The organism is Paucihalobacter sp. (assembly GCF_036825875.1).
In the GTDB taxonomy this organism is placed as follows: Bacteria; Bacteroidota; Bacteroidia; order Flavobacteriales; family Flavobacteriaceae; genus Paucihalobacter.
Genome location: NZ_DAISXK010000009.1, coordinates 1 through 83,728 on the forward strand (window position 1 = coordinate 1; position 83,728 = coordinate 83,728).

The window sequence follows — 83,728 nt, forward strand, 5'->3', positions numbered from 1 at the left end:
TAATAAGGTCAAACGAATTTATTCCTGAAGTTTCAGTTGTCGGTCTAATTTCGCCTGGATTAAAGCTATAATAAATACTGTTTAATCCATATTCCAGTTTTAGTTTTGGTGTTAAATAATGTTTTAAGTCGTATCTGAGGTTGAAATTTTGAATACCAGAATTCCAATCAAATTCCACAAAATTTAGTTTTAGTCCATAATAATAATCAGAATAAATTAATGAAAGGTTTGAAAACAACTTATCTGTAAATAAATGATTCCATCTAAAATTTAAAACTGAATTTCCATAGGTGTTTTCAAAACTATCAGAAATTTCAAAAACATCTCTCCCAAAATATCCCGATAAATAAACACTGTTATTGTCGTTTATCCGATAGCTAAGTTTGGTGTTTAAATCGTAAAAGTAAGCGCTATTATCAATATCGAATAATGGTAGAAATAAATGTGCATAACTGCTTCGTCCAGCTACTAAAAAGGATCCTTTGTTTTTTTTAAGCGGACCCTCTGCCATTAATCTACTAGATACCAGACCGATACCACCACTTAATTTAAAGTTGTTACTGTTGCCTTCTTTTTGATAAATATCTAACACAGAAGAAACTCGGCCTCCGTATTTGGCGGGAATACCACCTTTAAATAATTTTAAATCTTTTATGGCATCTGGATTAAATACTGAGAAAAATCCGAACAAATGCGATGAATTAAAAATAGTGGCTTCATCCAATAAAATTAGATTTTGATCAACCGAGCCACCACGAATATTAAAACCTGAAGAACCTTCACCAGCATTGGTGACGCCAGGTAAAAGTGTGATGGATTTAATAATGTCAACTTCACCAAGTACAACGGGCATTTGCTTTATAGTGTTTATTGAAAGTGAATTCACACTCATTTGCGGCCTTTTTAAATCAAGTTTTTCGACGTTTTCGGTGATGACAATTTCATTTAAACTTTCTGAGGATTCTTCCATGGAAAAATTTAAATTCAAATTTTGATTTAGGTTGATACTTCTATTGATAGTTTTATATCCCAAATATGAGATTTGTATGGTGTAATTAGCTTCGGGAAGTGTGATTGAAAAGAAACCATATTCATTGGTAGATGTACCTGTTTGAAGTTCGCTTATTAATACGGTTACACCAATTAGGGTTTCGTTAGTATTGCTGTCTGATATGGTACCTCTTAAGGTAAATTTATCTTGAGAAAATATTGATAACGGTAAAACAAAACATATGAAAAGTACTCTCAGACTTTTTGACTTCATATAGCGTTCAATTTTTTTGATAAAAATAGAAAAAGCTCCTCATTATGAAGAGCTTTTAACAGTAAGTTAATATTAAATAAGCAGTTTAAATTTTGTCAATTATTTCATTTAAAGCGCGACTTGATCGCATAGCGTTATTCGCTAAAACTTCATCTGGAAAATAGTAGCCGCCGATGTCCATAGCTTTACCTTGGGCTTTATTTAATTCATTGACAATTTCTGTCTCTTTTGATTTCAACGTCTGATAAACTTTCGAAAACTCATCTTTCAAACTAGCGTCTTCATTTTGCGTAGATAAAGCCTCCGACCAGTATAAAGCCAAATAAAAATGACTTCCTCTGTTGTCTAATTCACCAACTTTACGCGAAGGCGATTTCCCGTTACTTAACAAATTTTCGGTTGCTTTATCAAGTGTTTCAGATAGAATTTTTGCTTTTGGATTATTGGTGGTTTCACCCAAATGATCGAGTGATACTGCCAAGGCTAAAAATTCACCTAAAGAATCCCAACGCAAGTGATTCTCTTCAATAAATTGTTGAACGTGCTTTGGAGCAGAACCTCCAGCGCCAGTTTCGAATAAGCCACCGCCATTCATTAATGGCACTATAGAAAGCATTTTGGCACTCGTACCAACTTCTAAAATTGGGAACAAATCTGTAAGATAATCCCTTAATACGTTTCCTGTAACTGAAATTGTGTCTTTGCCTTCTTTTACGCGACCTAAAGTAAAGGTGGCCGCATCGGTTGGCGCCATAATTTCAATATTGATATTATTGGTTTCTAATTGCGATAGATACGTATTAACTTTTGAAATAAGCTGTGCATCGTGAGCTCGGTTTTTGTCTAGCCAAAATACAGCAGGCATACCTGAGGCTTTTGCTCGTGTAACTGCCAATTTCACCCAGTTTTGAATTGGAGCATCTTTAACCTGACACATGCGCCAAATATCTCCAGATGCAACTGTATGTTCAAAAATAATATTGCCATTGGAATCTTCTACAGTAACAGTTCCGTCATTTTCTATTTCGAATGTTTTGTCATGAGATCCGTATTCTTCTGCCTTTTGAGCCATTAAACCAACATTGGGAACCGTACCCATTGTTCTTGGGTCGAAGGCACCATGTGTTTTGCAGAATTTAACCGTGGCATCATAAACACCTGCATAACTACTGTCTGGTATTACAATTTTAGTGTCTTGTAATTCACCATCCTTGTTCCACATTTTTCCTGATGTTCTAATCATCGCTGGAATAGAAGCATCTATGATAATATCGCTAGGAACGTGCAAATTTGTTATGCCTTTTTCCGAATTTACCATCGCAATGTCTGGTCCGTTATTAAAAGCGTGGTCTATGGATTCAAGGATATCTTTTTTATCGCTTTCAGGCAGCGATTCAACTTTATTGATGAGATTAGCGAAGCCATTATTGACATCAACTCCAAGATCATGAAGTTTGTTGCCATATTTGTCAAATACATTTTTAAAGTATGTTTTGACAGCATGACCAAAAATAACAGGATCTGAAACTTTCATCATGGTGGCCTTCATATGTAATGAAAACAACACATCTTGAGTTTTGGCGTCTTTAATTTCCTTATCTAAAAAGCTTACTAAGGCTTTCTTGCTCATGACTGAAGCATCAATAATTTCACCTGAAAGTATTGGAAAGTAGTCTTTTAAAACGGATTTTGGACCGTTGTTATCAGTGTGAACGATTTTAATCTTTGTAGCCTCAGCAATGGTAGTTGACTTTTCGTTGTAATAAAAATCACCTGCTGTCATAGTAGCAACATGGGTTTTGGAATCCTTAATCCATGTACCCATACTATGCGGATTATTTTTTGCGAAATTTTTAACTGCTTTTGGTGCGCGTCTATCTGAATTTCCTTCTCTCAGTAATGGATTTACGGCACTACCTTTAATTTTGTCGTATCTATTTCTTATGTCCTTTTCGGTATCAGTACTTGGTGCATCGGGATAATTTGGCACTGCAAAACCTTTATTTTGAAGTTCAGTGATGGCTTCTTTTAGCTGCGGAATTGAGGCACTTATATTGGGAAGTTTTATAATGTTAGCCTCTGGTTTGGTGGCCAAATCACCTAGCTCTGTTAAGGCATCTTCAACTTTTTGATTCTGACTTAAAAAATCTTGGAATTGTGCTAATATTCTTCCGGCCAGTGAAATATCTTTAAGTTCAATATTAAGTTGTGATGACTTTGTAAATGCTTTGACTATAGGTAAAAAAGAGCGTGTTGCAAGTGCTGGTGCTTCATCGGTTTTTGTGTAGTAAATTGTACCTTGATGTGTCATATTTCTGATTGTAATTATGGATTGTTTTTTGTGAAATCGGATGCAAATATACGAATTTCAAAATGGTTTGAAACCAATGAAGAGTACTACTTGCTTTGTTTTGATAGGTTTTAAAACTTAAAGTAGGAGGAAGGTGTTTTTAACAATAAATATTGAAACCTATATAAATCACAAAAGCCATATCACTGTAGCAAAACTACTTTGACATGGCTTTCTATGAAATAGCTCCTTTAATACGTATTCAACTTGCATTGACTTCAGATAATTTAAACGAATTTAAACCACTTTTTTTGTATTGAATTGCACTATCTCAATAAAACAGAATTTAACTTTCAAAATACATCTACTCATTAATATTCCATTTTAGTAGAATTGTTTTTCTTGATGTTTTATTATTTGCTTTTCGCTTTCGCGTTAAGCCTCGCCTAAAACATTGTTTGTTAGTCGTAAAAAACTTGCGTTTCAAACTTCTTTCAAACTTTCTGCCTTATCCTCGCAACTTACTGTCGTAAGCATCGTGGATTCAACTTCATGATTCTTTCGATTGATTCATGACTACACATGACATCTCAGAACCTCAAAAAACAATTCAAATAAAGAACGTTGCTTTATTACAATTTAACATTAATTTAAAGTTTTCTTTAAAACCAAACTAGGTTTGTTGCTAATTGTTTAACAAATGTAGGTCAACTTTTGAAATATACAAATTATTTAGGTCAGAAGATATGCACAATTTATGAACTACACTTATGAACAATAGTTAATAAAAAAGCCCTGCATCATAGCAAGGCTTTCATATATATTTTTGTTTGAATTATCTTCTAACTTCTTTAATTCTGGCTTTCTTACCAGTTAAACCTCTAAAGTAGAATATTCTAGCGCGTCTAACTTTACCTTTCTTATTGATTTCAATTTTTTGAAGTGCTGGTAAGTTAATTGGGAAAATACGTTCAACACCTACAGTGCCTGACATTTTTCTTATGGTAAAAGTTTCAGTAGCTCCTGAGCCTCTGCGTTGTAAAACCACACCTTTGAAAAACTGGATTCTAACTTTTTCACCTTCTCTAATTTCGTAATATACTGTTATTGTATCTCCTGCTCCAAAGTCAGGAAAATCTTTCTTTGCAACAAACTCGTCTTGTACAAATTTTACTAAAGAATTCATCTTTTATTATTTAAAGTTAAATCTAAATCAACATTCACGGTTTTCGCCAGAGGTTAATCTAAAATTGGGTGCAAAAATAATCAATTATTCAGAATTGGCAATATAATGGTGTGAATTTATATATAAATTTAAAGTTATAGCCTTCTAATCGTCCAATAAGTCTGGTCTGCGCTCCTTGGTTCGTTGGTAAGATTGCTCGTCTCTCCATATTTCAATTTTAGGAAAGTTACCACTAAATAACACTTCAGGAACCTTCATTCCTTTGTATTCTCGTGGTCTGGTGTAAATGGGTGGGGCCAATAAATTATCTTGAAACGAATCGGTTAATGCTGAAGTTTCGTTACCTAACACACCGGGAATTAATCTAATAATCGCATCACATAATACAGCAGCTGCCAATTCGCCACCAGATAAAACATAATCGCCAATGGATATTTCTTTGGTTACAAATAAATCCCTAACGCGTTGGTCAACACCTTTGTAATGGCCGCATAGTATTATTATATTTCCTTTTAAAGACAAATGATTGGCTATTTGCTGGTTGAAAACCGTACCATCTGGAGTCATGTATATTACCTCGTCGTAAGCTCGTTGGGATTTTAACTCTGAAATACATTTATCAATTGGCTCAATCATCATTACCATACCGGCACCACCGCCAAATTGGTAGTCGTCTACAGATTTGTAATTATCCGTTGTGTAGTCTCTTAAATTATGAAAATGGACTTCTACTAATTGGTTTTCGATGGCACGTTTTAAAATTGAGGCTTCAAAAGGACTTTTTATTAGCTCAGGCAATACAGTAATAATATCGATACGCATTGCAGCTTATTTTCCAGATTTTTGTTTGTTTAATTCGTCTTGAAGTTGACGTCTTACTTTTTGCTCACGCTCCACAGCTGTTCTACGGTGCTCTTCAAATTCATCTTCAATTTCTAACAGCTTTTTGTTGGTGTTCTTAGTAATGGAGTTACTCGATTTAAACTTAAATATGAACACAATCAGCAAAACTAAAAGTCCAGCAATTAGGCTCCACATGACAACGTTATAACCTGTTTTACTGAGTTGAAGCCCAAAAAGCCGCATGCTATCTTTTTCTTGAACGGTACTGTCAAGCTGGTTTTTGGTGTTTTCGAGATTCTCTTTTAGATTTAATATCTCTTCTTCCTGATTTTTAATAGTGGATGCATTTTTCAGGATGTCTTTATTTACAGCTTCTAAAGAATCTAAAACATGAGCCTTTAGTTGAATTAACCAATCCTTTTTAACCACCTTGTAATCTTGATAGTTATTAGACCTTTGAATTACATATTCAAATTGGTTTTCAACAGTGCCTTCTGTAAGCGATAATTTATCTTGTTCTAAGTCTTCGGTTGTTTCCTGAGCAGTTATTTTGCCAACAAATAACACAGTGAAAATCAATAAAATAATTTTAATCCTTCTTATCATTTTTATTCTGGTTTTTGATTGGTTTGAGTTGGCAATATAAAAAATTTAACTAAGATATTATCCAATTAAATTTGGATAATATCAATGACTAACGCTAAAGCTTCTAAAATATTTAAAAATTAACCATACTTAAGTATGAAATGTCTTCAATATTATTTGGATTTAGCTCATATTGAAACAAACCATTTTCACCAATTAAAATCAGTAAATTATTCTGAATAATGGCGTCAAAGGCATTTCGACTGATTGCATTGACTAATATTGAGTTCTGAGCATCACTTATGTCAAAAATTTTAACTTCATCATCACAAACAAACAGATAGTTGCCGTAAAGCGCCATTCCTATTGGTCTGGTGAGATTGCGTGTGGATATCAGAACTGGATTTAAAACATCTGTTACATCATAAGTTTCCAAAATATTTATGGTATTTCCGCATCCAACATCGGCATAAAGCGTAACGAAGGCATGGGTATTATTTGCTACCACTGGATCACAAGCGGTAAAATGTTGTACATCGGACAAATAAGTTGGTAATTCAGGATTAGAAATGCTGTAAATAAACATTCCGTTTTGAGAGCCGATATAAAGGTATTCCTTGTAATTGAATAGGGTTTCTATATCAAAACCTACTGGAACACTATTAACTTTTACTGGTTGTTCGGGATCTGAAAGATTAAAAACATTGAGACCAAAGTTATCTACTGTGTACAAGTAATTGTTTGTCAAAACAAAACGTGCTAGAGATCCGCCTTGTCCATTTTCACTGAAGTTGGCATTGACATTTTCGGTACCGTCGGAATTACATCCCAACAATAGCGCTACTGAAATTATAAATAAAATACGTTTCATATGGTTAGTCATTTAAAATCCAATCAATGATAATTTGATCATCATTAAGATTATTATATTGAAATCCTTCGGGAGAAATCATTTGAGGAAACGTGTTGGCAATGCGTTTAGTAATCTCAATTGAGTTTGTAGTTAAATCAGCAGTGAGCGTGATTAAATCTGTCGCGTTGTTGATATAAAGAATATTATTTTTCACCGCTAAATCAGATGAGCCTAAAACTTTTATAAAAGCTATTTTAACAGGGTTTTCTGGATTAGAATTATTAAAAACATGGAAACCTTTATTTCTTTCATTTATAAATAAAAATTCATCCTTCACATAAATCTTTCCAGAGTTTTCAATGGTTTTTGGCGATTCAATTATGGTGGAAGTTTCAAGTTCGCTTCTACTGATAATTACTGGTTCGTAATTCGATACCCCAATATCAAAATTATTAGGTTCGTCATCAGGGCTTGGTATCCAGCAACTTTGAAAGCACAAACAAGTTACAAGTGCTAAATAGACTAAATGTTTTTTCATGATTTTGATTGATTAATTTAAGATTAAGTTTGTTATAATTTATAAGCTAAAGATGCAGATAGTATAAATTGGTTGCTTGGTAAATGAAAAAAACTTGTCCGTTTAGACAAGTTTTTTTAATCAAGGATATATTCTAAATTAATAATAATGATAACGTCTTACTTTTGAAATGTATTTCGCCAATCTAATTACTTGGTGGCTATAGCCGTATTCATTATCGTACCATATATAGAGTATGGCATTTTTCCCATCCGTTCTTACTATTGTCGCTTTGCTGTCGTAAATAGCCGGAGCCGATGATCCTATAATATCACTAGAAACAAGTTCGTCGCTCATTTCGTATTTTATTTGTTCAACTAAATTACCTTCTAAAGCGTGTTTTTTTATCAATTGATTGATGGCTTTTAAGGAGGTTTTTGTATTGAATTCTAAATTTAAAATAGCCAGCGATCCGTTAGGTACTGGAACGCGAATGGCATTGGAGGTGAGTTTACCATCTAATTTTGGCAAGGCCTTACTCACCGCTTTACCGGCACCAGTTTCGGTAATTACCATATTAAGACCTGCTGCTCTCCCTCGACGGTATTTATCATGAAAATTATCTACTAAATTTTGATCGTTGGTGTAAGCATGAATGGTTTCTATATGACCAGTATTAATTTGAAATTCATCGTCAATTACTTTAAGAATTGGCGTAATAGCGTTTGTAGTGCAAGATGCAGCCGAGAAGATATTGACCGCATCTGGTTTGTAGTCTAAATGATTTACCCCGTGAACAATGTTTGGTATTTCTTTGCCTGGTGCGGTAAGTAAAACTTTACTTGCGCCTTTAGATTTTAAATGTCTTGATAGTTCAGTTTTATCTCTGAAAGCGCCGGTATTATCTATAATTAAAGCATCTTTTATATTGTAGCTAGTATAATCAATTTCTTCTGGTGAGTTTGCTGAAATAATTTTTACAGTTGTCCCATTAATGATCAAAGCTTCATTTTTGATATCGGTAGTAACAGTTCCAGGAAAAACACCATGTACAGAATCGTTACGCAACAACGCTGCCCTTTTTTCTAATATCGTAAAGTCTAGTTTTCCCCTTGTAACAATAGCGCGTAACCTTAACTGGTTGCCTTTACCAGTTTTGGCAAGAAGTTCGCGGGCTACCAAACGACCAATTCTGCCAAATCCGTATAATACAACGTCTTTAGGTTTGATGATTTCGTGCGATTCAGAATCTTTTAATTTAGTGGCTACAAAAGCCATGGCGTTGTTGTATTTCGATTCTGCTAAATGGAATTCATAGGTTAATTTACCAATATCTAATTTGGCTGGTGGTAAATCCAATGTTTTGATAGCACGCAAAATTTCAACCGAATCAAAGATTGAAATCGGTTTTTCCACAAATCTGCCAGCGTATTCGTGAAGATTTAAAATTTCACTTACACTTTTATCGATTAATTGATTTCTGAAAATCACTAATTCAATGGCCTTATCATACCATAAATCGTTAACTATTTTAATGAATTCTACGGTGGCTTTTCGTCGGTCGGCCTGAAAAGCAAGTTCTTTGTCATAGGTAATAGGTGTGCTCATTTTGATGAATTTAGTTGTGTCGATTGTTGGTTTGAAACTTTAAAAGTTGCGCAAAAATAATATATTTCAAACGTTTTCGTGGCTAATTTTTGAATAAAAAATCACCTTCAATTTTAGAGATTATTGAAGGTGATTTTAAAGTGATTTATTAAAATTCGAAATTAATTCTGGAAATAATATTTTTCTTTTTCTCCATCTTTATTTATAATTTCTATTACGATAGGTTCATTGGGTGGCAATTCGGTTTTTAAACGTTCAAGATCATCAATGGTGTGAATTTTTTGATTGTTAATTTTTGTAACGATGGTTCCAGAATTCACTCCATTTTTTATCCAAGCATTCTTAATTCTTGGGTTATTGGTAAGCTCTTGTATTTCAAGACCAAAATCTAATTTGTGCTTTTTAAGTACCTCTTTACTTGGCTCCTTTAAGGTTCCGATAAGAGGGAAATTGGCAATTGAGCGTTTAACTAAGATAACTTCTGCACTTTTCAACTGATTGTTTCTTAAATATTTAATTCTAACAACATCGTTAGGTTGTTTTGTGTTTAAATAACCCTTCATGTCGGTAAACTTTGATATTTTTATGTTGTCAATTTCCTTAATAATATCACCTTTTTTAAGCCCAGCTTTATCGGCGCCAGATTCAACTTCAACGTCTTCAATGTAAAAACCTTCGGTTTCATTAACTTTTAATTGTTTGGCTATTTCACTGTTTAATGAACCGCCTGCTACGCCTAGAATGCCATGTTGAACGGCACCATATTCCATAATATCATTAATAACTTTACGCGTAATATTACTCGGTACCGCAAACGAATAGCCGATGTAAGAACCTGTTTTAGATGTGATAGCCGTATTAATGCCAATAAGTTCGCCGTTTATATTAACTAAGGCACCTCCTGAATTACCTGGATTAACAGCTGCATCAGTTTGGATAAACGATTGTTCGTAGTTGCCTGTTAAGTCACGGGATTTTGCACTAATAATTCCGGCAGTAACAGTAGAGGTGAGGTTAAATGGGTTGCCGATAGCTAGCACCCATTCGCCAATTTTAGCGTTGTCTGAATTTCCAAAAGTTACATACGGCATATCTTCATCTGCTTCTATTTTTAATAAAGCAATATCGGTTTTTGAATCGGCGCCTATTAAGGTAGCTTTATAAATTTTGTTACTATTTGTGGTGATTGAAATTTCGTTGGCTTCAGCAATTACGTGGTTGTTGGTAACAATGTAACCATCTGGTGAAATGATAACGCCACTACCAGTGCCAACTTGAGCACGAGACGATTGTCTCCCAAAAAATAAATCCTGCAGACTTGTCGGTGCGCTGTATATAGAAGTGTTTTTTACGTGCACAACTGCATCAATAGTTTGCTCCGCTGCTGTGACGAAATTTGGTGTTTCACTGTTTGAAGCTGTGGTGTTTACATTAAAATTTGTTGGGATAAAAGTTGGTTGCTCAACCTTGGTTACTAAGGTAGAAATACCATTGTTCGGTCGAATAAAATACAAGTAACTTGACAATGCGATGACGCCACCTAGTACCGAAACCGCAAACATTGATAACATCTTTTTCATTCTATTTTGTATTTAAAGTTGTTTGTATAACGATTAAAATTACAGTTTTATTAAATTTCGATTTTAACTTTAACGACTATTTAACAGCAAATTTTACGCTGTATAATTCTTATATTTGTCCCCTATGAAAATCAATTTTTACAAATACCAAGGTACCGGCAACGATTTCATAATGGTGGATAATCGTCTCTTCAAAATCGGCAAAAATGATACCAAAAAAATTACGCATTGGTGCGACCGACGTTTTGGCATAGGTGCAGATGGCTTTATTCTGTTAGAAAATCATCCTAATTATGATTTTAGAATGGTATATTTTAATGCAGATGGTAATGAGAGTAGTATGTGCGGTAACGGCGGTAGATGTATTACGGCATTTGCCAAATTTCTGAACATTATTGATAGTGAGGCCACTTTCGAAGCTATAGATGGCGTGCACCATGCTATTATAGAAGGTGAATCAATAAAGTTGCAAATGCAAAATGTTAACACTATTTCAACTTTCAATAACCATGTATTGCTTAATACGGGATCGCCGCATCATGTTGAAATGCATAGTGATTTGCAAGTTATGGATGTGAAACGCGAAGGATCTAAATTAAGGAATAGCAATTTATATAAAACCGATGGTTGTAATATTAATTTTGTTAAAAAACAATCTGAAGCACTTTTTAATGTTAGAACCTACGAACGCGGCGTAGAAGACGAAACTTTATCATGTGGTACTGGTGTTACTGCTGTTGCTATTGCTATGCACGCTACTAATCAAACAGATCAAAATTTGGTAACTTTACAAACCCGAGGTGGCGAACTAAAAGTCACCTTCGATAAAACATCAAATGGTTACGAGAATATTTGGTTAATTGGCCCTGCTGAGCAAGTTTTTAAAGGCGAAATACAATGGTAAACTTAAAGGGTGATTTGGTTTTTTTGCGTGCGCTAGAGCCGGAAGATATTATCCATGTTTACAATACCGAAAACGACACGTCTATTTGGGAAGTTAGTCATACCCAAACACCCTATTCACATTATGTTTTAAAACAATATTTAGAAGAATCGCACAAAGATATTTTTGAAGTAAAACAATTAAGGTTGGTTATTTGTAGTTTGAATAACGAGGTAGTTGGCTTTATAGATTTGTTTGATTTCGATCCGCAACATAGAAGAGCTGGCATTGGACTCGTTATAAACAGTTCGGAAAATAGAGGACATGGATATGGTAAAGATGCGCTTCAGGTGCTCATAAAATATTGTTTTTCAGTTTTAAATCTGCATCAAATCTACTGTAATATCACCGAAGGAAACGATGCCAGTATTCGATTGTTTAAAAGTTGCAATTTTGAATATATTGGATGTAAAAAAGACTGGAACTTTACCTCGGGTCAATTCAAAAACGAACAGATGTTTCAATTAATAAATTCTTAAATGTATATTAAAAAAATCCTACTATTCATTGTTCTTCTTGGATTACTTATCGCTGCTTTTTTCGCTTACTTCGTTTACAATACTATGTTTGTGCCCAACACAGCATTTAACAACGAAAAGTCTTATGTATATATTGCTAGTGATGATAATTTTTCAGATGTGAAAAATCAATTAGAGCCTTTGTTGAAAGATCTTGATAAGTTTGAAGCCTTAGCCAAACGAAAGAAGTATGTAACCAACATTCGACCAGGGAGGTATGCCATTCTGAAAGACATGAATAATAATGAAATTATAAATAGTCTTAGAACTAAAAATCTTCCAGTTAAAGTATCATTCAACAATCAAGAAACTTTAGAAAAATTAGCTGGAAGAATTGCGGTTCAAATTGAAGCGGATAGTTTAAGTTTGATTAAAGCCTTTAAGGAAGAAGCATTTTATAAAGCAGAAGGTATCGATGCTGAAAATATTTTGGGGATGTACATTCCGAATAGTTACGAGTTTTTTTGGAATACTTCAGCAGTCGAATTCAGAGCGAAGATGCTGACCGAATATCAAAAATTTTGGAAAGCACGAGAAGCCAAGCTCAACAGCATTAATTTAAATGCGCAACAAGTTAGCACCTTGGCATCAATAGTACATGAAGAGTCAAAGCAAATTGATGAGCAACCTATTATAGCTGGTGTTTATATGAATAGATTAAGAATAGGAATGCCACTTCAAGCCGATCCAACGTTAAAATTCGCTGCCTATCAATTACCCCAATATGACGGTGTAATTATTAAACGTGTTTTAAATATTCACAAATCAATTGATTCTCCTTATAATACTTATTTAAACAGAGGATTGCCACCAGGCCCAATTGCAATGCCCGATATTTCGGCTATAGATGCAGTGTTAAACTATCTAAAACACGATTATCTTTATTTTGCAGCCGACGCCAAGCGCATTGGTTATCACAGATTTGCTAAAACACTGCAGCAACACAATGCAAATGCACGAGCGTATCAAAGCTATCTTTCTCAACAAGGAATTATGCGGTAATTTTGAAAAGCGTAGTAATCTATATAATTTTATTGCTCTTTACAATTAGTTCAACTTCACAATCGAAGGTTAACGCTTTTTTAAAACCAAGCGATACATTACACAAACAAAGACGCAACGCGGTGATTGCTTCACAAGCTACAGTTACGGGATTATCATTGTTAGCCTTAGACCGATTGTGGTATTCTGATTTTGAAAGAAGTAGTTTTAAAACCATTAACGACAACAATCACTGGTTGCAAATGGATAAAATGGGACATGCTTTTTCCTCTTATCATTTAGGAAAGTTGGGTGCGAATACTTTAAACTGGGCAGGTATTGATAAAGATAAGCAGTTGATTTATGGCGCTACCTTGGGCTTAACTTTTTTAACGGCCATAGAGGTTATGGACGGTTTTTCTGAAGAATGGGGTTTCTCTTGGGGCGATATGGCATTTAATGCTCTTGGTTCTGGATTGTTCATTGGTCAGGAATTATTATGGAATGAACAGCGTATCCTTTTAAAATATTCGTTTCATCAAACACAGTATGCTGGATTAAGACCTGAAATACTGGGTAACGGACTTGCAGAAGAAATCTTTAAAGATTACAACGGACAAACTTATTGGTTAAGCGCCAACATAAGTTCGTTTTTTAAAACAAATAACATCCCAAAATGGTTAAACATAGCTTTTGGTTATAGTGCCGAAGGCATGTTAAGTGCCACAAAAAATAATGAAGTTGAAGGGTTGCCAACATTTAATCCATACCGTCAGTATTACTTTAGTTTGGATATAGATCTTACTAGAATTGAGACCAATTCTGCAATTTTAAGAACTTTATTTGATGTTTTCAATCTAATAAAGCTGCCATTTCCTACTCTGGAAATCAATAGTAAAGGAACACTAAAACTACACTACATATACTTTTAACTGCACTTTAACCCTTATTATTGCCAATTCAATAATTAGCGTTATCTTTGCACGCTTAATTTGTAAGGCCTATTTGGGGACTATTTTGCTTTACTTAAAAAAGCTATTATGATTAAAAAAGTATTTAATTATATTGCAATCCCTCTGGCAATACTTACTGCGCTTTTTGTTGGCTTATATTCAAGCGGAGACAAAGATTTCAGCAGTTACTCTACTGAAGGTTTAGACCTTCACTTTACAGTTTCGGATGATTTAGCAATGCTAGATTTAACTGTCAAAGACGACACAGATTCTATTTTGGAACATTACATGCCTTATCTTGGTAATTCATATTTGGCTTTTAAAGAAGCCATAGGATTTAAAGAATCGAGAGGTAATTATTTCACTGTTAATGATTTTGGTTATTTAGGAAAATACCAATTCGGCGCTGAAACATTGCAGTTAATTGGGATTCACAATCCAAATGCCTTTTTATATACACCAGAATTACAAGAGCGTGCTTTCCTAGCCAATGCCCAACGAAATAAATGGATTTTGAGAAGGGACATTAAGAAGTTTGACGGTAAAAAAATTGGTAATGTTGTAGTTACGGAATCAGGAATTTTAGCAGCGGCTCATTTGGCTGGTCCTGGAAGTGTACAACGTTTTTTAAGATCATACGGAAAACAAAACGTATCAGACGCATTTGGCTCTTCAGTAGCCTATTATATGGAGCGTTTTTCGGGATATGATACAACGCTTATTGAAGCAAACAAAACTGCAAAAGCTTTGTTATAAAATAATTTAATCTTTTTGAATAATAAAAATAGTGGGCCTTTTATGAAGGTCCACTTTTATTTTAGACCAATCTTGAGCTGTGGTAGTGAAAATATATTCGGTTTTTAAAGTGATATCGCAAGCCACACAAATTCTGGTATTTGGTTGCAATGTTTTAATAAGTTCCTCTAAAAGCTGATTGTTTCTGTAAGGAGTTTCGATAAAGGATTGTGATAAGTGTTGCTCAAACGATATACGTTCAAGCAATTTTATTTTGGTTTTGCGTTCTTGTTTATCGATGGGTAGATAGCCATTAAATGTAAATCCTTGTCCGTTCATTCCAGAGGACATCATGGCGAGTAATATTGAGGATGGCCCAACTAAAGGAACTACCTGAATGTTTTTTTGATGTGCCAGTTTAACAATTTCGGAACCTGGATCGGCAATAGCGGGACATCCTGCATCCGAAAGTAAGCCAATAGAAATGCCTTCATCGCAAATGTCTAAATATTTAATCGTGTCTGCTACTTCAGTAAATTTATTAAGAGGAAAAAGATTAAGCTTTGATTGTGACTTTCCAGGATAGATGTTTTTTATAAATTTTCTCCCTGCTTTTTCATTTTCTACTATAAAATAATTTAAATCTTCTATAGCTTTTTTTACAGATATGGGAAGCACTTCCAAGGGTGGATTATCACCGAGCGGCACGGGGATGAGATATAATATACCTTTCTGCATGTTTATTTATTCACAATAAATTTTACAATTTTAGATTGATTGTTATTCAACTTAATTTTTGCTAGATACATACCATTTGAGTAGTCGTTTAGATTTAGTGAAAAACTATTTGATTCAATATTGTCTGCATTTAAAACTATTTTGCCAAAAATATCATAGACGATAATTTCATTCAACATAGCAGCATTGTTATTTAAGTTAAAAGAAATTTGGTTAGAAGCGGGATTTGGTTCAGCTACAATTTTATTGATGTCAAATTCTTCGACACTTAAATTGCTATCTATAATTTTATACAAAGAACCTTCAATAATGCTAACGGCATATATTTCGCCATTAAAGGCCTCTCCAAAGGCTACCCAATTCTGATTTAAAGGCGCTGTAAAATTCATAACCCAATCGGTTCCGTTTTGTTGTAAATACCCAATTTCTTGGCTACAAAAATCTGCAAAAAAGTATATACCTTGTAAGGTTGGTTGTGCTGCACCACGGTACCTATATCCACCTGTAATAGAACATCTAAAAACAGCACCTCCAGAATGTGGGTAAGAAGCAACTGGAAAAGTTAGTAGATTTTCAGGTGGACAATTGTTATTGATAAATGGTTGGTTACCTTCAAAACAGCGCCAGCCAAAATTGTGTATGACGCTAGAATTTATATCCACTATATTTATTTCTTCTATTTCGTTCTGACCAACATCGGCAATCCAGATATCAGTGTTGTTTCTGTCAAATGAAAACTTCCAAGGGTTTCTTAGTCCATAAGCCCAAATTTCATCTTCACCCGAAGGACTTTCGAAAAAAGGGTTGGTATTTGGTATGCCGTAATTATTACCATTGGAAGGATTGTCAACGTCTATACGTAATATTTTACCCAATAAATTAGTGAGTGTTTGCGAGTTGTTATCGGGATCACCAGCCGAGCCACCATCGCCACTTGAAATATACAAATATCCATCTGGACCAAATGCCATGTCGCCGCCATTATGATTTTGAAAGGGCTGTGTGTAAGTGAGTAAAATTAATTCAGTATTTGAATCGGCCAAATTTTCCGATTGCCGAGTGAATCTCGATATTACGGTACTACCACTGTCGTTGATATAATTTACATAAATAAAACCATTTGCATCATAATTAGGATGAAAGGCCAAACCCAAAAAACCCCGTTCATCACCAATACCATTTACGGTAATAACTCTATCACTGATATCTAAAAATGGTTCTGAAAGTAAATCGCCATCTGGGGATACAATTTTGATGATACCGTCTTGTTCAACTACAAACAGTCTGTCATCTCCAGCATGTTTAACACTCACAGGCTTGTTTAAACCTGTTGCGAACAATTCAATATCTATTAATTGAGAAAAACTCTTGGATCCAAAGGATAATAACATTACTGTAACTAAAATTTTCATCATATTTTTTTTATTAAGGTAAATAAAAAATCAAAAAAAATGAGACTTATGTTTTGTTAATTTCAATTAGTTGCTTTGGAATAAGCGTACAAGTTTCATTTAAAAGATCATATACTTCCTGAAAATCAATTAATTCACCATAATAGGGATCTGGCACATTATTAGTAGTTGTATTAGGATTTTCTTTTAGAATTAGTTTTAGCTTTTTTCTGTGTTCTTTGGATGATGCCATTTTATATAAATGCTCATAATTGATTTGATCCATGGCATAAATAATCTCAAAAATTTCAAAGTCTGATTGTTTAAACTGTCTTGCTTTTTGATGACTTATATCTAGGTTGTGTGTTTTAGCTATTGTTATGGAGCGTTTATCAGGTGAAGCTCCAAGATGATAAGATGCTGTACCTGCGGAGTCAACAAAAAAATGCTGAAGTGGAAGCTTAGCTTCCAGAATTCCGTGTGCTAATGGTGATCTGCAGATATTTCCTAAACAAACCATCAATATACGGGTCATATCAAGGAAGTTTTAGATGGATAATTTTTTGGCTAAATCATCCACATATTTTCTAAATTGTTTATCAGTTGTTGTTAGGTTATCAACTGTTTTGCATGCATGGAGAACCGTTGCATGATCCCTCTGACCAATTTGCGAGCCGATGCTAGCTAACGAAGCTTTTGTGTATTTTTTAGCAAAAAACATGGCTAATTGTCTAGCTTGAACAATGTGTCGTTTTCGAGTTTTTGACTGTAATGTGCTGATATCCATCTGAAAATAATCAGAAACCACCTTTTGTATGTAATCGATAGATACTTCACGTTTGGTGTTTTTTACAAATTTTTCAACTATTTCTCTTGCCAGTCCAAGGGTGATTTCTTTTTTATTGAAAGATGACTGTGCAATTAATGAAATAATAGCACCTTCAAGTTCCCTTACATTCGATTTTATATGTTTAGCAACATATTCAACAATATCGTCAGGCATTTCTACACCATCGCGGTACAGTTTATTTTTTAAGATGGAAACACGTGTTTCAAAATCTGGTGTTTGTAATTCGGCAGATAATCCCCATTTAAATCGCGACAACAAACGCTGCTCGATATCAATCATGTCAACCGGAGCTTTGTCACTGGTTAAAACAACTTGTTTTCCGTTTTGATGCAAGTGGTTAAATATGTGAAAAAACACATCTTGTGTACCAGTCTTCCCAGATAAAAATTGTACATCATCAATAATTAAAACATCAATAATTTGATAAAAATGAATAAAATCGTTGCGGTTATTTTTCTTTACAGAATCTATGTATTGTTGGGTAAATTTCTCGGCTGAAATATAAAGAATGGTTTTTTCAGGGTATTTATCCTTAATATCAACACCAATAGCATGTGCTAAATGGGTTTTTCCTAAACCAACACCACCAAATATCAACAACGGATTAAAGGAGGTGCCTCCTGGTTTGTTAGCGACTGCAATACTGGCATTTCTGGCCAAACGGTTAGAATCACCTTCTAAGAAATTTTCAAAATTATAATTCGGATTTAACTGCGATTCAATTTTTATATTTCTAATTCCCGGGATAACAAACGGATTGCGAAGTTCTGGACTTTTATTGTTTAAAGGAACATCAACATCTTGTGCTTTAACGGCTGATCTTTGAGAGCTTGGAATTCGCTCTGTAAAGGGTTGTTTATTGCCGTAAGTGTTTTCCATTTTTATAATGTAAACCAGCTTCGCGGTATCTCCTAATTCTTTTGTTAAGGCTACTTTTAAAATTTTAACGTAATGTTCTTCAAGCCACTCGTAAAAAAACTTGCTTGGTACTTGTATGTTAAGAGCATTCTCAGAAAGTTTAACTGCTTGTATTGGCTCGAACCAGGTTTTGTATGCTTGGGGTTGTATGTTATCTTTTATAAAAGACAGGCAATTACTCCAAACTGATTGCGCAGTTACATCCATTCTAATTGATAATTTTGTTGTTAGTTAGATTAGCAAAAAAAAGAGAAAGCTGGGTTTCTCTTGAATCATTTTAATAAGACAAATATGTGAACAATTTTCTTAAAAAAAAAATCAAATACCCTTGTATTTTAATAAAATTTTCCTCAGGTTTAAATCTCGTTGAAATTACAAAAATATTTTAAAATAATGTCAGTAGAATTAAAAAAGAACGAATATAAATTGCGAGTTCGCTATGGGGAAACTGACCAAATGGGCGTCGTTTACTATGGCAATTACGCACAGTATTTTGAGGTTGGTAGAACAGAATGGTTGCGCGATTTCGGTATTACTTACAAACAAATGGAAGCTGATGGTTTTTTGCTTCCTGTTATTTCTCTTAAAGTAAAATACATAAAGTCAGCTCGTTATGACGATGTATTAACCGTTAAAACTTCGTTGGTGAAAATTCCATCGGTTACTATAGAATTTAATTATGAAATTTATAATGAAGCAGGAGAAATTTTAGTTGAAGGGAATACAGTTTTAGCCTTTATTGATGTTAACAGGAATAGGCCTACACGATGCCCTAGCTATCTTTTAGATGAACTGCAAGATTAATAGTTTATTTTGGTTATTTGAAGTTCGTGATAGGCTTTAAAAACGCTCATAATAGTCTCAGATTCGCTGAGTCTCACTTCAAATTGTAGCTTGCAATTTAGTTTGAAATCTTGTTTTAGTATATTTAGTTGGTGTTCTTTTATGATACGCATTACCGTATTCATATTTATGTATTCAAAATGAACCTCCATAATTACGTTCACGGTTTTTTCCTCAATCTTTGCATTTTCTAGAGCTAACTGAGCAGTTGTTTTATAAGCGTTAATCAATCCGCTAACACCCAATTTGGTGCCTCCAAAATATCTTACAACTACAATTAAAACATTGGTCAGTTCAAACGATTGTATTTGACCATAGATAGGTATTCCAGCCGAATTATTTGGTTCGCCATCATCGTTGGTGCGGTATTTAATTTCTGAAGTTCCTATTTGATAAGCATAACACCAATGTCTGGCTGAGTGGTGTTCTTTTTTTAAATGTTCTATTTGCAACTTTACAGCGTCTTCATCTTGAACGGGAAACGCATATCCAAAAAACTTACTATTCTTGTCCTTAAAAAGCACAGCTTCTATTGGTTTACTAATAGTTCGGTAAGTATCGTTCATCATGAAATGGTTACTAATATAATTGAAACGATAGCCAATATAATTCCTATGATATTTTTAAAACTTAAACGTTCTTTGAATAAGACGAAACCAATCACCGCACTTAGCATCACAATGGTAACATTATTGACAGTGAAAATGGTAGAACTTTCGGCACCATCGTATTGCAAGGCTTTCAATAAAAAATAAATAGAATAGTAATTAATAACACCTAAAACAAGTCCGGCAGGTATACTTTTTAAATCAGGAATAAGACTTTTGCCAATTATTTTTGCCGCTATAACTAGTAAACCAATAATGCCAGCCGATCCAAAAATAGTGGCTGAAAATATTGGGATGCCATCACTTTCAACATAATTAGTTTCAATATATTTTAAAGAAGTTTCAATTATTCCCGAACCAATAAAAAGAATAAAGGGCAACAATAAAGATTTTTTTACAGGAACGTTTTGCTTGGTTTTGACGGATGCCATATAAACTGCAACCAGAGCCAGAACAATTCCTGCGATTTTCACCAAACCCGCACTTTCATTGTAAACGTAAATCCCAAAAATTATCGGAATAATAACGCTCATTTTGCTGGCAACCGAAGCGATAGAAATTCCATTTCTTTGAGCTGTTAACGCCATGACATTAAATATTGCAATGAATAATACACCTAGTAAAATAGCTCCAATAAACCATCTTGAATTGGATATAACAGATAAATTAATAGTGTTTTCATAACTAATGAAACCAACAGTGGCAGCTACCACATAATTAACAATAATGGCTTGTAAGGTGTTGATGTTGTATTTGTGAAATAGTTTAAATAAAACAAAAATTGCAGTCGACGATAGAATGCTGAGCAGTAAGTAAATCAAAATAAATGTTTTAAATCGTTAAACATCGTTACTACATCTTGGGTTTCTGGATTTATATTCCAGGTTTTGATGTTTAACTGCTTAGCAGCTTTGGTATTTTCTTTGGTGTCGTCAATAAATAGAGCTTGTTCTGCTACGGTATTGGTGGTCTTTAAAACATATTCGTAAATATTTAGGTCGGGTTTTCTCAAATTAATTTCGTGCGAAAGAAAAAACCAATCAAAGCAATTTTTGAATTCTTCGTAAAATGAAACGGTTTCTTTTACATAATTAATATGCAGATTATTGGTGTTGCTTAGTAAAATGAGTTTGTAACGTTTGCTTTTTGCAATGTTTTTCAAAAATTCTAATCGGTATAAAGGGAAATCTTTAATGATGTAATTCCAAAGTGTAATAAGTTCATTTTTGTTCATCCAAGGAAACTGTGAATGATAAAATGACAAAAAATCTGAATCATTCATAAGACCTTTTTCGTATTGCTCATTTATTTTTATTAAGTTTTTTGGCAACGCATCAATTTTTAACAGGCGCCGTGTTTTTTGCAAAGAACCTTGTTTTTCTAAATTGATAAACACATCACCAAAGTCAAAAATTAATGTATTAATCATTTTTGTGAATACTTAAAGTATCGTTACTAATTTTTTCAGTTGTTTTTGATTTTGTTGCCCTTAAAATAGGTGCTTTCACACCAGAATTAAATTGCAATTCACTTATAAAAATGCGGGCTTCGTCCCAAAGATTTTCATTTAAAAAAGTCTGTAAGGTTTGTGCGCCACCTTCAATAATAACAGACGTAATTTGATGTTTCCACAATACATCGCAAATCTGTTTGGCAATGTCGTGTTGTGAATCCCAGTTAATACTTTCCAAAATTAAATTGTCAGAAGCTTGAAGTACTTCATTCTTTAGATTTCCAATAACAATGGTTTTGGTATCAGAATTAAATATTTGAAATGAAGGTAATAAGTCACCTTTTGGATTGAGTACAATTCTAATCGGGTTGTTCCCACTCCAATCTCGAACGGTTAAACTTGGATTGTCTTCTTGAACCGTTTTTGAACCGACCAAAATAGCCTGTTCTTCTGCACGCCATTTGTGTACTAATTGTCTTGAATAGGCATTGGTGATCCAAATTGGTTTAATTTCAGATTTTTGATTTGGAGCGATAAAACCATCATCTGTTTCGGCCCATTTTAAAATTATATAGGGTCGTTTTTTATCGTGAAAGGTAAAAAAGCGCTTGTGATGTTCTCTGCAGTCTTCCTCTAAAACTCCAGTGATCACTTCGCAACCAGCAGCTTTGAGTTTTGCAATGCCGCGCCCAGCCACTAACGGATTACTGTCTAAACACCCAATAACAACTTGTTTTATATGATACTTTATAATTAAATCGCTACACGGTGGTGTTTTACCAAAATGCGAACAAGGTTCTAAGGTAACGTATAAAGTTGCCTCGCCAAACAACGAAATATCCTTTACTGCGTTAATTGCATTTACCTCAGCGTGGGCACCACCGTATGGACTTGTAAAACCTTCGGCAATAATTTTGTTTTCACACACTAGAACACAGCCAACCATAGGGTTAGGCGCAGTGGTGCCGAGTCCATTTTTGGCAATTTCAATACAGCGTTTTATGTATTTTTCATGTATCTTCATCCCGCGAAATATCTCCACAAAAATAAGATTTTAAAGTGACTGAAAATAATTATGTAATCAGGCCAATTCAGCCAAGTGATAACCCAAAAATAGCCGCTGCTATAAGAAGTGTTTTAATTGAAGTTGGCGTGCCAAAAGTAGGTACTGCCTATGCCGATAAAGCTTTAGATGAAATGTTTGAAACGTTTAACAAACCAACATCTCGATATTTTGTAGTGGAAAGCAATGGCGAAATTTATGGTGGCGCCGGCGTTGCACAGTTAGATAATTACGATGGACCAATTTGCGAACTGCAAAAAATGTACTTTAAATCAGAAGCCAGAGGAAAAGGTTTAGGTTCAAAAATGATGGCTATGTGTTTGGAGCAAGCTAAAACTTTTGGATATGAACAATGTTATATAGAAACGATGCCTTACATGGAAAATGCTAGAAAGCTATACCGAAAAGTTGGATTTTATTATATTGATGCACCAATGGGAGACACTGGCCATTATTCTTGTAGCGTTTGGATGTTAAAGAACTTATGACCTTTAAAGAAATTCATACACAATTTCACCTAAAACTAGATGCTGAATATGGCAAGAATGAGGTAGATGCGATGTTTTTTTTACTATCGGAGCAATTTTTAAATAAGAAAAGAATCGATTTAAGCCTAACACCATACAATATGCTCGTTGATATAGAATTATCTCAATTAACCGAAGCCTTAAACCGATTGCAAAACAACGAACCAGTTCAATATATTATAGGAACCACCTATTTTTATGGATTAGAATTTAAGGTGAATCAACACACGCTAATTCCGAGACCTGAAACTGAAGAGTTAGTGTCTTTAGCAATTGAGAGTTTAAAACCTCACCATGTTGATTCAGATAAAATAAACATTTTAGACATAGGAACAGGAACTGGTTGTATTGCAATTTCATTGGCAAAACTCATCGGAAATGCTCATGTGTTTGCTTTGGATATTTCAAGCCAGGCACTTAAAATCGCTCAAGAAAATGCAGCCTTAAATGCGGTAGAAGTTTCCTTTATTGAGACTGATATTTTAAAGGAAACAAATTGGACAGAGAATTTTAAGAATATTCAATTTGATGTTATTATTTCAAACCCACCCTATGTACGTGAACTAGAAAAGGCCCAAATGAAAGACAATGTATTAAATTTCGAACCCACTTCTGCCTTATTTGTTTCAGATGAAGATCCGTTAATTTTTTATAGAGCCATCGCAAAGTTCGCTTCAGAATATATGAAGCCAAATGGCTTGTTGTTTTTTGAAATCAATCAATATTTAGCGCAAGAAACCAAAAAAATGCTAGAAATGCATAATTTTGAAACTATTGAAATCTACCAAGATCTTTCTGGCAACGATAGAATGATTAAAGCAACAAAGTAAACCACTAATTGAAAGTTTTCCTATTAAATGAATATACAAGAAACCATAGCGCAACTTAGAGACGAATTACACCAGCATAACTATAATTATTATGTTTTGGACGCGCCCACTATTTCCGATTTTGAATTTGACCAATTATTAGATAAACTTCAAAAGTTAGAAAAGGAGCATCCAGAATTTTCTGACGACAATTCACCCACACAACGCGTTGGTGGCGCAATTACTAAAAACTTCGAAACGGTAACGCACAAAAACCGAATGTATTCGCTTTCTAATTCCTATTCAAAAGAAGATTTATTGGATTGGGAAAGCCGCATTAAAAAAATGGTTGATGGTGAGGTTCACTATACATGTGAATTAAAATATGATGGTGCTTCTATTAATTTAACCTATAAAAATGGTTTTTTGCTAAGTGCCGTTACCCGTGGTGATGGTGAAAAAGGTGACGACGTTACAGCTAATGTTAAAACTATAAAGTCTGTTCCTTTAAAATTATCAGGCGATTTTCCTGAAGAATTTGAAATTAGAGGTGAAATCATTCTGCCGATTGATGGATTTAATAAAATGAATGAAGAGCGCCTAGAAATTGGCGAAGAACCGTACCGAAACCCCAGAAACACAGCCTCAGGAAGTTTAAAATTACAAGACAGTGCTGAGGTTTCCAAACGCCCTTTGGAATGTTTGCTTTACAGTATAAAGAGCGATAATCTTTTCGCCGATAATCAATATGAAAGTCTTCAAAAGGCGAGAAATTGGGGTTTTAAAGTTCCGAAGGAAGCCAAATTGGTTCATGATATCGATGAAGTATTAGCCTACATTTCAAATTGGGACAAGCAGCGACACCATTTGCCTTATGAAATTGACGGTGTTGTAGTAAAGGTCAATAGTTTTGCTCAGCAAGATGAACTTGGCTTTACTGCAAAATCGCCGCGTTGGGCGATGGCTTATAAATTTAAAGCTGAACGGGTGAGTACGCTTCTAAATGCGATTACCTATCAGGTTGGTCGCACGGGTGCGGTTACGCCAGTTGCCAATTTAGAACCGGTTGAATTGGCTGGAACCATTGTAAAACGTGCCTCATTACACAATGCAGATATTATAGAAAAATTAGATATTAGGGTAGGAGATACGGTATTTGTAGAAAAGGGTGGTGAAATCATTCCCAAAATAATTGCTGTTGATCTTACAAAGCGTTTGCCGAATTCTAGTCCTACCGAATACCTAACGCATTGCCCCGAATGTGATACCATGTTAGAGCGCATTGAAGGTGAAGCGCAACATTACTGCCCGAATTATAATTCCTGTAATCCTCAAATCATTGGACGAATTCAACATTTTATATCCAGAAAAGCTTTGGATATTGATGGACTTGGGGCAGAAACTGTGACTTTATTAGTGAATGCAGGTCTTATCAGCAACTATTCCGATTTATTTGAACTAACAAAAGATCAAGTTATTCCGTTGGAACGAATGGCCGATAAAAGCGCAGAAAATTTAATCAATGGAATAGAGGCATCTAAAGCGATTCCTTTTGAGCGTGTACTATTCGCATTAGGAATTAGATATGTTGGTGAAACCGTTGCTAAAAAATTAGCTAAGCATTTTAAAAATATCGATGCGATTGCACTTTCGAGTTTCGAGGAATTAAAGAATGTAGATGAAATTGGAGAAAAAATTGCAGAAAGTGTTAAAGCCTTCTTTGAAGCGGAAGAAAATAGAAACATAATTAGCAGACTTAAATCATTCGGTTTGAAATTTGAGCTAGATGAATCGGAACTAGCAAACCAAACCGATAAATTAAAAGGACAAACTATTGTTGTTTCCGGCGTATTCGAAAATATTTCAAGAAATGAAATTAAAAAGTTAATTGAAGACAATGGCGGTAGGGTAGCATCTTCAATTTCTACAAAAACTTCTTTCGTAGTGGCAGGGAACGATATGGGACCGAGCAAAAGAACAAAAGCCGAAAGCTTGAACATTCCTATTATTTCTGAAGTGGATTTTCTAAATAAACTGATGTAAATTCTTACAAAATTAAAAAAAACATCGTTAAAATGTCAAATAATTCGTTTATATGTAAATTATTTTTATATTTGTAAACCCAAATCTATTAAAATGAACGATAAGCTAGTTCTTAAAAGCCTACTTGTATTGTTGGCAATCGCCTTTATAGTTGTGCAAGTTATGGGCATGGAGTTTTATGGCGCTGGAATAAAAGCAGTTTTATTAATTGGACTCACAGCACTTTATTACATGTCTGTTGAACAAAAAAGTATTTATTTCAAATTATTTTTATTATTTTTCACTGCTGGCGCAATTCTTGACTTTGTAGCATGGTTAGAACTTACCACTTCATTATTTAACAATAAAGTTTATTACTACGTTATTAATTCACTTTTTATTTTCGCATATTTATTGCTGATCATAAAAGTGTTACGTGGGTTAGACCTGAAGATATTGGTCAGAAAATTACCGTTTCACATCATTATTCTTGTAGTATTGGATGTTTTTAGCGTAATTGTTATTTCTGAAACAACTGAAAAGGTTCTAAATCCAACAGAATATTTCCTTGAATTTGTTTACAACTCGGTTGTGATGGCTTTACTTTCTGTTGCCTTGTTAAATTATATTTACAGAGATGATATTAAATCTATGAATCTTTTAATAGGCTCAATATTAATTGTTTTCTCTGAGGTAATTCAACTAGCATATTTTTACATTGAGAGCAGCAATACACTCAATATTATGTGTTCGGTTTTACTGGTTGGAGCATTTTTATTCTTTTATATTCATTCAACCTTGAAAAACAGCGAACCTATCATGAGTCCTTATAGTGACGATCTAAAAATTTAAGTCTTAAATTTTAATAATTTATCAAACAATGATTGAAGTTCCTTTACTGTCAGCTTTCCCTGCAGCATCAAAATAGAAATCAATTTTTCCTAAATACAATCCGAAACAACCCACTTGATTTACCAATATATTTTTATTTTCTGCATTTTTAGTAACAGTCGGTTTATCTAAAAAGGTGTGTGTATGACCGCCTATAATTAAATCAATATTCTTGGTTAAACTAGCAAGTTTTAAATCGGAAATTTTCTCACTGTTCGAATAGTTATAGCCCAAATGCGACAGGCAAATTATTAAATCGCATCCTTCGTTTTCTTTTAGAGTTCTGGCAGTGTCTTGAGCAATTTCAACTGGATCGAGATATTCGGTTTCTTTATACAGACTTTTATCTACGAGACCTCTCAATTCAATACCAAGCCCGAAGATTCCAATTTTAATGCCATCTTTTACGATAATATGATAAGGTTTTACATGGGTATCCATTACCGTATTTCTAAAATTATAATTAGCGGATACAAATTGAAAATCGGCGTACGGCAGTTGTGTATAAAGCCCGTCAATACCGTTGTCAAAATCGTGATTGCCAATGGTAGCCACATCGTATTTAAGCTTGCTCATCAACTTAAATTCCAATTCGCCACCGTAATAATTAAAATAGGGTGTGCCTTGAAAAATATCGCCAGCATCCAATAAAAGTGTATTTGGATTTTCTTGTCTTATGGCTTCAATTAAACTAGCGCGTTTGGCAACACCACCTTTATTGGCATTTCGTCCATCTTCGGGGCCAAAAGCATCAACATGGCTGTGAACATCATTGGTGTGAAGAATGGTGATTTTCTTTTGTGGTTTTGCCAACGATTGTAAACTTAATCCACCCAAACCTAAAAAAGCAGTTGCCAAAGTTGTTTGTTGCACAAATTGTCTTCTTTTCATTTAATTAATTTTTTTGGGTGAATCGATCGTCAATAACTGGGTTTAGTGTATCAACTTTTTTAAAATAGTCGATGAGTGTAGTTCTTACTTTATAGTCTAATACATACTCACCTTCATTTGGTTGAAAAAAGACCATGCCATCTCCACCATTGTATAAATAATCGTTTGTGGCAATGTAATAAATTTTATGTTTTTCAATTGGCTTCCCATTGACTGATGAAGAAATAACTTTGAAATCCTTGTCTAGTTCCAATTGTAATCCTGAAATTGGATGTGCTCGCTTTGCGCGACTTAAATATGCGATTAGATCTTCAATTTGCTGACCTTTAAGCGCTACGACAATCACCGAGTTTTCAAACGGCATCACGCCAAATGCAGTGCGAGTTGTCACATTTCCTTTCGAAATTATAGAACGAATACCGCCGTGATTCAGCAGCACAAAATCAATATTGTTACCTGTACGGGAGTTAAAAATAGGATTAGATTGTTCTAAAACCACATCGGCAACCAAATTGCCAATGGCAGTATTTAAATGCCCATCAGTTTTAGAATAGGTATCTACCGCATAAGCCAAAACACTATCCAAATCTTTATTGATGCGCTCTCGATAAGGCGCAACAAAATTTTCGATGTCTTGATTGGTGGCTAAGTTATCGTTAATTTCAATGCGTTTGCCTTCAATTTTAACAAGCTGAAAATCGTTTTTACAACTCACAAAAAGCAAGGCTACTGCTATAATACTTAGGTTTTTTATAGTCATTAAAATCTATATTAATGTTAACAAAAAGTTGTGACACCTTTTGCTACCTTTGTCCAAAGGTTAAATATAAATGTTTTTAAAGGGTTTTCGGGACAAGTCAAACCAAAAATTTATTAAGAAATTATTAAATAACAAACCGCCTACTGTGGTGGCTAATGAGCTTCAAACAATTGGAGTTTTATTAAATTTTAATGAATTTAATGATTTTGAATTATTTAGAAAACTATTTAAAGAATTGGAATTAACATCGCCAAAGTGTCGGGTAGCGGCATTTATAGACGATGAAAAGCAAATCACTAGTACCTGGAACACTTATTTTATACCTAAAAATATTGGATGGAATGGCAAAATTGAAAGTGTTGATTTAGAAACATTCATTAATGCCGATTTTGATGTTTTGATAAGTTATTACAATCAAAGTAAGGTTGAGTTAAATCTTATAACGGCATTATCTAAAGCCAAATTTAAAATAGGATTGACCAATGTTGATGACCGTTATTACGATTTAATCATTAATATAAAAACAGACCAATTCAATATATTCAAAACAGAATTAAAAAAATATTTAAAGATTTTAAAATTAATTTAATGACACAATTTTTCGGCACTGGCGTGGCTCTAATAACGCCATTCAATCAAGATTTATCGGTAGATTATTCAGCACTTAAAAAATTGGTTGAGTACAACATTGAAAACGGTACCAATTATTTGGTAATTAGCGGTACAACAGGTGAAAGTGTAACTATTACAGCAGAAGAAAAAGTTGAAATAATTAACACGATTAAAAAAGTTAATGCTGGCAGAATACCTATAGTTTTAGGAATTGGTGGCAACAATACTTATAGTGTAATCGAAGAAATTAAATCGACTAATTTTGAAGGTATCGATGCCATTTTATCTGTGTCGCCATATTATAGTAAACCAACACAAGAAGGCATTTATCAGCATTTTAAAGCAGTTTCCGATGCGAGTCCGGTACCTATTATATTGTATAATGTACCAGGAAGAACATCATCCAACATGTTACCCGAAACGACGTTGCGATTAGCAAACGATTTTGAAAATATCATCGCAGTGAAGGAAGCTGGCAACAATGTGGCGCAATACCTCCAACTTTTAAAAAATAAACCAAATGACTTTTTAATCATTTCTGGTGATGACGATTTGGCTCTGGGTGTGGTATTGGCAGGTGGAGCTGGTGTAATTTCAGTGATTGGTCAAGCTCTACCTAAACAATTTACGTCTATGATTCAGTTAGGTTTAAAAGGAAAAGCTAAAGGAGCTTATGAACTACACTTTAAATTAATGGATATAACAGGACTAATTTTTAAAGAAAATAATCCTGCAGGAATTAAGGCAGTTTTAGAAGCTTTAGGTATTTCTAACGATTTTGTTAGATTGCCTTTAGTTCCTGCTTCGACAAGTTTGAAAGGCGAAATTAAAAGTGCTTTAGAGCAATTTTAAACATAAATAAGTGCAAATATAAAATTTTCTAAAACAGAATTCTGATAATTATTTGATGTACAAAACAATAATTGTTTTTATTATACGTATAAAAAATGTACATTTGCCAACTATTTTAGTTATGAAAAACACCGTATATATATTATCTTTTTTGCTTGTATTGACATCTTGTAGTGATTTTCAAAAGGCTTTAAAGTCTGAGGATACTGCTACAAAATTCCAGTTGGGCACTACCTTGTTTGAAGAGGGTAAGTGGAACAAAGCCAATAGGTTATTTGCTCAAATTGTGCCAGAATATCGTGGAAAACCGCAAGCTGAGAAACTTATGTATATGTATGCCATGACCTTTTACAATATGGAAGATTTTTATCTATCGGCATATCAATTAGAGCGTTTTGAAAGTAGCTACCCCAATAGTGAAAAGGTAGAAGAAGCCGGATTTTTGGCTGCCAAAAGTGCCTATAAAATTTCACCAATTTATAGCAAGGAGCAAAAAGAGACTATTGAAGCTATCGAAAAACTTCAACTTTTTATAAACAGATATCCCGATTCGCAATATCTCTCCGAAGCCAATAACATGGTTAAAGAATTAGATTTAAAATTAGAAAGAAAAGCATACGAAATTGCCAAGCAATATAACAAAATAACCGACTATTCGGCTTCTATCAAGTCTTGCGAAAATTTTATTTTAGAATTTCCAGGGAGCGTTTATAGAGAAGATATATTTTTTGTGAGATTAGATTCAGCTTATAAATTTGCAATAAACAGCGTGGAATCTAAAAAACAAGATAGAATTAAAGAAGCGCTTACATATTTCCAGGCATTTAAAAAATCCTATCCAAAATCAGGAAATATGGAATTGGCAGAATCGATGAATACCGAATTAGTAGACTTGCAACAACAATTTAATACCAAAAGTTAATACCTTATATAAAATGGATTTAAAAGGCACAAAAGCTCCCGTAAGTACTGTAACTTACAATCGTAATCAAGTAGATGCACCTACCGATAACATCTATGAAGCAATTGCTGTAATTTCAAAACGCGCTGAGCAAATCAACACGGATATTAGACGTGAGCTAGTTGATAAACTTGAAGAGTTTGCAACTTTCAACGATAGCTTAGAAGAAATTTTTGAAAACAAAGAACAAATCGAAGTATCTAAATTTTACGAAAAATTACCAAAACCACATGCTTTAGCAGTGCAAGAATGGTTGGACGATAAAATTTACTATCGCAATACGGAAGACAGCATCCCAGAATAACTATTTAATGTCTATTTTAAGCGGTAAAAATATTTTAGTCGGTATAAGTGCCGGAATTGCTGCTTACAAATCTGCACACTTAGTAAGAGGCTTTATTAAAGCAGGCGCCAACGTAAAAGTTGTAATGACGCCTGCTTCAAAAGACTTTATAACGTCGCTTACGCTTTCTACTCTTTCAAAAAATCCTGTTTTGTCATCTTTTGTCAATGAAAAAGATGGTGGTAAAAACGATAATCCCATGTGGAACAATCACGTAGAATTAGGCCTATGGGCCGATTATTTTGTGATTGCACCAGCCACTGCTAACACCTTGTCTAAAATGGCGACTGGCGAATGCGACAACCTTCTATTGGCCACGTATCTGTCAGCTAAATGCCAAGTTTTCGTCGCACCCGCAATGGATTTGGATATGTACAAACACCCAAGCGTAATAACCGCTCTCGAAAAATTAGCATCTTACAATAATATTATCATTCCTGCTACCTTGGGTGAATTGGCGAGCGGATTGGTTGGCGAAGGTAGAATGGCCGAGCCTGAAGATATAGTTACTTTCCTTGAAACGTATGTTTTAAAGCAATTGCCATTATATGGCAAAAAAGTTTTAATTACGGCTGGTCCCACGTATGAAGCGATAGATCCAGTGCGTTTTATTGGAAATCATTCTAGTGGAAAAATGGGCTTTGAAATCGCAAAAGCAGCGGCAAATTTGGGTGCTGAGGTTATGCTAATCACTGGTCCTTCAGCGGAAACTGTAAACCATTCATCAATTAAACGTATTGATGTAGTAAGTGCAGAACAAATGTACGATGCCGTTCACCAATATTTCAATACCACGGATATTGCGATTCTCTCCGCTGCTGTAGCCGACTACAAACCCAAAATTTATGCCAGTCAAAAAATAAAAAAACAAGTTGCAACGTTATCCTTAGAATTAGAAAAAACAAAGGATATTCTAAAAAGCTTAGGAGCGATCAAAACGCATCAGTTTTTAGTGGGATTTGCCTTAGAAACTGAAAATGAACTTGAAAATTCAAAACTCAAATTGAAATCTAAAAATCTCAATTTAATTGTCTTGAATTCTTTAAACGACGACGGAGCAGGATTTGGAGTATCCACAAATAAAGTTACCTTTATAACTGAAAATAACGAAACAATTCAATTCAACAAAAAGCCAAAAGCAGAGGTAGCAATAGATTTGCTTCAACAAGTATTAAAACAATTACATGCTTAGACTTATATTTTTTGTAATGATAATGTTCTCAATTAGTTCCTTTTCGCAGGAATTAAATTGTAATGTTGTAGTTGATGCACAACGAACGGCAAATCAAAATGTCCAAATTTTTCAAGCACTAGAAAAACAATTATCGGAGTTCATCAACAACACAAAGTGGACTAACAAGAGCTATAAAAATCAGGAGAAAATTAATTGCAATATGGTAATTAATGTTCAAAATTATAACAGTAATGTGTTTACAGCAACCTTGCAAATTCAGGCTTCAAGACCAGTTTACAACGCTACTTATACCACGCCAATCTATAATTTTAACGATAGAGATTTCACTTTTGAATATTTAGAATTTCAAAATTTAGTTTACAATCCAAATCAGTTTGAATCGAATCTTATTTCAGTTATCACCTTTCATATTTATATGATTTTAGGGATGGATGCCGATACTTTCACTAAAAATGGTGGCGACGAATATTTTAGACAAGCGCAAACCATAGCCAACTACTCACAACAAGGTGGTGGCAAAGGTTGGAGTTTACAAGACGGATTACAGTCTCGATTTGCCTTAATAGACAATTTATTGTCGCCAACTTTTGAAGAATTTAGATCGGTGATGTACACCTATCATATGATTGGATTAGACCAAATGAGCGATAACACAATGAAAGGCAAACAGGTGATTGCGTCTGTTTTTCCGCAATTGCAAAAAATGAATCAGCGACGACCTAATTCATTTTTAATGCGCGTGTTTTTTGATGCGAAAGCCGATGAAATTACTCAAATTTTTAGCGGTGGACCAAAAGTAGATGTAGCCGAAATTATTGATACTCTTAATAAAATTGGCCCAACGTATTCCACTAAATGGCGCAATATTAAATTTTAATTTGACATTCAAACTTCAAGTATTCTATATTTCAGATTTCTCGGTTAACTTTGTATAAATATTATTAAAGTTAGTCTGTGTTAGCAAGTCTTTATATACAAAATTACGCCCTTATTAGTCAGCTGAAAGCCAATTTCAATAACGGTTTAACCATTATTACAGGTGAAACTGGTGCTGGAAAATCTATTCTTTTAGGAAGTTTAGGAATGATCATGGGAAAAAGAGCAGATCTTTCGGCTATTGGTAATACCAACGATAAATGTATTATTGAAGCCACTTTTGATGTTAGTAAATACAAACTTCAAGCACTTTTTAAAGATTTAGATTTAGACTACGATACTCAAACTATTATCCGACGTGAAATTTTACCATCAGGGAAATCGCGTGCTTTTGTAAATGATACCCCAGTGAATCTCGAAGTGCTGCAAACACTTTCGGCAAATTTAATCGACATCCATTCGCAACATCAAACTTTAGAGTTAACTAACGACGATTTTCAGTTTGAAATAATTGATGCCTTAGCAGAGAACCAAAAGCTAATTGCTGATTATCAACTTGAATTACAAAATTATAAATCCTATATTTCAGAATTAGCTCAATTAAAATCCGAACAAGCCGAAGCTTTAAAAGCTTTAGATTACAATCAGTTTTTGTTTAATGAACTTGAGACAATTAATTTAGAATCAATAGATTTAACTGTACTTGAGCAAGAATACGAAGCTTTGAGTAATGTGGAGTTTATTGCAGAGCAACTCGCATCTAGTTCAGATTTGCTCAACAATGAAAGTATTGGTCTTATAGCTAATATTTCGGTGTTAAAACAAACACTTTCACGAATATCAAATTTTTCAAAAAACTATGAAGAATTAACACAACGCGTTGAAAGTGTTTTAATTGAATTAAAAGATGTCAACATTGAAGTTGAAGATGCTTCGGAAAATTTAGAAATAAATCCATCGGCATTAGAAGCTCTAGACGCACAGCTTAAATTGATAAACAACCTGCTTCAAAAGCACAATGTTGAAGCCATTGCCGATTTATTGGCTATTCGTGAAGATTTATCAGTAAAGATTCAAAATTCTTTTAATAATGATAAAAGAATACTTAAACTTGAGCAAGCCCTTACAACTTCTGAAAAAGATTTATCAAACCGAGCCGAAAGTTTGCATCAAAGAAGACAAAAGGCAGTGCCTCTTCTTATTAAACAATTAAAGCAAATCCTTCAAAATTTAGGAATGCCCAATGCCGATTTCAAATTGGAATTTGCCAAAAGCAAGATCTTTAAATCAAATGGCACCGATGATTTATCCTTTCTATTTTCGGCTAATAAGGGTAGTAATTTTCAACTTCTCAAAAAATCAGCTTCAGGCGGTGAGTTGTCTAGAATAATGATGGCTATCAAATCTATTTTAAGTAATTACATACAAATGCCAACCATCATGTTCGATGAAATTGATACAGGAGTTTCAGGAGAAATCGCCAATAAAATGGCTAAAGTAATGAAACAACTTAGTAATAATTTACAGGTATTCGCCATTACCCATTTACCGCAAATTGCCGCAAAAGGAGAATCACATTTCAAAGTTTTTAAAGAAGATATCGATGCACAAACACAAACCAAGCTCAAACTTTTGGATAAAGATGAACGCGTTGTTGAAATCGCACAAATGTTGAGTGGTAGCAGTTTGCCGAGCTCTGCCATTGCGCACGCTAAACAATTATTGAACTAAAATATTTTCAACTTCAGTTTGCATTGAAACTTTTTTAACTTTGAACATTGAACATTAAATCTTAAACCAACAAACATGTCATACAATTTATTAAAAGGAAAAAGAGGAATTATTTTTGGTGCATTAGATCCCAATTCAATTGCATGGATTACGGCAGAACGCGTTCATGAAGAAGGCGGAACCTTTGTGTTGACCAATGCACCCATTGCAATGCGTATGGGGCGAATAAATGATTTAGCCGAAAAGACTGGTGCTCAAATTATTCCTGCCGACGCCACTTCCATTGAAGATTTAGAGAATTTGGTAGCTAAATCTATGGAAATACTTGGTGGTAAATTAGATTTCGTTTTACATTCTATTGGCATGTCTATAAACGTTAGAAAAGGTCGCCATTACACCGACCAAAATTACGATTGGACGCAAAAAGGTACCGATGTTTCAGCCATGTCATTCCATAAAGTGATGCAAACCCTTTATAAAGCTGATGCCATGAACGAATGGGGTAGCATTGTAGCATTAACTTATATGGCCGCACAACGGGTATTTCCCGATTACAATGATATGGCAGATAATAAAGCCTATTTAGAAAGTATAGCCCGTAGTTTTGGTTATTTCTTCGGAAAGGATAAGAAAGTACGTGTCAATACCATTTCACAATCACCAACACCTACTACAGCTGGCCAAGGCGTAAAAGGATTTGATGGATTTATAGCTTATGCCGAAAAAATGTCCCCGCTTGGAAATGCCACGGCTTTAGACTGCGCGAACTATACTGTGTCGCTTTTTAGTGATCTAACCAAGCGCGTCACCCTACAAAACTTGTTTAATGATGGCGGATTTAGCAATATGGGAGTAAGTGATGCTGTCATGGATGGGTTTATGGGTGAAGAATAATTGTAATTCTTTTGTATATTCGTGAATGGCTTAAATGACTATTCTTTTGAAATATATCTCAGTTTTAATGCTTTTTTTGGGAATGCAATCTTTGTTGTATTCGCAAATTTATTTTCAAGATAGGTCTAGTGTTCTCGGTTTAAACTTAAGCACAGGAAATACTTATTTAGGAAATGGCGTCAGTTTTTTTGATTATAACCAAGATGGCTGGGACGATATTACACTCGCAACTGGAGCCGATAACAAAGTGCGCTTTTTTAAAAATGTCTTTGGTAGTTTTTTTGAAGAAGTATTGTTAGACGCGCCTGCTTATCAAACTAAACAAATTAATTGGGTCGATTTTGATAACGATGGCGATTATGACCTATTTGTAACGAGCGACACCAATGGGAATCGATTGTATCAAAATGACGGCAATTTCAATTTTATAGACATTACTGAAACAGTAGGGTTACCAACGCAAAATTTATTCACTTACGGCGCATCCTGGGGCGACTATAATAATGATGGATTTTTAGACGTATTCATATGTAACAGAGATGAATATAATTTAGAAACCCCAAATTTTTTATTTCGAAACAATGGCGATGGCTCATTTACTGATGTAAGCATTGAAGCTGGTATTAAAACTACGAGTGAGATGTCGTTTTGCGCAGCTTTTTTTGATTTCGATAATGATGGTTTTCAGGACATATATGTTTCAAACGATAAAACTTCATTTCGCAACACACTCTACAAAAACAATGGTAATGGTACTTATACTGATGTAAGTGAAATTTCAGGAACGGATATTGGGATAGACGCTATGTCGGTTACGATTGATGATTTTAACTATGACGGTTGGATGGACATTTATATTACCAATGGCACTGAAGGCAACGTATTTTTTCATAACAATGGCGATGGAACATTCACTGATATAGCTGAGTCTACGGGAACTTTGTTTAATAGTATTGGTTGGGGCGCTGTTTTTTTTGATGCTGAAAACGATACGGATTTAGATTTGTACGTAAGCGGAAACTATATTCCCAATCCCATTTATTTATCTTCTGCATTTTATGAAAATAATGGGCAAGGTATTTTCAACATTCCTTCAAATTCAGGACTGGGTAATGACACAGGTGAAAGCTTTTCAAATGCGATTGGCGATTTTAACAATGATGGCTTAAGCGATATAGTTGTAACCAACGGAAACAACGAAACTATTTTCCTGTGGCAGAACCAAACAACGACCGCTAATAAATGGCTAAAAGTGGCTTTGGAAGGCACACAAAGTAATCGAGATGGTATTGGGTCTTTAATTGAAATTTCTGTAAATGGTAATATTCAATATCGATATACACTTTGTGGCGAAGGCTATTTATCGCAAAACTCAGGCACAGAAATTTTTGGTGTAGGAACCGCTTCGACTATAGATTACGTGAAAGTAAATTGGTTAAGTGGTATTGAAGACATCGTTTATAATGTGTCACCCAACCAAAAGTTGAACATAGTTGAGGGTTCTACATTATCGGTAAATCAGCTTAATAATAACTTTTGGTTAAATTATAACAACCCAGTTGATAATACATTAACACTGGCATCAATTAATGAAATTAATAACATACAGTTTTACAACCTCTTAGGTCAAGAGGTATATAGAAATTCAAAAATTAACTCGCGATATTTTGAGGTAGATCTATACTTTTTAAATTCAGGTGTTTATATTGTAGTGCTTGATTTTGTTCTTTTAAAGGAAACCATTAAAATCGTTAAAAACTAAATATATTTCAGAGTTAGTTTTTCCAATCTTTTTACACTTTTAATCGCTGTTTTTGGCTTTTTATCTATTCAAATAGAATAATGCTTTGTTTTAATTTAGAATTGATATTTTAGTAATTGATTTAACACATTATTAACTTAAAACTAACTTTATGAAGAAAATTACTTTAAATTTTATTTCAATCTTAACTCTTAGTGTTTGTTTGCTATTCACTGTAAGTAGTAGCGCACAAGTTTTTTATTCAGAATCTTGGACAGATTCTGGTCCTGGTTTAGCTGGTTGGACTAATGCTGGAACAGGAGGTAACTTTTCCAGAGCCGCTGCTGCCACAGTTTGCGATGGTGCTGGCGCCAGAGCTAATATCTTTTCTGCTGGTAATGTTAAGCAATTTATATCCCCATTATTAGGTATTAGTGATGGTGGTTTAACAACGTTTGAATTTGAGTATAAAGTGGCCATTTGGAGTGCAAACACAACAGGTGCTCCAGGTACTGATTTTACTATTGATATTGAGTGGGCAATAGATTTGGCTGGGCCTTGGTTAAACTTAGGACAAATTAATGACGCTAATCATGCAGTTTCTGGTGATTGTGCACCTGGTCCGGGCACCTATCAGTTTACTCCAAATGTAGGTGATGAGGTTTACGTGCGATTTGTAATAACTCGTTTAGCTGGCGATAACTTTTATAATTTTGATAATGTTACAGTTCAAGAACCTATAACATCTGCTCCTAACTGTGATGCAACTTTAACTGCAACCACAGAGGTAGGTATTGCAGGTGATATTTCATGGTCAGCCGCGACAGGTGCACCCAATGCTTACGATTTAACTGTAGGTACTACAGCTGGAGGATCAGAGGTTTTAGCCACTACCGATGTTGGTAATGTTACTTCTTTTAATGTAGGAATGCTCGAATTTTCAACTACGTATTATGTGACTATAGTACCAAAAAATGATAATGGTTCCGCCACGGGATGTGTGGAACAAACTTTTGTAACAAAAGAAGCGCCAGCACCTCCAACTGTTGATATTGTTTTTGACTTAAATTCTTGCGGAGATTCAGATAGTTATGAGGTGTCCTACAGTGCTTCAGATCAACCTTTTGTTTGGGTACAATTAAATTATGCAGGAGGTTGTGACTCTATTACAGTAGATACTTTGGGTAGTACGGGTAGTAGTAGTGGTGGTCGTCTTGACACAGAAATTGGATTATATGATTCAAATGGGCTTTTAATAGGCGACAATGATGATTTAGAATCAGGTAATGTTTTAAGTAGTTTAACTGTCGCCTCATTACCGGCGGGAACCTATTACATTGTAGCAGGTCCATTTAATACGGTTTTTGGTGCTGAAGATTTTAATGTTACCACAACAAATACCACTAGAACTGGAAATCTCTTTATCAATGCCAGTACACCTTCTAATGAAACAGCAGAATTCGTTAACCTTCAATTTCCATTTGAAGCAACTATTGAACAAGGAAGTACAGCCACTATTTTTGCACAAATTTTCAAATCTGGAATTACCGAACCTGCAGGTCAAGGTGCAGGTATAGAGGCTTGGATTGGGGTAAGTGACACTGATGCAACGACTGCCGCAGATTTTGAAAACGCAGGTTGGAATTGGGTGCCAGCTACTTATAATGTTGATAATGGTAACAATGATGAGTATCAAGCCGAAATAGGTGTTGGTTTAGTTCCTGGAACTTATTATTATGTGAGTAGATTTTCAGTTTTAGGGGGACCTTTTTCTTACGGCGGAATTAATCCCGGAGCATCTGATGGTAATTTTTGGGATGGAACTAATTTCGTTTCAGGTGTTTTGACTGTAACTGCACCACCACCGCCAGTTAATGATAACTGCATTGATGCAACAGAAGTCACAGCACCTTCTACTACACCTTTTAGTACTTTAGCAGCCACTACTGATGGTCCTGGGGCAATTTGTGGCACAGCACCTGGCGGTCCAAACGTTTGGTTCAAATTTACGGCAACGGGAGAAGGTTCATTAGTTGTTAGTACTTGCAACGATGCCGATTTTGACACTAAAATAAATGTTTATAGCGGCGAATGTGGCGCCTTAGTTTGTGAAGGAGGTAATGACGATGCAGCGGGTTGTAGTTTAACTAGTGAGCTTACGTTAAATAATTTACCTTCAGGTGACTATTATATTGCTGTAAGTGGATTTTTAGGTGCTACAGGAACTGGCAACTTGACCTTAAACTTTACTTTGTCAAATAGCGACTTTGACAGTCCAAGCTCATTTAGTTTCTTCCCAAACCCTGTTCTAAACACTCTTACTCTAACCGCTCAAAACAACATCGAGCAAGTAACCGTTTTTAACATGCTAGGTCAAGCAGTTTTAAAATTAGCTCCTAATAATACAACGAGTGAAGTTGACATGAATAACCTAGTTTCTGGAACCTATTTTGCTCAAGTAACCGTTAACGGTATTGTGAAAACCGTAAAAGTGGTGAAACAATAATAAATTACCCTATATAACTGAATATAAAACCCGTTTGTAACTGAACGGGTTTTTTTGTATTATATCTATTATTATAAATATGTTAGCATTTCAGAAAAAATATTAATATTTTCGTTTAAGTTTATACTATAATTAACATTTAAAAAATTTAACTTATGAAGAAAATTACTTTTTTCCTTTTATCATTAACCACGGTTTTTAGTTTCGCCCAAAATGGTGGTGACACATGTGCTAGCGCTGTTGCCGTAACTCCAGGTTCATTTACTGGAACTACTATTACCCAAGGAGTTAGTGGTGCTACAGCCGCTGGATTCGATGCTGCTTGGTTTGCTTTTACTCCTGATGAAGACGGTACTATCGACGTATCTTCATGTTTAGGAGGTGCAGATACACGTTTGTGGATACGTACAGGGACGTGCGGGTCATTGAATTTGGTGGCGCAATCAGACGATGTCTGTGCATTTAATCCAGATGGAACAGGTAGCTTATGGGCAGCTGAAATCACCGAATTTGCGGTGTCAGCTGGGGTTACTTATTTTATTGAATGGGATGATAGATGGAGCACTGCATCTTTTGATTGGTCATTATCCTTTAATGCACCACCTGCTTGTAGTGAGGTAAATGCGATTTTTGCAGATATACTACTAGGTGACCAATTAGACTTTAGTTGGACTCCTGCAGATTTTGGACCACCAGTAGGATATAACTGGGAAATTGTTGCAGATGGTGCTGGTCAAGGAAACAGCATAGTTGTTTCAGGCAACACCGCGGGTACTAATGCGTCTTCAGGGAGCGTCTTAACCTTGAATACGCCTTATGATTTGTTTATTCAAACCGATTGCGGTGGTGGCGTAACATCTGCCTGGGTTGGTCCAATTAATTTTACGACCTTAAGTTTTACCCCAGTTGTAAATGATTTATGCGCTGGTGCATTACCTGTAAGTGTACAAGGTGATGTTGCTACAGCTGCTGCAGCAGTTTATGAACCAGGTTCAGTTGCAGATACTGCTAATACTGATATCTTTGGTTTAGCCTGTAATGGCTTTACAGGAAATGCTTTAGACGATGTTTGGTTTTCTTTCGTTGCCGGTTCTGAAAATGTTAATATTACAGCGGATACAAATTTTGATGCTGTTTTAACCTTGTTTTCTGGCGATTGTGATAATTTAATTCAACTAGATTGTGCTGATGATGATGGCGCTGGAGCAGGAGGAATAGAAGAAATTAATGCCACTGGTTTAACAATAGGAGATACATATTATTTTAGAGTTTATTTCTTTGGTACTAATCCTATGAATTCTACATTTGAGTTTGCTGTTTGGACACCTCAAACATTAAGCAACGAGGATGTTTTGGCAAATACCAATTTTTCATATTTTCCAAACCCAGTTAAAAACACTTTGATATTAAAGGCTCAAAATAGCATTGAAAATGTAACCGTTTTTAATATGTTAGGTCAGGCAGTTATAAAAACCACTCCAAACGCTATGGAAAGCGAAATAGATATGCAATCACTAAACACAGGTACTTATTTTGCCCAAGTAACCATCAATAATGTTACTAAAACTATTAAACTTTTAAAGCAATAAGGCTGTAAAAACAACAAGTAAATTCTATAACCCGCCAGTCAATGTTGATTGGTGGGTTTTTTATTTAGTTTAACTACTTTTGTTAGGTATGAATCCAATGTATTTTTCATTTATAATCCCAGTTTATAACAGGCCTACAGAAGTTGAAGAGCTTCTAAGTAGTATGACTGAACTTTCTGGCAATTATAACTTTGAGGTGGTAATTATCGAAGATGGCTCAAATGAATCTTCAAAGCCAGTGGTAGATCAATTTTCACATCTATTAAATATCAGTTACTTCTTTAAGGAAAATTCGGGGCCTGGTGATTCTCGGAATTATGGAATGAAACGTGCCAAAGGCACTTACTTTATCATTTTGGATTCGGACTGTTTGTTGCCAGCGAACTATTTATTAGAAGTACACAAAGGACTTCAAGATAATTATGTTGATTGTTTTGGTGGGCCAGACGCGGCGCATGCCTCATTTTCTGCATTGCAGAAAGCCATTAATTTTGCAATGACCTCATTTATTGCCACTGGTGGTATAAGAGGTGGTAAGAAACAGTTAAATTCTTTTCAACCTCGAAGCTTTAATATGGGCTTGTCTAAAATTGCCTTTGAAGCCTCTAGCGGATTTGGTAATATTCATCCTGGCGAAGATCCCGAATTAACAATAAGACTTTGGAAACTGGGTTTTAAAACAGCTTTATTTCAAGATGCCTATGTATATCATAAACGCCGGATATCATGGCCTAAATTTTATAAGCAAGTTTATAAATTTGGTTTGGTACGTCCAATTCTAAATAAGCGCTATCCCGAGCATCAAAGCCTGGTTTTTTGGTTTCCAAGCTTGTTTTGTCTGGGTTTTATAATGTCGGTGTTATTGACGATTTTTGGCTTTTATATCTTTTTTGCCGTCTATTTATTGTATTTTTTCACCGCATTTGTGTTGGCTTTTATTAAAGAACAAAATCTTAAAATAGCCGTTTATGGAATACTGGCTATAGGAATTCAATTTTTTGGTTACGGCTATGGTTTTTTGAAATCGACATTAATAATGCGCATTTTAAACAAGGCACCGGAACAGCAATTTCCAGAATTATTTTTTAAGGTAAATGAATAAACAAAAAAACTATTTTAATATTATCCTAAACAAAAATAAATTTAAAAGTTTCAGCTTTTTTCTGCTATTAGCATTTGTTTTTTTGATTTTCACAAAGTTGTCAAAAAAATATACTGAAACATTAAACCTTAAACTTGAATTGGTAAATGTACCAGATGATATTTACATCAATCAAGATAGTATTTTACCTATTTCGGCAACGGTAAGTACTTTCGGATTTAATTATTTAATACAGCTATTGAAACCTCAAAATATAAGTTTAGATTTTCAAACCATTTTTTCTGTAGATGGAAATTATGCGTACAGTGCATCGTCAAATATAAAATATCTGATCACTCAAAAGTTAGGTTCTAATACAATGATTGAAACCGTAAAACCAGACAGCATAACAATTCCATTTTCAAAACTAATTTCAAAAGTGGTACCTATAAAATTGAACAGGCAATTCAGCTTTATACCAGGCTACAATTTGTATGATTCCATAGTTATGAAACCAGATAGTGTTAAAATAATAGGCTCATCTATAGCGGTTGATAATGTTGATTTTATTGAAACGAGCGTAATATCTTTAAAGGAAATAAAAAGTAATATTAATGTTAAGGCTGATTTGAAATTAAATGAGGGTTCAAATGTTAAACTGTCTAAAGTTCACATAAATGTTACAGCGGAAGTGGAAAAATATACTGAAAACATTGTGTCCATTCCTATAGATATTATGGGCTTGCCAAAAGGTGTCAAGATTAATTATTTCCCAAAAACAGTTGATGTTTTATACGAAGTAGCGTTGAAAGATGCAGCGCGCATCATACCCGAAATGTTTGAAGTAGTTTGCGATTTTAATCAAGTCACTAATAAAAACTTAACAACTTTAAAACCAATTTTATATAAATCACCTGACGTTGTTAGAAATCCTCGGATAAAGTTAAACGAGGTTGAATTTATTATAATAGAATAAAACTAATACTGATAAAATTTAATGAACTACATTATTATTAAGCTACCTAAAAATCAAGGTTAAGCTACTTATGAGCAGACTTTTTAGAAGACTAACACAATGACGGTAATAAATATTTAACATGAAAATAGTAGGTATTACAGGAGGTATAGGTAGCGGTAAAACTACAGTTGCAAAGATGTTTAAGTCTTTAGGGATTCCCATTTATATAGCAGATGACGAAGCTAAGAAATTGATGAATTCTTCTAAAGTTATCAGAAAAAAGTTAATTGCCTTATTAGGTGAATCATCTTACACCGAAAATGGTTTGAACAAATCTTATATTTCGTCGCGAATTTTTAAAAATAAAGAACTTCTCACTAAAATCAATGCCATTGTACATCCAAAGGTTAAAACGCATTTTGAGCGGTGGCTTAAAAAGCAAAATACACCTTATATATTAAAAGAAGCAGCCATAATTTTCGAAAATAATTTACAAGCGCAATACGATTTAATTATTATTGTAACTGCCGATACTGAAGCCAGAGTTAATCGCGTTATGAAGCGGGATGGTAGCGACCGAAAAAAGGTGATGTCCGTTATAGAAAATCAGCTTACTGATGAAGTGAAAATTTCAAAATCTGACTATGTGATTTTCAATAATGATTTAGAAAAAACTAAAATACAGGTTGCTGAAATTCATTCCAAAATCTTAAAAAAGCGATGAAACCAACAAATTTTAACATTTTTGTTAATGTAAGGTTAAATGGTCAAATCTCTAAATGTTAAAATACTAACTTTGAACAGTGGGTAAGAAGTTTTTCATCATGTTGGTTGTTTTGATGAGCCTATCGCTCATCGGTATTATCTTTGTACAAGCATTTTTTATCGATAATAGTTTAGATAATGAAGAGAAACAATTTACCCTTAATGTAAAACGTTCTTTAAGTGTTGTTTCAAAGGCAATAGAAGACAAGGAATTTGAGTATTACTATTCCAAAATTAGTGAATTGATAAGATCTGGCGGAGAGTCTGATACTATTCGCTTAAGAGAAATGCTGGTTAAATTTAGAGATGAAGATAGGAATGAAACAACCGTTTACAGGAATATAATTTCTGAAGAGAGTTTTAAAGTACCCTCATTGTTCTTTGAAATAGGTATAGACAGTATAAGCGTGAGCCGTTTGTTTAACCGTCGTGAAACCATGGTTTTTAATGAAAATTCCTTGGATGGTAATCATAGTATCAAACCTGAGGAAACCATTATTGAGTATTCAACTCTAGATGAAATTCAAAGAAAGTTATTAGAACAAGGATATAGAGATTATTACAAAAATTTCCCTATTTACAAAAGAATTGAAAAGGAGTACGTAAGAGAACTGTTGTCAAATGAGATCAAAGCAGAAGGTATTGGTATTGATTTTGAATTTGCAATTTACGATCGGGATTTGGCCACTAAGGTTCAATCGGTAAATTTCGAAATGAATACAACTTCTAATTATGGCGTTCCCATATTTTTAGATAATAATAACCAGAGTAATTATAAATTATTCGTCAATTTTCCCGAGCGTACAAAATTTTTGTTTTCGAACATATTATGGCTAATAGGGCTTTCAATTTTATTTACGGCTATTATTATAGTAGCGTATTCAAATGCTATTTATCAGTTAATCAAACAACGTCAGATTTCGCAAATAAAAACTGATTTCATTAATAACATGACGCATGAGTTCAAAACGCCGATAGCAACTATAAATCTGGCTTTAGACGCCATTAGAAACCCTAAAATTATTGATGATAAAGAAAAGGTTTTGCGTTATTTGGGTATGATAAAGGAGGAAAACAAGCGAATGCATGCTCAAGTAGAAAATGTATTGCGTATATCCAAATTAGAAAAAAACGAATTAAACATTAGTAAGGAACGTGTTAAGTTACACGAATTGATTGAAACAGCCGTTGCGCATGTGGAATTAATAGTGGAAGACCGAAAAGGTTATGTTAAGCTACATTTAAATGCACAAAAATCATCAGTTTTAGCGAACGATACACATTTTACGAATGTTATAGTTAATATATTAGACAATGCCATTAAATACACCGAAGGCGAGCCAGAGATTGATATTTACACCGAAAATGTAGGCAATAATATCCTTTTAAAAATTGCCGATAAAGGTGCCGGCATGACAAAACTAGTGCAAAAACGGGTGTTTGAAAAATTTTATAGAGAACACACCGGAAATGTACACAATGTAAAAGGCCATGGATTAGGTTTGGCTTATGTAAAAAGAATGGTAGAAGACCATCAAGGTCATGTATCTGTTGAAAGTGAAAAAGGAAAAGGTAGTATCTTTACAATAAAACTACCACTAATATCATAAAAATTATGGAAGAAGTAAATAAAAGAATTTTGCTGGTAGAAGACGATCCAAACTTTGGAACCGTACTTAAAGACTATCTAAATATGAACAACTACGACGTAGTTCATGCTAAAAACGGTATGGAAGGATTTGAAAAGTTTAAAAAAGACGATTTCGATTTATGCATACTGGATGTTATGATGCCTTATAAAGATGGCTTCACCTTGGCAAAAGAAATTAGAGAAAAAAATGCTGATGTACCAATTATCTTTCTTACAGCCAAGGCTATGAAGGACGATGTACTTAAGGGTTACAAAGTTGGTGCAGACGATTATCTTAACAAACCTTTTGATAGTGAAGTATTGCTTATGAAAATTAAGGCAATTATTCAAAGAAAAGCTACTGATACTGTGGCAGACAGCAAACAATTTGAATTTAAAATTGGAAGATTCGATCTGAATTCTAAATTGCGTTTCCTAAAGTTTGATGGTAAAGATCCTATTAAATTATCACCTAAAGAAAATGATTTGTTACGCCTATTGGCCTTACATGAAAACGATTTAATGCCACGTGAATTAGCCTTAACCAAAATTTGGAGAGATGACAACTATTTCACGTCTAGAAGTATGGACGTTTATATAGCTAAGTTGCGAAAGTATTTAAAACTAGATCCAAACGTTGAAATCTTAAACATTCATGGCGAAGGATTTAGATTGGTGATTAACAAAGACTAAATATTATTATCAATAGTTTGAAAATCCGATTGAAAAATCGGATTTTTTTGTGGCTTATTTAGTCATTTTATTTTCGATATATTCGATAATATCTTCGGTTGAAGTCTTATAATGAAACCATTGAATACTTTCATCTTTTTTAAACCAAGTCATTTGACGCTTCGCGAATCGCCGACTGTTTTTTTTAATTTCAGAAATGGCAAAGTCTAAACTATATTCGCCTTCCAAATAAGCAAAAATCTCTTTATAGCCAACCGTATTTAAGGCATTTAAATGTTTGAAAGTGAACAAAGAAGTAGCTTCTTCAACTAAACCTGCCGCAACCATATCATCAACGCGTTGGTTGATGCGATTGTAAATTTCTTCCCTATCAGCCGTGAGTCCGATTTTTATTATATCAAAATCTCTTTTGGTGTTGGAAGTTTTTAAAAATGAAGAATAGGGTTTTCCTGTACCGATACAAATTTCTAAAGCGCGAATTATACGATGCGGATTATCAATTGATATTTGATCAAATATAGTTTTATCAAGGATTTCAAGCTGTTTTTGCAAGCTTTCTAAACCTTGTTTTTCGAGCTTTTGATTTAATTCAACTCTTATATTAGGATCGATGTCAGGAAAATCGTCGAGGCCTTTTATCACAGCGTCTATGTATAATCCCGAACCGCCAACCATAATCATTAAAGGATTTTTATTGAATTTTTCATTTAGTAAAGAAATGGCATCTCTTTCAAAAGCACCAACATTGTAGTTGTCATTGATGGATTTATGATGAATAAAATGATGTTTTGCTGATGCTAACTCTCCTGGTGATGGCGCTGCAGTTCCAATAGACAATTCTTTAAAAAATTGCCTAGAATCTGCCGAAATAATTTCAGTAGTAAAATGCTGTGCAAGTTTGATGCTTAAGGCGGTTTTTCCTATGGCTGTTGGACCAAGAACACATATCAGGAACCTAGTCATTACTTAACTTTTCACCACATTTTCTGCAATAATTTGAATCGGATATAATAATGTCGGTGCCACAAGATTTGCAAGCCTCACCATGATTTGGTGCTATGGATTTGTTTGAAGAAACGTATTCCGCAGAAATAATACCTGTTGGAACCGCAATAATACCATAACCAATTATCATAATTAAGGTGGCCAGCATTTGTCCCAAAGCGGTTTGCGGCGTAATATCTCCAAAACCTACCGTAGTTAAAGTTACGATACACCAGTATATACTTTGCGGAATACTTTTAAAGCCATTATCGGGTCCTTCAATTAAATACATGATGGTACCTAAGATGATAGATATAATAAATACAAAAAATATGAAAATAAATATTTTAGACCGACTTTGTTTAAGGGCACGTGTTAGATTATTAGCCTCTCCAACAAATCTAATGAGTTTTAAAATTCTAAACACTCTTAGCAGGCGTAAGGCTCTAAAAACAGTTAAGAATTGAGATTCCATTATAAAAAGCGCAAGGTATTTTGGAATGGTAGATAATAAATCAACTATACCATAAAAGCTTAAAATATAATTTTTTGGTTTTGTGACACAAATAACACGGAGAATGTATTCAATGGTAAATAGTATAGTGATGATCCATTCTGAAATATTAAAAAAATCATGATATTGATTGTCAAAAGATTTCACACTTTCTAGCATCACAATAATGATACTGTAAACAATGGCAATTAATAAAATAACATCAAACAATTTACCAGCTGGGGTATGTGTTCCGTAAATAACTTCATGAATTTTTGCTCTCCATCCGGGCCGTGCAGTTGTGCTACTCATACTTTAAATGAATAATTACTTATGTAAATATAAACAATGATAGATTAACCTTGCCTGAAAGCTAATTTATTTCTTTCGAAGTAATATAAAACTGTTATCACTAATATTTAAAATTTCACTCATATATTCTTTCAAATATGGATAATATTCAGAAGGATATAAGGCGTCACTAAAATTAAATTTGTAATAGATAGAAATTTGTTCTTCTGTCGCATCTAATTTAAAAATCAAGGAACCTTTACCATCGGGCAGTGAGATATTTTTATCCTTTGGAAGCTCTTCTACCTGATATAGATCATTAAGATTTAATCTTATATTAAATAAGAATGCCGATTTATACCCAAAATCGATTGGATACGAACGGTTTTGTAGTTTAAATGGGTTGCTGGATATAAACTTAAAAAAAATGGGATTAAGATATATTTTATCACCAATTGCATCAAGCTCCCACTCAATTTCTACATCTTCTTTAAACATAAATGAATTTTTATCTGAGTCTATAACATGATGATTTTTAAAGTTAAAATTATCAAGTTTATTATCTAAATTTTCCACGTATTGTGTAGGATTATTATAATACGATTTTTTAACAGATAGCGCATTGTATCCAGTACTAGTAGTATTTAGTTTTCCAACCATAGTTTTCTCATCAACAAATTCTAATTCTGCTTTATACTGCGTAGTGGTTGTTTTACTCGGTTCTATATCTATCCAATAACTACCATGCTTAAAATCTAACGCACGTCCATATTGATTTAAACACTTAAATGGCAATTGGCCAAAAGCTAAAAAAGGGTCGGTTGCATCTAAAAGATAAGATTTGCCATTAATTTTAAGTAGCACAATTAAATAATTGAAATCAGTTATAACAGGGTGAATTTTTGTTGGAAAGCCGTTGTCACGAGTAGAGGTTAATACGGGATAAGCTTCTAAATCATTACTAATTAATATGTTGTGGAGCAGCATATTGATTTCGGTAGCCGTGCCTGATTTTTCAGAAATTAAATTTTTCATTGATTCTTCGTAATTCCTGTTTTTATTATTCCAGGTGTAATTATCTTGAATGTAGATTAAAATTTGTTCAGCTTTCTCAATTGGACTTGTAATATTTGAAATACTTTCTGGAAGCATCTTTACGTAGGATGAAGCGGCCTTTAATTGTCCTCCTAAATTAGGAGATGATCTAAATTCTTTATCCGCTGTGTCCCAAGTTTTAGCAAAATTTTTCACACCACCAGTAAAGTCTCTCATGGTTTTTAACTCGTATTCAATTCGGGATCGATAATTGTCAACGGTTGTCATATAATCTTCTGAAATAAAAGCTGGTATGTCTCGCATTATAAATCGGGAAGTAGCACAATCGGCAGATGCACCTCTTCCAGTTTCTAAACAACGATATTCCAAATCTTGTTCATGAGATTCAAGCTTTAGACTTCCAACCAATTTAATGTGATAGTCATAATTGCCTGGTATACTCGTGTTATATTCGCTGTAAAGCTTGGGTATATTTTCTTGAAAACTCCATGGATAATATTTTGTTATATAGGGAGATGTTTTTAAATAACTGTAAACAATTACAGAACCTTGTTTTACATTTGGCAACAAAATTTTTGTAATGTTATAACGTTCATTATATTTTTCTGTAAATATTTGATTATTAAGTAAAGGCGTATTTTCAATATTGCCATTTACTAAATTGTAGGTAGCGCCATTAATATTTGAAATTTCTTCCTTATTGCCATCAACATAAAGGGGTATTTGTATATTGGCTCTATTTAATCCTTCCTTGGTTAAAATTTTCAGTTTTACCTTAATTTCAGTTTTTAGCCTGAACGATTCTTTGTCTACGTAGCTCTTCCCATATTCATATAAAACCAATGCATTAGCAAGGGAATCTTTGTCGTAGGTGTTAATTTTTAGATCAGCTATGCTTACTAATAAGCTATTGGAGTTAAATGTATTTTGACTAAAGACAGTCATTTTTAATATTAAAAATGACACTGCTAAAATATATTTCATGTAGATATAATTATATTTTTCTTAAAAGTTACTAATCAAATGTTTTAATTTTTAGGTGTTTTTTTTGTCGCATATAGCTTTGAATAATGTGCTGCGTATCCCTATTGTTTAGCATAGGAGTTATTATGGTTTCTAGTACCTCTAATTTATTGATTTGATAATTCAAGTTGATATAGCCAATGCCTTTATAAACACCATTTTTAATCAAAATAACACTTCTTTCATCAAAAGTTCTACCACGGTCAATTATGGCCATATTTTGTAAATTATAACTATAGCGCGCTATCATATCCTTAACTCTTTGATTGTAAATTTCTGAAGCTTCAATGTTTAAACATGCACCATGACATAATTTTACATCATAATTAAAACAACCGTTTGTTGTGTTAGAAAGTCCTGTGAGTTTTAAACACAATTCATATTGCTCCACAATCCTATTCATAAATTGTTTGGAACTGTAATAATTGGCAAACGTAGTGATGGGTTGTTCTTTTTTATTGACGTTATTTATTTTAAGTTCAATGTAGCCGTGTTCGTTTACGCTAGAATAAATACCATGCGAAAAAACTGCACGCTTTAAAGCGTGATTTAAAATTGGTTTGTTGCGTTTTATTTCTTCACTTTCTTTTAATAGTGCAATGAGTTCGCTACCCGTTAATTCGTAGGTTACTTTAGCAACTTGTAATTGTATTTTTTTAGATTTTGAATTGGTGCCTGTAAAGTGCTGGTTGATGCGTTTTTTTATATTACTACTTTTTCCTATATAAATGATATCGCCATCGCTATTATGAATGTAATAAACACCAATTTCCGAAGGCAAATCTTCAATAATGTATTTTAGATTGGAAGGTAATTTTTCTTTTTGATCTGTTTTTATACTACTTTGAACAATGGATTTATAAGAGTCTTTGTTCAACAAAATTTTAAACAGTTGAACAGTTGCTAGAGCGTCACCGTTAGCGCGATGTCGGTCGCTCATGGGTATTCCAAGGGCACGCGCAAGTTTGCCAAGGCTGTATGATTCTTGATCAGGAATTAGTTGTTGAGATAATGAAACAGTGCACAAGGCTTTACGTTTAAAATCGAAGCCTAACCGATTAAATTCGGTTTTTAGAATTCTATAATCGAATTCGGCGTTATGAGCCACGATAATACAGTCTTCGGTAATTTCAACAATGCGCTTGGCAACTTCATAAAACTTAGGAGCACTTCTTAACATGGCAGTATTGATGCCAGTAAGATTCACTACAAATGGCTGAATTTCTCTTTCGGGATTAACAAGGCTAATAAACTGGTCTACAACTTTGTGCCCGTCGAATTTATAAATGGCTATTTCTGTGATGCCTTCTTCGTTGTACTTGCCTCCAGTAGTTTCTATGTCTAAAATTGCGTAGATGTTGGAATGATTTAGTTGAAAATTTTCACGTTTGATTTAGCTCAAATTTACAACTAATAACTTATTGTGAAAATTATAATTGCTTCATTTTTTAAGGTCGCTTTCAACAATCCCATCGCGTAATCTGATTATCCTGTGTGCATGTTTTGCAACGTCTTCTTCATGCGTCACTAAAATAACGGTATTTCCAGCGTGATGTATGTCGTCAAACAACTGCATAATTTCTAAAGATGTTTTAGAGTCTAAGTTTCCAGTAGGTTCATCGGCTAAAATAATTGATGGATTGTTAACCAAAGCTCTGCCAACAGCAACTCTTTGTCGTTGTCCACCTGACAGTTGGTTGGGTTTGTGATCCATTCTGTCGGCAAGTCCAACATCGGTCAACACTTTACTGGCACGTTCGTTACGTTCGGCTTTTGTTTTACCAGCATAAATCATGGGAAGTGCCACATTATCTAAAGCTGTAGTTCGGGGTAATAAATTAAAAGTTTGAAATACAAAGCCTATTTCTTGATTTCTAATATCAGCTAATTCATCGTCGGTCATCTTACTTACGTCCTGACCATTTAATATATAGGAACCATCGGTAGGAGTATCTAAACATCCTAAAATATTCATTAATGTAGATTTTCCAGAGCCTGACGGACCCATGATAGCAACGTATTCACCACGATCAATGTCTAAATCTATACCTTTTAAAACGTGCACCGTTTCTTGTCCTAAAGGAAAATCTCTAATTATATTCCTAATTTCAATAACCTTATCCATTGTTATTTTTATGATGTTTAAAACCTTTAATACCTATTGTAAGACGTAAAACCATAACGCATGTTACAATCTTATAACGAAATCTTCCTTTGTTTGCTCTTTTCTGAAGAAAACAATACCGTATTGAAACGTATCAATACTGACGGTAACTTTTGGGTGCGATTTTATGTGGTTCCAAGCCTTGGTCATGCCTTCAGACCAATAAATATCGTCAAATATAAATATAGAATTGTTATGAGCCTTTGGAAGTAGTTGTTCGAAATATTTAATGGTTGCCAATTCATCGTGATGACCATCAAAAAAAACAAAATCCCAATGCATAGTAGCCATATTTAAGAGTGCCGGCTTAAAATTATCATTAATAATAGTCACATTATCAATAGTTTGCTTTTTTAATTGCTGAATGATGAAATCTGCAATTTTCGAGCAACCTTCAATACTTGTGATGTTTGAATTTTCGTTTCCCAATGCCAAGGCGGTTGTACCAATTCCAACAGAAGTTCCCAACTCTAACACGTTTATTGGTTGGAAATACAGAGCCAATCGAAACAATAGTTTGGCATGTTTAAATTTAGTGCCAGATGTTTTGGTAATATCTGAGACACTTCGGGATAAACTTTTAAAAGTTTTTGAACCAATGCCAAAATCTGTAATTTCAAGAATTAATTTATTTTTTAGAAGAGAATTTCTATAATTTTTTAAAATTTCATATTCTGAATATTTTTTTGAATCATAAAAGCATTTGGTTATCAAATCATAAACGAATGGCGAATGCACACCATGTTGGTTTTTTGATTTGAGGAGAAAATTTAAATAAGATTTTGCCGTATGCATTTGTTGATATTGCTGCAAAAATAAAGCTTTGAATTCATGTTAAATTGAAATTTTTAAAAATAAAAAATTAGATTAGTGACAGCTAGCTTGATGATTTTTTTAAATTTGCTTAACTAAACCAACGAGCAATGACGCTTCCTAAATTTATTTTGGGTGACAATACCGACTTTCCTGAAGCTATTTATATAATTCATACCGAGTTTCCACGATTTATTATTAATCTTGAAAATGATGAGGTAGAATGGTTTGAAGATTTTGATCAGGAAGACCAAGCGGAATTAGAACTAGAAATAGAAAATCTTATTACCCAAGCAAGTGCTTTTTACGATAGGGAAGTAGAACGATACAACGATTAATGCTAGAAAAACTTTTACAATACGATACCGAGTTATTTTTGTATTTAAACAAATTAGGAAGTCCAACTTGGGATAGACTTTGGCTCATAATTACTGCCGAATTTACATTTGTACCGCTTTATTTGGTGTTATTGTATTTAATATATAAAAGTTATGGATTTAAACCAATGCTTATTTTTGTGCTCACCATCGCATTGATGATCACCTTTACAGATCAAATCACAAATTTATTCAAACATACTTTTCAACGTCCGAGACCATGTAGACTAGATGAATTAGTCAACGAAGGTATGCGCTATATAGCAGCACGTTGCGGTCGATATGGGTTTTTCTCCGGACACGCTTCAAATTCGATGGCAGCGGCAGTTTTTGGGGGATTGGTATTGAGAAAACACTACAAAAACTTGATATTTATTTTATTATTTTGGAGTTTTTTCGTGGCTTACAGCCGTATTTACGTTGGGGTCCATTATCCTATAGATTTATTTTGCGGAATGATATTTGGTGCTTTAGCTGGTTTTGGTTTTTATAAACTAGGATTATATTTTCTCCGAAGGTTTGAAAAGCACAACGTCAGTTGAATAGCTTATTTTCAAAATCGCTTCGATTTGTAACGGTATATCTAATATAATTTCTTTTTATCCATAGGAAAGCAAAACAAGCCACAAGAGGATTGAAAAGTCTATTGATTAAACCGTATTTCGATTTTCCAGTGATCCGCTTAAAATGAGATACAGGCACTTCAAAAACCTTACCGCCTTGCAATAAAATCATTGCGGGCAAAAATCTGTGAAGTCCTATAAACATTGGAATGCGTTTGGCATAATCTGTATGAATGATTTTTAAAGGACAACCCGAATCGTGCATGCCATCATTAGTGAAAATATGCCGAATAGCATTGGCTATTTTTGAAATATGATTTTTGACGAAGGAATCTTTCCTATTTCGTCTAAATCCATTAACTAATTGATAATTATCAATATAATCCAGTAAAATATTGAAATCCATCGGAGATGTTTGTAAATCGGCATCTATATAGCCGATTAAAGGTGTATTTACGTTATCTATTCCAGCTTTAAGAGCTGTACTCAAACCTCTATTCTTGTCTAAGGTTAAAAATTGAAAATCTTGATTTCTCTGGCAAATTTTTTCTATCAAATTTTGGCTATTGTCTTTTGAGCCATCATTTACAAGCATAACTTTAGATGATACTTTACTTACTTTTAGGAATTCAATAAATTCTTGCTCAACTCTTAAAAGGTTGCCTTCTTCATTAAATACAGGAATGATAATAGTTAACTGATAAGACATTTTAAATTTATTTTCCGTTGTAAAAGTAAATAATTAAAAAATAAGAATATAGCATCAGAGTTTAAACAAAAAATGATGTAATTTGCATTATAAATGATTGTAAAAATGAAAATTTTAGTTACCGGAGCCGCTGGCTTTATAGGTTCGCACACAGCAGAAAGATTAGCAGAATTAGGGCATAGCGTGGTGGGCATTGATAATTTTTGCGATTATTACAGTCCGGAATTGAAGTCATTAAACGCTAATGCTTTAATGGATTTTGGTGTTCAAATGGTTAAGTCTGATTTGCGCGAAGCAGGAACCTACAAAATTTTAGCAAAGGATTTTGATTATATTTTTCACTTTGCCGCCCAACCAGGCATCTCTTCAACATCTACATTTGAAGATTATTTCACCAATAATATTCTAGCAACTAAATTACTATGTGATTTTGCTTTGCAATGCAACCAATTAAAAATGTTCGTCAATATTGGTACATCTTCAATTTATGGATTAGAAGCTACCTTTCCAGAAACAAAGGCACCAGAGCCGGCATCCAACTACGGTGTTACTAAACTAGCCGCGGAACAATTGGTGCTACAACGTGCTCGTATGAAACAAATAAAGGCTTGTTCTCTCAGATTGTATTCAGTTATTGGTCCACGAGAACGCCCAGAAAAAATGTATACCAAACTGATTGATTTGGGACTAAAAAACCGACCGTTTCCACTTTTTGAAGGTAGTGAAAAACACTTGCGCAGTTTTACTTATGTAGGCGATATTGTTGATGGTCTGGTTAGTGTGATTGGCAAAGAGGATATTTTAAATAATGAAATTATTAATCTAGGAACCGAAGTTGAACACACTACTCAAGAGGGTATTGATGCAGTTTCACAGGTTTTAAATAAATCTATTCAAATACAAAAAATGCCTAAACGTTTTGGAGACCAAGTGCGTACCAAAGCAAATATAGATAAAGCAAAACGATTGTTAAATTATAATCCTCAAACTACCTTGTTACAGTCTGTTGAACTTCAAGTAGCATGGTTTATAAAGAATTTTCTATAAATTTAAAAGATAATCTGCTGCAACAAATGGGGTAGTTTTTCCTTGTTCAATAAGTTGCATTTGTTGTTTTAATTCTAATTTAATTTGGGGTTTATTGTAGAAGTCCGATTTGAGCCTATCGTCAATCGTTTGTGTAAGCCAATGCTTATTTTGCTGAATCCGGTTGGCTCTAAAATAGCCATTTTCTTTAACTTGTTTTAAATAGCCTTCTATCAACTCCCATAGGTCATTAATGCCAGTTTGTTCTAAAGCACTGCACAAACTAACAGTTGGAGTCCAACCAGAATCTTTGGCTGGGTAGAGGTGGAGCGCACGGTTAAATTCTACTTTTGCGTTTTTTGCCTTTTGAATATTATCACCATCAGCTTTATTAATCACAATGGCATCAGCCATTTCAATAATGCCTCGTTTTATACCTTGTAATTCATCGCCAGCACCTGCAATCTTGAGTAGTAAGAAGAAATCGACCATGCCATGTACCGCAGTTTCACTTTGACCAACACCAACAGTTTCAACTAAAATTGTATTGTATCCGCCAGCTTCACAAAGAATAATGCTCTCGCGTGTTTTTCTGGCAACGCCTCCTAACGAACTACCAGAAGCCGACGGTCTAATAAAAGCTTGGTCACTTTTAACCAAATTCTCCATACGCGTTTTATCACCAAGAATACTGCCTTTACTCAGTGAGCTACTCGGGTCTACCGCTAAAACGGCCACTTTTCTTTCTTGATTCACCAAATGTAAACCCAAAGCTTCAATAAAGGTGCTTTTACCAACGCCCGGAATTCCTGTGATGCCAATTCTAACCGATTTATTGGCATGTGGCAAACATCCTAAAATGATGTCGTGTGCTTTTTTGGTATGTTCTGGCTGTGTACTTTCAACTAGCGTAATGGCTTGACTTAAAGCTGTAATATTACCTTTTAATATGTTACTAATTAATTCTTCCGAAGAAGTTTGTTTATCGTTTCTTTTTTTGATGAATTCAGAGGCATTTGAGCTGATGGTGCTCGGTTGCTTAACACCTTTTTTTTCGCTTAATGCTTTATGTTTTTTAGAACTCAAAATCTTTTTATTGGGTTAATTTTAAAACTTCTATAGGTATGGCAATTTTAGTTGTGTCCCAAGCCATAGTTAAAAAAATATTTCCTGTGGTGTTGTCAAAACCGATGGTAAATTGTTCAACTTCATTGTCTAAATGGGAGACAGGAACATGAATATCAACAATGTCAAATTGAGGTTCACGCATGGGTTCCATGGCTTCGTTCACACCCCAAGGATACATTTTGTTGTTGAAAAACACTTGCCAAAGTTCTTCATTAGGAACCGTCCAAAGAGTATAACTTCCTTGAGGGAGAAAAATACCATCAATCATTAAATCTTGATTGGTTATAAAAACCGTGGCTTCATTGGCACCAGTTCGCCATACTTCGTTGTAAGGAACTAAAGCACCAAAAACTTCGCGTTCGCGTTTTGAAGGTCTATTGTATTTTACTTCTAATTTTAAGTCATTCATTTGAAATGATACGGCATCTTGTGGACTCAACCGCGGCGAAAATATATTTTCAACAAAATATGAATAGCAAAATAATCCTGCGGCAATTAGAAATAAACCTATGAGAAGTCTTTTTAAAAAGTAATTCATTGTAAAAAATGCAATATTAAGGGATGTACATAAATATAACGCAAGTTATTAAATTTTATGAGGACGAATGACATTAATATTTTTCGTTTAAAAATTATTTTATGTAGTTAGTATAATATGATGTGCGTGATTTTACTTTGTATTTTTGTAGCTTAAATTGTCCTAATTCTTATGATATCGTTTTCCCAATTTTTACAAAAACTTGCACCCGACGCGTCAAATATTTTATCAAGCAGATTAAAAAAATCAGATTATTGTAGCTTGGATTTATCAATCAATAACACCGATTTAAACTTTGAAATGCTACAATTTTCCAGTTTATTGGAAACCTACATTTGGAATCGTATGAAATCCAAAAATGCACAAGTAGCGTATGGTGGTTATTTAGAACCACGCGGCATTTACCAACGCAGCATTCATTTTAATCAACAAGATCCTGATAATGAACGCAACATTCACTTAGGGATGGATTTATGGATTGAAGCCGAAACACCCATATTTACACCTTTAGATGCTGAGGTGCATAGTTTCAGAAACAACCTAAATTACGGCGATTACGGACCAACCATCATTTTAAAACATGAGGTTGAAGGAATAAAATTTTACACGCTTTATGGACATTTGAGTTTAACTTCTATATCTTCTTTGGAAGTTGGTCAATGTTTTAAAAAGGGAGCGCTAATTGCTACTTTAGGAGATGCTACTGTAAACGGCGACTATCCACCACATTTACATTTTCAAATCATAAAAGACATTGGTGAATTTAAGGGCGATTATCCCGGCGTGAGTAGTAAAAATGATTTAACCTTCTTTGCTCAAAACTGCCCGGATCCTAATTTGTTATTGAATATATATTAGGTTTTTCAAAAAAAATGCTTGAACTAAAGTACAAAATCCTGATAGTTCTAGACTATCAGGATTTCATCAATTCTTATTTAAAATTCTTTATTCTTCAATCAAAACCCAATCACCTTTGGCGACTAAAGGTTCGGCTTGCTTATATTTAAGTGTTTTATTTTCACCACTCATTACATGTTTGATAGTCACACGATCATTACGCCCAATTTTTGGTTTGTCTCTCACGATAGTTTCAACAACTTGATTTTGACGTTGGGTATTTTGACCTGCAGCTCTCGATTGCGCCGAGCGTTCATCTAAATTAGGAATATCTTCCTTAGTTGTCTGAAGTTGTTCTTTCCTTCTGGTTTTCGCTTCCTGAATTGCATCGGTAGTTTCGGTTGGTAATTCACCTTTAAATAAAAAGGAAATCACATCCTTATTCACCTGGTCCATGGTGCTTTTAAAGAGTTCAAAAGCTTCAAATTTATAAATTAATAATGGATCTTTTTGCTCGTGAACAGCTAGTTGAACGGATTGTTTTAGCTCATCCATTTTGCGCAAATGCGTTTTCCAAGCATCGTCAACAATTGCGAGTGTGATATTCTTTTCAAAATCGTTAATGAGTTGTTTTCCTTTGGATTCATAAGCTTTTTCAAGATCGGTAACGACCTGAAGTTGTTTTACGCCATCAGTAAATGGTACCACAATTCGCTTAAATTTCTCGCCTTGATTTTTATACACATTTTCAATTACCGGAAATGCCAAATCCGCATTGCGTTGCATTTTATCGCGGTATTGATTAAACGCAGATTTGTAGACTTCTTGTGCCATTTTTTGAACCGGAAGTTTTGAAAAGTCACTTTCTGCAACTGGGCTGCTCATTGAGAAAAAGCGAATGAGTTCAAACTCGAAGTTTTTAAAATCGTTAACCGCCTGATTTTTTTCGCAAATTAATTCTGCTGTGTCGTAAATCATGTTGGCAATATCAACGCGTAAACGCTCACCTTGCAAGGCGTGCTTACGTCGTTTATAAACTACTTCACGCTGGGCGTTCATAACGTCGTCGTACTCTAACAAACGCTTTCTTATTCCGAAGTTATTTTCTTCTACTTTTTTCTGTGCACGTTCAATAGACTTTGAAATCATAGAATGCTGAATGACTTCGCCTTCTTTTAAGCCCATTCTGTCCATCATTTTGGCAATACGTTCACTGCCAAATAGGCGCATTAAATTATCTTCTAACGACACATAAAATTGTGAACTTCCAGGATCACCTTGTCTACCAGCTCTACCGCGTAACTGTCTATCTACACGTCTAGAATCGTGACGTTCTGTACCTACAATCGCCAAACCACCTGCTTTTTTAACTTCGTTAGATAGTTTGATGTCGGTACCACGACCTGCCATGTTCGTAGCAATAGTAACTTGACCGGGTTTACCAGCATCAGCAACAATATTGGCTTCTTTTTTGTGGAGTTTCGCATTTAGAACATTGTGAGGAATTTTGCGAATGGCAAGCATTTTGGCTAATAATTCACTTATTTCTACAGAGGTTGTTCCAATTAAAACCGGTCTTCCAGCTTCTGATAATTGCGTTACATCTTCAATTACGGCGTTGTATTTCTCGCGCTTGGTTTTGTAAACTAAGTCTTCTTTATCATCACGTGCAATTGGTCTGTTGGTTGGAATTTCAACCACATCTAGTTTATAGATTTCCCAGAATTCACCAGCTTCGGTTACCGCAGTACCTGTCATACCCGAAAGCTTACGATACATTCTGAAATAATTTTGAAGCGTTATAGTTGCGAAGGTTTGCGTAGCATCTTCAATTTTTACATTTTCTTTTGCTTCAATTGCTTGATGCAAACCATCACTATAACGACGACCGTCCATAATACGTCCGGTTTGTTCGTCTACAATCATTACCTTGTTGTCCATCACCACATATTGGGTGTCTTTTTCAAACAAAGCATAAGCTTTTAGGAGCTGATTAAGTGTGTGAATACGTTCCGATTTGATGCTAAAATCTTTGAAAAGTTCTTCTTTAAGCTTGGCTTCTTCTTCAGCAGGCAAACCTTTCCTTTCAATTTTTCCGATTTCCGTACCCATTTCAGGCATGATAAAAAAGTTGGGATCGTCTTTGCCTGAGAGAAATTCGACACCTTTATCTGATAAATCTACTTGATTATTCTTTTCGTCGATAACATAGTATAAATCTGCATCAATCTTGGGCATTTCGCGATTGTTATCCTGCATGTAGAAGTTTTCAGTTTTTTGAAGCAGTAGTTTAATACCTTCTTCACTTAAAAACTTGATTAACGCTTTGTTTTTAGGAATACCACGGTAAACCTGCAATAATTTAAAACCACCGTCTTTGGTATTACCTTCAGCAATTAATTTTTTTGCTTCTGCTAAAACAGCAATTAACTGCTGGCGTTGTTCTGCCACAATCGATTCAACTTTAGGTTTAAGCTCTGTAAATTCATGTCGATCTCCTTGCGGAATTGGTCCAGAAATAATTAATGGTGTTCTGGCATCATCAACTAATACCGAATCGACCTCATCCACAATCGCAAAATGGTGGCGACGTTGCACTAAATCTTCAGGTGAATGCGCCATGTTATCTCTTAGATAATCAAAACCGAATTCATTGTTGGTACCGTAGGTAATATCGGCATTATAAGCTTTTTTTCTTGCGGCAGAATTGGGTTGGTGGTAATCTATACAATCAACACTTAAGCCGTGAAATTCAAAAATTGGTGCCATCCACGCGCTATCACGTTTGGCCAGATAATCGTTCACCGTTACTAAGTGTACACCTTTACCCGATAATGCATTTAAATACATTGGAAGAGTGGCTACCAGAGTTTTACCTTCACCTGTTTGCATTTCGGCAATTTTCCCTTGGTGCATTGCAATACCACCAATAAGCTGAACGTCGTAATGAATCATATCCCAGGTAATCGGCTTACCAGCAGCATCCCAAGAATTACTCCACACGGCTTTTTCATCAGAAAGTGTGACATAACTTTTACTTCCTGATATTTCTCTATCAAAAGTATTGGCCGTAACGGTGATTTCGGTATTGTGAAAAAAGCGTTTGGCTGTTTCTTTAACTACAGCGAATGCTTCAGGTAATATGTCGTTTAAAACAGCTTCAGTAGCTGCGTAAATACCGTCTTCGATAGCATCTATCTCTTGGTAGATATTTTCGCGTTCGTCAATATCTTCGGTGTCTTGGGCTTTTTGTTTAAGGTGTTCAATTTGCTCGTAAAAAGGCTTTCGTGCTTCGGCAATTTGGGCTTTAAAGCCTTCAGTTTTGGCTCTTAATTCGTCGTGAGATAGCGCTTCAATAGCAGCTTCAAAAGTTTTAATTTTATTTACGATTGGCATGATGGCTTTTACATCCTGCTTGGATTTATCGCCAACAAAAACCTTTAGTACTGAATTTAGTATATTCATAGGTATTGTATATATTAAAGCCTTAATGCGTGTTGCATTGGCATTTTTTTTGTTCTGTATGTTGTTCGCATGTAACCTTCAAAGATAAGGTTTATGCGAGGTTTATAAAAAGAAAACCAAACAAAAAAAGCCTCGGTAGGAGACTTTTTAATTATTCTGTTTTATTGTTTTTAATATTCGTCCTCATTCCAGAGGTAATCTTCGTCTGTTGGATAATCCGACCAAATTTCTTCAATTGAATCATAAGAATCGCCTTCATCTTCTATAGATTGCAGGTTTTCAACAACTTCTAATGGCGCTCCTGTTCTAATTGCGTAGTCTATAAGTTCGTCCTTAGTGGCTGGCCATGGTGCATCGCTTAAATAAGATGCTAATTCGAGGGTCCAATACATTTCTTATGTGTTTTAATTTTCTGCAAAAATAAATTTTCTGCTCAATAAATCAAGAAAAAAGTACATTATTTCATCATTAATAAAAAGAGCGTAAAAAAAAGCTGGTTTTTCTTAGAATTCTTTTGTTGGAATCCATTTAATTTCGTTTGCTTGCAATTCATGAGACAACTTCCGTGCCAACACAAATAGGTAGTCTGAGAGTCGGTTTAAATATACTAAAGTCTTATCCTGAAAAGGAGAAATCTCCATAAGTGCAACGGCTAGGCGCTCGGCACGTCTACAAACACAACGTGCTATATGACAGATTGACACTGTAGGATGGCCACCAGGGAGGACAAAATGTGTCATTGGCGGTAATTGTGAATCCATTAAATCAATAGCTTTTTCTAGAGTCTCTATATCTGCCTGTGAAATTTTTGGAATATTTAATCTTTCTTTTCCGCTTTTCAAGATGGCTTTATCAGGATCGGTTGCTAAAATGGCACCAACGGTGAATAATTTATCTTGAATGTCCATAAGAAATTGTTGATGACTCTTGTTAATTTCCTGATCTCGTAACAATCCAATATGTGAGTTGAGCTCATCTACAGTACCATAACTTTCAATTCTTATATGATGTTTTGGTACGCGAGTACCGCCAAATAGGGCAGTAGTGCCAGTGTCACCGGTTTTTGTATATATTTTCATAGATTTTTTAATTAGTAATTACGTTCTCCAAAGATATTACTTCCAACCCTAATCATAGTGCTGCCGCATGCAATAGCAATGTTGTAATCACTACTCATACCCATTGAAATAATTTTTAAGTCTGAATTATTTGTTTGAAGGTGCTTAAAACTGTCAAAAGCATTTTTGAGTTTGTTGAATTCGGTTTTGAGTTGGACTTCATCGTCGGTAAAGGTTGCCATTCCCATAAGTCCAACAATATTGATGTTACTTAGTTTATTTACTTCTGGAGATGTTATTAAGGCTTTTGCATCATTAGTTGAAAGTCCAAACTTCGAATCTTCTTCAGCTATTTTAATTTGGATAAGACAATTAATTGTTCTTTCGTATTTTTTGGCTTGTTTGTCTATCTCTTTTAATAATTTTATACTATCAACGCTGTGAATAAGGCTAACAAAAGGAGCCATGTATTTCACTTTGTTAGTTTGAACATGGCCAATCATATGCCATTCAATATCCTTGGGCATGGCCTCAAATTTTTCTGCCATTTCCTGAATTTTATTCTCACCAAAAACGCGCTGGCCTGCATTGTAGGCTTCCATTAAGTCGGAAATTGGTTTTGTTTTTGAAACTGCTACTAATGTAACGTGTTCTGGAATTTTTGAAACAATGGTTTTTAAATTATTAGTTATTGTCATTTTAGTATTCATAAATTGTTAGGCCACTGCGTAGCTTTGGTAAAATGTAGGTACTTTTTGGTGGCATCGTTAAGCCTTCGTTGGCAATGCTTTTTAGCTGATCGATGGTAGCTGGTCGCATATTAAATCCAACTTTAAATTCGCCGCTATCCACAAGACTTTTAATGTTTATTAATTCATTTTTAGCGTTAGAATAATCTATGCGATTGCTGTTTTTCAAATCTTCAATTCCTAATATTGGTTGCAAAATTGTTTTATAAAGCAAATAAGCATCTAATTCGTCTAAGGAAGTATTAAAGGAGTAGGCCGATTTTCGTAAAACTAAAGCATAAAATTCGCCATCTAAGTACATACTAAATTGATGCGCCCTTTCTGGATGATATGGAGTAGTGCCTCGATTTTCAATTTTATAAAAGCCATCTAGCTTTACTAAAAAAGCTTCTTTGTTTAATCCATTTAAATCTCTAACAAGTCTGTTAAATTCATGAATCCTCAAGTGCGATTCAGGCAGAAAATAACACATGAAAAAATTATAAGATTCGTTGCCGCAATGATTTTGATTGTGTGTTTTTTCATCCTTGTACAACAAATAAGATGAAGAGCATCGGTGATGACCATCGGCGATGTAAACGGTTTCGATTTTTTTGAATTCACCTTGAATGATGGCGATAGTATCGGGATTTTCTATTTTCCAGAGATAATGTGTGTCACGATAGGTCATAGTGAATTCGTACTCTGGAAATGCTTTTTGAGTATGTGTAATAATGTCTGCAATCACATCATTGTCGCGATGGGTGAGCAACACAGGCTCTGCATTAAAACCTACAGTTTTCAAGTAGGTTTTAAAGGTTTCTTCACGATCTGAAATAGTATCTTCATGTTTTTTGATAACATTATTTTCATAATCTTCGGCATGGGCTAAAGCAATTATGCCACTGAATTCGTATTTATCTCTATTTACAATTTTATAAACGTAAAGCGTTGGCTTTTCATCTTGAATAAAAATACCATCTTCTTTAAATTCCAAATAGCGATTTCTAACTAAATTATAACGTTCGCTACCTTTAATAACTTGATCGTATTTGAACCCCGGATTAATGATATGTAAAAAGCTAAATGGATTGTAATGCATGCGCGAATCTCGTTCTTCTGCTGTGTAGCTTTCGTAAGAACGAGAAGCTACCAAACCAACTTTACTGCGGGTTGGCCTTACTGCTTTAAACGGGATTATTTTGGTCATTTTTTTATGGTAAATTTTTAAAAAGAATTGTTACTTATACTGAAATCGTTGTGTTTTATGAGAACTGTTTAGCCACTTTTTCCGCTTTACGGCTTTCGGAATAATCATAAAAGCCTTCACCAGATTTCACACCATATTTGCCCGCACGAACCATGTTTACGAGTAAGGGACAGGGCGCATATTTTGGATTTTTAAAGCCTTCATACATCACATTTAAAATGGAAAGACAAACGTCAAGTCCAATAAAATCTGCTAACTGCAATGGACCCATAGGATGTGCCATACCGAGCTTCATTACGGTGTCAATTTCGGTTACGCCAGCTACACCATTGTAAAGTGTTTCGATGGATTCGTTTATCATTGGCATTAAAATACGGTTGGCAACAAATCCCGGATAATCGTTCACTTCAACCGGAATTTTGCCGAGTGTTTTGGATAGTTCCATAATGGTTTCCGTTACTTCGTTAGTCGTGTTATAACCACGGATAATCTCTACTAATTTCATAATTGGCACCGGATTCATAAAGTGCATTCCTATTACAAGTTGTGGTCTTTTGGTAACCGCAGCTATTTGTGTAATGGATATGGATGAAGTATTGGTCGCAAGAATAGTGTTTTCAGGACAGGCTTCGTCCAATTGTTTGAAAATTTTTAGTTTTAATTCGATATTTTCGGTGGCTGCTTCTACTACTAAATTGGCGAATTCAACACCTTGATTAATATCGGTAAATGTTGAAATATTGCTTAGTGTATTTTCTTTGTCGGTTTCAGAAATCAGGTCTTTTGCAACTTGTCTATCTAGATTTTTGCTTATCGTATCGATACCGCGTTTTAGGTTGCTTTCGCTTAGGTCGATAAGTTTAACTTTAAATCCTGACTGCGCAAAGGTATGGGCAATACCGTTACCCATAGTACCTGCGCCTATTACTGCTATATTTTTCATTGTATTTGTTGTTTTGTGATACTGTATTTAAAATTGATTGATAATCATAGTAGCCACGCGCAATGCCTCGGTGCCATCATGCAAGGTAACAACCGGTTTGGTGTTGTTGTTTATGGCATCAGCGAAGGTTTCTAATTCATCTAAAATAGCGTTGTTATTAGAAACTTCAGGATTATCGAAATAGATTTGTTTGCTAACACCTTCGGCATTTTGAAGAATCATGTCAAAATCGCCCGGTTGTGTAGGTGCGTCTTTCATTTTTACGACTTCGCATTTTTTCTCAAGAAAATCAACTGAAATATAAGCATCTTTTTGAAAAAACCGAGTTTTACGCATATTCTTGAGCGAAATTCTACTCGCTGTTAAATTGGCTACGCAGCCGTTGGTAAATTCAATACGAGCATTTGCAATATCTGGTGTATCGCTTATGACACTTACACCACTTGCGGAAATATTTTTAACGGAAGATTTCACAACACTTAAAATGATATCAATATCGTGAATCATTAAATCTAACACGACAGGAACATCGGTTCCACGTGGGTTAAATTCTGCAAGTCTATGACATTCAATAAACATCGGATTCTTAATATTGTCCTTAACGGCCGTAAACGCTGGATTAAAACGTTCTACGTGACCAACTTGTCCTTTAACATTGTTTTCGGCCAATAAAGTTCGGATGGTTTCTGCTTCTTCAACGGTATTGGTAATGGGTTTTTCTATAAAAATATGCTTGCCTTTGGCAATGGCTTTTTTGGCACATTCAAAGTGCGATAAAGTTGGTGTCACAATATCAACAACATCAACAGCGTCAATAAGTTCATCTAAGGAATCAAAATAGGCGTAACCAAATTCGTCGCTAATTTTTTTACCGTTTTCAGCATCGGTATCGAAAAATCCAATAAGTTCATATTTATCGGATTGATTGAGTAATCTTAAATGGATTTTTCCTAAGTGACCAGCACCAAGAACGCCTACTTTCAGCATAATTTTAGGTTTTTAACAAAAATAGTTGTTTTGAAATAAAAATAATACAAATGAAATTATAAATTGCCTAAATAAATGTAGGCTTTTTTCAATGCGGATAGACGGTATTTTTTCAGATTTAACTTTGAACTTGTTTCGCATTCAATTAAATTCGCTACCATTAATTTGGCACCATTGAAAGATACGTTAAAACATCAAGGCTTACGAAATAAATTAGTTGAAATACTTAAAGATAAAGGTATTAAAAACCGTGAAGTGCTTAATGCCATCGGTAAAATCCCGAGGCATTTGTTCATGGATTCTGGTTTTTTAGATCATGCATATCAAGACAAGGCTTTTCCTATTGCGGCCGATCAAACGATTTCGCAACCTTATACGGTGGCGTTTCAAACTGAATTACTTCAAATAAATAAGGGTGATACGGTGTTAGAAATCGGTACTGGTAGCGGCTATCAAACGGCTGTTTTATTAGAACTAGGAGCTAAGGTTTACAGTATTGAACGCCAACAAGAATTATTTAAAAGAACTTCAAAGTTTCTACCAAAACTGGGTTACCATGCTAAGAAATTAATTTTTGGCGATGGCTATATTGGGTATGCTGAAGCGGCACCGTATCAAGGCATTATTGTAACGGCTGGAGCACCTAAAATTCCTTCAGATTTGCTTGCGCAATTGGCTATTGGTGGTAGATTGGTAATTCCAGTAGGTGATTCGACTCAAGTGATGACACTCATCATTCGGAAAAGTGAACAAGAATTTGAAAAACATGAGTTTGGTGGATTTCGATTTGTGCCACTTTTGGAGAACAAAAATTAATTTCGCGGTAAATAAGCGTTCGGAATTGGATTTTCAGGAGTTTCTTGTGTCCAATAAACGTTTAATATCCACCAGCGTTCACCATCGTTTAAAAGCTGAATACTGTTAATACCGCGCATAAAAGGCTCTGCTTCGCCGGCACTTCTATAGGCTTGATAGGTGCTGAAAACGTGAGAAATACTGCCAAATGTTTGAATTTCTCGTTTTATTTCAACTTCAAAAAAACCGTTTTCAACCAACCATGCACCAGAAGTTTTTATATAGTCTTGAGGTTTTAAAAAACGCGCTTGATATTTACTTTCAGGTGTTTTGCCAGCTGGAATTAATTTGGCGTCAGCATGAAATAAAAATCTAAAATGATCCCAGTCGCGTTCCTGACCTTTTTCACCAGAAATCACAGCGTATAGACTGTTAATAATAGCATCTAAACTTTCAACTGAAGTAGAATAATCCTTGGCTTCTTCATTTTCTTGGGCAAAATTACCTGCGGATAAACACAGTATAAAGAAAATAGAAAAAATGTTAGTTTTCATAAATATAAAGTTTTTACCAAATTAATTAAAAAAGTTCAATCCAAAGATAATAGCATCGCCTATATAACCGCCTTGATAGGAGCGTACATAGTCCACACGAAGAAATCTGAATTTTCCCCAACCAATTTTATCCAATCCAACCGAAAATTCGTGATAAGGTCTATGACCGCTGGTTGACAAATTATGAATGCCTATCACCGTACTAAAACCCAATTTATTTATAAGAGGAATTTTGTTCAGCAAATAGCCATTAAAATTATGCTCAATATGACTTTCAAAATAACTATTATTGGTGCTAAGTCTATAATATTCAAGGTTATTAAATACATCTGTATAGCTTCCGTTGGTACTAATTCGGGTTTGATTACCATTAAAATGTTGGAAATCCATGAAGGCAATATTTTCAGCGTTAAATAATTTTCCGCTGCGCATGTTGTAGCTAAATCTACCTTTGTTTGAAATGTCAAATGACTGATATAGACGCGCCTTTATTTGTTGGAAATTATAATTGGAATTCGTAGCGCCAAGTCCTTGTTCGTAACCAATAGTTAGTGTTGGAAATTTGTCGTTAGGAATATTCGACTTCGTTCTAGGATAACTCAAATAATTTTGACCAAAGTTAAACTGCGCGGCTACATTCAATTTTACGATATTATGAGTGTCAAACGGAGCCACGCCGAATGCTGCTGGATCTAGTGGATTGTTACTGCTGTAAATTTTATCGTTTTTATCAAAATAAACCTCATCCGAAGTATTAAACAAGGCTTTTCTGCGTTCGTAACTCATGGTACCGAAAAGTCTAAAACCATTAGCAATCTCCTCTGAAAAAGTAAGCTGCAGAAAACTTTTGTCGTAAAGCTTCATAAAGTTACTTTCAAAAAATAAAGATGTAAAACTGTTAGCCAGAGGTGTTATAGGTTCGCTACTATTAAATTGCTCAGTCGTTACACCACCCGATAGCGATAAAATTGCCTTGCTAATATTGTTAAATTTATAAGTTAATGAACCTGTGGCGCGCAATCTGTCATCAGAAAACCCGTAATTTAAACTGGCATTGGCAGAAAAGTATCTTCTAAATTCATCATAACCTTTGGTGTAGAAAAAATTCATACCAGCATGGTATCCTTGAACGGTATTGAATTGCACAGCTCCGATGGGAATATTATATCCAATTCTAGTGTTCTTATGAGAATTTTGGTAGGTGTAACCTGTTAAGGCCGAAAGCGGTTTGAATCGGTTTTTTGCGCGATCTACAGAATCTAAATAAGGTTTTGATTTTTTTAGAATTTGGATGCTGTCTTTTTTAACGTAATCGGTAATTTCTTCGGTAGTTAGTGGCACGGGTCTCGACATGGTCCAATAAGCACTATCCTTTTTGTTTGCATTTTCTATAAAGGAAACCAACTCGCGATTAAAATCTTTTTTGCTAAGGTTATTGTTAAAATTGTAGTCGCTATAAACTGCTGTAAACCTACCGTCACCTTTAATACCAAATAATCCGTACTTAAAGTCGATATTTTGCGAAATTAACGCCCAAATTTTATCGGTAGCTGAATAGGTGAAATTTTGTGAAATGGTTAAAATATCAGCAGCTGGAATTCTAGCTTGTTCGCCCGTAATACTCAATTCTGTGGCGTAAATAGTCCATTGATCTTCAACTATATAAATATAACCCGAGAACACGCGGTCCTTGGCTCTTTTTGGAGTTACGATTATTTTATTGATAAGGTTTTGTTGCTCGTCATAAAAGGTGCCTTCAAGTTTATAGTTATAGTGACTAAAGGCAAAATCGGCAATTGGTGATACAATTTGATTGCCCAATTCTATAGTGTTGTTGTAAAAATTATAATCTACATCGCTGGCATTATTAAAACTGAAACCACTTTCATCTCCACTTACTTTTGAAGCCATGATGGTTTCCTTAAGTTTATCGGGCCGTAAAAATTTAAGCTTAGAAACCGTTTCGGAAAGATAAATAATTCCACTTCTTGTAGAATCTAATCCACCGCCAAGATCACCAACTTCAACTCCTAAAATTTTTTCTGGTGCGTCTTTAATTCGAATTAAGCCACGAGAATAAAAACTAGCAGAAAATGAATTTATTTTTTCCAGATTTTTCTTTCTGTTATCAATGGCATTCCTAATGATTAGGTTGGCAGGGTTTTCGTCAGCATTGATAACTATTTCATTTAAAGAAATTTGAGTTTCCTCTAATGTGACATTTTTTTCAATAGGAAACTCGTTAACTTCAATACTTACTTTTTGTGTTTTGTAACCTAAATATTGAAAAACCAAAGTATAATTTCCGGGTTTTGATATGTTAAGTTCATATTTTCCGGCTTCGTTGGTAGTGGTGCCAGTGTAAGTGTTTTCGATAAAAACGTTAACGTATGCCAACGCTTCATTGTTGATATTTGTAACCGAACCTTTAACCTGAGAAAACACACTTATAGGTAAAACAAGTAATGCGATAAACGTAAGAATGGATTTCATTTAGGATTTTTAGTACATTTCAAACATAGGTATAAATACACTGTTTAATGTTACAGAAAACCTAAAGTTAATTTAGAAGTTTTTTTTGATACGTTCTACGTCACGCTTCACATCTCTGTCTTTAATACTATCGCGTTTGTCGTAAAGTTTTTTGCCTTTTGCCAAAGCTATTTCTAATTTTGCGAATCCGTCATCGTTAATAAATAATCGCAACGGCACGATGGTAAGTCCCTTAGCCTGAACGTCTTTTCGAAGTTTTTTAAGCTCTCGTCGGTTGAGCAATAATTTGCGTTCCGCCTTGGGTTTATGATTGTAATAATTGCCAAACAAATATTCTTCAATTGTCATATTAATCACAAACAATTCTCCAGCATCATTAAACTCGCAAAAACTTTCTGCAATAGAGGCTTTACTGCTGCGAATAGACTTGATTTCAGTGCCAGTTAAAACAATTCCAGCGGTGTAAGTATCAACTATCTCGAACTCAAATCGTGCACGTTTGTTTTTTATGTTAATGTTTTTCTGCATGGATGGCAAAGGTATTGATTTATTTGCAATTTATTGAAGTGGTCGTAAGCTAATGCTTAATTTTACGACAATAATTTGAAACCTTAAAATATGCTGAAATCACCATTTTTACTACTTATGTTTATGGCAATAATAAGTTGCAAAAACGAGCCTAAAACTACAGTACCCGATGCGCACTTGATTATTGATAAATCGATGGAAAGAGCAGGTTCTAACCTGGTTTCAATGTCCGAAATTGAGTTTGATTTTAGAAATATTCACTACAAAGCCATAAGAAATAAGGGACATTTTCAATTAAGCCGAACTATAATGCGCAATGATTCTATTATTTATGATGTTTTAAATAATGCTGATTTAAATCGTTATGTAAACGATAGTTTAATTGAATTAAGTGAAGTTGATATAGCTAAATATAGCAGCTCTGTAAACTCAGTTCATTATTTTTCTGTGTTGCCATTTGGCTTAGACGACACGGCTGTTAATAAACGTTATATTGATAGCACAATGATAAAAAATCAACCCTATCATATTATTGAAATTACCTTTAATGAGGACGGTGGTGGCGAAGATTTTGAGGATGTTTTTTTATATTGGATCCATGCCCAAACCTTTAAAATTGTTTATTTGGCCTATAAATTCTTTACTGAAGGTGGTGGTATGCGATTTAGAGAGGCTTATAACGAACGCTTTGAAAATGGTATTAGGTTTGTAGATTACAAAAATTACAAGCCAGAAACAAAATTAGTGACTTTAAGAGAATTGCAAACCTTATTTGAAAGTGATAACCTTGAGTTGTTATCAACCATTCAATTAGAAAACCTAAAGGTTACTTTAATTGATAATTAGCAATTGTTCTGAAACGTGTGAACCGTAAATCGTAACAATAAATAAGGAACCGTTTTGGCTATCAGCAATTTCCTGATATTTATTTTGACCAATCAAAGCATTTACGATTTCTGGAATATTGTCGCTATGGCCTACAACAAAAATATTTTTCCCTCTAGTTTCCTCTAGAAAAGTATTATTTACCAGATTATTAGCTTCATATTTTTTTGGCTTTAGCTTATTGTGGTTGGCAAGCGGTAAAGCTGTTTGCTGAGTTCGATGGTAGTCAGTAGTAAACACCAAATCAAATGAAATATTACTTAGAACTGTTTTCCAGTTTTCAGCACGATTTAATCCTTCGGAAGTTAAATGAGGGTTTTTGTTTTCTGGATTGGTTCGGTCTTTTTCGGCATGACGCACCAAATAATAGACCGTTATTTTATTGTGATTTTTTTCGAGGTCTTGTGCATTCAGGAAGGCTGAAAAAGTCAATGCAAATAATAAAGTCAGGAAAATGGATTTCATATTTTGGAGTAATAAATAATACGTTGATGCTTGTTATGCGAGTTCTAAAGCAATTTCTATCATGTCTTTAAAAGTGGTTTCGCGTTCTTTGGTCGTGGTGCGTTCACCGGTTACTAATGAATCGGAAATGGTTAAAATTGATAAGGCATGAACTCTGTGTTCTGCGGCAATAGTGTATAATCCTGCGGTTTCCATTTCCACACAAAGCACCCCAAATTTAGACCACTTTTTATAAGATTCAAAATCGTCGGCATAGAATATGTCACTAGTAAAAATATTCCCAGCTTTAACTTGTATCTCTTTTGTTTTGGCTATTTCTACTGCTTTTATAAATAGATTAAAATCGGCTGTTGGTGCATAATCAGCACCACCGAACCTCAGTTCGTTTACCGCAGAATTAGAAGAGGCCGCCATGGCTATCACAATATCGCGAATTTTAACGTCGGCTTGATACGAACCTGCACTACCAACACGGATCAGGTTTTTAACACCATATTCGTTGATTAGTTCATGTGCATAAATAGATATACTAGGTACGCCCATGCCAGTTCCCATAACAGAAACGCGTTTTCCTTGATATAAACCTGTATATCCAAACATGTTTCTCACCTTATTAAAACATATTGGGTTTTCAAAAAAAGTATCTGCAATCCATTTGGCTCGCAATGGATCTCCAGGAAGTAGAATGGTTTCTGCAATCTCTCCGGCTTCGGCTTCAATATGTACGCTCATGGCGTAAATATAATAAAATTGATGTGATTAATAGGCCAAGGTAGCTTCTTCGTCGTTAACAATTGCAACACCTGAAGAGGTGCCTAATCTGTTCGCCCCAGCTTGAATATACTTCAGTGCTTTATCGTGTGTATTGACACCACCAGAAGCTTTAATTTTAACTTGGTCTTTGACGGTTTTTTTCATGATCTTCACGGCTGTTAGAGTAGCACCGCTTTTTGAAAAACCGGTAGAGGTTTTAACAAAATCGGCGTTGGCATCTATACAAATTTCACAGGCTTTAATAATTTCATTTTTAGAAAGTTCGCTTATTTCAAGAATTACCTTCAATATTTTGTTGCCAATAGCATGTTTTACATCGCCGATATCTTTCAAAACTGCTAGGTAATTTTTACTTTTTAAAAGTCCTAAATTTATAACCATATCAATTTCGTCGGCACCATCTTCAATGGCGTTTTTCGCCTCGTAAACTTTAGCTTGGGTTGACATGGCTCCTAATGGAAAACCAATAACAGAACAGACCTTTACATCAGTTTTTGCTAGTGATTGTTTGGCAAGTGCCACATAACAACTGTTAACACAAACTGCTTTGAATCTGTTTTTTTTGGCCTCATTGCAAAGTGTAATAATTTCGCGCTCGGTGGCCGTTGGCTTTAAAAGCGTATGGTCTATATAACTAGAAATATTCATAATATGTAGGTATCTTGATTTTTTGTTAAATCAACAATTGTTTAATGATTACTGTAAATTTGGGAATTAATAGCACGCAAAGCTAAACATAATTGCGTTAGATAAAAACTAAAATTTTGTCAAAATATTGCTTTTTTTGTGAAAATACTTTGTCAACTACATGAAATATCTCAAAATAAAATTGTTAGATTTTAATAATCGATGATACTTTTCGAATTTGACAAAAAGTAAAATTCATAAAGACCCAAAACAACTTTAATTGAAGAAAAAAAGCAACACGCCTTTCTTTTAAGAAATTTGTGTTGCCCTTTTACTAACCAACCAACTATAAGACTCTTATATTTTAAAATTGTTACGTTTGTTATTATATTTCTTCAACCACTAGGTCGCCTTGGTTTCTAAATACCAACTCGCCATCAAATTCATCGAGTAAAATAATGCTGTCTGTAGTTACAGAGCCGGCAAGAATTTCTTTACTTAATGCGTTTAATACTTCTTTCTGAATAACACGCTTTACTGGTCTTGCTCCGTATTCAGGATTGAAGCCCTTCTCAGCGAGATAAGCTTTTGCCTCCATAGTAGCATCGAAAGTGATTCCTTGTTTTGCTATCATTTTAGTGATACCCTTTATTTGCAAACCAACAATATCTAAAATATTTTCTTTGGTTAAAGGCGTAAACATAATAGTATCGTCTATACGGTTTAAAAATTCGGGCCTAACGGTTTGTTTTAGTAATCCTAATACTTCAATTTTTGCTGCTTCCATCGCTGAATCTATATCTTTTAAAGCTCGGAATTTCTCCTGAATTATTTCACTTCCCATATTGGAAGTCATAATAATAATAGTATTTTTAAAATCGGCAACGCGGCCTTTATTATCAGTTAACCTGCCTTCATCTAATACTTGCAAAAGAATGTTGAATGTATCAGGATGCGCTTTTTCAATTTCATCTAATAATACAACCGAATATGGTTTTCTGCGTACTGCTTCGGTAAGTTGTCCGCCTTCATCATAACCAACATATCCCGGAGGCGCGCCAACCAATCTGCTTACGGCATGGCGTTCTTGATATTCGCTCATGTCTATTCTGGTCATGGCGTTTTCGTCATCGAATAAGTACTCGGCAAGTGCTTTGGCTAATTCGGTTTTACCAACGCCAGTGGTTCCTAAAAACAAGAAGGTTCCGACGGGTTTTTGTGGATTTTGCAATCCTGCTCTACTTCTTCGTACGGCATCACTAACAGCTACGATAGCTTCTTCTTGTCCAATAACACGTTTGTGCAATTCGTCTTCTAATTTTAAAAGTTTATCGCGTTCACTTTGAAGCATTTTGGTAACCGGTATGCCGGTCCATTTTGCTACAACTTCTGCAATGTCGTCATAAGTGACTTCTTCTTTTATTAATGAACTACCAGATTGATTCTCTCGCAGTTGCTTTTGCAGTTTTTCTAAAGATTCCTGAGCCTCTTTAATTTTTCCGTAACGCAATTCAGCGACTTTACCGTAATCGCCTTCACGTTCAGCACGTTCGGCATCAAGTTTATAATTTTCAATATTTGATTTTTCTAATTGAATATTATCAACTACTTCTTTTTCACTTTTCCATTTGGCATTAAGGCTATTGCGTTCTTCTTTTAAATTCGCAACTTCCGCACTAAGGGATTTTAGTTTGGTCTCATCTTTTTCACGTTTAATGGCTTCAATTTCGATTTCGAGTTGCATTATTTTTCTGTCGAGCACGTCTAACTCTTCTGGTTTGGAGTTGATTTCCATCCGCAATTTCGACGCTGCCTCGTCCATTAAATCAATAGCTTTGTCTGGTAAAAATCGGTTAGTGATGTAGCGTTCCGACAATTCCACGGCTCCGATAATGGCTTCGTCTTTAATTCGTACCTTATGATGTGTTTCGTATTTTTCCTTAATGCCTCGTAAAATTGAAATGGCACTTTCAGTATCTGGTTCGTTTACTACTACTTTTTGAAAACGACGTTCTAATGCTTTGTCTTTCTCAAAATATTTTTGATACTCATCAAGTGTTGTGGCTCCAATGGCGCGTAGTTCACCTCTCGCTAAGGCTGGTTTTAAAATGTTTGCTGCATCCATCGCGCCTTGTCCGCCTCCAGCACCAACTAAGGTATGAATTTCGTCAATAAACAAAACAATATCCCCTTCGCTAGTTGTAACTTCCTTAATTACTGCTTTCAGACGTTCTTCAAACTCACCCTTGTATTTAGCGCCGGCAATAAGTGCACCCATATCTAAGGCAAATATTTGTTTGTCTTTAAGATTTTCGGGAATATCACCATCTATAATCCTGTGGGCTAAACCTTCGGCAATGGCTGTTTTACCAGTACCTGGCTCACCAACTAAAATTGGATTGTTTTTTGTGCGACGTGATAAGATTTGAAGTATGCGTCGTATTTCTTCATCACGACCAATTACAGGATCTAACTTTCCATCACGCGCTAACTGATTTAAGTTTTTGGCGTATTTATTAAGTGAATTATAAGTTTCCTCTTGACTTTGCGAGGTTACACGGTCGCCTTTACGCAATTCATCAATTGCAGCCTGCAAACCTTTTTCCGTCACGGCTTGGTCTTTTAGCATTTTAGCGATTGGACTGTTGGATTTGAAAATTGCCAACACTAAATGCTCTATAGAAACGTAGTCATCCTTCATTTTTTTGGCAATGATAGACGCCTCATTAATGGACTTGCCTGCCTCGCGAGATAGCATTATTTCGCCGTTAGAAACTTTGGCGAAACTTTCTAACTGCTTATCAACGGCTAAATTTAAGACACTAATATTAACATTTAATTTTTTAAGTAGAAACGGAATTACATTGTCATCAACCTCAATAATGGCTTTGAAAATATGTTCATTTTCTATTTGCTGATGCCCTAAGCTTTGCGCTAATTGTTGCGCTTGCTGAATGGCCTCTTGCGATTTTATGGTAAAATTGTTTAGGTTCATAATGGTTTTGTTATAATGGGATTTAAATTGTTCTTCTTTTTCCATAATGAATAGTCAATTTTCTTACCATTAATAAATTGCAGACATTATGACTGATTTTAAGTGAATTGTAATGACTATTTGTCGGTTTGTAAGGAATGTAAATTTTAAAGACTACTTTTATTCAACGTATTAAAATCAACAGAAAATGGGACTATTTAAATCTATATTTGGGAGTAATGAACAACAAAAAGATGCTAAGATTTTACCTTGGATTTCACTTAACGAAATTCATCAACTAGATGCCATTATGGAAGCTTCAAAAGTGAAGCCGCAATTCATATTCAAACATTCAACGCGTTGTGGTATTAGTAAAATGGTTTTGAATCAATTCGTTAAGGCTTATTCTTTAAATGCGCAAAATGCAGATTTATATTATTTGGATTTATTGAACTATCGAGAAATTTCGAATGAGGTTGGTTACAAATTTCAGGTGATGCACCAATCACCTCAATTACTCATTATCAAAAATGGCGTAGTTGTAACACACGCTTCGCACGGGGATATTAACGATGTAGAAGTTTCAAGCTTTATCTAAACCTGTATGAATTGATAATTCGTTTTAATTGTAATTTTAAATCTTCACCAGAGTCGTAAATCATTTGTTCATTTGGTGGAAATGGTATTTGACTGTTTCTTATTAAAACTATATCTTCTTCTTGAAGCGCACGTTCATCACCGCGAAATGTGGCGAAGAAATTCTCAAAAACAAATTGACTATCAATGGGGAAATTATCTAAGATTTGATTGTTCTTTAAATTTTTAAATACCACAGCTGCAATTACCTGAGTGGTTTTAAATTGTCGATAATGAAACAGTCTCGCACGTACATCAATGATATTATCAATTTTAATATCGTTTCCGATACTGTCTTTCATCACGTTTCCGTTGCGGTCTAATTTATATTTCCAACCATCAACAATTCTTTTTTCGCGCAGTATTTCTTTTTCACTTTGCTGTTCTGGGGATATGTTGATGCGGGCTAGTTTTAACTGCATGGCGTAATCATATGATAAATTTTTTTGTGGTTCGGCATGAAAAACAGTCCAAAACTTATCCAAACCATAGGTGTTAAAATCTAATAAATAATCTTCTAAACGTCTAGGAATTATTTGATTGGTTTGATTTTGAATACTTACGATAACATAATCAGTGCCTTTGTTGTAGGCCTGCGTCATGAGCGCTCTTAAATCTTTGTAATTGGGGTTGATACTTTCGATAAACTCAAAATCTTCGTAAGCTGTGCGCGCATCTAATTTATTAGGTGAGTTTAAAAGACTTTTGGCTTGGTCGTATAAAAAGGCAGAGGCTTCAGATTTGTATGTTACCAAATCATTGGTGTAGTTACGACTGTTAAATCGTATTTCGTTACCATCAACATAAAGTGGTAACACGGCTCTTACAGCTTCTTGTCGGGAGTTTAAGGCCTTGTAAGCTTCAAAAACACGTAAGGAATTAGCTGGTATGTTTTCAGCTTTAAGTAATTCTATATTATTTAAATCACGGGTATTCGCTTTATCGTATGCCGATTTTAGAAGGTAAATAAAAGTCGGCTTTTTTTCCTTATTAGTTCTTAATTTATTCAAAGCGTTGCTGATGGCGGCGTTGTAATTTCCTGTACTTATAGATTTCTCAATGCTTTTTGCGCCATTACAACTTACTAATAGAATCGATAAAATAACAATTGATAAAAGTGGTTTCATCCGAAGATTTTTTACATTTTTTTAGCACCGCAAAATATAAAAAAAAGCACAACGTTTGGGTTGTGCTTTCGTATTTATTCAGTTGCTTTATCAACGACAACTCTTTCGTCTCTATTGGCGAGTTCCCATGCCGTGTGAAATACTAGCCTCGTTCTGTTTTCGAGTAAATCGTATTCAATTTTATCAGGCGTATCACTTGGTCGGTGATAATCGTCGTGCGTTCCATTGAAATAAAAAATTACTGGAACATTATTTTTAGCGAAGTTATAATGATCGGAACGGTAGTAAAATCTGTTGGGATCGTTTTCGTCGTTGTAAGTATAATCTAAGGTAATGTTGGTGTATTTTGAGTTGACCATTTCTGAAAGATCATGCAATTCTGTACTTAATTTATCGCTGCCAATTAGATAGACGTAGTTTCTATCACCAGTGCGTTTTGGATCGGTTCTTCCAATCATGTCAATATTTAAGTTAGCTACTGTATTGGCAAGGGGGAAAATAGGATCGTTATCGGCGTAATGTGCCGAACCTAACAAGCCTTTTTCTTCACCTGTAACATGAAGAAATAAAATAGAGCGTTTTGGCGCATGACCATTGTCTGCAGCCATTTTGAAAGCTTCAGCTATTTCAATAATTGCAATGGTTCCTGAACCATCATCGTCTGCACCGTTATAAATTTCACCATCCTTTACACCTTCATGATCTAAATGCGCTGAAATCACAATAATTTCATCAGGCTTTTCACTTCCTTTGATATAGGCAACTACGTTTTCAGACATAACATCTTCACTTCTGCTGGTGATGTTAAAATCGGCCTTTGTTTTTAATATTTCTGCTGAATTAGATGTTAGTATATTTGGATGCAGTGCTATACCCAGTTTTTCATTAATCATCATGATCATCATTGGGGTTTCTTCCGATTTTAAGGAAAGTCTCCCGCTACGGCTAGCTTGTCCTTTGTAATAACTAGAATAGCGAGGAAATAATTCGGCATCCATAATTATTAAGCCTTTAGCACCTTTTTTTAAGGCAACATCTCTCTTAGAAGCAAGGGCTTGACGGCCATTAACCCATTTGGTTGGCTCTGACGACCCAGAGGTTATATAATTGCCGTTGGCGTCTACTGGTTCGCCCGATTTAATTAAGACTATTTTACCTTTAACATCTTGAGTATAATCTGAATAATTGTCGTCTTCAACCCCAAATCCTGCATAAACAATATCATTAACTGTAAAGGAAGTTGTTGAACCACCGCTAATTGTAATGACATCATTGTATGTTTCAAAAGTAGTATTATTGACCTTAATGGTTGTTTCTACAGCGCCTAGTTTCTCCAATGGAACTGGTTGAAAATAATTATCACCACCTAGAGGAGAAGCAATTCCTAAATCAATATAATGTTGTTTTAAATATTCAACAGCCTTTTTTTGTCCGGGCTCGCCAGTTTCTCTACCTTCAAATTCATCTGAAGCATAAACATAAAGCATGTCGCTCAATTCATTTGCAGTAATAGTTGACGCGTAAGTTACCGCTACATCTTCGGTTGTGGTTTGAGTTTGTTTAGTTTCTTGAACTGCTGTTTGGGTGCTGCTACCACATGCTAAAATAAAGAATGTTGAAAACAGCAGATAAAATATTTTTTTCATTAGAGTATTAATTTTAGGTGTTAGCTAGCAAATTTAAACTAATATCTAAAATAATGACCAAGGGCTTTGGATTATAAGAATAGTTTAACGAATTAAATCGGATTCAAGATAATGGTTCATATTGGCGAGATACCAAGCGGTAGTAAAAATATACTGGGTGCGTTTTTCTAAAAGCTGGTAGTTTATTTTATCCTCGGTATCGGTAGGTTTATGATAATCTTCATGCTCACCATTAAAAAAGAATATTACTGGAATATCTTTCAAGGCAAAATTATAATGATCCGATCTGTAATAATAACGATTAGATTCGTTTTCTTTATTGTACCGATAATCTAAGTCGAGTTTGGTTGAAAATTCATTTGCCTTTTCGGCGATAAATGGAAGTTCGGTGCTGTGTCGGTTTCCCCCAATTAAATACAAATACTGATCGCCTTCTTCATGCTTAAAATCTGTTCTTCCAATCATGTCTATATTGAGGACAGCCATTGTTTTTTCAAGAGGAAATATTGGGTTTTCGGTGTAGTAACGTGAGCCTTGTAAGCCAATTTCTTCTGCAGTGACGTGCAAGAATACAATGCTTCGTTTTGATTTATAGCCGTTTTGGGCTGCTATCTGAAATGCTTGTGCTATTTCTAGAACTGCGGCAGTACCAGAGGCATTGTCGTCGGCACCGAAATAAATCTTTCCATCTATAATGCCTTCGTGATCGGAATGCGCCATAATTATAATATGCTCATCAGGAAATTCTTCACCTCTTATAAAGGCGATAACGTTTTCTGATTCGCCATATTTATTTGGTAAATAAGTAGAAGGTACTATTTGAGCATAATCTGGAGCGTTTTCTGGAGGAGCTATACCTTGTTCCTTATAGTAATTTTTTAGATAATCACAAGTCATTTGATGACCTATTTGCCCAACGCGTCTGCCTTCATATTTTTCTGAGGCTAATTCAGAAACGATCGTTTTAAGGTCAACTATGTTGATGGTATTTAGGTGTGATTTAAGAATTTCTGGTTGTTCAAAAACAATACTATTTTTGATATTTTCGATACGTTCGGTGTAACGTAATGTGGTACACGATCCCACAAGAAATAATGCAGTAACAAATGATAATTTCATTTAATATCCCTTTTAAGGTCAAATAAACTAAAAAAAAAGGGAACATCGAAATGTATCCCTTCAAAAGTGTTTCAATAAGAATAAATTAATCAATATCTAAATCTAAGGCTTCTAGTTCTTCTATGGCTTTTTCTTTCGATTCTTCTTCTCTTAATTCTAAAGCCTCAGTATCTCCCACGGTACTTTCACTGAAAATGGAATTGTATACCATAAATCCAGCTGCTATAATAGTAAGTAATAGAATATACTGGACTGGTTTTTTAGATTTCGATTGTTTGTTGGATATTACATAAACCAACAGCGCCAATATCACCGCCAAAACTGCTGGAAAAATTGCAATATTTGAAAAAGGCGTAACAGCTAAAATCAAGGTGAGTATTGCAGCAATAAATCCGATAATAATGATTAATTTTCTCATATTTTATGCATTAATCCGGTTGCTGATTTAATTTTTAATTCGCCATTTCCCACAGGGATTTTGAATTTTCCATATACAGGGATTTTATTGGCGTCGGCAGTTAACCATAAAATAAAGTCGGTATTTTTGCCTAACTCATTATTTTTCGGAAGTGAAATACCTAATTTGAAGCATTCTTTTCGACCTAATGCCGTTGAAATGGTTTCTTTACCAAGCATTTTAACGTTTATTGTAAATTCTTTGTTATCAAATAAAATAGTGAATTGTGATGTATCATTTACTTTGGCTTTACCAATATCGAGATTTCTAATTTGGTATAAGGTCGTAACCAAATCTCTTGTATTACTGCCAATGGTGAGCGTTTTCTTTTCTTCCCAAAACTCACCTTTACTGTTTTTTTTGCGCATTAAGCTATGAACCGTATTTGTTTTTTGGTTGAAGTTATATTGCATAAATTTATAATATCCACCTTCATCTATATCTCTTTTGTATAAATAGGGTGTTAAATAATTTGGACTCACATAACTTTCATACAAGTCGCGTATTTTAAAAAAGCTATCCCATTTACTGTAGGTTACCGCAGTGCATTTTAATTGCATTAAAGTGGCTTTTGAAGTTTTTACTTCCGAGGTTTGCATGGTTACTTCTGCCAAGTCGGTAAGAATTCCAGACATATTGTAAGATGCAGTAAAGACCAGCTTTTCACCAGCGGCAATCGTTTTATTTTGTGAATTTAATAAACCACTGATAAATAATAAGAGTATTAAAATTGAAGCGCGCATAAATTGATTTGTTAGATTGAAAAACGGAAAACGCATTTATTGTGCCGAAATTACAATTAGTATTTTTTTTTGCCAATTTTTTTAATGTGTCATTTTTTTGACCCTTTGAAAAAGTTGGGGATTAAAAATTTAGATGGAATAAAAAATTGTTTTCCAATTTGAATAAAGTTTGTTTAAAAGGATTAACTGCGTTGATCCCAGAAAGGGAATCCAATATAACATTCAAATGCTTCGCAACAACGTTGCGAAGCATTTGAATGTGGAGGAGAAAGAGGATTAAATTTCCCATGTTCACACGCTCCTGATAATAAAGCTTAAAACTGCTTTCGCAGTATTTTGGCTTTTGTTTTTTATCCATTTTTGAAAACTGCGTTTCCAACATTCCTAAAAAGCAAAAGCCCAATATCTTATCAGATATTGAGCTTTGCTCTAAGCGGAGAAAGAGGGATTCGAACCCCCGGAGGT

Annotated in this window: 80 protein-coding genes; 33 read left to right on the plus strand and 47 right to left on the minus strand. The window is 34.5% G+C overall.

Translation table 11 applies throughout. The features are described 5' to 3' along the window. From V7Z48_RS04185 to V7Z48_RS04225, 9 genes are all read right to left on the minus strand, one after another. On the minus strand, positions 1-1,264 hold a 1,264-nt coding region (locus tag V7Z48_RS04185; protein WP_334112143.1), incomplete at its 3' end, for a TonB-dependent receptor. A gap of 85 nt (positions 1,265-1,349) precedes the next feature. Then, positions 1,350-3,575 (minus strand): NADP-dependent isocitrate dehydrogenase, encoded by a 2,226-nt coding sequence (locus V7Z48_RS04190; protein WP_334112144.1) that lies wholly within the window; start codon positions 3,573-3,575, stop codon positions 1,350-1,352. 814 nt (positions 3,576-4,389) lie between these two features. Further along, positions 4,390-4,740 (minus strand): 50S ribosomal protein L19, encoded by a 351-nt coding sequence (rplS, locus tag V7Z48_RS04195; protein ID WP_334112145.1) that lies wholly within the window; start codon positions 4,738-4,740, stop codon positions 4,390-4,392. Positions 4,741-4,884: 144 nt separating this feature from the next. Then, complete coding sequence (gene trmD, locus V7Z48_RS04200; RefSeq protein WP_334112146.1) at positions 4,885-5,562, minus strand: tRNA (guanosine(37)-N1)-methyltransferase TrmD; 678 nt, start codon at positions 5,560-5,562, stop codon at positions 4,885-4,887. A gap of 6 nt (positions 5,563-5,568) precedes the next feature. Next, positions 5,569-6,189, minus strand: coding sequence for a tRNA (guanine-N1)-methyltransferase (locus tag V7Z48_RS04205; protein ID WP_334112147.1), 621 nt, complete (start codon positions 6,187-6,189; stop codon positions 5,569-5,571). A 112-nt stretch (positions 6,190-6,301) separates the two neighbouring features. Further along, positions 6,302-7,039, minus strand: a complete 738-nt coding sequence (locus V7Z48_RS04210) for a hypothetical protein (RefSeq protein ID WP_334112148.1) — start codon at positions 7,037-7,039, stop codon at positions 6,302-6,304. A gap of 4 nt (positions 7,040-7,043) precedes the next feature. Then, on the minus strand, positions 7,044-7,559 hold the full coding sequence (locus V7Z48_RS04215; RefSeq protein WP_334112149.1) for a hypothetical protein: 516 nt from the start codon (positions 7,557-7,559) through the stop codon (positions 7,044-7,046). A 138-nt stretch (positions 7,560-7,697) separates the two neighbouring features. After that, positions 7,698-9,146 (minus strand): glyceraldehyde-3-phosphate dehydrogenase, encoded by a 1,449-nt coding sequence (locus tag V7Z48_RS04220; protein WP_334112150.1) that lies wholly within the window; start codon positions 9,144-9,146, stop codon positions 7,698-7,700. A gap of 161 nt (positions 9,147-9,307) precedes the next feature. Next, the gene (locus V7Z48_RS04225; RefSeq protein ID WP_334112151.1) at positions 9,308-10,726 is read right to left on the minus strand and encodes a S1C family serine protease; all 1,419 of its coding nucleotides are present in this window, start codon (positions 10,724-10,726) and stop codon (positions 9,308-9,310) included. A gap of 124 nt (positions 10,727-10,850) precedes the next feature. On the opposite strand from V7Z48_RS04225, the gene dapF reads away from it, so the two are divergent. The 5 genes from dapF to V7Z48_RS04250 all read left to right on the plus strand — a co-directional run bounded on the left by dapF (position 10,851) and on the right by V7Z48_RS04250 (position 14,877). Further along, positions 10,851-11,630, plus strand: coding sequence for a diaminopimelate epimerase (dapF, locus tag V7Z48_RS04230; protein WP_334112152.1), 780 nt, complete (start codon positions 10,851-10,853; stop codon positions 11,628-11,630). Next, on the plus strand, positions 11,624-12,148 hold the full coding sequence (locus V7Z48_RS04235; RefSeq protein ID WP_334112153.1) for a GNAT family N-acetyltransferase: 525 nt from the start codon (positions 11,624-11,626) through the stop codon (positions 12,146-12,148). The genes dapF and V7Z48_RS04235 overlap by 7 nt, the downstream gene beginning before the upstream one ends. After that, positions 12,149-13,189, plus strand: coding sequence for an endolytic transglycosylase MltG (gene mltG, locus V7Z48_RS04240; RefSeq protein ID WP_334112154.1), 1,041 nt, complete (start codon positions 12,149-12,151; stop codon positions 13,187-13,189). 32 nt (positions 13,190-13,221) lie between these two features. Continuing rightward, a complete protein-coding gene (locus V7Z48_RS04245) occupies positions 13,222-14,100 on the plus strand; it encodes a DUF2279 domain-containing protein (protein WP_334112155.1) in 879 nt (292 codons plus the stop codon). A 108-nt stretch (positions 14,101-14,208) separates the two neighbouring features. Next, the gene (locus tag V7Z48_RS04250) at positions 14,209-14,877 is read left to right on the plus strand and encodes a peptidoglycan-binding protein LysM (RefSeq protein ID WP_334112156.1); all 669 of its coding nucleotides are present in this window, start codon (positions 14,209-14,211) and stop codon (positions 14,875-14,877) included. 6 nt (positions 14,878-14,883) lie between these two features. On the opposite strand, the gene V7Z48_RS04255 is transcribed toward V7Z48_RS04250, so the two are convergent. From V7Z48_RS04255 to dnaA, 4 genes are read right to left on the minus strand one after another with little or no spacing between them, the layout of a single operon-like run. Then, on the minus strand, positions 14,884-15,594 hold the full coding sequence (locus tag V7Z48_RS04255) for an SAM-dependent methyltransferase (RefSeq protein WP_334112157.1): 711 nt from the start codon (positions 15,592-15,594) through the stop codon (positions 14,884-14,886). 2 nt (positions 15,595-15,596) lie between these two features. Then, positions 15,597-17,009: a PQQ-dependent sugar dehydrogenase gene (locus V7Z48_RS04260; protein ID WP_334112158.1), complete on the minus strand. Its 1,413-nt coding sequence runs from the start codon at positions 17,007-17,009 to the stop codon at positions 15,597-15,599. Positions 17,010-17,052: 43 nt separating this feature from the next. Beyond that, positions 17,053-17,520, minus strand: coding sequence for a low molecular weight protein-tyrosine-phosphatase (locus V7Z48_RS04265; protein WP_334112159.1), 468 nt, complete (start codon positions 17,518-17,520; stop codon positions 17,053-17,055). 12 nt (positions 17,521-17,532) lie between these two features. Beyond that, the gene (dnaA, locus tag V7Z48_RS04270) at positions 17,533-18,960 is read right to left on the minus strand and encodes a chromosomal replication initiator protein DnaA (protein WP_334112160.1); all 1,428 of its coding nucleotides are present in this window, start codon (positions 18,958-18,960) and stop codon (positions 17,533-17,535) included. 186 nt (positions 18,961-19,146) lie between these two features. Between dnaA and V7Z48_RS04275 the strand changes: the two genes are divergently transcribed. Then, positions 19,147-19,557: an acyl-CoA thioesterase gene (locus tag V7Z48_RS04275; protein WP_334112161.1), complete on the plus strand. Its 411-nt coding sequence runs from the start codon at positions 19,147-19,149 to the stop codon at positions 19,555-19,557. On the opposite strand, the gene V7Z48_RS04280 is transcribed toward V7Z48_RS04275, so the two are convergent. From V7Z48_RS04280 to ribD, 4 genes are read right to left on the minus strand one after another with little or no spacing between them, the layout of a single operon-like run. Then, on the minus strand, positions 19,554-20,162 hold the full coding sequence (locus V7Z48_RS04280) for an IMPACT family protein (protein ID WP_334112217.1): 609 nt from the start codon (positions 20,160-20,162) through the stop codon (positions 19,554-19,556). The genes V7Z48_RS04275 and V7Z48_RS04280 overlap by 4 nt on opposite strands. Continuing rightward, a complete protein-coding gene (locus tag V7Z48_RS04285; protein ID WP_334112162.1) occupies positions 20,162-21,025 on the minus strand; it encodes a DMT family transporter in 864 nt (287 codons plus the stop codon). The genes V7Z48_RS04280 and V7Z48_RS04285 overlap by 1 nt, the downstream gene beginning before the upstream one ends. Then, a complete protein-coding gene (locus V7Z48_RS04290) occupies positions 21,022-21,633 on the minus strand; it encodes an HAD-IA family hydrolase (protein WP_334112163.1) in 612 nt (203 codons plus the stop codon). The genes V7Z48_RS04285 and V7Z48_RS04290 overlap by 4 nt, the downstream gene beginning before the upstream one ends. Beyond that, entirely contained in the window at positions 21,626-22,681 is a 1,056-nt protein-coding gene (gene ribD, locus V7Z48_RS04295; protein ID WP_334112218.1) for a bifunctional diaminohydroxyphosphoribosylaminopyrimidine deaminase/5-amino-6-(5-phosphoribosylamino)uracil reductase RibD, read from the minus strand. Before ribD ends, V7Z48_RS04290 begins: the two co-directional genes overlap by 8 nt. Positions 22,682-22,716: 35 nt before the next feature. On the opposite strand from ribD, the gene V7Z48_RS04300 reads away from it, so the two are divergent. From V7Z48_RS04300 to V7Z48_RS04315, 4 genes are all read left to right on the plus strand, one after another. Next, positions 22,717-23,208 (plus strand): GNAT family N-acetyltransferase, encoded by a 492-nt coding sequence (locus V7Z48_RS04300; protein ID WP_334112164.1) that lies wholly within the window; start codon positions 22,717-22,719, stop codon positions 23,206-23,208. Then, positions 23,205-24,077: a peptide chain release factor N(5)-glutamine methyltransferase gene (gene prmC, locus V7Z48_RS04305; protein ID WP_334112165.1), complete on the plus strand. Its 873-nt coding sequence runs from the start codon at positions 23,205-23,207 to the stop codon at positions 24,075-24,077. Before V7Z48_RS04300 ends, prmC begins: the two co-directional genes overlap by 4 nt. Before the next feature lie 27 nt (positions 24,078-24,104). Next, the gene (gene ligA, locus V7Z48_RS04310; protein WP_334112166.1) at positions 24,105-26,099 is read left to right on the plus strand and encodes an NAD-dependent DNA ligase LigA; all 1,995 of its coding nucleotides are present in this window, start codon (positions 24,105-24,107) and stop codon (positions 26,097-26,099) included. Positions 26,100-26,192: 93 nt separating this feature from the next. Continuing rightward, positions 26,193-26,930 carry a hypothetical protein gene (locus V7Z48_RS04315; protein WP_334112167.1) on the plus strand — a complete coding sequence of 246 codons (738 nt, stop codon included), beginning with the start codon at positions 26,193-26,195 and terminating at the stop codon, positions 26,928-26,930. A gap of 21 nt (positions 26,931-26,951) precedes the next feature. Here V7Z48_RS04315 and V7Z48_RS04320 read toward each other — a convergent pair whose 3' ends face one another. Together V7Z48_RS04320 and V7Z48_RS04325 are read right to left on the minus strand one after the other, a co-directional pair. Next, a complete protein-coding gene (locus V7Z48_RS04320) occupies positions 26,952-27,860 on the minus strand; it encodes a bifunctional metallophosphatase/5'-nucleotidase (protein ID WP_334112168.1) in 909 nt (302 codons plus the stop codon). Positions 27,861-27,864: 4 nt separating this feature from the next. Continuing rightward, positions 27,865-28,620, minus strand: coding sequence for a 5'-nucleotidase (locus V7Z48_RS04325; RefSeq protein ID WP_334112169.1), 756 nt, complete (start codon positions 28,618-28,620; stop codon positions 27,865-27,867). A 70-nt stretch (positions 28,621-28,690) separates the two neighbouring features. Here V7Z48_RS04325 and V7Z48_RS04330 point away from each other — a divergent pair, with 70 nt between their 5' ends. The 16 genes from V7Z48_RS04330 (at position 28,691) to V7Z48_RS04405 (ending at position 47,047) form a co-directional block, all read left to right on the plus strand. Continuing rightward, complete coding sequence (locus tag V7Z48_RS04330) at positions 28,691-29,209, plus strand: DUF6913 domain-containing protein (protein WP_334112170.1); 519 nt, start codon at positions 28,691-28,693, stop codon at positions 29,207-29,209. Further along, positions 29,209-30,084: a 4-hydroxy-tetrahydrodipicolinate synthase gene (gene dapA / locus V7Z48_RS04335; protein WP_334112171.1), complete on the plus strand. Its 876-nt coding sequence runs from the start codon at positions 29,209-29,211 to the stop codon at positions 30,082-30,084. Before V7Z48_RS04330 ends, dapA begins: the two co-directional genes overlap by 1 nt. A 121-nt stretch (positions 30,085-30,205) precedes the next feature. After that, positions 30,206-31,006, plus strand: a complete 801-nt coding sequence (locus V7Z48_RS04340) for an outer membrane protein assembly factor BamD (protein ID WP_334112172.1) — start codon at positions 30,206-30,208, stop codon at positions 31,004-31,006. Positions 31,007-31,019: 13 nt separating this feature from the next. Beyond that, on the plus strand, positions 31,020-31,349 hold the full coding sequence (locus V7Z48_RS04345) for a DNA-directed RNA polymerase subunit omega (RefSeq protein ID WP_334112173.1): 330 nt from the start codon (positions 31,020-31,022) through the stop codon (positions 31,347-31,349). 7 nt (positions 31,350-31,356) lie between these two features. Next, positions 31,357-32,580 carry a bifunctional phosphopantothenoylcysteine decarboxylase/phosphopantothenate--cysteine ligase CoaBC gene (gene coaBC / locus V7Z48_RS04350; protein ID WP_334112174.1) on the plus strand — a complete coding sequence of 408 codons (1,224 nt, stop codon included), beginning with the start codon at positions 31,357-31,359 and terminating at the stop codon, positions 32,578-32,580. Continuing rightward, entirely contained in the window at positions 32,573-33,460 is an 888-nt protein-coding gene (gene porD / locus V7Z48_RS04355) for a type IX secretion system protein PorD (RefSeq protein WP_334112175.1), read from the plus strand. The genes coaBC and porD overlap by 8 nt, the downstream gene beginning before the upstream one ends. Before the next feature lie 77 nt (positions 33,461-33,537). Further along, on the plus strand, positions 33,538-35,190 hold the full coding sequence (gene recN, locus V7Z48_RS04360; protein WP_334112176.1) for a DNA repair protein RecN: 1,653 nt from the start codon (positions 33,538-33,540) through the stop codon (positions 35,188-35,190). Positions 35,191-35,265: 75 nt separating this feature from the next. Next, positions 35,266-36,084: an enoyl-ACP reductase FabI gene (locus V7Z48_RS04365; RefSeq protein WP_334112177.1), complete on the plus strand. Its 819-nt coding sequence runs from the start codon at positions 35,266-35,268 to the stop codon at positions 36,082-36,084. Between the two features lie 46 nt (positions 36,085-36,130). After that, positions 36,131-37,846, plus strand: coding sequence for an FG-GAP-like repeat-containing protein (locus V7Z48_RS04370; RefSeq protein WP_334112178.1), 1,716 nt, complete (start codon positions 36,131-36,133; stop codon positions 37,844-37,846). Positions 37,847-37,997: 151 nt separating this feature from the next. Continuing rightward, positions 37,998-40,331: a T9SS type A sorting domain-containing protein gene (locus V7Z48_RS04375; protein WP_334112179.1), complete on the plus strand. Its 2,334-nt coding sequence runs from the start codon at positions 37,998-38,000 to the stop codon at positions 40,329-40,331. Between the two features lie 155 nt (positions 40,332-40,486). Beyond that, entirely contained in the window at positions 40,487-41,920 is a 1,434-nt protein-coding gene (locus V7Z48_RS04380) for a T9SS type A sorting domain-containing protein (protein ID WP_334112180.1), read from the plus strand. A gap of 97 nt (positions 41,921-42,017) precedes the next feature. Beyond that, positions 42,018-43,022 carry a glycosyltransferase gene (locus tag V7Z48_RS04385; protein ID WP_334112219.1) on the plus strand — a complete coding sequence of 335 codons (1,005 nt, stop codon included), beginning with the start codon at positions 42,018-42,020 and terminating at the stop codon, positions 43,020-43,022. Positions 43,023-43,119: 97 nt separating this feature from the next. Further along, positions 43,120-43,977: a CdaR family protein gene (locus V7Z48_RS04390; RefSeq protein WP_334112181.1), complete on the plus strand. Its 858-nt coding sequence runs from the start codon at positions 43,120-43,122 to the stop codon at positions 43,975-43,977. A gap of 121 nt (positions 43,978-44,098) precedes the next feature. Next, positions 44,099-44,683 (plus strand): dephospho-CoA kinase, encoded by a 585-nt coding sequence (coaE, locus tag V7Z48_RS04395; RefSeq protein ID WP_334112182.1) that lies wholly within the window; start codon positions 44,099-44,101, stop codon positions 44,681-44,683. 79 nt (positions 44,684-44,762) lie between these two features. Beyond that, the gene (locus tag V7Z48_RS04400; protein WP_334112183.1) at positions 44,763-46,334 is read left to right on the plus strand and encodes a sensor histidine kinase; all 1,572 of its coding nucleotides are present in this window, start codon (positions 44,763-44,765) and stop codon (positions 46,332-46,334) included. Positions 46,335-46,339: 5 nt separating this feature from the next. Then, positions 46,340-47,047: a response regulator transcription factor gene (locus tag V7Z48_RS04405; RefSeq protein WP_334112184.1), complete on the plus strand. Its 708-nt coding sequence runs from the start codon at positions 46,340-46,342 to the stop codon at positions 47,045-47,047. 54 nt (positions 47,048-47,101) lie between these two features. On the opposite strand, the gene miaA is transcribed toward V7Z48_RS04405, so the two are convergent. The 6 genes from miaA to V7Z48_RS04435 all read right to left on the minus strand — a co-directional run bounded on the left by miaA (position 47,102) and on the right by V7Z48_RS04435 (position 53,853). After that, positions 47,102-48,010 (minus strand): tRNA (adenosine(37)-N6)-dimethylallyltransferase MiaA, encoded by a 909-nt coding sequence (miaA, locus tag V7Z48_RS04410; RefSeq protein WP_334112185.1) that lies wholly within the window; start codon positions 48,008-48,010, stop codon positions 47,102-47,104. Next, a complete protein-coding gene (locus tag V7Z48_RS04415; RefSeq protein WP_334112186.1) occupies positions 48,003-48,836 on the minus strand; it encodes an ion transporter in 834 nt (277 codons plus the stop codon). The genes miaA and V7Z48_RS04415 overlap by 8 nt, the downstream gene beginning before the upstream one ends. A gap of 66 nt (positions 48,837-48,902) precedes the next feature. Next, positions 48,903-50,855, minus strand: coding sequence for a DUF3857 domain-containing protein (locus V7Z48_RS04420; RefSeq protein WP_334112187.1), 1,953 nt, complete (start codon positions 50,853-50,855; stop codon positions 48,903-48,905). Positions 50,856-50,886: 31 nt separating this feature from the next. Beyond that, positions 50,887-52,251 carry an exonuclease domain-containing protein gene (locus V7Z48_RS04425; protein ID WP_334112220.1) on the minus strand — a complete coding sequence of 455 codons (1,365 nt, stop codon included), beginning with the start codon at positions 52,249-52,251 and terminating at the stop codon, positions 50,887-50,889. Between the two features lie 84 nt (positions 52,252-52,335). Then, positions 52,336-53,019: an ABC transporter ATP-binding protein gene (locus tag V7Z48_RS04430; RefSeq protein ID WP_334112188.1), complete on the minus strand. Its 684-nt coding sequence runs from the start codon at positions 53,017-53,019 to the stop codon at positions 52,336-52,338. Between the two features lie 63 nt (positions 53,020-53,082). Next, positions 53,083-53,853: an O-methyltransferase gene (locus V7Z48_RS04435; protein ID WP_442954708.1), complete on the minus strand. Its 771-nt coding sequence runs from the start codon at positions 53,851-53,853 to the stop codon at positions 53,083-53,085. Between the two features lie 128 nt (positions 53,854-53,981). Between V7Z48_RS04435 and V7Z48_RS04440 the strand changes: the two genes are divergently transcribed. After that, positions 53,982-54,209 carry a hypothetical protein gene (locus tag V7Z48_RS04440; RefSeq protein ID WP_334112190.1) on the plus strand — a complete coding sequence of 76 codons (228 nt, stop codon included), beginning with the start codon at positions 53,982-53,984 and terminating at the stop codon, positions 54,207-54,209. Next, on the plus strand, positions 54,209-54,790 hold the full coding sequence (locus tag V7Z48_RS04445; RefSeq protein WP_334112191.1) for a phosphatase PAP2 family protein: 582 nt from the start codon (positions 54,209-54,211) through the stop codon (positions 54,788-54,790). Before V7Z48_RS04440 ends, V7Z48_RS04445 begins: the two co-directional genes overlap by 1 nt. Here the strand turns inward: V7Z48_RS04445 and V7Z48_RS04450 are convergent. Beyond that, a complete protein-coding gene (locus V7Z48_RS04450) occupies positions 54,783-55,520 on the minus strand; it encodes a glycosyltransferase family 2 protein (protein ID WP_334112192.1) in 738 nt (245 codons plus the stop codon). The genes V7Z48_RS04445 and V7Z48_RS04450 overlap by 8 nt on opposite strands. Positions 55,521-55,625: 105 nt before the next feature. On the opposite strand from V7Z48_RS04450, the gene V7Z48_RS04455 reads away from it, so the two are divergent. Continuing rightward, positions 55,626-56,567 (plus strand): NAD-dependent epimerase/dehydratase family protein, encoded by a 942-nt coding sequence (locus V7Z48_RS04455; protein WP_334112193.1) that lies wholly within the window; start codon positions 55,626-55,628, stop codon positions 56,565-56,567. Here the strand turns inward: V7Z48_RS04455 and meaB are convergent. Both meaB and V7Z48_RS04465 read right to left on the minus strand, forming a co-directional pair. Beyond that, on the minus strand, positions 56,562-57,632 hold the full coding sequence (gene meaB, locus V7Z48_RS04460; RefSeq protein ID WP_334112194.1) for a methylmalonyl Co-A mutase-associated GTPase MeaB: 1,071 nt from the start codon (positions 57,630-57,632) through the stop codon (positions 56,562-56,564). The genes V7Z48_RS04455 and meaB overlap by 6 nt on opposite strands. A 7-nt stretch (positions 57,633-57,639) precedes the next feature. Next, positions 57,640-58,212 carry a DUF2911 domain-containing protein gene (locus tag V7Z48_RS04465; RefSeq protein WP_334112195.1) on the minus strand — a complete coding sequence of 191 codons (573 nt, stop codon included), beginning with the start codon at positions 58,210-58,212 and terminating at the stop codon, positions 57,640-57,642. A gap of 171 nt (positions 58,213-58,383) precedes the next feature. Here V7Z48_RS04465 and V7Z48_RS04470 point away from each other — a divergent pair, with 171 nt between their 5' ends. Beyond that, on the plus strand, positions 58,384-59,070 hold the full coding sequence (locus V7Z48_RS04470) for a peptidoglycan DD-metalloendopeptidase family protein (RefSeq protein WP_334112196.1): 687 nt from the start codon (positions 58,384-58,386) through the stop codon (positions 59,068-59,070). A gap of 87 nt (positions 59,071-59,157) precedes the next feature. Here V7Z48_RS04470 and secA read toward each other — a convergent pair whose 3' ends face one another. The 7 genes from secA to V7Z48_RS04505 form a co-directional block, all read right to left on the minus strand. Further along, positions 59,158-62,514, minus strand: coding sequence for a preprotein translocase subunit SecA (gene secA, locus V7Z48_RS04475; RefSeq protein ID WP_334112197.1), 3,357 nt, complete (start codon positions 62,512-62,514; stop codon positions 59,158-59,160). A 170-nt stretch (positions 62,515-62,684) separates the two neighbouring features. Next, positions 62,685-62,906, minus strand: a complete 222-nt coding sequence (locus tag V7Z48_RS04480; protein WP_019387375.1) for a DUF2795 domain-containing protein — start codon at positions 62,904-62,906, stop codon at positions 62,685-62,687. Between the two features lie 111 nt (positions 62,907-63,017). Further along, on the minus strand, positions 63,018-63,593 hold the full coding sequence (locus V7Z48_RS04485; RefSeq protein ID WP_334112198.1) for a cob(I)yrinic acid a,c-diamide adenosyltransferase: 576 nt from the start codon (positions 63,591-63,593) through the stop codon (positions 63,018-63,020). Positions 63,594-63,604: 11 nt separating this feature from the next. Continuing rightward, positions 63,605-64,270, minus strand: coding sequence for a YggS family pyridoxal phosphate-dependent enzyme (locus V7Z48_RS04490; protein WP_334112199.1), 666 nt, complete (start codon positions 64,268-64,270; stop codon positions 63,605-63,607). A gap of 1 nt (position 64,271) precedes the next feature. After that, on the minus strand, positions 64,272-65,510 hold the full coding sequence (locus V7Z48_RS04495) for a DUF1015 domain-containing protein (RefSeq protein ID WP_334112200.1): 1,239 nt from the start codon (positions 65,508-65,510) through the stop codon (positions 64,272-64,274). Positions 65,511-65,565: 55 nt separating this feature from the next. Further along, entirely contained in the window at positions 65,566-66,453 is an 888-nt protein-coding gene (locus V7Z48_RS04500) for a 3-hydroxybutyryl-CoA dehydrogenase (protein ID WP_334112201.1), read from the minus strand. A 27-nt stretch (positions 66,454-66,480) separates the two neighbouring features. Beyond that, the gene (locus V7Z48_RS04505; protein WP_334112202.1) at positions 66,481-67,440 is read right to left on the minus strand and encodes a Gfo/Idh/MocA family protein; all 960 of its coding nucleotides are present in this window, start codon (positions 67,438-67,440) and stop codon (positions 66,481-66,483) included. A 174-nt stretch (positions 67,441-67,614) separates the two neighbouring features. On the opposite strand from V7Z48_RS04505, the gene V7Z48_RS04510 reads away from it, so the two are divergent. Continuing rightward, positions 67,615-68,256, plus strand: coding sequence for a protein-L-isoaspartate(D-aspartate) O-methyltransferase (locus V7Z48_RS04510; RefSeq protein WP_334112203.1), 642 nt, complete (start codon positions 67,615-67,617; stop codon positions 68,254-68,256). Here the strand turns inward: V7Z48_RS04510 and V7Z48_RS04515 are convergent. From V7Z48_RS04515 to smpB, 3 genes are all read right to left on the minus strand, one after another. After that, entirely contained in the window at positions 68,253-68,789 is a 537-nt protein-coding gene (locus V7Z48_RS04515) for a hypothetical protein (RefSeq protein WP_334112204.1), read from the minus strand. The two genes, V7Z48_RS04510 and V7Z48_RS04515, sit on opposite strands and share 4 nt — an antisense overlap. Positions 68,790-68,810: 21 nt before the next feature. Next, on the minus strand, positions 68,811-71,282 hold the full coding sequence (locus V7Z48_RS04520; protein ID WP_334112205.1) for a DUF5686 and carboxypeptidase regulatory-like domain-containing protein: 2,472 nt from the start codon (positions 71,280-71,282) through the stop codon (positions 68,811-68,813). 72 nt (positions 71,283-71,354) lie between these two features. Next, positions 71,355-71,810 carry an SsrA-binding protein SmpB gene (gene smpB / locus V7Z48_RS04525; protein ID WP_334112206.1) on the minus strand — a complete coding sequence of 152 codons (456 nt, stop codon included), beginning with the start codon at positions 71,808-71,810 and terminating at the stop codon, positions 71,355-71,357. Positions 71,811-71,900: 90 nt separating this feature from the next. Between smpB and V7Z48_RS04530 the strand changes: the two genes are divergently transcribed. Continuing rightward, positions 71,901-72,656, plus strand: a complete 756-nt coding sequence (locus tag V7Z48_RS04530; RefSeq protein ID WP_334112207.1) for a DUF6503 family protein — start codon at positions 71,901-71,903, stop codon at positions 72,654-72,656. On the opposite strand, the gene V7Z48_RS04535 is transcribed toward V7Z48_RS04530, so the two are convergent. The 4 genes from V7Z48_RS04535 to clpB all read right to left on the minus strand — a co-directional run bounded on the left by V7Z48_RS04535 (position 72,642) and on the right by clpB (position 77,556). Next, positions 72,642-73,160, minus strand: a complete 519-nt coding sequence (locus V7Z48_RS04535) for a SixA phosphatase family protein (protein ID WP_334112208.1) — start codon at positions 73,158-73,160, stop codon at positions 72,642-72,644. The two genes, V7Z48_RS04530 and V7Z48_RS04535, sit on opposite strands and share 15 nt — an antisense overlap. Before the next feature lie 33 nt (positions 73,161-73,193). Continuing rightward, positions 73,194-73,892: a purine-nucleoside phosphorylase gene (gene deoD / locus V7Z48_RS04540; RefSeq protein WP_334112209.1), complete on the minus strand. Its 699-nt coding sequence runs from the start codon at positions 73,890-73,892 to the stop codon at positions 73,194-73,196. A gap of 27 nt (positions 73,893-73,919) precedes the next feature. After that, positions 73,920-74,582: a deoxyribose-phosphate aldolase gene (gene deoC / locus V7Z48_RS04545; RefSeq protein ID WP_334112210.1), complete on the minus strand. Its 663-nt coding sequence runs from the start codon at positions 74,580-74,582 to the stop codon at positions 73,920-73,922. A gap of 364 nt (positions 74,583-74,946) precedes the next feature. Then, positions 74,947-77,556: an ATP-dependent chaperone ClpB gene (gene clpB / locus V7Z48_RS04550; protein ID WP_334112221.1), complete on the minus strand. Its 2,610-nt coding sequence runs from the start codon at positions 77,554-77,556 to the stop codon at positions 74,947-74,949. A 187-nt stretch (positions 77,557-77,743) separates the two neighbouring features. On the opposite strand from clpB, the gene ytxJ reads away from it, so the two are divergent. Beyond that, complete coding sequence (gene ytxJ, locus V7Z48_RS04555) at positions 77,744-78,133, plus strand: bacillithiol system redox-active protein YtxJ (protein ID WP_334112211.1); 390 nt, start codon at positions 77,744-77,746, stop codon at positions 78,131-78,133. Here the strand turns inward: ytxJ and V7Z48_RS04560 are convergent. The 5 genes from V7Z48_RS04560 to V7Z48_RS04580 form a co-directional block, all read right to left on the minus strand. Continuing rightward, complete coding sequence (locus tag V7Z48_RS04560; RefSeq protein WP_334112212.1) at positions 78,126-79,298, minus strand: hypothetical protein; 1,173 nt, start codon at positions 79,296-79,298, stop codon at positions 78,126-78,128. The genes ytxJ and V7Z48_RS04560 overlap by 8 nt on opposite strands. A 74-nt stretch (positions 79,299-79,372) precedes the next feature. Beyond that, complete coding sequence (locus V7Z48_RS04565) at positions 79,373-80,944, minus strand: M28 family peptidase (protein WP_334112213.1); 1,572 nt, start codon at positions 80,942-80,944, stop codon at positions 79,373-79,375. Positions 80,945-81,028: 84 nt separating this feature from the next. After that, positions 81,029-82,063, minus strand: coding sequence for a M28 family metallopeptidase (locus V7Z48_RS04570; RefSeq protein ID WP_334112214.1), 1,035 nt, complete (start codon positions 82,061-82,063; stop codon positions 81,029-81,031). An 85-nt stretch (positions 82,064-82,148) separates the two neighbouring features. After that, positions 82,149-82,481, minus strand: a complete 333-nt coding sequence (locus V7Z48_RS04575) for an FUSC family protein (RefSeq protein ID WP_334112215.1) — start codon at positions 82,479-82,481, stop codon at positions 82,149-82,151. Next, complete coding sequence (locus V7Z48_RS04580; protein ID WP_334112216.1) at positions 82,478-83,263, minus strand: DUF3108 domain-containing protein; 786 nt, start codon at positions 83,261-83,263, stop codon at positions 82,478-82,480. The genes V7Z48_RS04575 and V7Z48_RS04580 overlap by 4 nt, the downstream gene beginning before the upstream one ends. Positions 83,264-83,728 lie beyond the last annotated feature (465 nt).

Excerpts from the sequence above, each read along its gene's own strand:
- mltG (WP_334112154.1), top strand. The coding sequence starts at position 12,149 with ATGTATATTAAAAAAATCCTACTATTCATTGTTCTTCTTGGATTACTT.
- V7Z48_RS04505 (WP_334112202.1), bottom strand. The coding sequence starts at position 67,440 with ATGCTGAAAGTAGGCGTTCTTGGTGCTGGTCACTTAGGAAAAATCCAT.
- rplS (WP_334112145.1), bottom strand. The coding sequence starts at position 4,740 with ATGAATTCTTTAGTAAAATTTGTACAAGACGAGTTTGTTGCAAAGAAA.
- V7Z48_RS04280 (WP_334112217.1), bottom strand. The coding sequence starts at position 20,162 with ATGAACGATACTTACCGAACTATTAGTAAACCAATAGAAGCTGTGCTT.
- V7Z48_RS04210 (WP_334112148.1), bottom strand. The coding sequence starts at position 7,039 with ATGAAACGTATTTTATTTATAATTTCAGTAGCGCTATTGTTGGGATGT.
- V7Z48_RS04225 (WP_334112151.1), bottom strand. The coding sequence starts at position 10,726 with ATGAAAAAGATGTTATCAATGTTTGCGGTTTCGGTACTAGGTGGCGTC.
- dnaA (WP_334112160.1), bottom strand. The coding sequence starts at position 18,960 with ATGGATGTAACTGCGCAATCAGTTTGGAGTAATTGCCTGTCTTTTATA.
- V7Z48_RS04480 (WP_019387375.1), bottom strand. The coding sequence starts at position 62,906 with ATGTATTGGACCCTCGAATTAGCATCTTATTTAAGCGATGCACCATGG.
- V7Z48_RS04440 (WP_334112190.1), top strand. The coding sequence starts at position 53,982 with ATGACGCTTCCTAAATTTATTTTGGGTGACAATACCGACTTTCCTGAA.
- ytxJ (WP_334112211.1), top strand. The coding sequence starts at position 77,744 with ATGGGACTATTTAAATCTATATTTGGGAGTAATGAACAACAAAAAGAT.
- V7Z48_RS04330 (WP_334112170.1), top strand. The coding sequence starts at position 28,691 with ATGTTTTTAAAGGGTTTTCGGGACAAGTCAAACCAAAAATTTATTAAG.
- V7Z48_RS04265 (WP_334112159.1), bottom strand. The coding sequence starts at position 17,520 with ATGACCCGTATATTGATGGTTTGTTTAGGAAATATCTGCAGATCACCA.
- V7Z48_RS04385 (WP_334112219.1), top strand. The coding sequence starts at position 42,018 with ATGTATTTTTCATTTATAATCCCAGTTTATAACAGGCCTACAGAAGTT.
- V7Z48_RS04340 (WP_334112172.1), top strand. The coding sequence starts at position 30,206 with ATGAAAAACACCGTATATATATTATCTTTTTTGCTTGTATTGACATCT.
- V7Z48_RS04495 (WP_334112200.1), bottom strand. The coding sequence starts at position 65,510 with ATGACCAAAATAATCCCGTTTAAAGCAGTAAGGCCAACCCGCAGTAAA.
- prmC (WP_334112165.1), top strand. The coding sequence starts at position 23,205 with ATGACCTTTAAAGAAATTCATACACAATTTCACCTAAAACTAGATGCT.
- V7Z48_RS04235 (WP_334112153.1), top strand. The coding sequence starts at position 11,624 with ATGGTAAACTTAAAGGGTGATTTGGTTTTTTTGCGTGCGCTAGAGCCG.
- V7Z48_RS04450 (WP_334112192.1), bottom strand. The coding sequence starts at position 55,520 with ATGTCTTATCAGTTAACTATTATCATTCCTGTATTTAATGAAGAAGGC.
- coaBC (WP_334112174.1), top strand. The coding sequence starts at position 31,357 with ATGTCTATTTTAAGCGGTAAAAATATTTTAGTCGGTATAAGTGCCGGA.
- V7Z48_RS04520 (WP_334112205.1), bottom strand. The coding sequence starts at position 71,282 with ATGAAATCCATTCTTACGTTTATCGCATTACTTGTTTTACCTATAAGT.
- V7Z48_RS04220 (WP_334112150.1), bottom strand. The coding sequence starts at position 9,146 with ATGAGCACACCTATTACCTATGACAAAGAACTTGCTTTTCAGGCCGAC.
- V7Z48_RS04490 (WP_334112199.1), bottom strand. The coding sequence starts at position 64,270 with ATGACAATAACTAATAATTTAAAAACCATTGTTTCAAAAATTCCAGAA.
- V7Z48_RS04470 (WP_334112196.1), top strand. The coding sequence starts at position 58,384 with ATGATATCGTTTTCCCAATTTTTACAAAAACTTGCACCCGACGCGTCA.
- V7Z48_RS04575 (WP_334112215.1), bottom strand. The coding sequence starts at position 82,481 with ATGAGAAAATTAATCATTATTATCGGATTTATTGCTGCAATACTCACC.
- V7Z48_RS04535 (WP_334112208.1), bottom strand. The coding sequence starts at position 73,160 with ATGAAATCCATTTTCCTGACTTTATTATTTGCATTGACTTTTTCAGCC.
- V7Z48_RS04405 (WP_334112184.1), top strand. The coding sequence starts at position 46,340 with ATGGAAGAAGTAAATAAAAGAATTTTGCTGGTAGAAGACGATCCAAAC.
- coaE (WP_334112182.1), top strand. The coding sequence starts at position 44,099 with ATGAAAATAGTAGGTATTACAGGAGGTATAGGTAGCGGTAAAACTACA.
- V7Z48_RS04485 (WP_334112198.1), bottom strand. The coding sequence starts at position 63,593 with ATGAAAATATATACAAAAACCGGTGACACTGGCACTACTGCCCTATTT.
- deoC (WP_334112210.1), bottom strand. The coding sequence starts at position 74,582 with ATGAATATTTCTAGTTATATAGACCATACGCTTTTAAAGCCAACGGCC.
- trmD (WP_334112146.1), bottom strand. The coding sequence starts at position 5,562 with ATGCGTATCGATATTATTACTGTATTGCCTGAGCTAATAAAAAGTCCT.
- V7Z48_RS04315 (WP_334112167.1), top strand. The coding sequence starts at position 26,193 with ATGAACGATAAGCTAGTTCTTAAAAGCCTACTTGTATTGTTGGCAATC.
- V7Z48_RS04205 (WP_334112147.1), bottom strand. The coding sequence starts at position 6,189 with ATGATAAGAAGGATTAAAATTATTTTATTGATTTTCACTGTGTTATTT.
- V7Z48_RS04250 (WP_334112156.1), top strand. The coding sequence starts at position 14,209 with ATGATTAAAAAAGTATTTAATTATATTGCAATCCCTCTGGCAATACTT.
- secA (WP_334112197.1), bottom strand. The coding sequence starts at position 62,514 with ATGAATATACTAAATTCAGTACTAAAGGTTTTTGTTGGCGATAAATCC.
- ribD (WP_334112218.1), bottom strand. The coding sequence starts at position 22,681 with ATGAAGATACATGAAAAATACATAAAACGCTGTATTGAAATTGCCAAA.
- V7Z48_RS04415 (WP_334112186.1), bottom strand. The coding sequence starts at position 48,836 with ATGAGTAGCACAACTGCACGGCCCGGATGGAGAGCAAAAATTCATGAA.
- V7Z48_RS04215 (WP_334112149.1), bottom strand. The coding sequence starts at position 7,559 with ATGAAAAAACATTTAGTCTATTTAGCACTTGTAACTTGTTTGTGCTTT.
- V7Z48_RS04580 (WP_334112216.1), bottom strand. The coding sequence starts at position 83,263 with ATGCGCGCTTCAATTTTAATACTCTTATTATTTATCAGTGGTTTATTA.
- V7Z48_RS04465 (WP_334112195.1), bottom strand. The coding sequence starts at position 58,212 with ATGAATTACTTTTTAAAAAGACTTCTCATAGGTTTATTTCTAATTGCC.
- V7Z48_RS04320 (WP_334112168.1), bottom strand. The coding sequence starts at position 27,860 with ATGAAAAGAAGACAATTTGTGCAACAAACAACTTTGGCAACTGCTTTT.
- V7Z48_RS04365 (WP_334112177.1), top strand. The coding sequence starts at position 35,266 with ATGTCATACAATTTATTAAAAGGAAAAAGAGGAATTATTTTTGGTGCA.
- clpB (WP_334112221.1), bottom strand. The coding sequence starts at position 77,556 with ATGAACCTAAACAATTTTACCATAAAATCGCAAGAGGCCATTCAGCAA.
- V7Z48_RS04255 (WP_334112157.1), bottom strand. The coding sequence starts at position 15,594 with ATGCAGAAAGGTATATTATATCTCATCCCCGTGCCGCTCGGTGATAAT.
- V7Z48_RS04275 (WP_334112161.1), top strand. The coding sequence starts at position 19,147 with ATGTCAGTAGAATTAAAAAAGAACGAATATAAATTGCGAGTTCGCTAT.
- ligA (WP_334112166.1), top strand. The coding sequence starts at position 24,105 with ATGAATATACAAGAAACCATAGCGCAACTTAGAGACGAATTACACCAG.
- smpB (WP_334112206.1), bottom strand. The coding sequence starts at position 71,810 with ATGCAGAAAAACATTAACATAAAAAACAAACGTGCACGATTTGAGTTC.
- V7Z48_RS04325 (WP_334112169.1), bottom strand. The coding sequence starts at position 28,620 with ATGACTATAAAAAACCTAAGTATTATAGCAGTAGCCTTGCTTTTTGTG.
- deoD (WP_334112209.1), bottom strand. The coding sequence starts at position 73,892 with ATGAGCGTACATATTGAAGCCGAAGCCGGAGAGATTGCAGAAACCATT.
- V7Z48_RS04560 (WP_334112212.1), bottom strand. The coding sequence starts at position 79,298 with ATGAAACCACTTTTATCAATTGTTATTTTATCGATTCTATTAGTAAGT.
- V7Z48_RS04445 (WP_334112191.1), top strand. The coding sequence starts at position 54,209 with ATGCTAGAAAAACTTTTACAATACGATACCGAGTTATTTTTGTATTTA.
- V7Z48_RS04430 (WP_334112188.1), bottom strand. The coding sequence starts at position 53,019 with ATGGATAAGGTTATTGAAATTAGGAATATAATTAGAGATTTTCCTTTA.
- V7Z48_RS04260 (WP_334112158.1), bottom strand. The coding sequence starts at position 17,009 with ATGATGAAAATTTTAGTTACAGTAATGTTATTATCCTTTGGATCCAAG.
- V7Z48_RS04375 (WP_334112179.1), top strand. The coding sequence starts at position 37,998 with ATGAAGAAAATTACTTTAAATTTTATTTCAATCTTAACTCTTAGTGTT.
- dapA (WP_334112171.1), top strand. The coding sequence starts at position 29,209 with ATGACACAATTTTTCGGCACTGGCGTGGCTCTAATAACGCCATTCAAT.
- V7Z48_RS04290 (WP_334112163.1), bottom strand. The coding sequence starts at position 21,633 with ATGATTAATACATTAATTTTTGACTTTGGTGATGTGTTTATCAATTTA.
- porD (WP_334112175.1), top strand. The coding sequence starts at position 32,573 with ATGCTTAGACTTATATTTTTTGTAATGATAATGTTCTCAATTAGTTCC.
- V7Z48_RS04190 (WP_334112144.1), bottom strand. The coding sequence starts at position 3,575 with ATGACACATCAAGGTACAATTTACTACACAAAAACCGATGAAGCACCA.
- dapF (WP_334112152.1), top strand. The coding sequence starts at position 10,851 with ATGAAAATCAATTTTTACAAATACCAAGGTACCGGCAACGATTTCATA.
- V7Z48_RS04500 (WP_334112201.1), bottom strand. The coding sequence starts at position 66,453 with ATGAAAAATATAGCAGTAATAGGCGCAGGTACTATGGGTAACGGTATT.
- V7Z48_RS04435 (WP_442954708.1), bottom strand. The coding sequence starts at position 53,853 with ATGCATACGGCAAAATCTTATTTAAATTTTCTCCTCAAATCAAAAAAC.
- V7Z48_RS04420 (WP_334112187.1), bottom strand. The coding sequence starts at position 50,855 with ATGAAATATATTTTAGCAGTGTCATTTTTAATATTAAAAATGACTGTC.
- V7Z48_RS04455 (WP_334112193.1), top strand. The coding sequence starts at position 55,626 with ATGAAAATTTTAGTTACCGGAGCCGCTGGCTTTATAGGTTCGCACACA.
- V7Z48_RS04565 (WP_334112213.1), bottom strand. The coding sequence starts at position 80,944 with ATGAAAAAAATATTTTATCTGCTGTTTTCAACATTCTTTATTTTAGCA.
- V7Z48_RS04515 (WP_334112204.1), bottom strand. The coding sequence starts at position 68,789 with ATGAAAACTAACATTTTTTCTATTTTCTTTATACTGTGTTTATCCGCA.
- V7Z48_RS04380 (WP_334112180.1), top strand. The coding sequence starts at position 40,487 with ATGAAGAAAATTACTTTTTTCCTTTTATCATTAACCACGGTTTTTAGT.
- V7Z48_RS04530 (WP_334112207.1), top strand. The coding sequence starts at position 71,901 with ATGCTGAAATCACCATTTTTACTACTTATGTTTATGGCAATAATAAGT.
- V7Z48_RS04570 (WP_334112214.1), bottom strand. The coding sequence starts at position 82,063 with ATGAAATTATCATTTGTTACTGCATTATTTCTTGTGGGATCGTGTACC.
- V7Z48_RS04345 (WP_334112173.1), top strand. The coding sequence starts at position 31,020 with ATGGATTTAAAAGGCACAAAAGCTCCCGTAAGTACTGTAACTTACAAT.
- miaA (WP_334112185.1), bottom strand. The coding sequence starts at position 48,010 with ATGACTAGGTTCCTGATATGTGTTCTTGGTCCAACAGCCATAGGAAAA.